Origin of the sequence: Trinickia terrae, from assembly GCF_005144415.1 — a bacterium.
In the GTDB taxonomy this organism is placed as follows: Bacteria; Pseudomonadota; Gammaproteobacteria; order Burkholderiales; family Burkholderiaceae; genus Trinickia_A; species Trinickia_A terrae.
Genome location: NZ_SWJE01000019.1, coordinates 1 through 112,660, shown reverse-complemented (window position 1 = coordinate 112,660; position 112,660 = coordinate 1). Strand labels below are relative to the sequence as shown.

104 protein-coding genes and 7 pseudogenes are annotated in these 112,660 nt (G+C 64.9%); 44 read left to right on the top strand and 67 right to left on the bottom strand.

Annotation, left to right across the window (positions count from 1 at the left end):
• Positions 1-172: 172 nt before the first annotated feature.
• Complete coding sequence (locus FAZ69_RS28735) at positions 173-358, bottom strand: hypothetical protein (RefSeq protein WP_136898478.1); 186 nt, start codon at positions 356-358, stop codon at positions 173-175.
• A gap of 203 nt (positions 359-561) precedes the next feature.
• Entirely contained in the window at positions 562-2,304 is a 1,743-nt protein-coding gene (locus FAZ69_RS28730; RefSeq protein WP_136898477.1) for a methyl-accepting chemotaxis protein, read from the bottom strand.
• Positions 2,305-2,601: 297 nt separating this feature from the next.
• Between FAZ69_RS28730 and FAZ69_RS28725 the strand changes: the two genes are divergently transcribed.
• Complete coding sequence (locus FAZ69_RS28725) at positions 2,602-3,234, top strand: response regulator (protein WP_136898476.1); 633 nt, start codon at positions 2,602-2,604, stop codon at positions 3,232-3,234.
• A gap of 15 nt (positions 3,235-3,249) precedes the next feature.
• Here the strand turns inward: FAZ69_RS28725 and FAZ69_RS28720 are convergent, their stop codons facing one another.
• Entirely contained in the window at positions 3,250-3,537 is a 288-nt protein-coding gene (locus tag FAZ69_RS28720; RefSeq protein ID WP_136898475.1) for a hypothetical protein, read from the bottom strand.
• A gap of 446 nt (positions 3,538-3,983) precedes the next feature.
• Here FAZ69_RS28720 and FAZ69_RS28715 point away from each other — a divergent pair, with 446 nt between their 5' ends.
• Positions 3,984-4,199 (top strand): hypothetical protein, encoded by a 216-nt coding sequence (locus FAZ69_RS28715; protein WP_136898474.1) that lies wholly within the window; start codon positions 3,984-3,986, stop codon positions 4,197-4,199.
• Positions 4,200-4,424: 225 nt separating this feature from the next.
• Here FAZ69_RS28715 and FAZ69_RS33455 read toward each other — a convergent pair whose 3' ends face one another.
• Positions 4,425-4,574, bottom strand: a complete 150-nt coding sequence (locus FAZ69_RS33455; protein WP_169708792.1) for a hypothetical protein — start codon at positions 4,572-4,574, stop codon at positions 4,425-4,427.
• Positions 4,575-4,818: 244 nt separating this feature from the next.
• Between FAZ69_RS33455 and FAZ69_RS28710 the strand changes: the two genes are divergently transcribed.
• The gene (locus FAZ69_RS28710; protein WP_136898473.1) at positions 4,819-5,106 is read left to right on the top strand and encodes a hypothetical protein; all 288 of its coding nucleotides are present in this window, start codon (positions 4,819-4,821) and stop codon (positions 5,104-5,106) included.
• A gap of 261 nt (positions 5,107-5,367) precedes the next feature.
• A complete protein-coding gene (locus FAZ69_RS28705) occupies positions 5,368-5,745 on the top strand; it encodes a hypothetical protein (protein ID WP_136898472.1) in 378 nt (125 codons plus the stop codon).
• Between the two features lie 12 nt (positions 5,746-5,757).
• Here the strand turns inward: FAZ69_RS28705 and FAZ69_RS28700 are convergent, their stop codons facing one another.
• Both FAZ69_RS28700 and FAZ69_RS28695 read right to left on the bottom strand, forming a co-directional pair.
• A complete protein-coding gene (locus tag FAZ69_RS28700; RefSeq protein WP_240702506.1) occupies positions 5,758-7,323 on the bottom strand; it encodes a PqiB family protein in 1,566 nt (521 codons plus the stop codon).
• Between the two features lie 22 nt (positions 7,324-7,345).
• Positions 7,346-8,008 carry a DUF3313 domain-containing protein gene (locus tag FAZ69_RS28695; RefSeq protein WP_136898471.1) on the bottom strand — a complete coding sequence of 221 codons (663 nt, stop codon included), beginning with the start codon at positions 8,006-8,008 and terminating at the stop codon, positions 7,346-7,348.
• A 197-nt stretch (positions 8,009-8,205) separates the two neighbouring features.
• Between FAZ69_RS28695 and FAZ69_RS28690 the strand changes: the two genes are divergently transcribed.
• On the top strand, positions 8,206-8,772 hold the full coding sequence (locus FAZ69_RS28690; RefSeq protein ID WP_136898500.1) for a TetR/AcrR family transcriptional regulator: 567 nt from the start codon (positions 8,206-8,208) through the stop codon (positions 8,770-8,772).
• 167 nt (positions 8,773-8,939) lie between these two features.
• Complete coding sequence (locus FAZ69_RS28685) at positions 8,940-10,268, top strand: NCS2 family permease (RefSeq protein WP_136898470.1); 1,329 nt, start codon at positions 8,940-8,942, stop codon at positions 10,266-10,268.
• 111 nt (positions 10,269-10,379) lie between these two features.
• Here FAZ69_RS28685 and FAZ69_RS28680 read toward each other — a convergent pair whose 3' ends face one another.
• Positions 10,380-10,670: a DUF1488 family protein gene (locus tag FAZ69_RS28680; protein ID WP_136898469.1), complete on the bottom strand. Its 291-nt coding sequence runs from the start codon at positions 10,668-10,670 to the stop codon at positions 10,380-10,382.
• A 234-nt stretch (positions 10,671-10,904) separates the two neighbouring features.
• Positions 10,905-11,123 carry a DUF2964 family protein gene (locus tag FAZ69_RS28675; protein ID WP_136898468.1) on the bottom strand — a complete coding sequence of 73 codons (219 nt, stop codon included), beginning with the start codon at positions 11,121-11,123 and terminating at the stop codon, positions 10,905-10,907.
• A gap of 377 nt (positions 11,124-11,500) precedes the next feature.
• Here FAZ69_RS28675 and FAZ69_RS28670 point away from each other — a divergent pair, with 377 nt between their 5' ends.
• From FAZ69_RS28670 to FAZ69_RS28645, 6 genes are all read left to right on the top strand, one after another.
• On the top strand, positions 11,501-13,480 hold the full coding sequence (locus FAZ69_RS28670; RefSeq protein ID WP_439654810.1) for a sigma-54-dependent Fis family transcriptional regulator: 1,980 nt from the start codon (positions 11,501-11,503) through the stop codon (positions 13,478-13,480).
• A 59-nt stretch (positions 13,481-13,539) separates the two neighbouring features.
• Entirely contained in the window at positions 13,540-14,664 is a 1,125-nt protein-coding gene (locus FAZ69_RS28665) for a VIT1/CCC1 transporter family protein (protein ID WP_136898467.1), read from the top strand.
• Positions 14,665-14,684: 20 nt separating this feature from the next.
• Positions 14,685-14,984, top strand: coding sequence for a 2Fe-2S iron-sulfur cluster-binding protein (locus FAZ69_RS28660; RefSeq protein WP_136898466.1), 300 nt, complete (start codon positions 14,685-14,687; stop codon positions 14,982-14,984).
• A gap of 84 nt (positions 14,985-15,068) precedes the next feature.
• Positions 15,069-15,455 (top strand): hypothetical protein, encoded by a 387-nt coding sequence (locus FAZ69_RS28655; protein ID WP_136898465.1) that lies wholly within the window; start codon positions 15,069-15,071, stop codon positions 15,453-15,455.
• Between the two features lie 88 nt (positions 15,456-15,543).
• Positions 15,544-15,852, top strand: coding sequence for a hypothetical protein (locus FAZ69_RS28650; RefSeq protein ID WP_136898498.1), 309 nt, complete (start codon positions 15,544-15,546; stop codon positions 15,850-15,852).
• A gap of 139 nt (positions 15,853-15,991) precedes the next feature.
• Positions 15,992-16,210, top strand: coding sequence for a hypothetical protein (locus FAZ69_RS28645; RefSeq protein WP_136898464.1), 219 nt, complete (start codon positions 15,992-15,994; stop codon positions 16,208-16,210).
• 2 nt (positions 16,211-16,212) lie between these two features.
• On the opposite strand, the gene FAZ69_RS28640 is transcribed toward FAZ69_RS28645, so the two are convergent.
• The 3 genes from FAZ69_RS28640 to FAZ69_RS28630 all read right to left on the bottom strand — a co-directional run bounded on the left by FAZ69_RS28640 (position 16,213) and on the right by FAZ69_RS28630 (position 19,173).
• Positions 16,213-16,995: an IclR family transcriptional regulator gene (locus FAZ69_RS28640; protein WP_136898463.1), complete on the bottom strand. Its 783-nt coding sequence runs from the start codon at positions 16,993-16,995 to the stop codon at positions 16,213-16,215.
• A 139-nt stretch (positions 16,996-17,134) separates the two neighbouring features.
• Positions 17,135-17,986 (bottom strand): citryl-CoA lyase, encoded by an 852-nt coding sequence (locus tag FAZ69_RS28635; protein ID WP_136898462.1) that lies wholly within the window; start codon positions 17,984-17,986, stop codon positions 17,135-17,137.
• Complete coding sequence (locus FAZ69_RS28630) at positions 17,986-19,173, bottom strand: CaiB/BaiF CoA transferase family protein (RefSeq protein ID WP_136898461.1); 1,188 nt, start codon at positions 19,171-19,173, stop codon at positions 17,986-17,988. Before FAZ69_RS28630 ends, FAZ69_RS28635 begins: the two co-directional genes overlap by 1 nt.
• 452 nt (positions 19,174-19,625) lie before the next feature.
• Between FAZ69_RS28630 and FAZ69_RS28625 the strand changes: the two genes are divergently transcribed.
• The gene (locus FAZ69_RS28625) at positions 19,626-19,910 is read left to right on the top strand and encodes a DUF3331 domain-containing protein (protein WP_136898460.1); all 285 of its coding nucleotides are present in this window, start codon (positions 19,626-19,628) and stop codon (positions 19,908-19,910) included.
• 51 nt (positions 19,911-19,961) lie between these two features.
• On the opposite strand, the gene FAZ69_RS28620 is transcribed toward FAZ69_RS28625, so the two are convergent.
• Together FAZ69_RS28620 and FAZ69_RS28615 are read right to left on the bottom strand one after the other, a co-directional pair.
• Complete coding sequence (locus FAZ69_RS28620) at positions 19,962-20,453, bottom strand: thioesterase family protein (RefSeq protein ID WP_136898459.1); 492 nt, start codon at positions 20,451-20,453, stop codon at positions 19,962-19,964.
• 13 nt (positions 20,454-20,466) lie between these two features.
• A pseudogene (locus FAZ69_RS28615) lies at positions 20,467-20,878 on the bottom strand (3-hydroxyacyl-CoA dehydrogenase family protein); the annotation flags it as partial.
• A 228-nt stretch (positions 20,879-21,106) separates the two neighbouring features.
• On the opposite strand from FAZ69_RS28615, the gene purU reads away from it, so the two are divergent.
• Entirely contained in the window at positions 21,107-21,985 is an 879-nt protein-coding gene (gene purU / locus FAZ69_RS28610) for a formyltetrahydrofolate deformylase (RefSeq protein WP_136898458.1), read from the top strand.
• 52 nt (positions 21,986-22,037) lie between these two features.
• Here the strand turns inward: purU and FAZ69_RS28605 are convergent, their stop codons facing one another.
• The 11 genes from FAZ69_RS28605 to FAZ69_RS28555 all read right to left on the bottom strand — a co-directional run bounded on the left by FAZ69_RS28605 (position 22,038) and on the right by FAZ69_RS28555 (position 36,502).
• Positions 22,038-23,693 carry a trimethylamine N-oxide permease gene (locus FAZ69_RS28605; protein WP_136898457.1) on the bottom strand — a complete coding sequence of 552 codons (1,656 nt, stop codon included), beginning with the start codon at positions 23,691-23,693 and terminating at the stop codon, positions 22,038-22,040.
• 117 nt (positions 23,694-23,810) lie between these two features.
• Positions 23,811-24,674 (bottom strand): glycine betaine ABC transporter substrate-binding protein, encoded by an 864-nt coding sequence (locus tag FAZ69_RS28600; protein ID WP_136898456.1) that lies wholly within the window; start codon positions 24,672-24,674, stop codon positions 23,811-23,813.
• Positions 24,675-24,803: 129 nt separating this feature from the next.
• Complete coding sequence (locus FAZ69_RS28595; protein WP_136898455.1) at positions 24,804-25,964, bottom strand: FAD-binding oxidoreductase; 1,161 nt, start codon at positions 25,962-25,964, stop codon at positions 24,804-24,806.
• Between the two features lie 148 nt (positions 25,965-26,112).
• The gene (locus tag FAZ69_RS28590) at positions 26,113-27,354 is read right to left on the bottom strand and encodes an aromatic ring-hydroxylating oxygenase subunit alpha (protein WP_136898454.1); all 1,242 of its coding nucleotides are present in this window, start codon (positions 27,352-27,354) and stop codon (positions 26,113-26,115) included.
• A 68-nt stretch (positions 27,355-27,422) separates the two neighbouring features.
• Complete coding sequence (locus FAZ69_RS28585; RefSeq protein WP_136898453.1) at positions 27,423-28,208, bottom strand: electron transfer flavoprotein subunit beta/FixA family protein; 786 nt, start codon at positions 28,206-28,208, stop codon at positions 27,423-27,425.
• On the bottom strand, positions 28,205-29,383 hold the full coding sequence (locus FAZ69_RS28580; RefSeq protein WP_136898452.1) for an electron transfer flavoprotein subunit alpha/FixB family protein: 1,179 nt from the start codon (positions 29,381-29,383) through the stop codon (positions 28,205-28,207). Before FAZ69_RS28580 ends, FAZ69_RS28585 begins: the two co-directional genes overlap by 4 nt.
• Before the next feature lie 4 nt (positions 29,384-29,387).
• Positions 29,388-31,310: a (Fe-S)-binding protein gene (locus tag FAZ69_RS28575; protein WP_136898451.1), complete on the bottom strand. Its 1,923-nt coding sequence runs from the start codon at positions 31,308-31,310 to the stop codon at positions 29,388-29,390.
• Positions 31,311-31,312: 2 nt separating this feature from the next.
• Positions 31,313-33,376: an NADH:flavin oxidoreductase gene (locus FAZ69_RS28570; protein ID WP_136898450.1), complete on the bottom strand. Its 2,064-nt coding sequence runs from the start codon at positions 33,374-33,376 to the stop codon at positions 31,313-31,315.
• Positions 33,377-33,494: 118 nt separating this feature from the next.
• Entirely contained in the window at positions 33,495-34,028 is a 534-nt protein-coding gene (locus FAZ69_RS28565; RefSeq protein WP_136898449.1) for a DUF5943 domain-containing protein, read from the bottom strand.
• Between the two features lie 155 nt (positions 34,029-34,183).
• Entirely contained in the window at positions 34,184-35,155 is a 972-nt protein-coding gene (locus FAZ69_RS28560; RefSeq protein WP_136898448.1) for a dipeptidase, read from the bottom strand.
• A gap of 72 nt (positions 35,156-35,227) precedes the next feature.
• Positions 35,228-36,502 (bottom strand): serine hydroxymethyltransferase, encoded by a 1,275-nt coding sequence (locus FAZ69_RS28555; RefSeq protein WP_136898447.1) that lies wholly within the window; start codon positions 36,500-36,502, stop codon positions 35,228-35,230.
• 402 nt (positions 36,503-36,904) lie between these two features.
• On the opposite strand from FAZ69_RS28555, the gene FAZ69_RS28545 reads away from it, so the two are divergent.
• Positions 36,905-37,942 carry a GlxA family transcriptional regulator gene (locus FAZ69_RS28545; protein WP_136898445.1) on the top strand — a complete coding sequence of 346 codons (1,038 nt, stop codon included), beginning with the start codon at positions 36,905-36,907 and terminating at the stop codon, positions 37,940-37,942.
• A gap of 157 nt (positions 37,943-38,099) precedes the next feature.
• Here FAZ69_RS28545 and FAZ69_RS28540 read toward each other — a convergent pair whose 3' ends face one another.
• Positions 38,100-39,005 carry a 4'-phosphopantetheinyl transferase family protein gene (locus FAZ69_RS28540; RefSeq protein ID WP_136898444.1) on the bottom strand — a complete coding sequence of 302 codons (906 nt, stop codon included), beginning with the start codon at positions 39,003-39,005 and terminating at the stop codon, positions 38,100-38,102.
• Positions 39,006-39,048: 43 nt separating this feature from the next.
• Between FAZ69_RS28540 and FAZ69_RS34110 the strand changes: the two are divergent.
• Positions 39,049-39,234: pseudogene (locus tag FAZ69_RS34110) on the top strand (anaerobic ribonucleoside-triphosphate reductase activating protein); the annotation flags it as partial.
• 80 nt (positions 39,235-39,314) lie between these two features.
• On the opposite strand, the gene fdhA reads toward FAZ69_RS34110, so the two are convergent.
• Positions 39,315-40,511 carry a formaldehyde dehydrogenase, glutathione-independent gene (fdhA, locus tag FAZ69_RS28535; protein WP_136898443.1) on the bottom strand — a complete coding sequence of 399 codons (1,197 nt, stop codon included), beginning with the start codon at positions 40,509-40,511 and terminating at the stop codon, positions 39,315-39,317.
• Positions 40,508-40,747, bottom strand: a complete 240-nt coding sequence (locus FAZ69_RS28530) for a hypothetical protein (protein WP_136898442.1) — start codon at positions 40,745-40,747, stop codon at positions 40,508-40,510. Before FAZ69_RS28530 ends, fdhA begins: the two co-directional genes overlap by 4 nt.
• On the opposite strand from FAZ69_RS28530, the gene betI reads away from it, so the two are divergent.
• From betI to betA, 3 genes are all read left to right on the top strand, one after another.
• A complete protein-coding gene (gene betI / locus FAZ69_RS28525; protein WP_136898441.1) occupies positions 40,746-41,333 on the top strand; it encodes a transcriptional regulator BetI in 588 nt (195 codons plus the stop codon). The two genes, FAZ69_RS28530 and betI, sit on opposite strands and share 2 nt — an antisense overlap.
• Before the next feature lie 70 nt (positions 41,334-41,403).
• Complete coding sequence (gene betB / locus FAZ69_RS28520; RefSeq protein WP_136898440.1) at positions 41,404-42,891, top strand: betaine-aldehyde dehydrogenase; 1,488 nt, start codon at positions 41,404-41,406, stop codon at positions 42,889-42,891.
• Positions 42,892-42,902: 11 nt separating this feature from the next.
• The gene (gene betA, locus FAZ69_RS28515; RefSeq protein WP_136898439.1) at positions 42,903-44,630 is read left to right on the top strand and encodes a choline dehydrogenase; all 1,728 of its coding nucleotides are present in this window, start codon (positions 42,903-42,905) and stop codon (positions 44,628-44,630) included.
• Positions 44,631-44,740: 110 nt separating this feature from the next.
• Here the strand turns inward: betA and FAZ69_RS28510 are convergent, their stop codons facing one another.
• On the bottom strand, positions 44,741-45,094 hold the full coding sequence (locus tag FAZ69_RS28510) for a DUF1493 family protein (RefSeq protein WP_136898438.1): 354 nt from the start codon (positions 45,092-45,094) through the stop codon (positions 44,741-44,743).
• Positions 45,091-45,351 (bottom strand): annotated as a pseudogene (locus FAZ69_RS28505) (STM2901 family protein); the annotation flags it as partial. The gene FAZ69_RS28510 and the pseudogene FAZ69_RS28505, both read right to left, overlap by 4 nt.
• Before the next feature lie 178 nt (positions 45,352-45,529).
• Between FAZ69_RS28505 and FAZ69_RS28500 the strand changes: the two are divergent.
• A pseudogene (locus tag FAZ69_RS28500) lies at positions 45,530-45,742 on the top strand (hypothetical protein); the annotation flags it as partial.
• Between the two features lie 23 nt (positions 45,743-45,765).
• Here the strand turns inward: FAZ69_RS28500 and FAZ69_RS28495 are convergent.
• The 9 genes from FAZ69_RS28495 to FAZ69_RS28455 all read right to left on the bottom strand — a co-directional run bounded on the left by FAZ69_RS28495 (position 45,766) and on the right by FAZ69_RS28455 (position 55,274).
• Entirely contained in the window at positions 45,766-46,707 is a 942-nt protein-coding gene (locus FAZ69_RS28495; protein WP_136898437.1) for a 2-hydroxyacid dehydrogenase, read from the bottom strand.
• Positions 46,708-46,755: 48 nt separating this feature from the next.
• A complete protein-coding gene (locus FAZ69_RS28490; RefSeq protein WP_136898436.1) occupies positions 46,756-47,745 on the bottom strand; it encodes an aldo/keto reductase in 990 nt (329 codons plus the stop codon).
• 106 nt (positions 47,746-47,851) lie between these two features.
• The gene (locus FAZ69_RS28485) at positions 47,852-48,175 is read right to left on the bottom strand and encodes a hypothetical protein (protein WP_240702503.1); all 324 of its coding nucleotides are present in this window, start codon (positions 48,173-48,175) and stop codon (positions 47,852-47,854) included.
• 21 nt (positions 48,176-48,196) lie between these two features.
• On the bottom strand, positions 48,197-48,658 hold the full coding sequence (locus FAZ69_RS28480) for a dihydroneopterin aldolase (RefSeq protein WP_439654809.1): 462 nt from the start codon (positions 48,656-48,658) through the stop codon (positions 48,197-48,199).
• Positions 48,655-49,284 carry a sarcosine oxidase subunit gamma gene (locus FAZ69_RS28475; protein ID WP_136898434.1) on the bottom strand — a complete coding sequence of 210 codons (630 nt, stop codon included), beginning with the start codon at positions 49,282-49,284 and terminating at the stop codon, positions 48,655-48,657. The genes FAZ69_RS28480 and FAZ69_RS28475 overlap by 4 nt, the downstream gene beginning before the upstream one ends.
• Positions 49,274-52,285, bottom strand: a complete 3,012-nt coding sequence (locus FAZ69_RS28470) for a sarcosine oxidase subunit alpha family protein (protein ID WP_136898433.1) — start codon at positions 52,283-52,285, stop codon at positions 49,274-49,276. The genes FAZ69_RS28475 and FAZ69_RS28470 overlap by 11 nt, the downstream gene beginning before the upstream one ends.
• Positions 52,282-52,587, bottom strand: coding sequence for a sarcosine oxidase subunit delta (locus tag FAZ69_RS28465; RefSeq protein WP_136898432.1), 306 nt, complete (start codon positions 52,585-52,587; stop codon positions 52,282-52,284). Before FAZ69_RS28465 ends, FAZ69_RS28470 begins: the two co-directional genes overlap by 4 nt.
• Before the next feature lie 24 nt (positions 52,588-52,611).
• Positions 52,612-53,856 carry a sarcosine oxidase subunit beta family protein gene (locus FAZ69_RS28460; RefSeq protein ID WP_136898431.1) on the bottom strand — a complete coding sequence of 415 codons (1,245 nt, stop codon included), beginning with the start codon at positions 53,854-53,856 and terminating at the stop codon, positions 52,612-52,614.
• Between the two features lie 32 nt (positions 53,857-53,888).
• Positions 53,889-55,274 carry an L-serine ammonia-lyase gene (locus tag FAZ69_RS28455; protein ID WP_136898430.1) on the bottom strand — a complete coding sequence of 462 codons (1,386 nt, stop codon included), beginning with the start codon at positions 55,272-55,274 and terminating at the stop codon, positions 53,889-53,891.
• 241 nt (positions 55,275-55,515) lie between these two features.
• Here FAZ69_RS28455 and FAZ69_RS28450 point away from each other — a divergent pair, with 241 nt between their 5' ends.
• A complete protein-coding gene (locus tag FAZ69_RS28450; protein ID WP_136898429.1) occupies positions 55,516-56,601 on the top strand; it encodes a GlxA family transcriptional regulator in 1,086 nt (361 codons plus the stop codon).
• A 69-nt stretch (positions 56,602-56,670) separates the two neighbouring features.
• Here the strand turns inward: FAZ69_RS28450 and FAZ69_RS28445 are convergent, their stop codons facing one another.
• Positions 56,671-58,005 carry a beta-propeller fold lactonase family protein gene (locus FAZ69_RS28445; protein ID WP_169708790.1) on the bottom strand — a complete coding sequence of 445 codons (1,335 nt, stop codon included), beginning with the start codon at positions 58,003-58,005 and terminating at the stop codon, positions 56,671-56,673.
• A 615-nt stretch (positions 58,006-58,620) separates the two neighbouring features.
• On the opposite strand from FAZ69_RS28445, the gene FAZ69_RS28440 reads away from it, so the two are divergent.
• From FAZ69_RS28440 to denD, 7 genes are all read left to right on the top strand, one after another.
• Positions 58,621-59,325, top strand: coding sequence for a FadR/GntR family transcriptional regulator (locus tag FAZ69_RS28440; RefSeq protein WP_136898427.1), 705 nt, complete (start codon positions 58,621-58,623; stop codon positions 59,323-59,325).
• Positions 59,326-59,384: 59 nt separating this feature from the next.
• Complete coding sequence (gene ltnD, locus FAZ69_RS28435) at positions 59,385-60,275, top strand: L-threonate dehydrogenase (protein WP_136898426.1); 891 nt, start codon at positions 59,385-59,387, stop codon at positions 60,273-60,275.
• 19 nt (positions 60,276-60,294) lie between these two features.
• Positions 60,295-61,614 carry a 3-oxo-tetronate kinase gene (gene otnK / locus FAZ69_RS28430; RefSeq protein ID WP_136898425.1) on the top strand — a complete coding sequence of 440 codons (1,320 nt, stop codon included), beginning with the start codon at positions 60,295-60,297 and terminating at the stop codon, positions 61,612-61,614.
• Entirely contained in the window at positions 61,614-62,264 is a 651-nt protein-coding gene (gene otnC, locus FAZ69_RS28425) for a 3-oxo-tetronate 4-phosphate decarboxylase (protein ID WP_136898424.1), read from the top strand. The genes otnK and otnC overlap by 1 nt, the downstream gene beginning before the upstream one ends.
• Before the next feature lie 134 nt (positions 62,265-62,398).
• Positions 62,399-63,733, top strand: a complete 1,335-nt coding sequence (locus tag FAZ69_RS28420) for an MFS transporter (protein ID WP_136898423.1) — start codon at positions 62,399-62,401, stop codon at positions 63,731-63,733.
• Between the two features lie 34 nt (positions 63,734-63,767).
• Entirely contained in the window at positions 63,768-64,544 is a 777-nt protein-coding gene (gene otnI, locus FAZ69_RS28415; protein WP_136898422.1) for a 2-oxo-tetronate isomerase, read from the top strand.
• Positions 64,545-64,574: 30 nt separating this feature from the next.
• Positions 64,575-65,546 carry a D-erythronate dehydrogenase gene (gene denD, locus FAZ69_RS28410; protein ID WP_136898421.1) on the top strand — a complete coding sequence of 324 codons (972 nt, stop codon included), beginning with the start codon at positions 64,575-64,577 and terminating at the stop codon, positions 65,544-65,546.
• Between the two features lie 69 nt (positions 65,547-65,615).
• Here the strand turns inward: denD and FAZ69_RS28405 are convergent, their stop codons facing one another.
• The 8 genes from FAZ69_RS28405 to FAZ69_RS28370 all read right to left on the bottom strand — a co-directional run bounded on the left by FAZ69_RS28405 (position 65,616) and on the right by FAZ69_RS28370 (position 76,878).
• Entirely contained in the window at positions 65,616-66,569 is a 954-nt protein-coding gene (locus tag FAZ69_RS28405) for a choline ABC transporter substrate-binding protein (RefSeq protein ID WP_136898420.1), read from the bottom strand.
• Between the two features lie 52 nt (positions 66,570-66,621).
• Positions 66,622-67,617: a GlxA family transcriptional regulator gene (locus FAZ69_RS28400; protein ID WP_136898419.1), complete on the bottom strand. Its 996-nt coding sequence runs from the start codon at positions 67,615-67,617 to the stop codon at positions 66,622-66,624.
• Between the two features lie 77 nt (positions 67,618-67,694).
• Positions 67,695-68,600 (bottom strand): choline ABC transporter permease subunit, encoded by a 906-nt coding sequence (gene choW, locus FAZ69_RS28395; protein WP_136898418.1) that lies wholly within the window; start codon positions 68,598-68,600, stop codon positions 67,695-67,697.
• Positions 68,593-69,762, bottom strand: a complete 1,170-nt coding sequence (locus FAZ69_RS28390) for a quaternary amine ABC transporter ATP-binding protein (RefSeq protein ID WP_136898417.1) — start codon at positions 69,760-69,762, stop codon at positions 68,593-68,595. The genes choW and FAZ69_RS28390 overlap by 8 nt, the downstream gene beginning before the upstream one ends.
• A 234-nt stretch (positions 69,763-69,996) precedes the next feature.
• The gene (locus tag FAZ69_RS28385) at positions 69,997-70,989 is read right to left on the bottom strand and encodes a WD40/YVTN/BNR-like repeat-containing protein (RefSeq protein WP_136898416.1); all 993 of its coding nucleotides are present in this window, start codon (positions 70,987-70,989) and stop codon (positions 69,997-69,999) included.
• A 14-nt stretch (positions 70,990-71,003) separates the two neighbouring features.
• The gene (locus tag FAZ69_RS28380; protein ID WP_136898415.1) at positions 71,004-73,364 is read right to left on the bottom strand and encodes an efflux RND transporter permease subunit; all 2,361 of its coding nucleotides are present in this window, start codon (positions 73,362-73,364) and stop codon (positions 71,004-71,006) included.
• Positions 73,365-73,543: 179 nt separating this feature from the next.
• Positions 73,544-75,358 (bottom strand): DUF1302 domain-containing protein, encoded by a 1,815-nt coding sequence (locus FAZ69_RS28375; protein ID WP_240702500.1) that lies wholly within the window; start codon positions 75,356-75,358, stop codon positions 73,544-73,546.
• A 137-nt stretch (positions 75,359-75,495) separates the two neighbouring features.
• Positions 75,496-76,878: a DUF1329 domain-containing protein gene (locus tag FAZ69_RS28370; RefSeq protein ID WP_136898413.1), complete on the bottom strand. Its 1,383-nt coding sequence runs from the start codon at positions 76,876-76,878 to the stop codon at positions 75,496-75,498.
• Positions 76,879-77,265: 387 nt separating this feature from the next.
• On the opposite strand from FAZ69_RS28370, the gene FAZ69_RS28365 reads away from it, so the two are divergent.
• Entirely contained in the window at positions 77,266-77,910 is a 645-nt protein-coding gene (locus tag FAZ69_RS28365) for an NADPH-dependent FMN reductase (protein ID WP_169708789.1), read from the top strand.
• Between the two features lie 61 nt (positions 77,911-77,971).
• On the opposite strand, the gene FAZ69_RS28360 is transcribed toward FAZ69_RS28365, so the two are convergent.
• Positions 77,972-79,306 carry an ABC transporter ATP-binding protein gene (locus FAZ69_RS28360; protein ID WP_136898411.1) on the bottom strand — a complete coding sequence of 445 codons (1,335 nt, stop codon included), beginning with the start codon at positions 79,304-79,306 and terminating at the stop codon, positions 77,972-77,974.
• A 559-nt stretch (positions 79,307-79,865) separates the two neighbouring features.
• On the opposite strand from FAZ69_RS28360, the gene FAZ69_RS28355 reads away from it, so the two are divergent.
• Both FAZ69_RS28355 and FAZ69_RS28350 read left to right on the top strand, forming a co-directional pair.
• The gene (locus FAZ69_RS28355) at positions 79,866-80,252 is read left to right on the top strand and encodes a hypothetical protein (protein WP_136898410.1); all 387 of its coding nucleotides are present in this window, start codon (positions 79,866-79,868) and stop codon (positions 80,250-80,252) included.
• 93 nt (positions 80,253-80,345) lie between these two features.
• Positions 80,346-81,872 carry a carbohydrate porin gene (locus tag FAZ69_RS28350; RefSeq protein ID WP_136898409.1) on the top strand — a complete coding sequence of 509 codons (1,527 nt, stop codon included), beginning with the start codon at positions 80,346-80,348 and terminating at the stop codon, positions 81,870-81,872.
• Here FAZ69_RS28350 and FAZ69_RS28345 read toward each other — a convergent pair.
• Together FAZ69_RS28345 and FAZ69_RS28340 are read right to left on the bottom strand one after the other, a co-directional pair.
• Positions 81,869-82,786, bottom strand: coding sequence for a CPBP family intramembrane glutamic endopeptidase (locus tag FAZ69_RS28345; protein WP_240702499.1), 918 nt, complete (start codon positions 82,784-82,786; stop codon positions 81,869-81,871). The genes FAZ69_RS28350 and FAZ69_RS28345 overlap by 4 nt on opposite strands.
• Positions 82,787-82,894: 108 nt before the next feature.
• Positions 82,895-84,721 (bottom strand): ABC transporter ATP-binding protein, encoded by a 1,827-nt coding sequence (locus FAZ69_RS28340; RefSeq protein ID WP_136898408.1) that lies wholly within the window; start codon positions 84,719-84,721, stop codon positions 82,895-82,897.
• A 357-nt stretch (positions 84,722-85,078) separates the two neighbouring features.
• Between FAZ69_RS28340 and FAZ69_RS28335 the strand changes: the two genes are divergently transcribed.
• From FAZ69_RS28335 to FAZ69_RS28325, 3 genes are all read left to right on the top strand, one after another.
• Positions 85,079-85,567 carry a hypothetical protein gene (locus tag FAZ69_RS28335; RefSeq protein WP_136898407.1) on the top strand — a complete coding sequence of 163 codons (489 nt, stop codon included), beginning with the start codon at positions 85,079-85,081 and terminating at the stop codon, positions 85,565-85,567.
• Positions 85,568-85,704: 137 nt separating this feature from the next.
• The gene (locus FAZ69_RS28330; protein ID WP_136898406.1) at positions 85,705-86,763 is read left to right on the top strand and encodes a LysR family transcriptional regulator; all 1,059 of its coding nucleotides are present in this window, start codon (positions 85,705-85,707) and stop codon (positions 86,761-86,763) included.
• Positions 86,764-86,913: 150 nt separating this feature from the next.
• The gene (locus FAZ69_RS28325) at positions 86,914-88,056 is read left to right on the top strand and encodes a porin (protein ID WP_136898405.1); all 1,143 of its coding nucleotides are present in this window, start codon (positions 86,914-86,916) and stop codon (positions 88,054-88,056) included.
• A gap of 114 nt (positions 88,057-88,170) precedes the next feature.
• On the opposite strand, the gene FAZ69_RS28320 is transcribed toward FAZ69_RS28325, so the two are convergent.
• Together FAZ69_RS28320 and FAZ69_RS28315 are read right to left on the bottom strand one after the other, a co-directional pair.
• Positions 88,171-88,842 (bottom strand): alpha/beta hydrolase, encoded by a 672-nt coding sequence (locus FAZ69_RS28320; RefSeq protein WP_136898404.1) that lies wholly within the window; start codon positions 88,840-88,842, stop codon positions 88,171-88,173.
• 35 nt (positions 88,843-88,877) lie between these two features.
• Positions 88,878-89,267 (bottom strand): MAPEG family protein, encoded by a 390-nt coding sequence (locus FAZ69_RS28315; protein WP_136898403.1) that lies wholly within the window; start codon positions 89,265-89,267, stop codon positions 88,878-88,880.
• A gap of 192 nt (positions 89,268-89,459) precedes the next feature.
• Here FAZ69_RS28315 and FAZ69_RS28310 point away from each other — a divergent pair, with 192 nt between their 5' ends.
• Positions 89,460-89,864 (top strand): FKBP-type peptidyl-prolyl cis-trans isomerase, encoded by a 405-nt coding sequence (locus FAZ69_RS28310; protein ID WP_136898402.1) that lies wholly within the window; start codon positions 89,460-89,462, stop codon positions 89,862-89,864.
• 155 nt (positions 89,865-90,019) lie between these two features.
• Here FAZ69_RS28310 and FAZ69_RS28305 read toward each other — a convergent pair whose 3' ends face one another.
• Positions 90,020-90,775 carry a DeoR/GlpR family DNA-binding transcription regulator gene (locus FAZ69_RS28305; protein ID WP_136898401.1) on the bottom strand — a complete coding sequence of 252 codons (756 nt, stop codon included), beginning with the start codon at positions 90,773-90,775 and terminating at the stop codon, positions 90,020-90,022.
• Between the two features lie 108 nt (positions 90,776-90,883).
• Here FAZ69_RS28305 and FAZ69_RS28300 point away from each other — a divergent pair, with 108 nt between their 5' ends.
• Entirely contained in the window at positions 90,884-91,489 is a 606-nt protein-coding gene (locus tag FAZ69_RS28300; protein ID WP_136898400.1) for an NUDIX domain-containing protein, read from the top strand.
• Between the two features lie 9 nt (positions 91,490-91,498).
• Positions 91,499-92,398: a hypothetical protein gene (locus FAZ69_RS28295; RefSeq protein WP_240702498.1), complete on the top strand. Its 900-nt coding sequence runs from the start codon at positions 91,499-91,501 to the stop codon at positions 92,396-92,398.
• 11 nt (positions 92,399-92,409) lie between these two features.
• Here FAZ69_RS28295 and FAZ69_RS28290 read toward each other — a convergent pair whose 3' ends face one another.
• Positions 92,410-94,095 (bottom strand): fibronectin type III domain-containing protein, encoded by a 1,686-nt coding sequence (locus FAZ69_RS28290; protein ID WP_136898399.1) that lies wholly within the window; start codon positions 94,093-94,095, stop codon positions 92,410-92,412.
• 196 nt (positions 94,096-94,291) lie between these two features.
• Here FAZ69_RS28290 and FAZ69_RS28285 point away from each other — a divergent pair, with 196 nt between their 5' ends.
• The 3 genes from FAZ69_RS28285 (at position 94,292) to FAZ69_RS28275 (ending at position 96,383) form a co-directional block, all read left to right on the top strand.
• Entirely contained in the window at positions 94,292-94,525 is a 234-nt protein-coding gene (locus FAZ69_RS28285; RefSeq protein ID WP_136898398.1) for a DUF6566 family protein, read from the top strand.
• A gap of 183 nt (positions 94,526-94,708) precedes the next feature.
• Positions 94,709-95,608, top strand: a complete 900-nt coding sequence (locus tag FAZ69_RS28280; RefSeq protein ID WP_136898397.1) for a ferritin-like domain-containing protein — start codon at positions 94,709-94,711, stop codon at positions 95,606-95,608.
• Positions 95,609-95,627: 19 nt separating this feature from the next.
• Positions 95,628-96,383 (top strand): CDP-diacylglycerol diphosphatase, encoded by a 756-nt coding sequence (locus FAZ69_RS28275; RefSeq protein ID WP_136898396.1) that lies wholly within the window; start codon positions 95,628-95,630, stop codon positions 96,381-96,383.
• Between the two features lie 27 nt (positions 96,384-96,410).
• Here the strand turns inward: FAZ69_RS28275 and FAZ69_RS28270 are convergent, their stop codons facing one another.
• Positions 96,411-96,899, bottom strand: a complete 489-nt coding sequence (locus FAZ69_RS28270; protein ID WP_240702497.1) for a MarR family winged helix-turn-helix transcriptional regulator — start codon at positions 96,897-96,899, stop codon at positions 96,411-96,413.
• 95 nt (positions 96,900-96,994) lie between these two features.
• On the opposite strand from FAZ69_RS28270, the gene FAZ69_RS28265 reads away from it, so the two are divergent.
• Positions 96,995-97,276 (top strand): carboxymuconolactone decarboxylase family protein, encoded by a 282-nt coding sequence (locus tag FAZ69_RS28265; protein WP_136898394.1) that lies wholly within the window; start codon positions 96,995-96,997, stop codon positions 97,274-97,276.
• Positions 97,277-97,286: 10 nt separating this feature from the next.
• On the opposite strand, the gene FAZ69_RS28260 is transcribed toward FAZ69_RS28265, so the two are convergent.
• From FAZ69_RS28260 to FAZ69_RS28245, 4 genes are read right to left on the bottom strand one after another with little or no spacing between them, the layout of a single operon-like run.
• Entirely contained in the window at positions 97,287-99,293 is a 2,007-nt protein-coding gene (locus tag FAZ69_RS28260; RefSeq protein WP_136898393.1) for an acetyl/propionyl/methylcrotonyl-CoA carboxylase subunit alpha, read from the bottom strand.
• Positions 99,294-99,343: 50 nt separating this feature from the next.
• Positions 99,344-100,129, bottom strand: coding sequence for an enoyl-CoA hydratase/isomerase family protein (locus tag FAZ69_RS28255; protein WP_136898392.1), 786 nt, complete (start codon positions 100,127-100,129; stop codon positions 99,344-99,346).
• An 11-nt stretch (positions 100,130-100,140) separates the two neighbouring features.
• Positions 100,141-101,748, bottom strand: coding sequence for a carboxyl transferase domain-containing protein (locus tag FAZ69_RS28250; protein ID WP_136898391.1), 1,608 nt, complete (start codon positions 101,746-101,748; stop codon positions 100,141-100,143).
• 39 nt (positions 101,749-101,787) lie between these two features.
• Entirely contained in the window at positions 101,788-102,969 is a 1,182-nt protein-coding gene (locus FAZ69_RS28245; protein WP_136898390.1) for an isovaleryl-CoA dehydrogenase, read from the bottom strand.
• A gap of 243 nt (positions 102,970-103,212) precedes the next feature.
• Here FAZ69_RS28245 and FAZ69_RS28240 point away from each other — a divergent pair, with 243 nt between their 5' ends.
• Positions 103,213-103,980: a TetR/AcrR family transcriptional regulator gene (locus FAZ69_RS28240; RefSeq protein WP_136898389.1), complete on the top strand. Its 768-nt coding sequence runs from the start codon at positions 103,213-103,215 to the stop codon at positions 103,978-103,980.
• Positions 103,981-104,039: 59 nt separating this feature from the next.
• Complete coding sequence (locus tag FAZ69_RS28235) at positions 104,040-105,050, top strand: DUF2891 domain-containing protein (RefSeq protein WP_136898388.1); 1,011 nt, start codon at positions 104,040-104,042, stop codon at positions 105,048-105,050.
• Between the two features lie 54 nt (positions 105,051-105,104).
• Here the strand turns inward: FAZ69_RS28235 and FAZ69_RS28230 are convergent, their stop codons facing one another.
• From FAZ69_RS28230 to FAZ69_RS28205, 6 genes and pseudogenes are all read right to left on the bottom strand, one after another.
• On the bottom strand, positions 105,105-105,962 hold the full coding sequence (locus tag FAZ69_RS28230; RefSeq protein WP_136898387.1) for an isocitrate lyase/PEP mutase family protein: 858 nt from the start codon (positions 105,960-105,962) through the stop codon (positions 105,105-105,107).
• A gap of 143 nt (positions 105,963-106,105) precedes the next feature.
• On the bottom strand, positions 106,106-106,675 hold the full coding sequence (locus tag FAZ69_RS28225; protein WP_136898386.1) for a carboxymuconolactone decarboxylase family protein: 570 nt from the start codon (positions 106,673-106,675) through the stop codon (positions 106,106-106,108).
• A gap of 29 nt (positions 106,676-106,704) precedes the next feature.
• Entirely contained in the window at positions 106,705-108,042 is a 1,338-nt protein-coding gene (locus FAZ69_RS28220) for an aspartate aminotransferase family protein (RefSeq protein ID WP_136898385.1), read from the bottom strand.
• Positions 108,043-108,158: 116 nt separating this feature from the next.
• The gene (locus FAZ69_RS28215; protein WP_136898384.1) at positions 108,159-109,019 is read right to left on the bottom strand and encodes a MurR/RpiR family transcriptional regulator; all 861 of its coding nucleotides are present in this window, start codon (positions 109,017-109,019) and stop codon (positions 108,159-108,161) included.
• 73 nt (positions 109,020-109,092) lie between these two features.
• Positions 109,093-109,200 (bottom strand): annotated as a pseudogene (locus FAZ69_RS28210) (sulfite exporter TauE/SafE family protein); the annotation flags it as partial.
• An 85-nt stretch (positions 109,201-109,285) separates the two neighbouring features.
• Positions 109,286-110,431 (bottom strand): annotated as a pseudogene (locus FAZ69_RS28205) (cysteine desulfurase family protein); the annotation flags it as partial.
• 225 nt (positions 110,432-110,656) lie between these two features.
• On the opposite strand from FAZ69_RS28205, the gene FAZ69_RS28200 reads away from it, so the two are divergent.
• Complete coding sequence (locus FAZ69_RS28200; RefSeq protein ID WP_136898382.1) at positions 110,657-111,640, top strand: GlxA family transcriptional regulator; 984 nt, start codon at positions 110,657-110,659, stop codon at positions 111,638-111,640.
• 33 nt (positions 111,641-111,673) lie between these two features.
• On the opposite strand, the gene fghA is transcribed toward FAZ69_RS28200, so the two are convergent.
• Both fghA and FAZ69_RS28190 read right to left on the bottom strand, forming a co-directional pair.
• The gene (fghA, locus tag FAZ69_RS28195; RefSeq protein ID WP_136898381.1) at positions 111,674-112,528 is read right to left on the bottom strand and encodes an S-formylglutathione hydrolase; all 855 of its coding nucleotides are present in this window, start codon (positions 112,526-112,528) and stop codon (positions 111,674-111,676) included.
• A gap of 14 nt (positions 112,529-112,542) precedes the next feature.
• Positions 112,543-112,660, bottom strand: a pseudogene (locus tag FAZ69_RS28190) (zinc-binding dehydrogenase); the annotation flags it as partial.

Sequence of the window (112,660 nt, the reverse complement as noted above, 5' to 3'; positions counted from 1 at the left end):
ATTTCCTCACTTCAATGACGGCCAATCCTGAATCCAATTCAATTCGCCGGCTATGCAAATTCAGCTTGCCAATGCTAATACCGATTCAGCAGCGGTAACCGCATGGCGAGATTTTCGTTCGGTGATTTTTTCACTCGCCTCCCGCAGGTGGAAGATGATGACTCGCAGCCGTTCAATGCAAGCGGCGATCGCTCGCGGCCAGCCTCACCGGCAACTCGTCGAGGCAGATGCCCGCGTCGAGGCAGCGCCGGGCGACGCGTCTCAGCCTTGCTCGCGCCTGAATCAAGCGCGCCGCGCCGCCCTCATCGCTCTCGAACACGAAGGCCAGCATGGCTTCGACCGCCGCATCTTCGAGCAAGCGGCGCTGCTCCTCTTCCAATAAACAATCGATCGAAATAGGTTCGCTATTCCGCATTCATCCCCCGAGCCGCTTGGAATCGTTTGCTTTAATTCGCGGATTCAGAAAATGACATAAAGCGGCATGCGCGTCCAGTCGTCACGATGGCAAGGTTAACCATTTCAGCGAAAAAATCGGATATTCGATAGCGAACGCGTCGTTATTCAAAACGTCTGCCAGTCCTCGCGGCCGGCTCCCGCGCCGGCGAGCGCGGGTGTCGCTGCGCGAACCGCGGCCTGCTGCACGGGCTTCGCAAGCGCCTTGGCCCGGCGGGTTGCCGGACGAGCCGCCGGCGCGGCATCCGCGGCGCGCGGCGCCGCCTGGACCGCCCGCATACCGTCCACGCGGAAGAACGCCACCGCCTCGTTCAACTGCTGCCCCTGCGTTTCCAGCGACGCCGACGCCGCAGCCGCTTCTTCGACGAGCGCGGCGTTCTGTTGCGTGACTTCATCCATCTGCGTGATCGCGAGATTGACCTGCTCGATGCCGCGGCTCTGCTCGCCCGACGCCGCCGCGATCTCGCCCATGATGTCGGTCACGCGCGCGACGGCCTGCGTCACCCCGGCCATCGTCGTGCCGGCTTCGGCCGCGAGCGTCGAGCCGTCGTGGATCTTGCGCACCGACGACGAGATCAGCTCTTTGATTTCCTTCGCCGCACTCGACGAGCGCTGCGCGAGACTGCGCACCTCGCTTGCGACGACGGCGAAGCCTCGCCCCTGCTCGCCGGCGCGCGCGGCCTCGACTGCCGCGTTGAGCGCGAGGATGTTGGTCTGGAACGCGATCCCTTCGATGATGCCGGTGATGTCCGCGATCTTCGTCGAGCTCTGGCTGATGTCGGCCATCGTGTCGACCACTTGTCCGACCACGGTGCTGCCCTTCTGCGCGACTTCCGATGCGTTGGCCGCGAGCGCGCTCGCTTGCTGGGCGTTCTCCGCGTTCTGCTTCACCGTCGACGTGAGCTCTTCCATGCTCGAAGCCGTCTCCTGCAGCGACGAAGCCTGCTGCTCGGTGCGCGAGGACAGGTCCTGGTTGCCCGCCGCGATCTGGCGCGAGCCCGTGGCGATGCTGTCGGCCGACGTGCGCACCTGCCCGATCAGCCGCATGAGGCTCGCCTGCATCTCGCCCATCGAGCGCAGCACGCTGCCCGCCGGCGCGGACTGCGCGCCGGCCACCGGGCTCAGGTCGCCGCCGGCGACGCGCCGCGTAATGTCGCCCAGCTCGCCGGGCTCGGCGCCGAGCGCACGCATCACGCTGCGGGTGATCAAGAGCGCCGCGGCGACGGCTATGGCAAGCGATGCAGCAACGATGCCGAGCAACAGCGCGCGCTGAACCGAATAGTGCTCCACCGCGTCGCGCACCATTTCCTCGCCGCGCTCATGCGTGTAATCGTTGAAGGCGTTTGTCGCCTTGACGAGCTGGGCAAGCAACGGACGGCACTGCTCGTTCATCATCGTAATGGCTTCGTCATGCCGATTGTTCAGCGCCGCATCGACGATCGCGAGCGCCACGGGACCATATTGGCTCTCGATGCGGTCGATGTCGGCGACCATGCCTCGGCCCTGCTCCGTAGCATCCGACGCATCGGCAATCAACCTTTTGAGCTCGGCGAGCCGCGTCTGCACATCGGCATGAGCCTGCTGCACCGCGGCTTTTTCCAACTCGATATCGGCGGGCTTCGTCACCAGCACGAGATTGCGCGCAGCGATCGCACGGCGATCCACGGCGGTACGGACTTGCTGCGCGAGTATGCCGCGCTGGCTGATGCCGCTCACGAAGGCCACGAATCGCTCGTTGCCGTCGGCGAGCGCCTTCATGGCGAACACGGCAACGGTCAGAACGAGCGCCGTGAGCAGGCCAAAGGTGACGAACAGCTTCGCGCGTACCGTCATATGTCGGAGGAATTCCATAGCTGCTGCTCCTGTTCGAAGATCCGATGTCGACGCGACGCCCGGATTTGCGGGCGTCTCGTTATGTGAGATATCGGTCGCGCCGGGCGAAGGTTGAGACGGCCAAACGCGCGCATACGTTTGCACTAGGGTTTCGGAGAATTAGTGATTCCGCTATGCACCGGCGCGCTGCAGAGCGCCGCCTATCGCCTAGAATCAAAGCGGCAAGCCGTTCTTCTCATACGACGAATACCTCCGGAGCGGCTCGCTAGCCTGAAGCACAAAAAGGGGGCCCATCGGTTCCAGGGAGACGTGCCCATGGTGAACATCCTGATCGCCGACGATCACGCGATCGTGCGCAGCGGACTGAGGCAAATCCTGGCTACGTCCTCCGATTTCACCGTGGTCGGCGAGGCGGGCTGCGGTGCCGAAGTGCTCTCCAAGCTGCGCGCGTGCCCGGCGGCGCTGCTCGTGCTGGACATGTCGATGCCCGGGGTCAGCGGCATCGATTTGATCCGGCGCGTGCATTCCGAGCATCCCGCCTTGCCGATCCTGGTTCTCAGCATGCACAACGAGACGCAGGTCGTTTCGCGCGCGCTGCGCGCGGGCGCGGCCGGCTACCTGACCAAGGACAGCGATCCGGAAGTGCTGTTGTCGGCCATCCGCAAGCTTGCGGCCGGCGGACGCTTCATCGATCCGAAACTGGTCGACGCCGTGGTCTTCGCCACTCACGCGGACGAAGCGCCGCCGCACGAGGTTCTTTCCGACCGGGAGTTTCAAGTGCTGCAGATGCTGGCGGCCGGCAAGAGCATCAGCGAGATCGCGGATGCGTTCTCGCTGAGCGCCAAGACGGTCAGCACCCACAAGATGCGCCTCATGCAAAAGCTCGACCTGGAGAACAACGCAGCGTTGATCCGCTACGCGATCAAGCACGGCCTGACGACGAGCTGATCGAGCCGTGCGCGCTCAGGCGCGCCGCGCGGCCAGGGAGTCCAGCAGCTCATTGGTCTTCTCGAGCAGTGTCGAATGGTATTCGGCGGGCAGCGCCACGTCGTCCATCAACGCCATCACGTCTTCGATTTTTTCCCGGAACGCGCGCGAGATCTCCACGGATTGCGCAGCAGTCAAGTACGGCAGCGCCGCTTCGATGAACTTCTGACACGCCACGGATTTGGCGGCCAGGTTCGACAGATTGACCGTATTTTTCTTGGCAAGCGCAGCCAGCTCCTCAAGCGCGAGATGATGCTTGTCCAATAGCCCTCCTATGGCGGTACCGGATTATCGGCACTCGCGAGAATGAACTGAATCGCTCAACCAGATGAATTCACTTCCGCATCGGCTGAAATTTTTGTGAGGAATTCCCGATGCGCGAGCGCATTCGATTGCCGGGCACGGCGATTTCGTTCGCGCCCCAGGAAATTCGCTTCCCTGCCGGAAACCGATCCGCCCCGCCCGTAAAGTTCACTCCAACGCAGACGCACATCGGCAACGATGACGAAGCGGAGCTAGAAGGAAACGCGCTGCCCGCCGCCGTGCAGTGGTCTCCCCCGGGAACGGGACAGGGATCGCGACGAGCAGAACGTCGTAGTTCATTCCGTACTCCAGAGTACGTACGGATTGCTGTGCCCCGTGTCTACCTAGCCACGGCAACCCTGTGCCCCGGTTGGGGTCAGTCTTGGTTCTATTTAAGGAGTTCTATCATGGCAAGTCTCGCTTCGGGTATCTCGGCAGGTTCGACGGCAGCTGGCACGCTCGACACCGCTTCGACCATCGCTCAAATGAACGCCAGCACGGCGGCGTCGATCGCCATGCAGGACGCGGCGACGAAAAACGAAAACGCGCTCAACAACGACGCCGCCAAGGACCAGCTCGAAGAAGCCGGTCCGAAGAACGCGAAGAGCCTGACGCAAGGTTAAGCGTGATTCGGGTGTGTCCTCGCGCCGCGCGGGGCACACCCAATCGCGCCGCTTTCCCCGCTCCCTCCTCTTCGTTGGCGTTCCGCCGCCCGCTTTTCCTCTCTCTTCGAATCGTCCTCTCCTCTACAGATCAGCCCGCAGCCAGCAGCGCCGCGAATCCCGGCACGCACCGGATGGCCTGCTCGACCTGCTCGCTCGCGATGAATAGTCCTGACTAGTCCTGGATCAATAGAGATACCGCTGTTGCAGATACATGGACGAGCGCCAGCCGATTTGCGTCGAGGCGTCGGCCGACATCACGACGGATTTGTTCACCTGCGCGTTCACGCCCGCGCCCAGCGCGACGAGGTCGTGCGCGAGCGACGCCTCCCGCATCGACACTCTGCGTGGTGCCCGCAAGCACGGCGCCATTGCACGTCGACGGGCCGACGACGGCTTGCGCATCGGCGTAACGCGCCGTCTAGTCCTACGATACGTCTCGCTGGATCAACCTGCCTGACTCAGGTTTTCCTTACATGCGATTCAGTGCATACGCCTCGCATTTTCCATGCGTTCTGACTTCTTCGCACCCGCCATGCATCTACGATGGAATCACTCCACGAACCTGTTGGCGGCAGTCATGGTCCCCTATCTTTCCGAGCGAGAAAACGCAATCGAGGATGTCCACTCGATCTGCCAACGCTTGTTCGACAGATGGTGCGAAGGCCGGAACGCAGCGGCCCTCTCCTATTTGATGCGCTGCTGGCCGCTGATGGACAGCGAACCCAGAACGCTCAGAAAGCTCGACGAGACCTTGCGCGAGTACACACGGCAGCACCGCAGCACGGTCGATCGCGAAACGCTGCAGATGCTCGGCGAGCTCGCCGACAGCTGCGCCGAGTTGTTGCATTGTCCGTCGGCCGCGTGAGGAGGCGCGTTGAACCCTTTTAGGTAGGCAGCAAGCAGTAAGCAGGTGCAGTAGGTAGTACGCAGTTTGGGCAGTACGTGTTTTGCATCAAAATCTCTAGTGTTCCGGCCCGGCTTCTCGCGAAGCCGGGCCATTTTTTTTGCCGATGCCGCCCGCGCCGGGCTCGGCCTCTCGACGCGCCCGCACCGGAACGCGCCGGATGCCGGCACGCTCGGATAACCTCGGATACCATCTGCGAACCGACTTTTCCGACGCCGCCTCATGAATCCGAATAGCCCGCCAATCGCAGGAACGCAGGACGACGCCCTTTTCCTCGCCGGACGGATGCCGGCAAACCGGCGCGCGGTGATCGCGTTCATCAGCGACAGCGATACGCGCTGGTGGGGCGGCTCGATCGACGATTGGCAGCCTGACGAATCGCGGCTGTCGTCGAGCGAGGCGCTGGAGACCTACCGGAAGCTGCTGCGCGAATTCAAGGCCGGCCGGATACCGACTGCGCACGCCATCATGGTCTACACGGACGGCAGCTACGCATCGGTCATGCTCGGCGTGCGAACGCGCGTCGAGGCCGGCGAATTTCTCGCGCAGACCATGGAGCTCGTTCGCAAGCGAGTGCAATTTGCGTGGCTCAAGGCGTGACGCGGGCACGCCTCACGGCTGCGCGTCCCGGGCCTTGCCGCTCAGGAGCGATTCGGGATGCTGTTCGAGGTAGTCCCCGAGCTGGTTCAGCGACTGGAGCGTTCGCGTGAGTTGCGAGAGCGCGCCATGCAGGTCCGATTGCAGCGGCGAATCCTGCTCCAGCACCGCCTGCGCGGCGTCGAAGGTCCGCTGGGCCGAGACGAGCGTATCGCGCGCCTGCGGCGCGACCTCCGTATCGAGTTGCGCGAACAGGCTGCCGGCATGCCTGAGGGTGCTGTTCAGGTTCGCGCCGATGGCGTCGAACGGCACCTTGCCCAGCTTCGAAACGATGTCCGCGAGTTGCACCTGCAGCTCCTCGAGCGTGTTCGGCACGGTCGGCAGCTCGAGCGGCACGCGGCGCATGTCGAGCTTGGCGGGAGGCGCGTTCGGAAACATATCGAGCGCGATGTAGCGCTGGTTCGTCAGCAGATTGCCCGTGCGCAACTGGCCGCGCAGGCCGCGCGCGACGAGCTCGAGCAAGAGCGCCCTGCCCGCGGCCGAGTCGCCGTTGCCGAGCGACTCGCGGTAGTGCGAGCCGAGCCGCGCTGGGAACAGCTTCATCGTCACCGGCATCGTGAACTCGCGCCGCCGCGGATCGTATTCGACGTCGATGGCCGTCACGTAGCCGAGCTCGATGCCGCGAAAGTCGACCACCGCCCCGACCGACAGCCCGCGCAGCGATTGCGTGAAGCGCATGACGACCGGCCCCGATGGCGCGTCGGGCTCGCGCATCGCCTCGGCCTCGTCGCCGGCGAGCGGGAATGCGGCGCCGTCGGGCGCTTCGGGGCCGGTGGACTGCCCGGGCGGCGGCTGGAATGCGAGCCCGCCCACCACCACCGTCGCGAGCGACTGTGTGTTGAGCGTCATGCCGTTCGAATCGAGCCGCAAATCGACGCCGCTCGCATGCCACCAGCGCGACCCGGCGCCGACGTAGCGGTCGTAAGGCGCATCGACGAAGACATCGATGGTCACGCCGGCGCCGTCCTCGTCGAGCGAATAGCCGGTCACCTGCCCGACCTGCATGCGCCGGTAGTAGACCGGCAAGCCGATATCGATCGAGCCGAGCGACGCGCCGTGCAGCACGAAGTGGCGCCCCTGCTCGTCGTTCGTGACAGCGGGCGGCATCTCGAGGCCGGCAAAGTCGCGGCGCGCGTCGTTCGAACGGCCCAGGTCCGCGCCGATGTAGGCCCCCGAAATCACCGTGCCCAAGCCCGAGATGCCGCTCGTGCCGATGCGCGGACGCACGACCCAGAAGCGCGTATCGTCGACCGCGAACTGCCGGGCCGTCTTCGCGAGCTGTGCGTCGACCAGCACGCGCGCGCGATCGGACGAGAGACGCACCGCCTTCACCACGCCGATGTCGACGTTCTTGTAGCGGATCTTCGTCTTGCCCGCTTCGAGCCCCTCCGCGGTCGAGAGGCTGATCGTGATGTCCGGTCCGCGCGCGACGATCGCTTGCACAGCGAGCGCAACCGAGATCAGCGCCGCGGCAATCGGCACGAGCCAGATCAGCGACGGCAGCGAACGGCTTCTCGACACTTGGAGGACTCGCCTGGCGCGCCTACTTGAGCTGGGCAATGAGCGCGTCGGCGCCTTTGTCGACGCCGGTCTTCGCCGCGCCCAGCGAGCCGAAGCTCGCGCCGATGTTCATCGCGTTCGGATATTGCTTGGTCACGTAGGCGGTGAGCAGACGGTTCGTCGCGGTGTCGTAGATCTCGACGGCGTAGGTGACCGAGCCCGTGAAGGAGCCCTTGCCGCCGCGCACCGCCTGGACCGTGTTGTAGACGCCGCCCGCGATGTCGAAATGCGACAGCGTGCCGATCACGGGCGTGGTGGTCTCCGCGCCCGCCAGCGTCAGCTTCAGGCGCAGCGTGGCCGGACCGGGCGTGCCGGTGATCTCGAAGCGGCGGCCCAGCTTCTCCGAGAACCTGCTTTGCATGTAGCCGGCGAGCTCGGCCTTGTCGGCCTCGCGCATGTCGCCGAATTGATTGTCCGTGCCGCGATAGATGACGACCGGATCGACGATCAGCTTGCGGTAGGTCTGCCAGGCGGCTGGCGCCTCATAGCGGTACGGCACGCGCCGCGCGTCGTCCTGCGAGTTGGGCTTCAACAGCGATGCCGACTCGATTCCCGAATATGGCACCGGCTGCACGCTCGAGCACCCCACTAGCGCCACGCATGCGGCAGCGATCAGGAACTGCCGCGCGTTGTCTGTTTTAAGCATTTGATTCTCCGTTGAAGATCCCAGGCTGACTGACTGTCCGTCGGACCAATCCGACTCGTTTCATGCGAGGTCGAAGCGTAGCAAAGACAATGGAAGATGTAAACCGTACGTACGGTTTGTTTTTATCGAAGGTCTTTGCTACGCTGCAATTTCATCAACGGATGCGGCGCAGGATCGCCCGCTCTTACCACGCCACCATGGACAACCCCTCTCGTTCGGAGCGCTCCCGCCACTGCGCCATCCAGGCTGCCCTCGTCATCCTCGCCCGGGACGGTCCAGGCGGTCTCACCTTCGACGCGCTCGCACGCGAAAGCGGCATCAGCAAAGGCGGGCTGCTGCACCAGTTCGGCAACAAGGCCGGCATCCTGAAGGCGCTGCTGGAATTTCAGGTCGAGTACTTCGAGAAGTTCTCGCAGCACTATCTGGCCAGGGCCGGCGCCTCGAAGCCCGAGCCGACGCTCTACTCGCACATCGCCATTGCGCGCGAGGCGCTCAAGCAGCCCAACTCGGTCGCCCGGGCCGTGCTCGCGGCTTTGGCGGAGGCCCCCGATCTTCTGGCGGTCAACCGCGCGACCGACGCGCTCAAGATCGAACGCATCAAGGCCGAGGCCGGCGATCCCGAGCTCGCGCTGCTGCGCCTGTCCGCGGCGCGCGGCCTCGTCTTCAGCGCGCTGCTCGGGCTATGCCCGCTGTCGGGCGAGGACCGCGAGCGGCTCTTCGAGCGCCTGCTCGACGACACCCGCTGGCCGCCAGCCGCCGCCTGACCGAAGCAGGGCTTGCGCAGGCCCGCCCCGCGGAACAATATGAGCAGCGTTCATGCGAACGCCGTCGCTTGACGGCAAGCCTCCTCACGGAAGCACCTCCTTTCTCTAGTACCATCACGGCTTTTCGTTTTCGTATCGGCCTTGGGGGCCAACAGGAGAAACAGCTCATGGCAGAAGCGAGAGGGTATTCCTTCGCGGAATCCGCGCGGCGGTACTTCGGCTTCGCCGAAGCCGGCACGAACCTGCGCACGGAAGTGCTGGCCGGCGTGACCACCTTTCTGACGATGGCCTACATCATCTTCGTCAACCCGTCGATCCTGGGCGACGCCGGAATGCCGAAGGACTCCGTGTTCGTCGCGACCTGCCTCGTGTCCGCGCTGGCCTCCCTCATCATGGGCCTCTACGCGAACTACCCGATCGCCTGCGCGCCGGGCATGGGGCTCAACGCCTACTTCGCGTACACGGTCGTCAAGGGCATGGGGTTCACATGGCAGGCGGCGCTCGGCGCCGTGTTCATCTCCGGCTGCCTGTTCCTCGTCGTCACGCTGTTCCGCGTGCGCGAAATGATCGTCAACGGCATACCGCATTCGATACGCGTCGCGATCACGGGCGGCATCGGCCTCTTTCTCGCGATCATTTCGCTCAAGTCGGCCGGCATCGTCGTCGCCAATCCCGCCACCTTCGTAACGCTCGGCGACCTGCACCATCCGCAGGTCGTGCTCGCGGCCATTGGCTTCTTCCTCATCATCACGCTCGACGTCCTGCGTGTGCGCGGCGCGATCCTGATCGGGATTCTCGCGGTGACGGTCCTGTCCTTCTTCTTCGGCGGCAACGCGTTTAGTGGTGTCGTCTCCGCGCCGCCGTCGATCGACGCCACGCTCTTCCATCTCGACATCCGCGCGGCGCTGTCGACCGGCGTCATCAACGTCATCCTCGTGTTCTTCCTCGTCGAGCTGTTCGACGCCACCGGCACGTTGATGGGCGTCGCGAATCGCGCGGGGCTGCTCGTCGAGGGCAAGATGCACCGGCTGAACAAGGCGCTGCTCGCCGACAGCACGGCGATCGTCGCGGGCTCGATGCTCGGCACGTCGTCGACGACGGCCTATATCGAGAGCGCATCGGGCGTGCAGGCGGGCGGGCGCACGGGCGTGACGGCGATCACGGTCGCCGTGCTGTTCCTGGCGTGCCTGTTCATCGCGCCGCTCGCGCGCGTGGTGCCGGGCTACTCGACGGCGCCCGCGCTGCTCTATGTGTCGTGCCTGATGCTGCGCGAGTTCGCCCAGTTGCCATGGGACGATGCGACCGAAGTCGTGCCGGCCGCATTGACCGCGCTCTTGATGCCGTTCACCTATTCGATCGCGAACGGCGTTGCGTTCGGGTTCATCACCTATGCGGGCCTCAAGCTGTTCACGGGGCGCGCCAAGGAGGTGAAGCCGATCGTCTGGATCATCGCCGCGATCTTCCTGTTCCGCTATTTCTATCTCGGGTCCGAGTGACCGGGACGGTCTGGGCAGCCCGAACGGCTCGAGTTGCCGCCAAGCCGTGCGTGACCCGCGCCACCCGCCCTACGGGTGGCGTTTTCTTTTGCAGACTCTCGCGGGACAGCGCTAAGCGCGCCAGTTCGCCTCGTAGAACCTCACGTAGCCGCTGCGCAGAATGAGGCATTGCGCCCGCGTTTCGGACAACAGACGACGCGCCGCGGCTTCGATGCGCTCGCGGTGCATGTCGAACGCGCCGACCATGTCTTCGAGCCGCGGCGACGCCGCCCCGAAGTGGTCTTCCAGCGCTTCGGCCGTGATGCTGCACTGCACACGTTCCCCATCGACCAATGCCGGGAACGCCAAAGTCAGTTCGCGCCCCGAGTATTCAGGGGCTTCGTTCGGGAAATTGATCTGCATGGGAATCGCCTTTGCCGTGACGGAAGAAACGCTCTGGATCGCGCACCGTTTTCCAGTTGGCCTCCATTGTTATCGGTGCACAAAGGAATCGGCGGGGCCGAGCGCGCCCCCCACCAATTTCATTCACTTTAGACGGTTTCCCGCGATGAGCAAGTTTTCCCGCAATGGCTGGCGATTTTCGCCAATCCACCGAGGAAAGCACGGCATTCCATGCTCGCGGCGCGTGCTGGCGCGTCAAGGCGCGTGCTGGTCCTCAGGATTGTCGTTGGCGTCCTTCGGCCAGACGTTGAGCAATACCGCGCATGCCACGCCGCCGACGACGACTGCGATGCCGCCGGAAAGCAGCGAATTGTCCTGATCGAACAGCATGCCGTGGATCGCCATGGCAATGCCCGCGATTGCGATGAAGATCGCGATGACGGCCAGTACGATTCTCAACTCCGTCCGCACCATGATGTTCTCCCGAACAAACGCATGTCGCGTCGCGTGCGCGCTTCCGTCTTCATCATTGCACCTTTGATGCGAAACGCAAGCCGGACTGTCCCGGGCGGGGGCAACCGCCGCCGATTCGGCTTTTGCGCCGCATCTTGTATGATGGGCGTGTCGATGGGAGTTAGCGCTTCAGCGCTTACTCCCATCCCATGCTGAGGTTGCTTGGAGTTGGCGCTTCAGCGCTTACTCCCATCCCATCACGGCGCGCTGCCTGCGCGACGAACCACCGCCTGAGCGGGGAACGCACCCCGCCGGCGCATCGGCCGCGCAGGCAGTCTGCGCGGCAGCCCTCGCGGCAATCACCGCAGCCAGCGCTGCGGCAAGAATCGGAGACAGCTGTGACCCAACCTCGCGCCATGCCGCCGGCAGGCAGCCATGTCGACGTAATCGGGCAAGCCCATGCGCGCTCGCTCCAGGTCGGCCTGCGCGCCTCCGAAACCCCGGATTTCCAGCCGTTGCCCAGCGCCGCGCTGCGTGAGCTGGTCGAGCGCAACCGCTCCCTGTATACGCACGCGCTCCCGGTAATGGAGACGCTGCACGCGCAGATCGTCGATACGCAAAGCATGGTGCTGCTCACCAACCAGCACGGCGTCATCCTGCACAGCCTCGGCGACAGCGATTTCATCGAGAAAGCGAACCGCGTCGCGCTCTGCCCCGGCGTGTCGTGGTCGGAGACCGATCGCGGCACGAACGCGATCGGCACGGCGCTCGTCGACAGCGAGCCGACCATCGTCCATGCCGACGAGCACTTCCTGCGCGCCAACCACTTCATCACCTGCTCGTGCGCGCCGATCGCCGATCCGTTCGGGCGCACGATCGGCGCGCTCGACGTGAGCGGCGACGCGCGCGGCTTTCACAAGCACACGCTCGCGCTCGTGCGGATGTCCGCGCAGATGATCGAGAACCATCTGTTCGCGAACCAATTCGCCGACGCGGTAAGGATCCGTTTTCATGCCCGCGCCGAGTTCGTCGGAACGCTGTTCGAAGGGCTCGCCGCGTTCGCGCCGGACGGCATGCTGCTGTCGGCGAACCGCAGCGCGTTGTTCCAGCTCGGCGGGCAGCTTGCGGCGCTCGCGCGGCAGCCGTTCGCGGCGTTGTTCGGCATGCCGTTTGCCGCACTGCTGCAGCATGTGGCGCGCACGCCGAGCGAATGCATCACGCTCACGCTGCCGAGCGGCGTGAAGGTGATCGCGCGGGGCGAATTCGCGGGTGCGCGGCCGGGGCCGGTTTCGGTTGCGTCCGCAACCAGCGTTGCGGCGCCGCCGCCCTCGACGGCCGCTGCGCGGCGCGCCGACGCCATTACCCTCGCCTCGCTCGACACCGGCGACGCGCGGATGGCGGCGGTGTTGCGGCGCGTCGATAAAGTGCGCGGGCGCGACATCCCGATGCTCGTGCTGGGCAAGACCGGCACCGGCAAGGAGTGGCTCGCGCGCGCGATCCACGAAGATTCGCCGCGGCGCTCGGCGCCGTTCGTCGCCGTCAACTGCGCATCGCTGCCCGATACGCTGATCGAAGCCGAGCTCTTCGGCTACGAAGACGGCGCATTCACCGGCGCGAAAAAGCGCGGCGGCACCGGCAAGATCGTGCAGGCCGACGGCGGCACACTGTTTCTCGACGAAATCGGCGACATGCCGCTCGCCCAGCAGGTGCGCCTGATGCGCGTGCTGCAAGAGCGCGTCGTGGTGCCGCTTGGCGGTACCCGCGCGATTCCGGTGGACCTGCGCGTGATCTGCGCGACGCACCGCAACCTGCGCGAGATGATCGCGGCCGGCACGTTCCGCGAGGACCTGTACTACCGGATCAACGGCCTCGTCGTCACCCTGCCCGCGCTTGCCGAGCGCACTGACCTGGCCGTGCTCGTCGCGCGCATCCTGGAGCGGCAGCGCCTCGCGGATGCGACGGAAGCGACGCCGTTGCGCGTATCGCCCGGCGTGTTCGCGCTTTTCGAACGTTGCCGCTGGCCCGGCAACCTGCGTCAGCTGACGAACGTGCTGCGCACCGCGGGCGTCATGGCCGAGGGCGAGGCACAGATCGAGCTCGAGCATTTGCCGGACGATTTCCTGCACGATTGCGAGGCGGCGCCGGACGGCGTCCACGCAGCGGCCGGTATAGCCGAAGCAGTCGCTGAAGCAGGCGCTTCGAACGTGCCGCCTGACGCGACGCAGGACGAAACTCCGCCGCGCATGCAAGACTGGCAGGCGTCGCTGATCGATTCGACGCTCGCGCGCCACGGCGGCAACGTCTCGGCGGCGGCGCGCGAGCTCGGCCTGGCGCGCAACACCGTCTACCGCCACCTGCGCCGTCGCGAGGGCGGCTGACCGGGCTCCCGTGCGCCGCTTCGGGTATGCTCAAGCCAAAACTCCAGGGCAACCCGCACATGGCCTCGAAACACGAACTCAAGCGCTACAGGACGAACCTCGCCGGCGAGCTCGATAGCGCCGCGCTCTACGAAACGCTGGCGCGCGTCGAAGCCGACAGCAAGCGCGCCGCCGTGTTCAGCGAACTCGCCGCTTCCGAGCGCCGGCACGCACAGCTCTGGATCGACAAGCTGCAAACGAACGGCGTGCACGTGCGCGCGCATCGCAAGAGCCTGAAGACGCATCTGCTGCGCGGGCTGATCCACACGTTCGGCCCGTCGTTCGTGCTGCCGACGATCGCCGCCGCCGAATACGCCGACCGCGACAAGTACGCGAATCAACCAGACGCCGCCCACCTTTCGGCCGAAGAGCAGCATCACGCGGCAATCGTGCAGGAGGTGGCCGGCGAAGCCTCCGGCGCGTCGAAGGGCGCGCAAATCGCCAATGCCGAGTCGTGGCATAAAGGCGTCACCTCGGGCAACGACCTGCGCGCCGCGGTGCTCGGCGCCAACGACGGCCTCGTCTCGAACTTCTGCCTGATCATGGGCGTGGCGGGCGCCGGCGCCGCGAACAAGACGATCCTGTTGACCGGGCTGGCGGGCTTGATCGCCGGCGCCTGCTCAATGGCGCTCGGCGAATGGCTGTCGGTGACCAACGCACGCGAGCTGGCGCGCACGCAGATCGCCAAGGAAGCCGACGAGATCGAACACACGCCCGATGCCGAGCGTCACGAGCTCGCGCTCATCTACCAGGCGAAGGGCATCGACGCGGACGAGGCGCGCCGCGTCGCGAGCCAGATCATGCGCGACAAGAACAAGGCGCTCGATACGCTCACGCGCGAGGAGCTCGGCCTCGATCCCGCCGAGCTGGGCGGCAACCCGTGGTCGGCGGGCGCGATTTCGTTCGGCCTTTTTTCGCTGGGCGCGATTTTTCCGGCCGCGCCGTTTCTCTGGGCCCACGGGCTAGCCGCGATCATTCAGTGCGTGGTGCTCGCCGCCGTCGGGTTGGGCGCTGTCGGCATCTTCACGTCGCTCTTCAACGGGCGCGGCGCCACATTCTCCGCGGTGCGCCAGGTCCTGATCGGACTGCTGGCCGCCGGCTTCACGTTCGGCGCGGGCAAGCTGCTCGGCGTTTCCGTCTCCTAGTTTTTCTTCGTCGTGTCTCCATGTCCGCTGCAGATCGTCCTTGCGTTGTCCGCGTCGAACCCCTCGGGCGCTCGTTCGAAGCACCCGATTCGCTGTCGCTCGTCGAAGCCGCCGGCTTCGCGAACGTGCACCTGCCGAGATCGTGCCGCAACGGCACTTGCCGCACCTGCCTTTGCCGGCTGATCAGCGGCGCCGTCTCATACCGGATCGAATGGCCTGGCCTCAGCCGCGAGGAAAAGGCCGAAGGCCTGATCCTGCCCTGTGTGGCGATCGCCCAGTCGGACCTCGTGATCGAAGTGCCCGACGCGTCGGAGATCTGACGCCGGCAGACCATGCAGCCGCGATCCGCAAGGCCCCGATATCGCATGCTAGGATGCGGCGCTATTCAACGGAGCCAGAAAAATATGTCTGCGAGAGCCGCATTTGCTTTCATTTTTTTTACATTGACTGCGAATGCCTTCGCAGGCGTTTATTCGAAACCCGTCGTCATGACGAGCGTGAATCAAATGGGCGATACCGCCGAGTTGCGCTTCGACGCAGCGCCTGCGCATACGGGAACGCTCGTCATCCTCGGTGACCGGACCAAAACGCCGCAGAAGTCCTATCCCTTCGTGTATTCCGTGCCCGACAAGCAGCCTGCCGGCGCTGCTCCGACGGTCGATGTCACGTTCGGCGACAAGCAGACGCTGAACATTACATGCGATCCATTGGCGGATAACTGCCAATCCGCCGGATACGTGACCGAGGGCGGTTCAACGTTCTCGATACTATGGAAAATCTCGCGCCATTGAAAACGCGATTTCTGCAGATAATATGCGGTACTTCCCAGCCGACGTCGAACGGACTAGCATGTTCAAATCAGCAAGCTGGGGGACGGCTATGGCTACGTTTGCTATCGACGGCGTACGCATCAGCTCTTCTACGGACCGCGTAACGCATGTGCGCTGGGCGCCAATCGACCCCAGAACGCACGACTGGCTTTCCCCTCCGCAAATCGCGGAAGTCGCCGATGTCGCCAACGGCATCCGTTCGGGAAACATCGTTTATTCCCTTTTTACGCTGGGCGGCATGCGATTCCTCGGGCCGAAAATCAAGGCCGTTCCGCATCCCAATGGAGTCGACGGAATCGACACCGAGGTGCCCGACGGCAGCGTCGAGAAATCGATGGACGATCTGCCGCGCATATAACCGGACGCATTTGACGGCTAATTGCTCGCTTGCCTCGTCATTCCAGCTTCGTTAATCCGGAGAGGATTTTTGTTCAGTTGGCGCGCCATTAATGGCGTGCGATAACGCTTGCCATCGTCCATTTCAGGGAGCCAAGCCGATGGCAACGCTGGAAGCATTTCGCTCGGTACTCGATGACGACCGCACGCCGGAAATTATCCGCAATCACATCATCGACTCACTGCAATATTCACTGCGCAATTACGGCCATATTTTCACGGCAAAGGAAGTGGCTTGGCTCGCCGAATGGGAGGATGCCCGCATTCCGCTCGCCGCCACGCGCGAACTGCAAAAGCGTGAAGCCGAGGTGGCGGGATAACCTTAGCGCGCGCCTTCCGCCGCGAGCAGCGCCAATGCAGCCTTGAGCGGTGCGGCGTCGCCGCCCAGCATCTCGCTCGCCTCGAGCGCCGCCTCGAGCAGCGGGCGGCGCATCCGCTTCATCAGCGCCTCATCGACGCGCGAGCGCGGGCCGGCCAGCGTCAACGCGCCCGCGAGCGGCTGCTCGGCCGAGAACACTGGCGCCGAAATACCAGCCGTCTCCGCGTCCCGCTCCCCCGACGATGTGCAGCAACACTCACGGCGAACGCGCTCGTGAAGCGCGCCGCGCGCGCCGCCAAACGCGCTCAGCACACGCCCGCCCGAGCCTCTGTCGAGCGGCAGCACATCGCCTTCACGAACGTGGTCGCGAATCGCATGCGTGGAGTCCACGCGATGCAAGCACACGCGCACATCCTTCTGCCGCACGTAGAACGACACGCTCTCGCCGCTTGCGTCGCGCAAACACCGCATCAGCGGCAAGATCACATCGGCGAGCTGCATCCCGCGCTGATAGATCGCGCTCAGCTGCAGCGTCGCCGGGCCGATCTGATAGCGGCCGTCGTCGAAGCGCACGAGGAGCCGATGGTGAATCAGCGAAGCAACGAGCCGCAGGATCGTGCTCTTGTAGAGCCCCGTGCGCGCGGCCAGCTCGGCGAGCGACAGGCCGCGGTCTTCAGGCCGGAACGCGAAGAGGATCGAGAATGCGCGGTCGAGCGCAGCGACGCCATCGGGGGACGAAACCGGCGCTGCGGGCACATCGGAGGCAGCACGTTTTGCGGCGACCATGAGCGGGTAATGTGGCGATGAGAGTGGAAAGAAACGCCACCCCTTTCGATGCGAGCGGCGAGGTGATGCCTAACGGAACGCCATTTTATGCGAACTCCAGCGCCGCGCCGTGGAGTGCTTACGAGGCCGGCCGACTCGCTCATTGCGAGTCGTCGAGATGCCGCGTCGCCGGCCCCGTGTAGCGATAAGGCATCTGCCGCGGCATCGGCCCCTTGTTGCGCTCGCCGCGGCCGCTTTGCTCCCACGCATGCGACAAGATCCCGACCGCGCGCGACAAGCAGAAAATGCCGCGCGCAAGCTGCGGCGCGAAACCAAGCTCCGCATAGATCACGGCGGTCGCGCCGTCGATATTCATCGGCACCGGCTTGCTGCGTCCCGATGCGAGCAGCGCCTCGATCGCGCGTGCAATGCGCGCGTATTCGCCCGTCACCGCCCCCTCTGCCGCGGCCTCGTCGGCCAGGCCAAGCAGCTTGCCCGCGCGCGGATCGAGAGGATGAAAACGATGGCCGAAGCCCGGCAGATATTTCCCGTGCTCGACAACGAACGCATCGACGCATACCTTCGCCGCTTCGTCGAGCGGCATGCCCTGCGCGATGTGCTCGCGAATCCGCTGGAACAGCTCGACCGCTTGCTGCCCCGCGCCGCCGTGCACGTCGTCGAGCGTATTGAGCGCCGACGCCATCGCGCCGTTCAGCGGCAGCCCGCAGCTCACGGCCATCCGCGAGATCGCAATCGACGGTGCATGCGGCCCGTGATCGACTGACGCCACGAGCGCCGCTTCAAGCAGGCGCGATTGCGCCGGGCTCGGCACGTCGCCGCGCAGCATCAGCCAGATCATGTCGGGAAAGCTCAGCTTGCCGATCAGCTCCTGGATCGGGTAGCCGCGCACGTGAATCTTGCCGGGCTCGATATCGATGATGTCGGTGCGCCAATAGTCGGCGCCGAGCTGGCGGTAGTCGATGCCGCCGCTGGTGTTGTCGTTGGCGCTCATCAGATCACTCCTGCGTCGCGCAGGGCTTCGATCGCGGCTTCGTCGTAGCCGAGCTTGGCGAGCCATGTCTGCGTGTGCTGCGAAAGCTGCGGCGCTGGTGCGCGCGGCGCAGGGTCGGCATCGGACATCCGGAAGCCCGCGCGCGTCACGTGCTGGCCCGCTTCGTCGAACGACGTCACGAAGCCGCGCTCGGCGATTTGCGGATGCGCGAGAATGCCCGGCACGTCGAGCACGAGGCCGGCCGGCACGCCCGCGGCGATGAACTCGCTGTCCCACTTGGCGGCCGGCGCGCTCGCCAGCGCGGCTTCGAGCGCCTGCGTCAGCGCGGCGCGATTCGCCTTGCGCGCATTGCGCTCGTTGAAGCGCGGATCGTCGAGCCACTCGGGACGGCCGACGATCCTGCACAGCGCCGCGAACTGCTTGTCTTCATTGGCCGCGATGTTGATGAGCCCGTCACCGGTGCGGAACGTGCCCGAGGGCGCCGCCGTGAAATTCTGGTTGCCCATCGGCGTGGGCTTCACGCCCGCGTTCAAATAGTTCGACACGACCCAGCCCATCGTCGCGAGCGTGGCCTCCAGCATCGACACGTCGATCATGCGGCCAACGCCGGTCCGCACGGCATCGACGAGCGCCGCCGCCACCGCGAACGCCGACGTGATGCCGCCGATCGTGTCGCTGATCGGAAAGCCGGTGCGCAGTGGCGCGGACTCGGAATCGCCTGTCACGCTCATCACGCCCGACATCCCTTGGATAATCTGATCGTACGCAGGCCGGTGCGCGAACGGGCCGTCCTTGCCGAAGCCGGAAATCGCGCAATAGACGAGGCGTGGGTTGGCCTCGCGCAGCACGTCGAAGCCTAGGCCGAGACGATCCATCACGCCCGGCCGGAAGTTCTCGATCAGCACGCCGGATTCGCGGACCATCCGCAGCAGGATCTCGCGGCCGCGCGGGTCTTTCAGGTTGAGCGTGACGGACTGCTTGCCCGCGTTCACCGCAACGAACGACGCGCCCATCTGCTGCGCCGACGCCTTGGGGTCCGCGCCGAGACGCCGGGCGAGATCGCCCTGCCCCGGCACTTCGATCTTGATGACTTCCGCCCCCATCAGCGCCAGCTGATAGCCGCAGAACGGCCCGGCCAATACGTTGGAGAGGTCCAGCACGCGTATGCCGTGCAAGGGCAATTCCATATCCGACTCCTTGATGTTTGCATCTTGCGCCCGGTGTGCCGCCGATCACATTCGTTCTATCTAACAGAACATCGTTCCGATATTAACCGATAGTACGCGCTTCCGCATCGGGAGAACCACTACGCCTGGCCGACGGCCTCGCCCCACCAGAAGCCCCCTGTTCGATGCCGAAGCGGCTTGCTTTACGCGTCAATTATTTATCGCTGCTCCCTAAAAATAATCGCGCTCAATATCCGCTAAAGAATGCTCGGTCCGACCGGAATTTAGTCAACTCTCTGTTGCAAAAACCCTCTATTATTTCCGCCGGCACCACTGCAGCCGCGTCAGCCGGGGTTTCTCAATAATAGGAGTCGATTGTTTCTGTTTTCAGAATAGTGTTTCAACCGGCATAAGATTGGTTATTCGACGCGTGCGCGAATACATTTACAGGGCTCGATTTAAGGAAGCAGCAAATGAAGACAAAAAAGTCTCCGGCCCCAGACGTGAGCCGCGTCCGTATCGAAATCCTCGAACGCTCCGATACCACACTCATCGTGCGATGGGTGGAGCCCGGACGATGCCATTACGGCGAGCAGCGGTGGCGCCGCCGGTCCGCCAATTCGTCGGGAACCTGTGTGTTGTCGCGTCGCGCGATTCACCGCGGCGACGCCGTGTTCCGGCCGGCCGAAAGGCCGGCGCCGTCGAACGCGCAAGCCATGATCTCGGTGGAAGTCTTCGGCCAGTCGCCTGAAGAGTGACGAACAGGCATTGCGCCCGGCCGTTATCGGCGCAATGCCTGTGCCGCCGCGTTACCGGTTCGCACGCCCGGGCAATCCGATCGTGCGCCCGCTGTATCGCGCAGGCGCGAGCGCCGCATGCGCGGCGGCCATCGCCTCGATCCGCGCCATAACGTCAGGATCGAACGCAATCGATTTCGGCCCTCCGGTATCGACATGCAGCAGCATCTGCTCGCTCGCCGCCACCGGCTCGGTCTCCTCGCCAGCGAACATCTCCAGGTACAGATGGAGACGCTTCACATCGTGCGCGAGAAGACGGACGTCGACGCGCACCGGCGTACCCTCCTTGATCTCGTGAAGGTAGTTCAGATGCGCCTCGAGCGTATAGACCGAGCGCTGGCGGGCTTTGCGCGCCGCATCGTCCAGGCCGATATGATCGAGCAGCGCATCGGATGCCAAGCTGAAGATCAGCATGTAGAACGCGTCGCGCATGTGTCCGTTGTAATCGACCCATTCGGCGCGGACGCAATCGCGATAGATCGCCAAGGGTGCTGCGTCTGCCATCTCCATCCTCTCCTCAATCGTCGAAGCGCATGCCATGGCGCGCTTTCGTCTCCCCAATCGCCGCGAGCACACTGGCGATGCACTCCTCGCGAAAGCGTTCGAGTTCCTTGATGCTGCGCGGCCCCATTTTGCTGCATGAAATGGCGCATCCCCGCGTCTCCGCCCGCGAGCGTGTAGGTAAGAAACATCCCCATGAACGACCAGCAGATGCCCGCGCCGAAACCGATAGCATCACCGATCTCGCCGGTCGTCGCCACGCCTTCGTTGACGAAATGCAGTGCTTCGAGCAGACGGTCCGCGATAAAACCGGGCACCTCCTTGTGCACATGCAGCGGACGCATGCCGAGCGACCGGTACACGCGCATCGCCGCATCGACAGTCTCGCTCGCGGTGCGCTTGCCGCCCAGCACTTCGACGAGCGGCAGCGCTGCCGCTGTTCAGGCGCTGGCTGATCGAAGAATGCCACGCCACCGCTCAAGCGCTCTGACCTCTCTCGCGAACGCGGCCAGCCGCCCTGACGCGCCGATACCAGCTAGACGGCGCATCGGTTCTATCCGCGCGCAATCTGGCTTGATTTACTTGAGTCCATTCCACACGGCGCGTTGCGCATGGCTTTCGCGGCGCGGAACCTCGTCGCAACCAGAGAGGCGTACATGCCCGCATCCGATCGCTCCCATCAATTCGTGCTGACCCTCGCCTGCCCGAGCGCCGCCGGACAAGTCGCCGCCGTAGTCAGCCTGCTCGATAGCCATCATGGCTATATCGACGAACTGACCGTCTTCGACGACGAGCTCAGCTCGCGCTTTTTCGTGCGCTGCGTCTTTCACGGAGTCGACGAAAGCGAAACGCCGCTTTCCATCGACAAGCTGCGCGCAGAGTTCGCGCCGATCGCCGAGCGCTTTGGCATGACGTGGGCGATCCACGACGCGAACGCACGTCCCAAGGTGTTCATCATGGTGTCGAAGCTCGAGCATTGCCTCGCGGACCTGCTGTTCCGCTGGCGCATGGGTGAGCTGAAGATGGATATCGTCGGGATCGGGTCGAATCATCCGGATCTCGCGCCGATGGCCGCGCAGCACGGATTGCCGTTCCACCATTTGCCTATCACGGCAGAAACGAAGGAGCAGCAGGAGGCCAAGGTATTCGACTTGTTCGAATCGAGCGGTGCCGAACTGCTGATTCTCGCGCGCTACATGCAGATCTTGTCGGAAAGGATGAGCCGCAGGCTCGCGGGCCGCGCCATCAACATCCACCACTCGTTCCTGCCCGGCTTCAAGGGCGCGAAGCCCTATCATCAGGCTCACGCCCGCGGCGTCAAGCTGATCGGCGCGACCGCGCACTTCGTCACCGACGATCTCGACGAAGGGCCGATCATCGAGCAAGTGGTCGAGCGTGTCGATCACGCATATCGTCCGGAGAGGCTGCTTGCGGTGGGACGCGACGTCGAGTGCATCACGCTCGCGCGGGCGGTCAAGGCGTTTATCGAGCGCCGCGTGTTCATCAACGGCGATCGAACTGTCGTGCTTCAGTAGGCGGCTCGACGGCAGCGGCGGCGCGCTCGAGCTCACGCCGCCGCGCCCCTCTCTATCCGTGGGCAAGGCGGTGGGCGCCCCACATGACAAGCGCCGCAAGAACCAGCGCGCCATACGGCAGTACCCTGCGCTTCGCCCCCTGACCAAGATCCTCCTCGCCCAGCTCCATGTCTTGCTCCATGCGCGCCGGAAAGCGCCCGCGATCCTGCCAGTAATGGCGGTACAAAAACACCGGCACGATCAGCAGCATCGCGATCAGACCGTTTCTCATCGTGCCCGCGCCTTGCAGGTCCGCGCCCGCGCCGACAAACGCAAGATTGACGTAGCCGCACAGCGCCCCGAGTGCGAGCAACCACGTCGGGCACCGGAACGGCCGATCCCACTTGCCGCGATCGAGCCTGTGTATCCATCCCGATTGCAGATTCAGGAACACGAAGATCATGTAGCAGACGTTCGAAATCGACAGCACCGTCATGTAGTCCGACATCATCAGCAGCACGATATTGAAGCCGAGATCGGTCCACATCGCGCGCGTCGGCGAGCCGTGCTCGTTCACGTGCGAGAGGTAGCGCGGCAGCCAGCCGTCGACCGAGGCCTGATAGAGCGTGCGCGACGAGCCCATCATCGACGTCATCACGATCAGGAGAATCGAGAGCATCAGCATCACGACAATCGCATTCGCGACCCACGCGCCGCCGCCCACCATGTGCGCCATCGCGGCGCCCACGCCGGTGCCGTCGACGATCTTCGGATCGAGCATGCCCTTCGTGCCGAGCACGCCCTGGAATGCGAGCGGCACGAGCGTCATCACGACGAGACACAGCGCGCCGGACCAGAAGATCGCCTTCGCCGTATCGTGGCGCGGATCGCGAAACTCGCGCGTATAGCAGACGGACGTCTCGAATCCGTACGACGCCCACCCCGCCATGAACATCGCGCCCATCGCCATCGTGATGCCAGCGCCGTTCCATGAGCCGAACGTGGTCGCGGTGAGATTGCCTTGTGAATCGTGCCCAAGCGGCAAGAGCGGGATGAGGTTCGACATCGGCACGTCGCCCGTGACGAACGGCACGATGCCGACGATCAGGAGCGGCGTCAGCGACGCAATACCGAGGATGCGCTGCGTCTTCGCGGCCTTCGATGCACCGCTGTGCTGCAGCTTGAACGTGATGAGGAGAAAGACGGCTGCGATCAGGAACGTCGCGTTGATGCGCAGCGTGAGACCGGGCTTGATGAAGCCGAGATCCGCAAGCGTCCACTGCCAGGTGTTGATCGCGGCATCCGCGGGGAAGAGACTGGTCAGCGCGTAATTCGCGGCGAGCCCCGTGCCGAGCGCGAGCATCGGCGACCAAGCAAGCCAGTTGCACCACACCGAGACCGGCGCGATCAGCTTGCTGTACCGCACCCATCCTATTGCGCCGTACACCGACGCGCCGCCCGACTTGTGAGGAAACAGCCCGGAGATTTCCGCGTAGGTTGCGCTCTGTATCAGGCCCATCGTGATCGCACCGATCCAGATCGCCCAGGCAGGTTGCCCAATCGTCGCGCACACCCCGCCTATCGTGAACAGCACGCCGGCCGGCACGCCGCTCGTCACCCAGAAAGCGTCCTTCCATGTCAGGCCGCGCTGCAGCGTGTGGCCCCCTTCATACGCTGCGCCATCATTGACGTTATCGTTGCTGCGCGCGCGCAGTCCGCTTTGATCCATCCAGCACCTCCACTATGAGGCCCGGGCCGCCGCGTCCGCTTGGGTAATGCGCCGCATCAAACACCAAGCGCACGGCCGACTGCTCCGTGCGCTCAGCGTCCCGCCACGCATCAAGCGTCACTGCGTTCCCGCCAACCAGCTGTTGACCCGGTCGGGGTGCGCCGCGATCCAAGCATCCGCGGCGGCATCGGGCTTCTCGCCGCTCTGAGCCGCCAGCATCACGCTGTCGATCTCTCCCGGCTTCCATTGAAACTGCTTCAAGAACGTCACTACCGGCTTTGCCTTCGTCTCCAGCGCCGGATTGACGACATTGTCCACGTGCTCGGATTCGCCGTAGACCTTCTTCGGATCGTCGAGGAACTTGAGCTTCCACTTCCCGAACATCCAGTGCGGCGCCCAGCCCGTGACGACTATTGGTTTATTGGCATGCATCGAGCGCGCGAGTTCCGCGGTCATCGCAGTACCCGAGCTCGGCATCAGCTGATAGCCGAGGTTGTAGGCCTTGATCGCATCCGCTGTCTTCGCCATCACGCCCGCGCCGGCGTCGATCCCCACGATGCGTCCACCAAATTCGGACTTCTGAGATTCGAGATCGGCAATGCTCTTCGCCTTCACGTCGGCCGGCACGATGAGGCCGATTTTAGCATCGGTGAAATTTTGACCAACGTCGACGACCTTCGCCTTGTACTTATCCCAGTACGCGCCGTGCGTGGCAGGCAGCCACGCGGACAGCGTCGCATCGAGGTCGCCGCGCGACACGCCCTCCCACATCATGCCCGCGGCAACCGGGACGATCTGCACGGGATACCCGAGGCGCTTCTCGATGATCTTGGCGGCGATGTTCGTCGTCGCGACGCTGTCGTCCCAGCCTTCGACATAGCCGATCTTGATGGTCGGCTTGGTATCGGCGGACACGGGGACCACCGTGGTCAACGCAGCGCCGAGCGCGCCGCAAAACAGCAGTTTCTTCAGCAATTTCATGATCGATCTCCTTGACGTCGACGGACCGGTCTCATGCCGGTGACTTAAGAATGCTCAGCCAGAATTCGCGCATCAGTGCCGATTGCGACACACTCTTGCCTGAGCGCGACCGGGTCTATGGCGCCCCCATCATTTATCGATGACGAGATCGCTGAGCGGCTTGCTGCAGCAAAGCAGCACCATGCCTTGATCGATTTCGCGCTGACGTATCCCGCCGTTGTGCTTCATCTCGACCTGGCCCGACACGAGCTTCACCTTGCAAGTGCCGCACATGCCCTGCGTGCACGATGCGGGCAGACGCACGCCGGCTTGCCGTGCGGCGTCGAGCACGTGCTGGTCGCTGCCGCATTCGATGTCGCGGCGGCTCTTGGCGAACGACACGGCGAAGCGCGTCGCGGTTTGCGCACCGTCGCCCGTTGCCGTTGGAGCGGCGTCATGCGCGGCATCCTGCAAGACCTGCGCCGCCGATTCGGCCAGCGTCTCGAACGAAAAACTCTCTTCGTGATAGTGCCCGCGGTCGAATCCGGCTTCGTCGAGCAGATCGCGCACCGCCTTCATATACGGCGCAGGACCGCACGTGAAGATCTCGCGCTCCATGAAGTCGGGGACGATCAGCTTCAGCAGCGGCAGCGTGAGAAAACCCGTGATGCCCGCCCAGTTCGTGCGCGCGCCAACTCGCTCGCAAACGAACGACGTGCGGAAATTGCCCTGATTCGTTGCGATCAGATCGAGCTCGCGCGCGAAAATGATGTCGTCGGGCGTGCGGGCGCTATGCACGAAGACGATGTCGCGATCCTCGTTGAGCTCGTGATGCGTGCGGCTCATCGACATCAACGGCGTAATGCCCGAACCTGCCGACAGAAACAGGTACTTGCGCGCCGGATGCCGAGCACAGGTGAACTCGCCTGCCGGCCCGAGCACACGCACGGTGACGCCCGCTTGCAAATTGTCGTGCAGCCAGTTCGACACCTTCCCGCCCGGCACGCGCTTCACCGTGATCGAAATCGTATGAGGGCGCGTAGGCGCGGACGAGATCGTATAGCAGCGGTTGACCGTTTCACCGTCGATCTCGAGCTCGAGCGTGATGAACTGCCCCGGCTCGAACACGAACGCCCTGCCTTGCGGCGACGTGAAGAAAAAGCTCTTCACGTCGTGCGTTTCCTGCCGCACCTGGCAGCACACGAGCGTCTCTTCGGCGTCGCTCGTCCAGCGCTCCGGCAGCGCGCTCCAGAATCCGGGCCGCGTGAGGCGGCTTCCGGCGAGCTCGAAAGTGTCGCCGTCTCGCTTCATGTTGCCTCCCGCCGGGCCGCCCCAAGGGAGGCAACTGCCCCCGCGGGGGAAGCTTTGCATGGGACCGGAGTAACCGCTAAAGCGGTAACTCCGGTCGACAGCGAACGGATGTGAGCGTGGGGGTAGTTCATATCATCACCGGCATTCGCTAGGCGTCGATCTGCGCGGCCACGCGCCTGATGTACCAATCGCTGAACTTCTCGACGAGGCCCTCGGTGTAAGGCGAATACGGCCCCGGCTCGTAGGCGCTGCTCGCTGCGCCGCGCTGCGAAAACTCGACGAGCGCGCGATCCTGGTCGTTGGTCGCGTTCCATACCGCGGTGAGGTTCTTGACGTCGTAGTCGACGCCTTCCTGCGCATCCTTGTGCACGAGCCATTTCGTGCGCACGAGCGTCTCGCCGGCGGACAGCGGAATCACCGAGAACGTCACGATGTGGTCGCTCATGAAGTGGTGCCATGAATTCGGCTGCGTCCAGAACGACAAGCCGCCGAGGTCGGCGCGCTTGAACTCGCCGAGCAGCTTCTTCGAGGCGACCTTGGCATCGAGCGTCTGCGATTCGCCGCAGCGGTCGAGCGGCAGACGCTGCGTGCGAAACCCGGTGACGTCGCTCAAGCGCTCGATCTCCACCGACGGCAGGCTCATCGCTTCCCACTCGGCCGCGCGCTCGATACAGGTGCGCTCGAACGCGGCCATGCCTTCGGCGTTGGCCGGCGACGGCTGATAGCCGAAGCCGTATTCGTAGAGCGAGATGGTCAGTTCGGGATGGTTCGCGACGCAGTGGTAGCACTCGCGATTGTTCTCCATCGTCAGCTTCCAATTGCCTTTCTCGATGATGTCGATCTGCGCGGCGATCTTGCAGCTGGGAAGATCGTGCGGCAGCAGGTACGGCTCCATCGCCGCGCGCATCACGTCGAAGTCGGCGGGCGGCTCGTCGGCGAGACAGACGAAGATCAGGCCGGCGAGATTCTGCACGTGAACGGACTTGAGGCTGTGCTTGCAGCGGTCGAACTGCTCGCCCATGTGCTCGGCGAACATCAGCTGGCCGGTCAGGTTGTAGGTCCAGCTGTGGTACGGGCAGACGATATTGCCGACCGAGCCTTTATCCTCGTTGCACAGGCGCGCGCCGCGATGACGGCAGACGTTGTGGAACGCGCGGATCTGCAGGTCGTCGTCGCGCACGATCAGGACCGAATCGTGGCCGAGCTCGACGGTGACGTAGTCGCCGGGCTCGGGAACGTCCGGCTCGACGGCGGCCTGAATCCAATGCTTGCGGAATATCGCTTCCATGTCGAGCGAGAAAATCTCCTCGCTCGTATAAAACGGCGCTTCGAGGCTATAGCCCTTTTTGCGCCGATCCACCAGCGCGCGAATGTCTGCCGATACCTTCATCGTTGGCTCCGGATGCGTTACGTCTCTAGTGCTTGCTAGTGCTTGGACGACTGACCGCAACGTGCGCGTCAGTAGTCGATGAGTTGATGCTCGCGCAAATACGCAAGGATCACTTGTGCTTTTTCGACCGAACTCCCGTCAATTACGACGCTGCCGCCGCGGCTTTCGGTCGTCGTCGCCGAGAGCATCCGCGCATGGCCCGAGCGCTTTTCGGCTGCGGCGAGCTTGACGGGCTTGCGTTCGGCTTTTGCCATGGTCCATTGAGCAGCTTCGAGGTCGGGCTGCAGCGCGGTCCGGCTCTTTACGATCGAGCCGGCGCGCAGGCGCGCATAGGCGTAGCGCGGCGCGGCATTCGCAAGCGGGTGGACGGCGACGACAGCGGGCAGCGCTGCATCGACGCGACGGCGCAACCCCTTCGGCAAAAATTGCCGGACGCCCACGCGGCCGTCGTCGACAGATACGTCAACGGCCGAGCCGATCAGCGGGTAGCCAAGCACAGCGGCGATTCGATACGGCAACATGCCGGTGTCGTAGGCGCCCTCCGCGCGCGTGCCGGTCAGCACGAGATCGCAGCCTTGCAGACGCTGCGCCAGCGCCGATGCGGCGTCGTCGCCGTCGCCGCACGCGAGCACATCGACCGACTCGGCGCCGAGCGCAAGATAGTCGGCAAGCGCCAGATTCGACGCATCGCCCGCGTGCAGGACTTCGAGCGTTGCCTGATGGTGCTTGGCGAGCGTTCGCGCGATGTCGAGCGCTGCGGCGTCGTTGCGGCTGTAACACGCCGCACCGCTCACCGGGTGACTGCCGGCTGAGACCAGCACCGCGATTCGTTTGAGTTTCCTGGTGTCGTTCATGCCGCAACTCCCTCGCGTGCGCTGGATGCCGAGGCGGCGTCAGAAGCGCCCGCTTTCGCCGCATGCGCCTTGCGAGCGCGCCTGACTTCCTCGATCAGCGCTGCAATGGTCGTCTGCGCATCGCCGATCACCGAGAGGTTTGCGCGCTTGACGATCGGCGCGCTGCCATCGAGATTCACTGCGATCACGTGGCGGCAATCCTTGATGCCCTGCAGGTGCTGCACGGCCCCGGATATCCCGAAAGCGATGTACACGCTCGCATCGACGGTCTTGCCGGTCGCGCCGACCTGCTTGTCGCGCGTGAAGTCGCCGTTGTCGACCGCGACGCGGCTCGCGCCGATCGCCGCGCCGAACACGCCGGCCAGCGTCTCGAACGCGGCGACGTCGCTCACGCCGTTGCCTGCCGAAACGATGAAGTCGGCCTCTTCGAGCGCCACTTGCGCGGCGTCGATTTCCTCGATGCCGAGGTCGCGGTAAGCGGCGCCCTCCGCGCCGATCGTTTCGAGACTATCCAGGCGGACACGCTCCCCCGCGCCGACAAACGGCAGTTTCGGGTCGACGGCATTCGGCGCCAGCAGGATCACATCGGGCAGCGGCCGCGTCGCGAACGATTTCTTGGCGTTCGCGTAGACGCCGACGTGCGTCGCATCGATTTCGACGACCTGCGTCGCGAAGCTCGCGCCAGTCAGCGCCGCGTACCGGCGGCCCAGGTCGCCATCGCCGGCAACGCCGTCGGGCATCACGATATGCGCGGGCGCCATGCTCGAGGCACAGGCCGCGAGCGCCCGCAGCGCACGCTCCGGTGCAAACGCACGGCGCTCGATCGACGGCAACTCGATGACCTTGTCCGCCCCGAGCGCAGCCGCGTCTTCCTTCAATTCGCCGAAGACGAGGAGCGCCACTTGTGTATGCGCGTCCGCGATCAGCGCAGCGGCTGCCACGGCCTGGCGCGCATGCTCGTCGAGCGAGCCGCGATCGCCATACACCACGGCCAGCACCACACGCTCGACGCCGTCAAGCGCCCGGCGCGGCTTGACGCCTGCACCATGCGCCGCCTTTGGCACGAAATCGGCCGTTGCGCCCGCAACCGTTTCCACACCGAGCGTGATGCGTTTGAGCCCGATCGCGGTGATCGTGAACGGCCGGCGCGGATCGATACGTTTGATCGTGTTCATCGTCTCACTCCAACGCGCTCGCCACGAGCTCGGCCACATCCAGCACCTCGGGACGCGGTCCCACCACGCCCTCGAGCATCGCCGTGCAGTTCGGGCAGCCGACTGCAACCACTTCCGCGCCGATCGCGCGCGCATCGGCGATCCGGATATCGGGAATGCGCTGCTTGCCCGGAATGTCGGTGAGCGGCGCGCCGCCACCGCCGCCGCAGCAGCGAGCGCGCATGCCGTTGCGCTCCATCTCGACGACCTTGATGCCGATCGACTTCAAGAGCTTGCGCGGCGCGTCCGTCTCACTGTTGTAGCGGCCCAGATAGCACGGGTCGTGATAGGTCACGCGCTTGCCGCTTAGCGCAGCCGCCGCTTTCGGCGACAACTTGCCTTGCGCGACCAGCTCCGCGATGAAGCTCGTGTGATGCTGGACCGGATAGCGTCCGCCGAGTGCGCGGTATTCGTTGCGCAGGCTGTGCATCACGTGCGGGTCGGCCGTCACGATCTGCTTGAAGCTCATCCGATCGAGCGTGCCGATCAGGCGCTTCGCCATCAACTGGAAAGTCGCCTCGTCGCCGAGACGCCGCGCGACGTCGCCCGTATCCGTCTCGGCGCCGCCGAGCACCGCGTAGTCCACGCCGGCGCGGTTCAGCACCTTCACGAGCGCGCGCAGCGTGCGCTGGTAGCGCATGTCGAATGCGCCTTCGCCCGCGACCAGCAACACGTCGACGGGCTTGCCCGGTTGCGCCGTCGGCGCGTTCAGGTCGACCGCCCAGTCGTAGCGCGCCGCGACGTCGTAGCCGCCCGCGGAGCCCGTCTCGCGCAAATTCGCGAGCACTTCCGCGCCCTTGCCCGGCACGTCGCCGTGCACGAGCGTCTGGTTGCGGCGCATGTCGACGATCGCATCGACATGCTCGATCAGCATCGGACACTCTTGCACGCAGGCGCGGCAAGTCGTGCACGACCAAAGCGTATCGGCTTCGATCAGGCTCGATACGATCGGCCGCTGAGGATCGCCGCCATGCTTGCCGACCGCGATGCCGGGCGTGGGGCTGCCTGCATAGCCCGCGTCGGAACCGCCGACCATGCCCGTCACGAGATCCTGGATCAGCTTCTTCGGGTTGAGCGGCTGGCCTGCGGCGAAGGCCGGACACGCGGCCTCGCATTTGCCGCACTGAACGCAGGCGTCGAAGCTCAGCAGTTGGTTCCAGCGGAATTCGACCGGCTTGCCGACGCCGTATTCGTTCGCATCGAGGGCAGGCAGCTTGAGCGCGGTCGGCGGCGTCGCATCGGCGGAAGCCCGCGCCTCGCCCGGTGCGCGAAACCGCTCTTGCCGCGGATGAAACGCGAGATGCAGCAGCCCGGCGAGCGCATGCTTCATCGGGCCGCCGCGCGCCGCGCCGATCGTCATCGCGAACGCGCCGGCCGCGATCAGCAGCGCGAAGACCACCGCGAGCCCCGCTGACATCGCCGAAGCAGGCACCGTGACGAACAGCAGCAGCCCCAGCGCGAACGAACCAAGTAGCCACGGCAGCGCATTCCACGGGCCGCGCGACAGCCGCGCCGGCACGTTCTTCGCGTGACGGCGGCGCCACACGAACACCGTACCGGTCAGCATCGCGAGCGCCGCGAGAAAGATCAGCTTATCGAACCACGGCGAGTAGATCGCAAGCCCGTAGTTGATGAACACGAGTGCGAACGCGGCAATCGCCCCGCCCGCCGTCGCGACGTGCGTACGGGCGATATACGGATCACGCGCGACCACGTGGTGCAGGTCGACAAAATAGCGCTTAGGGATGGCGAACAGGTTGATCCATCCGTACGCCCCGGACGCACTCGCGCGCCCGAGCCGCCAATACGCCGCGCGACGGGACAATGCAAACGCCAGGCCGGCGACCGACACCCACAGCAACGCGGTAATGACCATCGCGGGGCTCATCGTCAAAAGTCCTTGCAAAGACGCAGCGCGTCGTAGATCGCGCCGTGGATGTTGTGCATCGAGATGCAGTCGCCGACGCGGAACAACAGGAAGCGGCCGTTGCCGAGCTCTTCGGACAGGCACGGCTGCGGCTCGGCCGCGAAGAGCTTGTGCACGTCCACCTGCCCGCGGTTGACCGATTCGGGCTTGAGCTTCCAGTAGAGCGCATCGTTGGGCGTAACGCCGTTCTCGATCACGACCTGATCGACCGCGCGCTCTTCCTGCTCCTCGGTGTACTCGTTGCGCAGCACGGCGATCTTCTTGCCGTCCTCCTCATAGACGCGGTCGAGCCAATAGTTCGGCGTGTGGATCACGCCCTGCGCGTAGAGGCGCCGATAGAAAATCGGGAACGTCGTGCCGCCGACGTCGTCGGCCACCTTGACGTCCGGCGTCACGATCTCGACCTTCGAGCCGCGGCTCGAGATGAAGTCGGCGACGCCCGCGCCTGCATGCGTGCTCACGCCGTCGTAGACGAGCACGTTCTGCTTCGGCTCGACGCGTCCCGTCAGGATGTCCCACGAGCTGACCGCGAGCCCTTCCTCGACGCCCCACGCCGGCACCTGATTCGTAAAGCTCGAACCGCCCGTGGCAAGCACCACGATATCGGGCTTCTCCGCGAGAATCGTCTTCTCGTTCGCTGCGACGCCGAGCCTGCGGCCGACGCCGATGCGCTTCGTCTCCATGTCGAACCAGCGGACGATGCCCGCCATCTGCTCGCGCTGCGGCGCCTTCGCCGCAAGCGCGATCTGTCCGCCGACCTCGTTCTGCTTCTCGAACAGCACGACGTCGTGTCCGCGCAAACGCGCGACGCGCGCAGCCTCGAGACCAGCCGGCCCCGCGCCGACCACCACCACCTTGCGGCACGGCCCGCGCGACTTCTCGATCACGTGCGGCATCGTCGCCTCGCGCGAGGTCGCGGCGTTCTGCACGCAGAGCACATCGAGGCCGTTGTACTGGCGGTCGATGCAGTAGTTCGCGCCGACGCATTGCTTGATCTCGTCCTCGCGTCCGTCGCGAATCTTGATGACCATGTGCGGGTCGGCAATCTGCGCGCGCGTCATGCCGACCAGGTCGACCATGCCGCTCGCGAGCAGCCGCTCGGCCTGCCCCGCGTCGCGAATGCTCTGCGCATGCATCACGGGCAGCTTGACGACCGACTTGATGCCCGCCGCGAGATGCACGAACGGCTCGGGCGGCAACGCCATCGGCGGCATGCAGTTCGCGAGCGTGTTGTGCGTATCGGCGCCCGAGCCGATCACGCCGAGATAGTCGATCAATCCGGTCTCGGACATCGCTTGCGCGATCTCTTTCAACTGCTCGTGATCGAGACCGTCTTCATGGAACTCGTCGCCGCACATCCGCAGGCCGACGCAGAAATCGGGGCCGACGGCCTCGCGCACCGCGCTCAGCACTTCGATGCCGAAGCGCAGCCGGTTCTTGAGGCTGCCGCCCCATTCGTCGGTACGGAAGTTCGTGCGCGGGCTCCAGAACTGATCGATCAGATGCTGGTGCGCGGCGGAAATCTCGATGCCGTCCATCCCCGCCTGCTGCACGCGCTTCGCGGCCGCCGCGAAATCGCCGATGATGCGGCGGATCTCCTCGACCTCGATGATCTTCGCGTTGCCTCGGTGCACGGGCTCGCGCACGCCGGACGGCGTCATCAGATGCGGCCAGTGCTCGCCGTGAAACGCCGAGCGCCGGCCCATGTGGGTCGCCTGGATCATGATCTTCGCGCCGTGGCGGTGCATCGCTTCGGCGAGGCGGGAGAGCGGATCGATGATCTTGTCGGTCGCGAGGTTCACCGATTTCCACCATCCCTGCGGGCTGTCGATCGACACCGGGCTCGAACCGCCGCACACGGCGAGCCCCACGCCGCCCTTCGCCTTTTCCTCGTAGTAGCGGATATAGCGGTCACCGGGCAGGCCGCCCGGCTCGGCGTAGACCTCGGCGTGCGCCGTGCTGACGATACGGTTGCGCACCGTGAGCTTGTTCAGCGTCAGGGGTTTGAACAGATGGGGATAGCGCATCTCAGCCTCCCGCCGGGCCGCCCCAAGGGAGGCTGAAGCCCCCTCGGGGGGCAGCGAACAATCGTGAGCGTGGGGGACGTTTCATTTGCGACCTCGAACGTAGTGCTCTCGCGAAGCGTTATTGAGCGAGCGGCGAGACTTCGAACACGCAATGCGCGTGGCCCTCGGCCGCGCATTGCACTTCTTTCGACTGCGAGCGCGGAGCATGCTTGCCGCTCTCGCTCGTGTCGTTGACCCAGTCCATTGCGCCGGCGAACCAGCCCGCGAACATGTAGCAAAGCTTGCCCTCCTTGCCCGGCTGCGCGAGCACGAACGACGAATGGCGCAGCTCGATGCGCGCACGCGCGCTCGCCGGATCAGCCTGGACGATCGTGAAGAGGCCCCAGCCGCGCTGCGAAAGACGCTTCAGGTAGTGCTCGAACACCGCCATGCCGCTGATGCCGTGCTGCTTCGCTTCCTTGTCGCACCAGTGATAGGCCGACTTGTAGCCGGCCTTGTAGAGAATCTCCGCGTAGACATCACGGCCGAGCGCTTCCTCCACGGCCGTGTGGTTGTTCGTGAAGAAATGACGCGGCACGTACAGCATCGGCAGCGCGTCGGTGGTCCAGACGCCGGTATCGGCATCGACGTCGATCGGCAGTTGCGGTTGCATCGAATGGCTCCGTGGGGTGGCGGCTTGGTTGATCGTTTCCGCCTGGCGTGTTCAACGAACAAGCGGACGGAATCACGGCGCGCGTGCCCGCCAGGCACACACCGCTCGTTTTTTCCGGTTTGTTGAGAATGAGAGTGAGGCGAACCGCTACGAGCTCAAGCGCCCCAGACGTCCTTAAAGACCCTCAGCCAGTTCTCGCCCATGATCTTGCGGATGCGCGTCTCGCTCCAGCCGGCGCGCTCCATTGCGGCTGTCAGGTTCGGAAACTCGCCGATCGTGCGGATGCCCTCGGGGTTCACGACCTTGCCGAAGTTCGTCAGGCGGCGATAGCGGCCTTTGTCATGCGTGAGCATGTCGAAGAACTCGGTGCTATAGCCCTGCGTGAAATCGGTGCCGATGCCGACCGCGTCTTCACCGATCAGGTTGACGACGTAGTCGATCGCTTCGATGTAGTCGTCGATGGTGGCCTCGATGCCGCGCTTGAGGAACGGCGCGAACATCGTCACGCCGACGAAGCCGCCCGCATCGGCGATCTCCTTCAACTGCTCGTCGCTCTTGTTGCGCGGATGCTCCTTGAGCCCCGACGGCAGGCAATGCGAATAGCAGACCGGCTTCTTCGAGAACGCGATCGTCTCCGACGACGTTTTCCCGCCCACGTGCGAGAGATCGACCATGATGCCGACGCGGTTCATCTCCGTGATGACTTCGCGGCCAAAGTCGGACAAGCCGCCGTCGCGCTCATAGCACCCGGTGCCGACGAGATTCTGCGTGTTGTAGCAAAGCTGGACCACGCGCACGCCCATGTCGCGGAACGCCTCGATATAGCCGAGGTTGTCCTCGAACGCGTGCGCATTCTGGAACCCGAAGATGACGCCGGTCTTGTTCTCCTTCTTCGCGCGCGCGATGTCGCCGGTGGTGCGCACGAGCGTCAGGATCTCGCTGTGCTCGCGAATCTGCTTTTTCATCAGCGCGATGTTGTCGACGGTCTTCGTGAAGTTCTCCCACACCGACACCGTGCAGTTCGCGGCCGTAATGCCGCCCTTTCTCATGTCTTCGAATACCGAGCGGTCGAACTTCGAGATGTTCAGGCCGTCGATGATGATGCTGTTCTCGTGCAGGGTGCTCATCGCATTCTCCAGGCGTTCTTGCCGATAGTCTTCAAGCGTGTGGTCGATCGAGCAGGCAGTTCGCCGCGCGGGTCAGTAGATCGGGAAGCGCTCGCACAGCGCGAAGATTTCGCGGCGCACGCGCTGCTCGGTTTCGGCGTCTCCATCCGGATGTTTTCGCAGCGCTTCGAACACCTGGAGAATCAGGCGCCCGATCTGGCGGAACTCGTCCACGCCGAAGCCGCGCGTCGTGCCGGCCGGCGTGCCGAGGCGAATGCCCGACGTGACGGTAGGCTTCTCGGTATCGAACGGGATGCCGTTCTTGTTGCACGTGATGCCTGCGCGTTCGAGCGCCTGCTCGACCTGCGTGCCCTTGAGTCCCTTCGGACGCAGGTCGACGAGCAGCAGGTGGTTGTCGGTGCCGCCCGTCACGAGATCGACGCCGCCGTCCTTGAGCACAACGCCCAGCGCCTGCGCATTGGCGAGCACACTGTCGATATAGGTCTTGAAGCCCGGCTGCAACGCCTCGCCGAACGCAACCGCCTTGCCCGCGATCACGTGCATCAACGGACCGCCTTGCAGCCCCGGGAACACGGCCGAGTTGATCTTCTTCGCGATGTCCTCGCCGTTGGTGAGGACAAAGCCGCCGCGCGGTCCGCGCAGCGTCTTGTGCGTGGTCGACGTGACGACGTGCGCGTGGCCGATCGGACTCGGATGCCGTCCCGCCGCGATCACGCCTGCGATGTGCGCCATGTCGACCATCAGCTTCGCGCCGACGCTGTCGGCAATCTCGCGGAAGCGCGCGAAGTCGAGCACGCGCGGATAGGCGGAGAAACCCGCGATGATGAGGCTCGGCTTGTGCTGCCGGGCGAGCGCCTCGACTTGCGCATAGTCGATGCGCAGCGTCTCGCGATCCACGCCGTACTGCACCGCGTTGAACCACTTGCCCGACAAGGCCGGCTTCGCGCCGTGCGTGAGGTGCCCGCCCGCATCGAGCGACATGCCGAGCACCGTATCGCCGGGCTTCGTCAGCGCGAGCATCACCGCGCCGTTCGCCTGCGCGCCCGAATGCGGCTGCACATTGGCATAGCCCGCGCCGAAGATCTGCTTGACGCGCTCGATCGCCAGCGTCTCGACCTCGTCGACGAATTCGCAACCGCCGTAGTAACGCTTGCCCGGGTAGCCTTCGGCATACTTGTTGGTCAGCACGGAGCCTTGCGCCTCGAGCACGGCGCGCGACACGATGTTTTCCGACGCGATCAGCTCGACCTGCGACTGCTGCCGCTCGAGCTCTCTCAGCACCGAGCCGCGCACCGCCGCGTCGCGCTCGGCGAGGGGCTGCGAAAAGAATGGAAGCGTGTTCGACATGATGAGTCCGTGAGTAGGTGTTGGAGCACGCCCGCACGCTGCAAGGCTCGCGGGCTCTCGTACTTGACGGCTCTATTCTTGTCGTTCGCTTTTTGGGCCTATTTGTGATTTCAGACGCTTTCTTGGTCTTTTCCGCCATCGGAGTCCAATTTGGACAAGTGACCGGTCGTGCTTATGGTTTGCTGCATCGCAACCGATTCGCACCGCGCCTGTGCGAATCGCGCACTGCGCACGTGCCGTTGCCGCACGCACGCAGTGCAGCGCGATGCCCAACTGGCGCGGCGCGCGGCGGCGGGCCTAGGGTTAAGCCGTATGGCACGCTTGTTGCCACCGAATCCACAATAAAACAGCCTATATCCCCGCATCGGCAGCTACACATCAGATTCGAAGGAACGCCTCTCCATGTCGCCTGAGCGAACTGCGTCGCTGTCTCACTTCGCATTCATGCCCCTGCCCAGCTTCACGATGATCGCGTTCACGAATGCGATCGAAGTGCTGCGCATGGCGAACTATTTGAGCGGCCAGCCGCTTTACCGCTGGTCGATCGTGAGCCCGGAAGGCGGCCCGGTCACGGCGAGCAATGGGCTCTCCGTCGAAACGGGTCCGGTGGAGTGCGTGGGCAAGCCCGATATCGTGTTCGTCTGCGGCGGCGTCGACGTGCAGCGCGAAACCGCTCCCGCCCATTTGTCCGCTCTGCGCCGCTTCGCACGCGAAGGCGTGGCGCTCGGCAGTCTTTGCACCGGCACGTATGCGCTCGCGAAAGCGGGACTGCTCGACGGCTACGCCTGTGCGATCCACTGGGAGAACATGTCGGCGCTGAAGGAGGAGTTTCCGGGCACGCGTTTTCTGAAAGAGCTGTTCGTGGTCGACCGCGACCGCGTGACCTGCACGGGCGGCGTCGCGCCGCTCGACATGATGCTCAACCTGATCGCCTCGCGAGTGGGGACCCCGCGCGTCACCCAAATCGCCGAACAGTTCATTGTCGAGCATGTGCGCGATACGAGCGCGCAGCAGCGCATGCCGCTCGTCGCGCGCCTCGGCTCGGCGAACAAGTCGCTGTTCGAGGTCATCGCGCTGATGGAAAACAATATCGAGGAGCCGCTCTCGCGCGAAGAACTCGCGCGGCTCGCGAACATGTCGCAGCGGCAATTGCAGCGGCTCTTCCGCGAGCATCTCGGGATGACGCCGACGCATTACTACCTGACATTGCGTCTGCGCCGCGCGCGTGAATTGCTGCTGCAGACCGATATGTCGATCATGCACATCACGATGGCGTGCGGCTTTCAGTCGGCTTGCCATTTCAGCAAGAGCTATCGCGATGCGTTCGGTACGGCGCCGACGAGAGAGCGCCGCAAGCAAGCCGCGCCGCTCGCGCCTGCGGCCGTGGCGCCTATGGTGCCCGCCGCAGTGACTGACGGCGGCGCGTTGGTTCACGCTTAGGCAGCCGGTGCAGTTCGCGACAGATACAACATCAAGACGACTGCGGGATAGGCGAGCAGAGACAGCGCAACCACTAGCCGCATTCCACGCATTCTCCAGGCCGGGCTCAAGACCAGCCTCAAGAGGCGGCCAGGGTCCACGCCCCTGAAAACAGGCCTTAGCCGCCGGATTCCCTCGACATCCGCCAATCGCAGCGGTGTTCATCGACCAAGGGAACGACCGTCCTCGCAACGAAGGACGCAGGCCCCGCTCCCACGCGCTGTGCGCACACCGACGCGACGTGATCGGCATCGGGCCAGAATTGCCAGAAACGCCAATGGGCAGGTCGATCGTCCTCTTCCGGATGAATCCACATTTGAATCCCACGCTCGCCTGTCAACTGGAAACCGAACCGGTCGAGCGGTATGGACAGCCCCATGCCGCGCGCCTTCACGTACGACTCTTTCAGCGTCCAATATTCGAAAAACAGCTGCGATTGCAGCGCCGCCGGCTCTGCACGAAGACGCAGGGCCTCGTCAGCGGTGAAATAGTGATCGGCAATATCGAGCATTGCCGGCCGATCGCGAATGCCCTCCGTATCGATCCCTAGCGCAATGCCGCGGGTGACGCCCATGACGACCAGTTCACTGGAGTGCGTCACGTTGAACGCCAAGCCGGCAGCCTGCGAAACCGGGTTTGCGATTTCCGGCTTGCCGTACGGGTTGAATCTGAACTCCCATTGCTCGGGGGCAACGGCGGGCGCGTACTTCGACAAGACGATCCGCACCAGCACGCGCGTGATGAGGTAGCGGTGCTGATCGCGCGCGAAGCGAAATCGTTGTCCGCGTTCGCGCTCCCCCTCGGTCAGCAAGCGCCGATATTCGCGCAACAAAGCGTCATCGTCGATTCTCCCCGGATAAGCGCACCAAAGATCGATCTGCGGCTGACTGCCGCCATCGCCCTCGTCCATAGCCTGCGTTGTCATATCGATCGAGTCTCCAACGGTCTCTTCATCGCCATCGCTCCAAACGCCAATTTCCTTGACGCGAACCGGGCGGTCACGGCGTTCGTGAAGTGACGCCAAGAATGGCGGGGGCTCAGTTTACCCGTTGCGTTCGATCACATGACTCGATTGGGTCGGCCTGGACATGAAGGCGCCATTCGACGACTACGAGTCCACCACGCAGATACGTCGAAGCGGCGACCATGCCTTACGCAGCCTCGATGCCTTGCTGGCGAGCGGCGTCGAATACGAATGCCGGACCACGTTGCATCCGGACCTGCTGCCGGAGGCCGGCATACTCCGCCTTGCTCGCACATCGCGAGGATCAAAGCACTGTTTCCGCGATTCACGGTGCGGCGCGGTTAAGCGCCTCACCATGCCTGCCACCGCTCAAGCCGCCTTCAACAACCCATGCGGATCGATCACAAACTTCGTTGGCGCCCCGCCATCGAACTTGCGATAACCCTCGGGCGCCTGATCGAGCGAAATCACCGTCACGTTGACGATCTTCGCAATCGGCAGGCGATCCCACAAAATCGCCTGCATCAGATTGCGGTTGTACTTCATGACTGGCGTCTGCCCCGTATGGAACGAATGCGACTTCGCCCAGCCCAGGCCGAAGCGAATGCTCAAGCTGCCGCGGCGCGCGGCGGCATCCGCTGCACCCGGATCGTCGGTCACATATAGCCCGGGAATGCCGATCGCCCCTGCGGCGCGCGTGATCTCCATCAGTGAATTGAGCACGGTCGCTGGCGCCTCTTCCGTGTGGCCGCTGCCGTGCCCGTGCGCCTCGAAGCCCACGCAGTCCACGGCGCAATCCACTTCGGGCTTGCCGAGAATCTGCTCGATCTGCTCGCCGAGCGTCGCATCGCGCGACAAGTCGACGACTTCAAAGCCCATCGCCTTCGCATGCGCGAGACGCTCGGCATTCATGTCGCCGACGATCGTGCACGCCGCACCCAGCAGGCGCGCCGATGCAGCCGCCGCCATGCCCACCGGCCCCGCCCCGGCGACGTAGACGGTCGAACCCGGCTTGACGCCTGCAGTCACCGCGCCGTGATAACCGGTGGGCAGGATGTCGGAAAGGCACGTGAGGTCGCGAATCTTCGCCATCGCCTGATCGCGGTCGGGGAACTTCAGCAGATTGAAATCCGCGTAGGGAACGAGCACATATTCGGCCTGTCCGCCGATCCATCCGCCCATGTCCACGTAACCATAAGCGCCGCCCGCTCGCGACGGGTTGACGTTCAGGCACACGCCGGTGTGCTGCTCCTTGCACATCGGGCAACGCCCGCACGCGACGTTGAACGGCACCGAAACCAGGTCGCCGACCTTCAAGGTCTCGACATCGCGCCCCACCTCGACCACCTCTCCCGTGATCTCATGACCGAGCACGAGGCCGATCTCCGCCGTCGTGCGGCCGCGCACCATGTGCTGATCGGACCCGCAAATATTGGTGCTGACCACCTTCAGGATCACGCCGTGCCCGATCGCACGCCCACTCGGATCGACCATCTTCGGGTAATCGATCGATTGCACTTCGACCTTGCCCTGCCCCAGATACACGACACCTCGATTGCTGCTCATCGTCCTGTCTCCTTTTCGTTTCGACGCGCATTGCGGCGTCCGGCGCGCGGCGCGCTGCCGCCGCGACTCGTTCGAGCGTAGTCCGCAAGGCCCGCCACCAAGCGTTCAAAAACCGACATGCGCTTGCCGCCAGCCGACATGTCCATCCTCAACGCGGTTTTTATTGATTGAACGTTCAAAATAAAACGACTATCCTTGAGGCCTTTCGACGCACCAAGGAACCGGAAAGCGACCATGCCCAAAGTCGGAATGCGCGAAGTGCGCCGCGCCCAGTTGATCGACGCCACACTGCACACCATCGACGAAGCCGGCTTGTCCGGCACGACGCTCGCGCTCGTCGCGCAGCGCGCCAACATCTCGACAGGCATCGTCAGCCACTATTTCGGCGACAAGAACGGGCTCATCGAGGCCACGATGCGCCACATCCTGCGCGACCTGTGGGCCGCCACGGCGCGGCGGCGCACCGCGGCCAAGGCCGATCCGCGCTCGCGTCTGCGCGCCGTCGTCGCCGCGAACTTCGACGTGAGCCAGATCAGCGCGCCCGTGATGAAGACGTGGCTCGCGTTCTGGTCGCAAAGCATGCATGAGCCGTCGCTCAAGCGGCTGCAGCACGTCAACACGCGGCGGCTCTATTCGAACCTGAGCGCGGAATTCGGCAAGGCGATGCCGCGCACGGCCGCGCGTCGCGCAGCCGGCGGTCTCGCCGCGATGATCGACGGGCTCTGGCTGCGCGGCGCGCTCTCCGGCGAACCGTTCGATACGAAAGCCGCGATCCGCCTCGCCAACGGTTACGTCGACATGCTGCTCGCGCAGCACGAATAACGCGTACGTTCTGTCACCTTTGCTCTGCGTCGCGCTCAGATCGCGACTCGCGCATCCAAGGAGAAATTCGATGCCCTCTTCCACAGCCTCCACCGCTTACGGCTTGCAACGTCTCTACATCGGCGGCGCTTATGTCGATGCCACCAGCGGCATCACCTTCGATACGTTCGACCCCGCCACCGGTGAAACGCTTGCCTCAGTGCAGCAGGCGAGCGAAGCGGATATCGAGCGCGCCGTGCAATCCGCGCGCGAAGGCCAGCGTGAATGGGCTGCGATGACCGCAATGCAGCGCTCGCGCATCCTGCGGCGCGCGGTCGAGCTGCTGCGCGAGCGCAACGACGAGCTGGCCGAGCTCGAAATGCGCGACACGGGCAAGCCCATCGCGGAAACGCGCGCCGTCGACATCGTCACCGGCGCCGACGTGATCGAGTATTACGCCGGGCTTGCCACCGCCATAGAAGGCCTGCAGATCCCGCTGCGCCCCGAATCCTTCGTCTACACACGGCGCGAGCCGCTCGGCGTCTGCGCGGGCATCGGCGCATGGAACTATCCGATCCAGATCGCCTGCTGGAAGTCGGCGCCCGCGCTCGCGGCGGGCAACGCCATGATCTTCAAGCCGAGTGAAGTCACGCCGCTCTCCGCTTCCAGGCTCGCCGAGATCTACGTCGAAGCCGGCGTGCCCGCCGGCGTATTCAACGTCGTGCAAGGCGACGGGCGCATCGGCGCGATGCTCGCCGCGCATCCGGAGATCGCCAAGGTGTCGTTTACCGGGGGTGTCGAGACAGGCAAGAAAGTGATGTCCTTGGCAGGCGCATCGTCGCTGAAGGAGGTCACGATGGAACTCGGCGGCAAGTCGCCGCTGATCGTCTTCGGCGACGCCGACCTCGAGCGCGCCGCCGACATCGCCGTCACCGCGAACTTCTTCAGCGCCGGGCAGGTGTGCACGAACGGCACGCGCGTGTTCGTGCATCGCTCGGTCAGGGAGGGGTTCAAGGCGCGCGTGCTGGAACGCGTGAAGCGCATCCGCGTCGGCAAGCCGTCCGATCCGGCGACGAACTTCGGTCCGCTCGCGAGCGCCGCGCAGCTCGACAAGGTGCTCGGCTACATCGAGAGCGGCAAGCACGAAGGCGCGCGAGTGCTCGCCGGCGGGGCGCGTCTTGTCGACGGCGAATTCGGGCGCGGCCAGTATGTCGCGCCGACCGTGTTCGGCGATTGCCGCGACGACATGCGGATCGTGCGCGAAGAGATCTTCGGCCCGGTGATGTGCCTGCTCGATTTCGACGACGAGGACGAAGTCGTTGCGCGCGCAAACAATACCTCGTACGGCCTTGCCGCAGGTGTCGTGACCGAAAGCCTCGCGCGTGCGCACCGCGTGATCCATCGCCTGGAAGCCGGGATCTGCTGGATCAACACCTGGGGCGAATCGCCCGCGGAAATGCCGGTGGGCGGCTACAAGCAATCGGGCGTCGGACGCGAGAACGGCATCACGACACTCGAGCACTACACGCGCATCAAATCCGTGCAGGTGGAGCTCGGCCGCTATCAGCCGGTGTTTTGAGGGGACCGTCCATGCCTATTCGCGAATTCGACTACATCATCATCGGCGCCGGCTCGGCCGGCAACGTGCTCGCCACGCGCCTCACCGAAGACCCCGGCGTGACCGTGCTGCTGCTCGAAGCAGGCGGCCCCGACTATCGCTTCGACTTCCGCACGCAGATGCCCGCCGCGCTCGCCTATCCGCTGCAAGGACGGCGCTATAACTGGGCCTACGAGACCGATCCCGAGCCGCACATGAACCAGCGCCGCATGGAGTGCGGACGCGGCAAGGGGCTCGGCGGCTCGTCGCTGATCAACGGCATGTGCTACATCCGCGGCAATGCGCTCGACTACGACGGCTGGGCAAAAAACACAGGCCTGGAGAACTGGAGCTACCTCGACTGCCTGCCGTACTTCAAGAAAGCCGAAACGCGCGACATCGGCCCGAACGACTATCACGGCGGCAACGGCCCCGTGCACGTCACGACCAGCAAGCCCGGCAACAACCCGCTCTTTGCGGCGATGGTCGAGGCCGGCGTGCAGGCGGGCTACCCGCGCACCGACGACTTGAACGGCTACCAGCAAGAAGGCTTCGGCCCGATGGACCGCACGGTCACGGCAAAGGGCCGGCGCGCCAGCACGGCGCGCGGCTATCTCGATCAAGCACGGCCGCGCTCGAACCTGACGATCGTCACACACGCGACGACCGATCGCATCCTGTTCTCGGGCAAGCGCGCGATCGGCGCGGAGTACCTGCATCGCAACGAACGCATCACCGCACACGCGCGCCGCGAGGTGCTGCTGTGCAGCGGCGCGATCGCGTCGCCACAGATCCTGCAGCGCTCGGGAGTCGGCCCGGGCGCGTGGCTGCGCGAGCTCGACATCCCCATCGTGCTCGACCTGCCCGGCGTCGGACAAAACCTGCAGGACCATCTCGAGATGTACATGCAGTACGAGTGCAAGGAGCCGGTCTCGCTCTACCCTGCGCTGCTCAAACGCAACCAGCCGGCAATTGGCGTCGAATGGATGTTCAAGGGCACGGGAATCGGCGCGAGCAATCACTTCGAGGCGGGCGGCTTCATCCGCACGCGCGACGACGATCTCTGGCCGAACATCCAGTATCACTTTCTGCCCGTCGCGATCAACTACAACGGCTCGAACGCGATCGAGATGCACGGCTTCCAGGCCCACGTCGGCTCGATGCGCTCGCCGAGCCGCGGACACGTGAAGCTGCGCTCACGCGATCCGCACGCGCATCCGAGCATTCTCTTCAACTACATGGCCGAGCCGCTCGACTGGCGCGAGTTCCGCGACGCGATCCGGATCACGCGCGAGATCATCCGGCAGCCGGCGCTCGATCGCTATCGCGGCCGCGAACTGAATCCCGGCGCCGACCTGAAGACCGACGCCGAGCTCGATGCGTTCGTACGCGCGCGCGCCGAGACCGCGTATCACCCGTCGTGCTCGTGCGCGATGGGCTATGACGAGATGGCGGTCGTCGACGGCGAGGGGCGCGTGCATGGGATCGACGGCTTGCGCGTCGTCGATGCGTCGATCATGCCGCGCATCACCACGGGCAACCTCAATGCGCCGACGATCATGCTCGCGGAGAAGATCGCCGATCGGATTCTCGGGCGGGAAGCGCTCGCGCGCGCGGATGTGCTGTATTTTGTCGCGGACGGCAAGCCTGCGCGGCGCACCGCCGATGCGCAATCGAGCCGCTTGCGCACCGGCATCGAACCCAATAGCTTGACCGCGTGACCCTCGCGTGGAACGGGTGAGCCCATCATGGCTTACCCGTTCCATGTCGACGCGTGTTTGCATTCGCTAGTCATACAGCCGGGTTCGACAGGATGGCCTGTAACTGGCCATCAGATACTCCACCGTCCCTTTTGCATCGCATCTTCCAACATGCCGAGCGTGAGCGATCGGCCGCCAAGCGTTTCGCGCGCCGCTGCGCTAAACGGCGACTTGGCTACTGCTGCAAGAAAGGAGCCAATGCCAAGCTTCGCTGACGGGTAGTAGTAGTTGATATCGAACGCCGCCATATCGACATTGAACTTCGTGGCCCACTCCGTCATCAATCGCTCGATGTGGCTTGGATTCAGATCCAGATCATGGTACAGATCGGTGTCTCGTGTCAGCACCAGCTGGCCGATAACGGGCTTTCCCGCATCAGCCGCGATAAATTCTGCGAGCTTCTTCCAAGCGGTATCTGCCGTCACAAACGATCCTCGGGCTTGGCGAGACTGTTGTATGCAGTGACCGAGCGGTAAATGATAGTTGAAACATCGGCCGCCAGAATTACCCAACCAACACCTGGTATCGCGCGGCCAACGAACACGCCAAGGCTGCGCGTGAATTTGATTCGGAGCAGAAACAGGCTCTCGAAGGACGTCACGGTAGGTAGAATTTTATGTTCCAGCTCATATGGAAGCAGTCGCCGAGAAACGACGGAGGCGACCGAGGTACCTTTGACAGCGGCGACAGAATATCTTCGGACAATCGCATAAGCAATCAAGTAGACGCGGTCCGCGCGTTCATGCCGCACCACAACCGGCAACCTCGATGCGCCGACGACTTACCATGACGCGTCCGTTCCACGCCGATGCCGGAATCCTTCTATGGCGGCGATTAATGGCGGCATCTACTGAGTGAAGGTCGGCGTCGTGCTGCCCGTGTTCGGTCGAGGCGGCGTATTCACGCTGGGTGCGCTGTCGTTTGCGATCGCGGCGCTCACGGTGTGGATATTGGGCATCGAGACCAAAGGACTTGCACTGGAAGCGCTCGCGTCGGCCGATGAGTCGGGGACGAGCAAGCGGGCCGCCATCACATCGACGACATATCCCGCAGCAGAGGAAGAGTCGCGCTAGACGCTCGATCGCCGCGTGTGCCGTCAGCGAGTCCGCACCGGCGTCAACACCGCCTCGCCCGCAAAATGACGCGCGGCATTGTCGAGAAACAGCTGCACCGAGGCGGCGATAGCCTCCGGCGAACGTCCTGCCACATGCGGCGTCAGCACGACGTTCTTCAAATGCAGCAGCGCCTGCGGCGGTTCGGGCTCGCCTTCGTAGACGTCGAGCCCCGCGCCGGCCAGCGCGTTCGTCGATAGCGCATGCGCGAGCGCCTGCGTATCGACGACGCTGCCGCGCGAAACGTTCACGAGATAGCCGTGCGGCCCCAAGGCATCGAGCACGGCGCGATCGATCAAATGCAGAGTCGCCGCGCCGCCCGGCACGGTCACGACGAGGTAGTCGCACCACTGCGCCAGCTCGGTCAAACTGCCGAAGCAGCGATAAGGCACGCCTTCGCGCGGCTTGCGATTGTGATAGCCGACCTCGATATCGAACCCCAGCGCGCGCCGGGCCAACTTCTGGCCGATGTTGCCCAAGCCCGCGATGCCGAGCCGCTTGCCCGAGAAGTTCGGCTGCATCGGCAGCGCATCGCGCCAGACGCCGGCGCGGCAAGCCGCGTCGAGTTCGACGATGTCGCGGACCGTGGCGATCAGCAGCGCAAACGCATGGTCGGCGACGCAATCGTCATTGGTCGCCGCGCCGTTCACGACGACGATATCGCGCGCAAGGGCGTGAACCACGTCGATATTCTCGTAGCCCGCGCCAAGCGCGCTGACGAACTCGAGCTTGCGAAGCCGATCGATCTCGGCCGCGGTAAGGCCCGTCGTGCCGTTCGTCAGCACGGCACGCACCGCGTCGCGATGCTCCGCGATCGCCAGAGCGCGCGCTTCGGCGGTCGGGGCATAGACGATGTCGAACGTCCGCGCGAGTTGCGCGCGGATCTCGTCGATCAGCGGGATCAGGACCAGCAGTGTTGGCTTCATGTTCATGTCTCTGGTGTGAACGGCGCGGCGCGCGCATTGAAATCGCGATCAGCGAGGCGCATCGCCCCAGCGGTACTCGTGAGACAGCTCGTCGAGCTTCGCCTTCAAATCGGCGTCGAGCGTCAAGTCGGCCGCCGCGAGCGTGTCGGTCAACTGCTCGGGCCGGCTCGCGCCGATGATCGCCGAGCTCACCACGGGATTGGCCAGCACCCACGCGACCGCAGTCGCGGAAAGCGACAGGCCCGCTGCCTCGACGGTCTTCTTCAGCGCCTCGATCGTATTGAACTCGCGCTCGTGCCAATAGCGCTCCTGATACATCGCGCCCGCGTTGCCGACGGTGAAGCGCCCTTCGGGCGGCGGCGCTTCGCGCCGGTGCTTGCCGGTCAGCAGCCCGCCCGCAAGCGGGTTGTACGGCATCACGGCCAGGCCTTCTTCACCCGCAAGCGGCAAAAGCTCCCGCTCGATCTGCCTGAACAGCAGGTTGTAGCGCGGCTGCACCGAAACGAAACGCGCGAGGCCGCGCACGTCCGCGCGTCCGAGCGCCTTCGCGAGCCGGTACGCCAGAAAGTTCGACACGCCGATATACCGCACGCGCCCCGAGCGCACGATCGTATCGAGCGCATCGAGCGTTTCGTCGAGTGGCGTCTCCTGGTCGTCCGAATGCAATTGGTAGAGGTCGACGTAGTCAGTGCCGAGCCGCGCGAGCGACGCGTCGATCGCATCGAGCAGATGCTTGCGCGAAGCGCCCTTGTCCCACGGCGACGGCCCTACCTTGCCGACCGCTTTCGTCGCCACGATGAAATGCTGACGCTTGCCTTTCAGCCAGCGGCCGACGATCTCCTCGGTGCGGCCGGCCAGCTGCTCGCCGCCGCCGAGCGGGTATACGTCGGCGGTGTCGATGAAGTTCACGCCGGCGTCGGCGGCCTTGTCCATGATCCGCTTCGACGTGTCTTCGTCGATCTGCAAGCCGAACGTCATCGTGCCGAGACACAGATTCGACACCGTCAGGCCGGTGCGGCCGAATTTCCGGTATTGCATGGTGGCTCCTGTCTTGCTTCCGCGAGTAAAAAGACAAGGCCACAGGATAGCGCCCGCACGCTTCTCGTGCAGAGCATGGCGCCGCTTGCCGACAGCGGCGTAGGCGTTATCGGGATGAAAGCCCGCCGCTTCGTTCTCCGCGGAGATCCAGCGCGTCCCCGCGTTTATCGAGCCCGAGCCGCGCGCGAGCCCTCGCCTCGGCCGCCACGCGGCCCAACGTCTCCGGGCTCATGCGCGCGGCCACGTCGCGCACGTAGGCATGATGGCGCGCGTCGAGCGGCGCGTCGACGAACTGCGCTTGCAGGTAACGGATCAAGGCGATGCGCTTGTGGCCCAGCTCGATGCTGCGTTCGAGCAGCGCGAGCGCGGCTGCGGGGTCGCGCGCTTCATAGGCGAGCTTGACGAGATGGGAGACGCCGGCGCGGGCCATGCCGTCACACGCCCGCCCGGTTCAACTCGCCGCGCAGGTGGCCGCCTGTGCGGCGCACCACGCGTCGAAGTCGCCGCGCGTCCAATCGAGCTCGACGCCGATGCGCTTCGTGCCGGGACGAATCTTCGGCTTGTGCAACGCGAGCGTCAGCGCATCGAGCGCACGCCACTCGAGAAACGACAGCGCCGCGATTTCGACGGCCAGCGTCTCCAGCAAGCGCGTATGCGGCTTCGTCGCGAGAAACGCGGCGATGCGCTCGCAATAGCGCTCATAGTCGATCCAGCCGCCCTCTTCCGACGGCACGCAACGATACGTCAGGCTCGCATCGATCACGACAGTCTGCGGCGCCGCATGCTCGTGCGCATGGATGCCGACGCGCGTCGGCACGAGCAGCTCGTCGATGAACACGCGCCAGCCGCGGCCGTGCCGCGGTCCCGTCGAAAGCGGCTGTGCCAGCGGCACAAAAGGTTCGCGCAGCTTCACGACATCAACGGCGCGGCGGCGTCGAGCAGGATGCGGCAGAAATAGTCGGCGAAGCTGCGGCGCACGACGATTTCATACGTGTTCTCAGCCGTTGGAATCAGCACGATCGACGCCTTGAAAAAATGGCTCTGCGCGCACTGTCCGCGCGTGAACAGGCGCGGGTGCAAATCAAGCGGACAGCCTCGCGAAAGCACGTCTCGCACGCGCTCGCCCCCGACTTCGAGCACCGTATAGCCGCTGCCGACATCGACAGCCGCCGCATACGCACCGTCGAAGGCAACGCGCAGCTTCGTCTCCAGCGACGCCGCGCGCGCCTCGTTCGAACGCACGAGCCATTCGTCGGGACCGAGCCACAGCACATCGCAGCCGTCGCCCAGCGCCACCGTGTCCGGCTTCGCAGGCGGCTTGCAGCCAAGCACGCTTGCCACTGCAGCGACGAACGCAGCATCGTTGAGATCGCCGCGCAAGTTCACGAGCTCGAGAAACGGCCGCTCGCTCAATCGGAAGTATTTCGACGCCTCGGCCTGATGCGACTGCATCAAATCCTGCACGCCGACGAGCGGCGACTCGTAGCGCACGCCGCGCTCCACGACGGCCGAAGCGTTGCCCCTACCTTCATTCCACATGTTGACGCACTCCTTCGGTGTCGTAGAAAACCGGGCTCGAGATCTTCGCCGCGACCTGCTTGCCGTTCGCGAGCGGAATCGTGACCGTCTCGCCCATCTTGCCCAAGCCGCCCTTCACGACGGCGAGTGCGATCGAGCGCTTCAGGATCGGGCTGTAGTAGCTCGACGTGACATGGCCGATCATCGGCGCGAGATCGCCGAACTGATGATTGACGAGCGGCTTCGCGACGATCTGGCTGCCTTCCTCCAGCACGAGCTTCGGGTCCTCGGTGAGCAAGCCGACGAACTGCTTGCGCCCTTCCTTGGCCGTATCGGAGCGCGTGAGCGAGCGCCTGCCGAGAAAGTCCTTCGACTTCGCCACGAGCCCGCCCATGCCGAGATCGAACGGCGTGATCGAGCCGTCGGTGTCCTGGCCGACGATGATGTAGCCCTTCTCCGCGCGCAGCACGTGCATCGTCTCGGTACCGTAAGGCGTGATGCCGAACTCGTCGCCGGCGGCCATCAGCGCTTCCCACACCGCGCGGCCCGCGTTGGCCGGCGCGTTGACTTCGTAGGCGAGCTCGCCTGAGAAGCTGATGCGCATCACGCGCGCCGCGACGCCCGCCACCGTGCCTTCGCGATACGTCATGAACGGGAACGCCGCGTTCGCGAAGTCGATGTCGCCGCAGACCTTCTGCAGCACCTTGCGGCTCTTCGGGCCGACCACGGCGAAAGTCGCCCAATGGTCGGTCACCGAGGCGAGGCGCACTCGCAAGTGAGGCCACTCCGTTTGCAGCCAGCGTTCGAGCCACGTCAGCACGCGGGCCGCGCCGCCGGTGGTCGTCGTCATCATGTAGTGATGGTCGGCGAGGCGCACGGTCACGCCGTCGTCGAACACCATGCCGTTTTCGTCGAGCATCAGGCCATAGCGGCACTTGCCCACTTCGAGCTTGCTCCACGGGTTCGTGTAGACCCAGTTCAGCAGTTGCGCGGCGTCCGGGCCCTGGATGTCGATCTTGCCGAGCGTCGACGCATCGAGAATGCCGACGCCGTTGCGCACCGCGAGACATTCGCGCGCCACGGCCGAGTGCAGGTCCTCGCCGGCCTTCGGGTAATACCAGGGCCGCTTCCAGTTGCCGACGTCCTCGAACATCGCGCCATGCTCGGCGTGCCATTCGTGGATGCAGGTCTTGCGGATCGGATCGAGGAAGTCGCCGAGCTCGCGGCCCGCGAACGCGCCGAACGTGACCGGCGTGTAGTTCGGGCGGAACGTCGTCGTGCCGGTCTCGGGGATCGTCTTGCCGAGCGCTTGGGCAAGAATCGCCATGCCGTTGATGTTGCCGAGCTTGCCCTGGTCAGTGCCGAAACCCATCGCCGTATAGCGCTTGACGTGCTCGACCGATTCGAAGCCCTCGCGCGCGGCGAGCAGGATATCGGCCGCCGATACGTCGTTCTGGAAGTCGACGAACTGCTTCGGCCCGCGCTGCGCGGCCTCGCGGCTGCCGACGAGCCACAGCGGCAACAGCGGCGTCTCGCCGATCTCGGCGACGCGCGGCGCGGCCGGCCGCTCCGCCTTGAAACCGAGCGCCTTTGCCGCCTCGACGCCCGCGTCGACCGCGAAGCGCAAGCCGCGCGCGAGGCCGAACTCACCGGCCGCCGCGCCGACGCTCGCCTCCGCCTGCATCGCCTTGCCGGGCACGAAGCAGGCTTTCTCGTCGTTCCAGTGCGCCTTGCCGCCCGACTGCGCGAAGAGGTGCAGCACGGGGCTCCAGCCGCCCGACATCGCGAGCAGGTCGCACGACAGGCTTTCCTGCTTCGCCCCCGTCTTGCCGTTCGCAAACGGCGCCACTTCGACCGACGCCACGCGCCACTTGCCGCGCGCCTCGGTCACGACCGCGCCGTTGAGCACCTTCACGCCTTGCCGGCGTGCGGCGTTGGGCAGCGTGCCGTTGCCTTGCGAGCGCGGATCGACGACGGTCACTTTCGCTCCGCATGCCTTGAGATCGAGCGCGCACTGATAGCCGTCATCGTTGTTCGTGAACACGACGGCCTCGCGGCCCGGCAGCACGCCATAGCGATGCACGTAGGTCGAGACCGCCGAAGCGAGCATCACGCCCGGCAAGTCGTTGTTGCCGAACACGAGCGGACGCTCATGCGCGCCGGTCGCGAGAATCACGCGCTTCGCCCGCACCTTCCACAGCAGCTCGCGCGTGCCCTTGCGCATCGAGACGGGCAGATGATCCGTCAGGCGCTGCACGACGGTCACGAGGTTGTGGTCCTGATAGCCGAACGCTGTGCTGCGCGAGAGGATCTTCACGTCCGGCATCTGCGAGAGTGCCGCCTCGATCTTCTCGACCCATTGCATCGCCGGCTTGCCGTCGATCTCCGCCTTGCACGAGAGCAGGCTGCCGCCCAGCTCGCGCTGATCGTCGACGAGAATCACACGCGCACCCGCAATGCCCGCCGCATGGGCAGCCGCCAGCCCGGCCGGCCCGCCGCCGACCACGAGCACGTCGCAATGCGCGTAGCACTTGTCGTAGCGGTCGGCGTCGCGCGTGTCGGGCGCCTTGCCGAGCCCCGCCGCCTCGCGAATCTTCTCTTCGTACTTGGGCCACCATTTGCGCGGCCACATGAAGGTCTTGTAGTAGAAGCCCGCCGGAATGAAGCGCGCGATCTTCTGGTTGACGGCCATGCGGTCGTGCTCGATCGACGGCTCGGCGTTGACGCTCGTGGCGACGAGCCCCTGGTACAGCTCGACCTCGGTCGCGCGCGCGTTCGGCACCGTGTAGACGCCGCGCTCGAGCTGCACGACGGCGTTCGGCTCTTCGACGCCAGCCGTCACGATGCCGCGCGGACGGTGGTACTTCCAGCTGCGCGCGACGAAATGCACGCCGTTGGCAAGCAGCGCCGAGGCGAGCGTGTCTCCCTGATAGCCCTGGTAGGTCCTGCCGTTGAACGTGAACGTGAGCGGGATCGCGCGGTTGATCCGGCCACCGGCGCCGAGGCGGTCTTTCTGGCTCATTTTTGCTTGCCCTCCTGTGCGGCGTTCGCGGCCGCTTCGGCCTGCGTCGGGAAGGTTTGATATCCCTGGATTTCGTAGCTCACCGTATCGCGCGTCGCCATGAACCAGCGGCGGCATCCTTGCGTGTGCAACCATTGCTCGCGATGCACGCCGCGCGGGTTCTTGCGCATGAACAGGTAGTCGCCCCATTCGCGGTCGGTGAGCTTGTCGGTGTCGAGCGGGCGCGCGATGTCGGCCTCGCCCCCGCATGAAAATTCGGATTCGGCGCGCGGCCCGCACCACGGGCATTCGATCAGCAGCATGTATGTCTCCGTACGTGCGTCAAGTTAGTGAGCCACGGCTGCCGCGCCGTGTTCGTCGATCAGGTGGCCGGTGTAGAAGCGGTCCAGCGAGAACGGCGCATTGAGCGGATGCGGCGCATCGTTGGCGATCGTGTGCGCAAACACCCAGCCCGAGCCCGGCGTCGCCTTGAAGCCGCCCGTGCCCCAGCCGCAATTGAAATAAAGCCCCTTCACGTCGGTCTTGCTGATGATCGGGCAAGCATCGGGCGACACGTCGACGATGCCGCCCCACTGCCGGTTCATCCGCACGCGCGAGAACACCGGGAACATCTCGACGATCGCCTGCAGCGTGCCCTCGATGATGTTGAAGCTGCCGCGCTGGCCGAAGCCCGTGTATTGGTCGATGCCGGCGCCGATCACGAGGTCGCCCTTGTCGGACTGGCTGATGTACGCGTGCACCGCGTTCGACATCACGACCGTGTTGACGACGGGCTTGATCGGCTCGGACACGAGCGCCTGCAACGGATGGCTTTCGAGCGGCAGGCGGACGCCGGCCATGTCGGCGAGCGTCGTCGTGTTGCCGGCGGCGACCACGGCCACCTTCTTCGCCTTGATGAAGCCCTTGACCGTCTCGACGCCCGCCACCGCGCCGCCCTCGCGGCGAATGCCGGTGACCTGGCAGTTCTGGATGATGTCGACGCCGCACGCATCGGCGCCGCGCGCGAAGCCCCAGGCCACCGCGTCGTGGCGCGCCACACCGCCGCGCCGCTGGATCGACGCGCCGAGCACCGGATAGCGGCTGTTGAGGTTGATCGTCGGCTCGATCTCCTTGATCTGCTCGGGCGTGAGGAACTCGGCGTCGACGCCGTTGAGCCGGTTCGCGTTCACGCGCCGCTCGGTATCGCGCACATCCTGCAGCGTATGCGCGAGATTCATCACGCCGCGCTGGCTGAACATCACGTTGTAGTTGAGATCCTGCGCGAGCCCTTCCCAGAGCTTCATGGCCTTCTCGTAGAGCGCGGCCGATTCGTCCCACAGGTAGTTCGAGCGCACGATCGTCGTATTGCGCGCGGTATTGCCGCCGCCGATCCAGCCTTTCTCGACCACGGCGACGTTGCGTACGCCGTGCTCTTTTGCGAGGTAGTACGCGGTGGCAAGCCCATGCCCGCCGCCGCCGACGATCACCACGTCGTACTCGCGCTTGGGCTCGGGGCTTCTCCATTGGCGCTCCCAGTTCTCGTGATACGACAACCCGTTGCGCAGCAAACTGAATATCGAATAGCGGCTCATGGCTGATGTCCTGCTTGGCTCGTAAAGCGTGGTTAGCATTCGATGACGTTCACGGCGAGCCCGCCGCGCGACGTCTCCTTGTATTTCGTCTTCATGTCGGCACCGGTCTCGCGCATCGTCTTGATGACCGAATCGAGCGACACGTAGTGATGACCGTCGCCCTTGAGCGCCATCCGCGACGCGTTGAGCGCCTTGATCGCGCCCATCGCGTTGCGCTCGATGCAGGGAATCTGCACGAGGCCGCCGACGGGGTCGCAGGTCATGCCGAGGTTATGCTCCATGCCGATCTCGGCGGCGTTCTCGACCTGGTCCGGCGTGCCGCCCATCACGGCGGCGAGTGCAGCGGCGGCCATCGAGCAGGCGACGCCCACCTCGCCCTGGCAGCCCACTTCCGCGCCGGAGATCGACGCCGTTTCCTTGTAGATGATGCCGATCGCGGCGGCGGTCAGCAGGAAGTCAACGATGCCGCTCTCGTTCGAGCCCGGCACGAACTTCACGTAGTAGTGCAGCACGGCGGGAATCACGCCGGCCGCGCCGTTGGTCGGCGCGGTGACGACGCGGCCGCCCGCGGCGTTCTCTTCGTTGACGGCCATCGCGTAGAGGTTGACCCAGTCGAGCATCGAGAGCGGATCGCGCAGCGATTCTTCGGAGTGCATGCGCAGGTGCTTCGACAATTCGGCCGCGCGCCGCTTCACACCCATCGGCCCAGGCAGGCGGCCCTCGGCGCGGCAGCCGCGCTCGACGCAAGCGGCCATCGTGCGCCAGATCGCGAGCAGCCCTTCGCGCACCTCTTCGGGCGAGCGCGACGCGCATTCGTTCGCAAACGCGACCTGCGCAATCGACTTGCCGCTGGCGCGGCACTGGCGCAGCAAATCGTCGCCCGTGCGGAACGGATACGCCACCTCCCCGCCGGGCCGCGCGCCGTTCACGCGGTCGCCCTCGCGATTGACGACGAAACCGCCGCCCACCGAGTAATACTCTTTCTCGACGAGCAGCTGGCCGTGCTCGTCGAAGGCCTGGAAGCGCATCCCGTTCGGATGCACGACGGCCGTGCCGGTCATGAGCTTGCGATAGAAGGCGACGTCCTCTTTCTCGTCGAAGCGGATCGCGTGCTGATTCAAAAGACGCAGCGACTTGCCGCGCCGGATCTCGGCGAGCCGCGGCCCGATCAGGTCGGGATCGATCACGTCGGGCAAGTTCCCTTCGAGCCCGAGCAGCACGGCCTTGTCGGTGCCGTGGCCTTTGCCGGTCGCGCCGAGCGAGCCGTAGAGCTCGACCTTCACGCGCCGCACGAAGCCGAGCAGGTTCGTATCCTCGACGTGCGAGGCGAACCGGCACGCGGCGATCATCGGCCCGACCGTATGCGAGCTCGACGGGCCGATGCCGATCTTGAAGAGATCGAAGACGCTGACGTTCATGCTGGGCTGCCTCATCGTTCGTGACTTGGCGCCAGTAGACCAAAGCGTAAAATCGGCCGATAGAACAAAAACGGCATCGACGTGGGATGCCGCCGCCACGGCCGCTCTCACCGGTCCTGAAAGTGCGTTTCGCCGATGGTTCGCGGCGGAAAAGCACAAGCGGCGCAACCGGCGATCGGCGACGCTCGAAGTGTGGCGGTCGCGGCCAGCGTCCTCATTTCCAACCGCCCTACGCACCCGCATGAAACTCGCCGACTCTCCACTGCCGACCTCCGCCGACGCCACGCAAAAGGCGCGCATCCGCTTCGGCATCGTGCTGCTGCCGAACTTCACGCTGACGGCGTTCTCTGGCTTTGTCGACATGCTGCGCCTCTCGGCCGACGAAGGCGACTACAGCAAGCCCGTGCGCTGCTCGTGGAGCGTGATCGGCGACACGCTCGCGCCCGTGCGCGCGAGCTGCGGGATCCAGGTGACGCCGTGGGAAACCTTCGAAACGTTTGATAAGGCCGAGCCGTTCGACTACGTCGTCGTGGTCGGCGGCCTGCTGCACTCGGGGCCGCAGGCGAGCGACGAGACGCTGCGCTTCATCCAGCGCGTGGCGCGCGGCGGCACGACGCTGGTCGGCATCTGCACGGGCGTATTCGCGCTGATGCGCGCGGGCGTGCTCGACGCGCACCGCATCTGCGTGAGCTGGTTCCACTACTGGGATTTCGTCGAACGATTTCCCTCAGTGGATACCGGCCTGCTGATCGCCGACCGGCTCTTCGTGATCGACCGGCGGCGCATCACCTGCTCGGGCGGGCGCGCGTCGATCGACGTCGCGGCGGCGATCCTGCTGCGGCACTTCGAGCACGCGACGGTGCAGAAGGCGCTGCGCATCCTGCTCGTCGGCGAGATGCAGAAGGGCAACGCGCCGCAGCCGCATCCGCCGGGGCTGGAGCCCGCCACGCATCCGAAGGTGAAGCGCGCGATTCTGCTGATGGAACAGCACGTGGGGCGGTCGCTGCCGCTCGAGGAACTGGCCTGCAAGCTCGATTTGTCGGCGCGGCAGTTGGAGCGGCTGTTCAAGGCCGGGACGGGGAAGAGTCCGCAGGCCTTCGCGAAGCAGGTGCGGCTGCGCACGGCGGCTTGGCTGTTGACGAGCTCGGATCGAACCGTGGCCGATATCGCGTCGAGTTGCGGGTTCTCCGACGCGTCGCATCTGGGGCGCGAGTTCCGCAAGCAACACGGCGTGCCGCCCGCGACGTTCCGCGAGCAGCGGGGCAAGATCGAAGGCGGCACGCTTTCCCAAGACGAAAGCTGCGCATTGACTGGCGGGCTTTATTGAAAGCAAGCGCCCCCGCGATCCTTCTGCTCGCGGGGGCGCATGGCTTCGGGTGAGGAAAGCGAAGCGGCGTCAAGGCGTGCCGCTGAACTGCGTCACTCGCAGATACGTGCTCGATCCCAGCTGCAAATTGAAGCCCAGCGCCAGCAGGTTGGAAATCGTCAGCTTGAGGCGTTGACCGTTGAACGTCGGCAAGGTGCTGACCGGGAACGTCACGCCATGACTGCCGCCGACGCAAGCCGCAATCGGTTCCGACACCGTGGCGAGCGTGGTCGGCGAGCCGCCCGACGCGTCCGTCTCCTGCAGCGTGTAGTTCAAGCCAAGCGCGAGCCCCACGGTGCAGGGTATGGTCAGCGTGAACGCGGCGCCCGTTTGCGACGTGCCCGTCATGACCGGATCGGTCGACCAGCTCAAGCTGCTCAGCAGCCCCAGGTAGAGCACCGGGCCGGAAGCGGGCGCGGTCTGCGTGGCCGCATAGTTGCCGGCCACCAGCGGAACATCGTTGCCGTGGAGATAGAACGTCAGCGTATGCGGCGGCGCCACCGTGTGGGCGGTCCTCAGGAAGGCGGGGAACTGGCCGACGGGAATCGTCTGCGTCACCGTGTTGCTGGAAGTGCTGAATGCATACACCTGGTTGACGACCGTGTCGCCGACATAACCGCGCGCGCCGTCCGAACTCAAGTCGACACCGAATAGCCCATCGGGGTTGCCAACATAGATCTTGCCGGTCACCGAGCTGCTCGCGGTATCGATCACGTTGACCACCCCGTTCGACTTCGCGACGTACACCTTGGTGCCGTCAGGCGACACCGCGAGACCGTGCGTATACGCCCCGAGCGAAATATCGGCCAACTGCGCGTTGGTGGCCGTATCGATGACTTGCACGTCCTGGTATGAGCTGACGTAGGCGCGCGTGCCGTCCGGGCTGACACGCACGTCGGATACCGACGCCACCGGGGAAATGGTGGAGGTCAACGTGAGCGTGGCCGTATCGATCACGCCGATCTGATTTCCGCCACCGCTGTAAATCGTCTTGCCGTTCGGGGTAATGGCAAGCGCAATTGAAATATCCGTTGCCAGGCTGTTGCTCGCGACAACCTTGTTCGTGGAGGTATCGATTGCTGATATGTAATACGTCCCGTTGACTCCCCCGACATAGACACGCGAACTGTCCGGACTCACCACGATATCGCCGGCGCCATTCGGCACATTGATCGTCGCGACGACAGCTTGCGTCGCGGTATTAATGGAGGAAACGGAATTATCCGAAGTGTTCACGACGTAGGCACGCAGGCCGTCCGGAGCAATGGCAACCGCAATAGGTCCATTGCCGACCGACACGGTCGCAACGACCTTGGCGCTGGATTGATCGATAACCGAAACCGTATTGGAGGAAAAATTCGGCACATAAACCAAGTCCGCGGCATTCGCGCCACTGGCCATACCCAGAGCCAATGTCAATCCGGCCAGGCATTCCAGAAGGCCGCGCCTTACCATACGACAATACCACTGCAATAGCGTCGACATAGACACCTCTTCGGCAATCCAAGATTGATTACCACGGGAATGGAATAACTCGAATACGCTTCAGCACTCCATGAAATTGACAAAGTAAATTTAGGATCCGATTTCATGCAGATCAAGCATTTCACCAATGAATCTTATTTATCGAACCGACGACAAAATAGCGGCAAAAAAGACCAGTCGGTATTAAAATGAAGGCAACGCCGAAAATCAGATATCCCAATTGATAATTCATTGACTATCTCATTCAAGGACGGCGGTCAAAAAAAACCGATCCACCGCTTTAACCAATTTGCATATCCGACACTGCAAATATCAGTGGGACGATTTCGACTTCTCTCGGTGCAAAGGGATTTTTTACGGAGGCAGAAGGCGCGCGGGCATCGCCGGCACACTTGAGACGAGGCAGCGGACCCGCCCTCCTCTGAAGGGTTTTCCCCGATTCAGCATAGAGCCGCAACTTGTATGATAACCACACAACCCGACAACCCCTGACCCATGTTCGAGAAAATCCCCGCCCGCGCGATGAGCGACGCCGTCGCCCAGCAACTGCTTGCACAAATCGAAAAAGGCAGCTTCGCCGACACCGGCAAACTGCCGTCCGAAGCGGTGCTGTCGCAGGAATTCGGCGTCAGCCGCACCGTGATCCGCGAGGCCATCTCGCGCCTGAAGAACGAAGGCGTGGTCGAAGCGCGCCAGGGCAGCGGCGTGTTCATTGCCGGCAAGAGCGGCGTGCGCCCGCTGCGCATCGATTACTCGGAAGCGGCCGGCGGCGAATCGGTGCTGCAGATTCTGGCGCTGCGCCGCGCGATCGAGGCCGAAGTCGCCTCCGAGGCCGCGATGCATCGCACCGACGCAGACATGGCCGCCATCGACGCCGCCCTCGCCCAGATCGACATCGCCGCGGCCGAGGGCCGCGACGGCGTGGCCGAAGACATCGCATTTCATCGCACCATCGCCGAGGCCACCGGCAACCCCTATTTCCTGAAGACGCTCGCCTTCCTCAATCAGTACCTGGAAGCCGGCGTCCTCGTCACGCGCACGAACGAAGCGCGCCGCGAAGACTTCTCGCGCCAGGTGCGCGACGAGCACGCGGCCATCGTCGCCGCGATCCGCGCGGGCGACCCGATGGCCGCCCGCAACGCCGCCCGCACCCACATGTACAACGCCGCCCGCCGTCTCGCGGAAGCCGGCATTTGCTGACAACCCCTGGCGCTCGCGGCAAAGCAAACCGAAGCGCCCTTCTCCCGAGGTCAAACACTATGTCGAGAAACATCGGAGTCATCGGCCTGGGCGCCATGGGGCTCGGAGTCGCGCGCTCGCTGCTGCGCGCGGGCTTTCGCGTCCATGCCTGCGATCTGCGCGCGCACGTGCTGGAGTCGTTCGCGGCCGAAGGCGGCATCGCCTGCGCGAGCCCCGCCGAGCTCGGCGCGCAATGCGAGGCCGTCGTCACGCTCGTCGTCAATGCGGCGCAGACCGAGGCCGTGCTGTTCGGCGAAGAAGGCGCCGTCACGCGGATGAAGCCGGGCGGCGTGGTGATCGCGAGCGCGACCGTCTCGCCCGAGTTCGCGGTCGCGCTCGGCAAGCGCGTCGAGGCCGCCGGCCTGCAGATGCTCGATGCGCCCGTCTCGGGAGGCGCCGCGCGCGCCGCCTCGGGCGAGATGACGATGATGACCTCCGGCCCCGCCGCGGCCTACGCCGCCTGCGAGGACGTGCTCGCCGCCATCGCGGGCAAGGTCTACCGGCTCGGCGATGCGCACGGCGCGGGCTCGAAGGTCAAGATCATCAACCAGCTGCTGGCCGGCGTGCACATCGCGGCCGCCGCCGAGGCGATGGCGCTCGGCCTGCGCGAAGGCGTCGATCCCGATGCGCTCTACGACGTCATCACGCACAGCGCGGGCAATTCGTGGATGTTCGAGAACCGCGTGCCGCACATCCTGCGCGGCGACTATACGCCGCTGTCCGCCGTCGACATTTTCGTGAAGGATCTCGGCCTGGTGCTCGATACGGCGCGCGCGTCGAAATTCCCGCTGCCGCTCTCCGCCGCCGCGCACCAGATGTTCATGATGGCGTCGAGCGCCGGCCACGGCGGCGAGGACGACTCGGCCGTCGTGAAGATTTTCCCCGGCATCGACCTGCCGGCCGGTCATTGATCTCGCGAGCCTTCTTTTTATGAACCCTCCCTACAGCACTCCGCGCCCGCTCATCGGCTGCATCGCCGACGACTTCACCGGCGCCACCGATCTCGCCAACATGCTCGTGCGCAACGGCATGCGCACGGTGCAGACGATCGGCGTGCCGGCGTCGTCCGAGCGCATCGAGGCCGATGCGCTCGTCGTCGCGCTGAAGTCGCGCACGATTGCCGCGGCCTGCGCGGTCGAGCAAGCGAAACAGGCGCTGACGTGGCTGCGCGCGCAAGGCTGCCGCCAGTTCCTCTTCAAGTACTGCTCGACCTTCGATTCGACCGGCGCGGGCAACATCGGCCCCGTCACGGACGCGCTGCTCGACACGCTCGCGATCGGCGACGACCGCGGCTTCACGATCGCCTGCCCCGTGTTTCCCGAGAACGGCCGCACGCTCTATCGCGGGCACCTGTTCGTCGGCGACACGCTGCTCAACGAGTCGGGCATGGAGAAGCATCCGCTCACGCCGATGACCGATCCCAATCTCGTGCGCGTGCTGCAACGGCAGACGAGCTCGAAGGTCGGGCTGATCCGCTTCGACACCGTCGCGCAGGGCGTGGCCGCCGTGCGCGAGCGGATCGCCGCGCTGCGCACGGACGGCGTGCGCATTGCGATCGCCGACGCCTTGTCCGACGACGACCTGCGCACGCTCGGCGAGGCCTGCGGCGACCTGCCGTTGATCACGGGCGGCTCGGGCATCGCGATCGGCCTGCCCGGCAATTTCCGGAGCGCGGGCCTGCTGGCGAAGCATGGCGACGCGGCGCAGGTGCCAGCCGTCGACGGGCTTTCGGCCGTGCTGGCGGGCAGCGCATCGACGGCAACCAACGAGCAGGTCACCACATGGCGCGGCTCCGGCAAGCCGCACTTTCGCGTCGATCCGCTCGCGCTCGCGCGCGGCGAACCGGTCGTCGAGGCTGCGCTATCGTTCGCCCGCGAGTACCTGGGCGGCGCCGACCCGCAGCCGGTATTGATCTACGCGACCGCGACGCCCGACGAAGTCCAGCGCGTCCAGCAGGCGCTCGGCGTGGCGCACGCGGGCGAGCTCGTCGAGGCCGCGCTCGCCTCGATCGCGCGCGGGCTGCACGCGCTCGGCGTGCGCAAGTTCGTCGTCGCGGGCGGCGAGACCTCGGGCGCCGTCGTGCAGGCGCTGCGCGTCCAGGCGCTCGCGATCGGCGCGCAAATCGATCCGGGCGTCCCCGCCACCGTCACCATCGGCGGCGAGCCGCTCGGGCTCGCGCTGAAATCGGGCAACTTCGGCGCCGTCGATTTCTTCGACAAAGCGCTGCGGCGCCTCGCCGGAGCCGCATGATGCAAACCGTCGACCGAAGCGAAGCGAAGCTGCGCGAAGAGATCTGCACCATCGGCGCGAGCCTCTACACGCGCGGCTACACAGTCGGCAGCGCGGGCAACATCAGCGCGCGGCTCGACGACGGCTGGCTCATCACGCCGACCGACGCCTGCCTCGGCCGCCTCGACCCCGCCGGGATCGCCAAGGCCGATCTGGCGGGCAACGCGGTATCGGGCGGCAAGCCGTCGAAGACGCTCGCCCTGCATCGCGGCATCTACGCGAACAACGCCGAGGCGCGCGGCATCGTCCATACGCATTCGACGCACCTCGTCGCGCTGACGCTCGCCGGCGTCTGGCGCGAGACCGACGTGCTGCCGCCGATCACGCCGTACTACGTCATGAAAGTGGGCCACGTGCCGCTGATCCGCTACCGGCGGCCGGGCGACCCGCAAGTCGCCGAGGAAGTCGCGGCGCTCGCCGCGAACGTGCGCGGCGTGCTGCTGGAGCGGCTCGGCCCCGTGGTCTGGGGGGCGTCGGTCTCGCAGGCGTCGTTCACGCTCGAAGAGCTCGAGGAGACGGCGCGCCTGTGGCTCATGACGAACCCGAAGCCCGAGCCGCTCGGCGAAGCCGCGCTCGACGATCTGCGGCGCGCCTTCAACGCGCGCTGGTAGCGCAAGCACTACAAGCACCCAAAGCACAAATAAGCGGCGCCCACGCCGCGCCATCCATCACCGAACGCCGTCCCGTCCGCTCGCACCGTCGCGAGCGGACGGCGGCCAACCACGTCAGTCAGGAGACAACGACCATGAGTTCGTACCAGGCCTCGACGGCCCGCCCAGCCAGCCAAGCCGCCGCCCCCGCGGGCGGCGCCAAGCTCGAACGCACCTACAAGAAGGTCTTCTGGCGCATCGTGCCGTTCCTGATGCTCTGCTACGTGGTCGCCTATCTCGACCGCGTCAACGTGGGCTTCGCCAAGCTGCAGATGTCGCAGGATCTCGCGTTCAGCGAGACCGTGTTCGGCCTCGGCGCCGGCATCTTCTTCATCGGCTATTTCCTGTTCGAGCTGCCGAGCAACATCCTGATGCACAAGCTCGGCGCGCGCATCTGGATCGCGCGGATCATGATCACCTGGGGCATCCTCTCGGGCCTGTTCGCCTTCGTGCAAACACCCACGCAGTTCTACGTGCTGCGCTTTTTGCTCGGCCTCGCCGAAGCCGGCTTCTACCCCGGCGTGATCCTCTATCTGACGTACTGGTTCCCGTCGCACCGGCGCGCGAAGATCATCGCCGTGTTCATGTCGGCGATTCCGGTATCGGGCATCTTCGGCAATCCGCTCTCGGGCTGGATCATGCAGTCGTTCCACCAGAACGGCGGCTTCGACGGCTGGCAATGGATGTTCATGATCGAGGCGGTGCCGGCCGTGCTGATCGGCATCGCCACGATTCTCTATCTCGACAACGGCATCAAGAGCGCGAAGTGGCTCGACGCGGAAGAAAAGCGCCTGCTCGCCGATGAAATCGCCGCGCAGCCGCAGGAACGGGAACAGCAGCCGCATTCGCTTTCCGCCGTGTTCAAGGACCCCCGCACGTGGTGGATGTCGCTGATCTACTTCTCGTTCGTGACCGGCCAATACGGCCTGACGTTCTGGATGCCGACCCTCGTCAAGTCGACGGGCGTGAGCGGCGCGCTGAACATCGGCCTGCTCAGCGCGATTCCGTTTGCCTGCGCGATCGTCGCGATGAACCTGTTCGGCTACAGCGCCGACAAGCGGCGCGAGCGCCGCTGGCACCTGATCGTGCCAGCGCTGCTGGGTGCCGTGGGTTTCGCGGTCGCCGCCTCGGCCTCCCACAACACCGTGGTCTCGCTCGTGTTCCTGTCGCTCGCGGCGGCCGGCGTGCTGACCTGCGCCCCGCTCTTCTGGTCGCTGCCCACCGCGTTCCTCTCGGGCGCCGCGGCGGCCGCGGGCATCGCGATCATCAACTCGATCGGCAACCTCGCCGGTTTCGCGAGTCCCTATATGATCGGCTACTTGAAGGACCTCACGCAGAGCACGCAGGCAGGGATGTACGTGCTGTCCGCCATGCTCGTGATCGGCGCGATCGCGGTCTGGCTCACGCCCGCGCGCCTCGTGAACCGCTAACCCGACTCTCTCGACTCGACCAGGAATCGCCGCCATGCCTCGCTTCGCCTCCAACCTGACGATGATGTACAACGAACATGCGTTCCTCGACCGCTTCGCCGCCGCGGCGGCGGACGGCTTCAAGGCCGTCGAGTACCTGTTCCCCTACGACTTCGCCGCGGCCGAGCTGAAGGCCCGTCTCGACGCGCACGGCCTGACGCAGGCGCTCTTCAACGCGCCGCCAGGCGACTGGGCGGCGGGCGAGCGCGGCATCGCCTCGCTGCCGGGCCGCGAAGACGAGTTCCGCCGCAGCGTGGATACCGCGCTCGAATACGCGAGCGTGCTCGGCAACGACAAGCTCCACGTGATGGCCGGCCTGATCCGCCCCGAGCAATCGCGCGAGCTGCACCGCGACGTCTATCTGCGCAATCTCGACCACGCCGCGCAGGCGGCGCGCGCGCAGGGCGTCACCGTCGTCATCGAGCCGATCAACACGCGCGACATCCCCGGCTTCTTCCTGAACCGGCAGGACGACGCGCAGACCATCTGCCAGGAAGTCGGCGCGCCGAACCTCAAGGTGCAGTTCGACTGCTATCACTGCCAGATCGTCGAAGGCGACCTCGCCGTGAAGCTCAAGCGCGACATGGCCAGCATCGGCCACATCCAGATCGCAGGCGTGCCCGAGCGGCACGAGCCGGACATCGGCGAGCTGAACTATCCGTACCTGTTCGAGCTCATCGACGCGCTCGGCTACGACGGCTGGATCGGCTGCGAATACCGCCCGCGCGCGGGCACCTCGGCCGGCCTCGGCTGGCTCAAGCCTTATCTCTAAGGCATCGCATTCTCGATAGAAGGACCCGACATGAAAGTTCTGATTACCGGCGGCGCCGGGTTTCTCGGCCAGCGTCTCGCGCGCGAGCTGCTCGAGCGCGGCGAAATCGCCGGCGCTGACGGCAAGCGCGAGCGCATCGGCGAGCTCGTGCTGCTCGACGTCGTCGAAGGCGCCGATCTCGGCGATGCGCGCGTCAAGACGCTCGTCGGCGATATCGGCGAGCGCAGCGTGCTCGAAAACGCGATCGATACGGACACGGCCGCGATCTTCCATCTGGCCGCGATCGTCAGCGGCCAGGCCGAGGCCGATTTCGACCTCGGCATGCGGATCAATCTCGACGCGTCGCGCCTGCTGCTCGAAGTGTGCCGCGCGCGCGGGCATCGTCCGCGCGTCGTGTTCACGAGCTCGGTCGCGGTCTACGGCGGCGAGCTGCCGGCCGTCGTGCAGGACGACACCGCGTTGAACCCGCAGTCGTCGTACGGCGCTCAGAAGGCGATCGCCGAGCTGCTGCTGTCCGACTACACGCGGCGCGGCTTCGTCGACGGGCGCGTGCTGCGCCTGCCGACCATCAGCGTGCGTCCGGGCAAGCCGAATGCCGCAGCTTCGTCGTTCGCGAGCGGCATCGTGCGCGAGCCGTTGAGCGGCGAGGAAGCCGTGTGCCCGGTGCCGGGCGAAACGAGGCTGTGGCTGCTCTCGCCGCGCGGCGCGATCGAGGCGCTGATCGCAGGCTGCGAGCTCGATGGCGCGGCGCTCGGCAACCGGCGCATCGTGAACCTGCCGGGCATTTCGGTGAGCGTGAACGAGATGGTCGAGGCGCTGCGCGAAGTGGCGGGCGACGAAGCCGTCGCGCGCATCCGCTGGGAAACCGACGGGCGCATCGTGAAGATCGTCGGCAGCTGGCCGGGAAGCTGGAATACGGAGCGCGCCGAAAAGCTGGGGCTCAAGGGCGATGCGAGCTTTGCCGACGTGATCCGCAGCTACATCGAAGACGAGAAGCGGTAACGGACTGCAGCACGGCGCGCGCCGGATCAAGCCATCATGGCCCGATCCAGCGCAGGCGGGCATCGAGCCTCAATGCGACGCCAGATAGCTCTTCACCGCCGCCAACCCATCCTTCCCGTCGAACGTCGTCACGCCCGCGAGCCACTGGCTCAGCACCTGCGGGTTCGCCTTCAGCCAATCGAGCGCGGCCTTGTCCGGGTTCTGCTTGTTCATGATCGGCACCATCACATGGTTCTCGATGCCGGTCGTGAACTGCAGGTTCGACACGAGCTTCGCCGCATTCGGGCAGCGCGCGGCATAGTCGGGCGGCGTCGCCGTAAAGACCTTCGCCTCGCCGTAGTTCGGCCCGAACACGTCGTCGCCGCCGCTCAGGTAGTCGATCTTCATCTGCACGTTCATCGGATGCGGCTCCCAGCCGAGGAACACGATCCACTGCTTCTCGCGGATCGCCTTGTTCACTTCGACGAGCATCCCCGCCTCGCTCGATTCGACGAGCTTGAACTTGCCGATGCCGAACTGGTTGCCGTCGATCATCTTCTTGATCAGCGCGTTGCCGTCGTTGCCGGGCTCGATGCCGTAGATCTTACCGTCGAGCTTGTCCGCGTACTTCTGGATGTCGGCGAACGATTTCAGGCCGCCGTTATAGACGTAGTCGGGTACGGCCAGCGTGTATTTCGCGCCGGTCAGGTTCGGCGTCGCCAGCACCTTGACCGAGCCGGCCTTGACGAACGGGTCGATGATCGGGTCCATGGTCGGCGCCCAATAGCCGAGGAACACGTCGATCTGCTTGCTCTTGATGCCCGCGAACGTGATCGGCACCGAGGCGATCGTCTTCGTGGGCGTATAGCCAAGGCCCGTGAAGATCGTCGATGCGAGGCCGGTCGTCGCCGCGATGTCGGTCCAGCCGACGTCGGCAAAGCGCACGTTGCGGCATACGCCAGGGTCGGCCGCCTGCACGGGTGTGACCGTCATTGCAGCCGACACGCCGAGCGCACAGGCTGCCGCTGTCAGGATTCGCTTCATTGCATTTCTCCTCGGGTTTTGTTGGATAGTCTTGCGAACCGCCCGCGCGCGATCAGTTCGGGCCGCGCCTCTCGAGGCTTGGCGCGTGTCCGAACAACGCGCGGTACGCCTTGCTGAAATGGCACGGCGAATGAAACCCGCAATCGGTGGTCACGCGCGCGATCGATGCGTCCGTGGTACGCAGCAGCTCTCGCGCGCGCCGCAGGCGCAGCGTCAGGTAGTAGTGCGTCGGCGAAATGTTCAGATACACCTTGAACATCCGCTGCAAATGGCGCTGCGATAGCTGCACGAGATGGGCAAGCTCGTCCAGCGACAACGGCTCTTCGATGTTCGCCTCCATCAGCCGCACCGCTTCGATCAGTTCAGCGCGCGTAAAACCGACACGCGCATCGACCGGAATCGGCTGCTGGTCCGATTCGCCGCGTATGCGCGCCAGAATGAACTGCTCGGAAACCTGTGCGGCCAGGTTCTGCCCCAAACGATTGCCGACCAGGTTCAGCATCATGTCGAGCGGCGCGGTGCCGCCCGTGCAAGTGAGGCGGTCGCGATCGATGATGAACAGCTCTTCGGTGAAACGCACGCGCGGAAACTCCGCATGCAACGCCGGAAGATTCTCCCAATGAACGGCGCAGCGGTAACCGTCGAGCAGCCCCGCGCTCATCAGCGCATAAGCGCCCGTGCAAACGCCTCCGAGCGGCACGCCGCGCTGCGCCAGGTCCGTGAGCAAATCTTGCACCGGTGTGCCGACGGCATCGCGAATCCGTACTCCGCCGCAGACGATCAATACGTCAGGCACGCCAGCCTCTTCTATCGACTGGGTCGGCTTCAAGGTGATGCCGTTGCTCGCGTGGACCGGCACGCCGTCGGCCGAGATCACCGACCAGCGGTAATGCTCCGCCCGAGCGACATAGTTCGTCATGCGCAGCACTTCGATCGCGCTCGTGAACGCGATCATGGAAAAATTCGGCAGCGTCAACAAACCGAAATGCGCGGGCGGCGGCAACGGCGACTCTGTCGTGGCTGGCGTCACGTCGCTCTCCATGAGCATGAAGACGGGTTTGATGGTCGCGGCGGCAAGGCCATGCCGCGACGGCTATATGCGCTGCGGTTGCAGCACGAGCTTGCTCAACTCTGCGCCACCGCCTCTTGCGTGCGGCGCACGCGCATCGCGTTGCGCAGGCCCGCGAACGGCTTGGCCGATGCCGTACCGGGCGTGCGGCCGAAGCTCTCGGTGATGCGATCGAGAATGATCGCGAGCAGCACGACCGACAGGCCGCTTTCGAACCCGAGTCCGATATCGAGGCGCTGGATGCTCGCCAGCACGTCGTTGCCGAGCCCTCCCGCACCGACCATCGACGCGATGATCACCATCGACAGCGCCATCATGATGGTCTGATTGACGCCTTGCATGATCGAAGGAAGCGCATTCGGAAACTGCACCTTGTACAGCAATTGCCACGGCGTGCAGCCGAACGCCTGCCCCGCTTCGACGATCTCGCGGTTCACGTGCCGAATGCCCAGGCTCGTCAGGCGCACGGCGGGCGGCATTGCGAAGATGACGGTGGACAAAATCCCGGGCACGCGCCCGAGGCCGAACAGCATCGCGGCCGGAATCAAGTAGACGAAGGCCGGCATCGTCTGCATCAAGTCGAGAATCGGCCGCACGACGAGCGCAACGTGCTTGTTCTTCGCGGTCCAGATACCGAGCGGAACGCCGAAGACCAGGCTGATGATCGTCGAGGACAACGTCAGCCCGAGCGTCACGACCGTCTGGTCCCAAAACCCGGTCGCATAGACGAGGAGCAGAGAAAGCGCAGTGAAGAGCGAGAAGCGCAAGCCCACGCGCCACAAGCCCACGACGATGAAGAACGCCATCAGCGCCCACATCGGAATCGCCTGCAGACCGTGCTCGACGAAAGCCGCGAGGTCTTCGATCGTCTTGCCGATCGCATCGAACGTGTGGCTGTCGTGATCGAGCAGGTAGTGAACCGACTGATCGACCCATTGACCCAGCGGGATGATCTCAGACATGGGAACCTCGTACGCGCGTCAGCGCCTTCAGAACGACGGACCGGTCGACGGATCCGCAATAACAGCCGTCGTCGTCGACGACAGGCAAAGCGGTCGCGTTCGCGACGACCCTCGACACCACGTGCTCGAGCGGCGCCGCGTGGGAGATGCATTCGACCTTGTTGACTTGCGGCGATGCATCGCCGAGCGCGGCGCGCGTGACAAAACCGCGGATCTTGTGCTCGCCGTCGAGCACGAATGCGTACTCGGCGCTGCCGTTGAGCGGCGCCGCCACGTTCGACGCGTCGAGCTGTCTCACGAGCGGGACGTCATCGGTCTGCATCAGGTCGGCGGCGGTGAGATAGCGGCTGGTATCGACGCCTTCGAAGAACGCCCTGACGTATTCGTCTGCTGGATTGCTGATGATTTCCTGTGGCGTACCCACTTGCACGAGGCGCCCGCCCTCCATGATCGCAATCCGGTTGCCGATGCGAAGCGCCTCTTCCAGATCGTGCGACACGAACATGATGGTGCGCCGCTGGTTCTTCTGCAGTTGCAGGAGAACGTTCTGCATTTCCTTGCGCTTGAGCGGATCGAGTGCCGAGAACGCCTCGTCCATGATCATCAGCGACGGGTTCACCGTCAGCGCCCGCGCAAGGCCCACGCGCTGCTGCATGCCGCCGGACAGCTCGGAGGGCAGCTTCTGCGCGAACGCCGCAAGCCCCACCTGTTCGAGCACGGCAAGCGCGCGCTTTTCCCGCTCCTTCTTGCCGATGCCCGCGACTTCGAGGCCGAAGGCCGCATTCGACAACACGGTGCGCTGCGGCATCAGCGCGAACGATTGGAACACCATGCTCATGTCCTTGCGGCGCAGCGCGACCAGCTCCGAGCGCCGCACCGCCGCGATGTCGCGGCCGTCGACCAGCACCTTGCCGGCGCTCGGTTCGACGAGCCGGTTGACAAGGCGGATCAGCGTCGATTTGCCGGAGCCCGACAGCCCCATCAACACGAAGATCTCGCCCTCCCGGACGTCGAACGACACGTTGTGGACACCAACCACCTGCCCCGTGCGCGCGAAGACCTCGTCCTTCGTCGCGCCGGCCGCCAGCATGTCGAGCGCCTGCTTCGGGTTGCTTCCGAAAACCTTGCAGAGACCCTCGACTATGACTTTGGGGGAATTCATCGAATCCATCTCCTTCTCCGGCAAGCGATTGCCTGCACCGTATGCATACATGTTTGCTAGAAAAAACCCCGAACTGCCGATGAATTCCGACAACTGCTTGCGCAAATACGACACATGCCAAAAAACACAAGTCCTGGCGCATCGCAACACAAAAAAAAGTCGCCGTGCCTCGCTCCGGACAGGAGCGCGGCACGGCGACCGGGACAAAACCGGTGTAGCGGGAGCCGCGTGCGGCTAAGGCTTCGCGACGCCGCTCGTCGACAGATAAACCGGCTGTCCGCCTGGCGCGGCGACGACCGCCGTCAACGCCACGCGATCCTCGCGTTGCTTGCCGGTAAAGCTCGCGCCGTCATCGTCGCTAGTCAGCGATACGCCATCGAGAGACGACGCGACGATGCGCTTGTCCCCGACCTGCAGCAGACCCGTGACCGAACTCTTGTAGCGTGTCTTCGAAGCCTGCCAGGTCGCTCCGCCGTCCGCGCTGCGGTAGATCGTGCCCCGCAGGCCCCCGACGAGCACCGTGCCGTCCCGCAGGGCGACACCGGTCCAGAACGAGCCGGGGTACCCCGTCTCCGCGTAGGCCCACGTGGCTCCCGAATCCGTCGAACGCATCACCCGCCCCTGCTCGCAAGCGACATAGAGCGTGCCCTTGGCATCGGCAAAAAGCGCGTACAGGTTCCGGTCCGCCTTCTTCGCGCCCGGCGGCGGCGGCAGCTTCACCGTCGTCCAGGTCGCGCCGCCATCGGTCGTGTGCAGCATCAGCGACCACAGGCCCACCGCCCATCCTTCGTTGGCGTCTTTGAAGTAAGCGGAGAAGAGCGGCTGGTCGACGGCGATGTCGCTGCGCTGCAGCGTCCACGTCTCGCCGCCATCCCGAGTGCGCAAAATCACGCCCCAATGCCCCACGGCCCAACCGTTGTGAGCATCGGCAAACGACACCGAGGTCAGCGTCACGTCCGCCGCCACCGATTTCGCTTGCCGGTAGGTCTTGCCGTCGTCGTCGGACAACAGCACGACGCCATGGTCGCCGACCACCACCAGCCTGTTGCCGGCGCGCGCCGCCCCGAGCAGCTGCACCTGCGCCGCCGCACTCGCTTGCTCGGCTGGATGAAGCTGCAGTTGCGGCTTCACGTCCGGCGCGGCTTCAGCCGCACAGGCGAACGGCGAGGTGGCGCCGCACAGCGCGAGTAGCGCGGCATTCAGATTCCGTCTGAATATTGACTTCATGATCGTGCCCTCCGTCAGTGGCTGAAGACGCCCGGCGCACGCGCCGGCTTGCGCCGCGGGAACACGCGCTCGAGTACGACGGCGAGCGCCGGCAATGCCGTCATCGCCATCACCAGATTGACGATGAACATGAACGCGAGCAGCTTGCCCATGTCTGCCTGGAACTTCAGCGTGGAGAAACTCCAGGTCGCGACGCCGATCGCGAGCGTGATCGCCGTGAAGATCGTCGCCATTCCGACCTCGAGGATCGAATGCTCGAGCGCCTTGACGATTGGCTCGCCCGCCGCGAGATGACCCTGCAGCCGGTTGTAGATATAGAACGCGTAGTCCACGCCGATACCGACCGCCAGCACCATCACGGGCAAGGTGGCGACAGTCAGCCCGATCTCGAACGCCTTCATGAACCAGTAGCCAATGAATGTGCCGACGGTCAGCGGCAGACAGCACGCGAGCACCGCGCGCAAATCGCGGTACACGATGAACACGAGCAGCACGATTGCCGCGTAGACGTACAGCATCATCGGCAACTCGCTCTTCGCCACCTCGTCGTTGATTGCGGCGAGCACGCCCGCATTGCCGGCCGCCAGACGAACCTGGATGCCCGGCGTCGGGTGCGTATCGCGGAACCGCTTCACGGCGTCGATCACGCGGTTGATCGTGGCCGCCTTGTGATCGGACAGATACAGGTGAACGGCAGTCATGCTGCAGTCCTTGTTCAGATAGCCCCGCACGCGCCCGATTTCCGTGCTCAGGCCCGCATAGTTGCCCGAATCGATCGGCACGGCGCTCATCTTCGGATTGCCTTCGTTGTAGCCCTCGTTATAGGTGCGCAGCATGTCCGGATAGGAGCTGATCGACACGACTCCCGGCACGTCCCGCAACGCGTAGGTCAGCTTGTCGTCGAAGGTGCCGACCGCGGGGCTCTCGCAAGAGCCGGGCGGCGCCTCGATCACGACCGAGAGCCAGTCGAGCCCGACGTCGAAGCTGCTGGCGATCGCCACCGCGTCGCGATTGAAGCGCGCGTCCGGACGCAATTCGGGTGCCCCCGGCTGCAGCGTGCCGACCACGCGATCGCGGCTCTGCCAGACCGCCGTCGCGAACACGCCCGCCACGACGACCAGCACGATCACCGCGTTGCGAGGCTCCGCCACGCGCGCGAGTCTGCGCAGCCAGCCGGCGCGCTGCTCGCGCTTCTTCATCGCCTTCTCGGCATAGGCCTTCGTGAAGTTGAAGCACGACGCGGCGAGCGGAAGCATGACGAGGTTCGTCAGGATCTTGTAGCCGACCCCGAGCGAGGCGGTAATCGCGAGTTCGCGAATCATCGGGATCGGGATCATCAGCAGCGTGACGAACGACACGAGTGCCGTCACGAGCGCCAGCGTGCCCGGAATCAGAAGACCCGTGAAGCTATGGCGCGCAGCCTGCAACGACGATTTGCCGTGGGCGAGCTCGCGCGTGATGAAGTTGATCTGCTGAACCCCGTGCGACACGCCGATGGCGAACACCAGGAACGGCACCAGCACGCCCAATGGATCGAGCCCGAAGCCGAGAAGCCGCAGCGTGCCGAACTGCCAGACGAGCGAGGTGAGCGAGCACGCGATCGGCAGCACGGTGAAGCGGATCGAATGGCAATACCAGTACACGGCCAGCGCGGTAAGCAGCAAGGCAATCGCGCAGAACAGGAGCACCGACTTCGCACCGTCGGCGATGTCGCCGATCTGCTTGGCGAAACCGATGATCTGGACGTCGTAGTTCGCATCCTCAAAGGGTTGCCGCAGCTTCTGTTCGAGCAGATGGTTGTACTGGACGTAGTCGATCTTCTTGCCGTCCGTCCCCACCTCGCCGATTTCCGCCGTGATCATCGCAGCCGCTTCGTCGCGCGACACCAGCGAGCCGATGAAGCCCCCCTCGACCGTCGAGCGCTGGATCTGCGCAATGATGTCCTGAGTCAGGCCGCCCGGCGTCACCGTGCCCGGGATGATCGGCTGAGAACGGAACCCGTCTTCGGTGATTTCGTTGACGAAGCTGTTGGGCGTCCAGAGCGACTGCACGCCGAGCCGGTCCACATTGGGCAGGTACGCGACGGCCTGGGTAACCGCGGCGAGCCGCGCGAGCCCTTCCTTGGTCCAGATCGTTCCGTGCTTTGCCTTCACGACAACCGTCAGGCGATTCGCCCCGAACAAGTCGGCACGGTACTTGTTGAACGTCTGCACATACTCGTGGCCAATCGGAATCTGCTTTTCGAAGCCTGCGTCCATGCGCAATTGCGCGGCGAAGAACGCCATCACTGCCGTGAATACGGCGAAAACGCCCAACACGAAAAGGCGCCGGGAGAACAGCCAGTTCTCTAGATGACGGATGCTGTTGAATAACACGTGCAGTCTCCTGAATACTGTCGATCGGAGTTGGCGCTTTAGCGCCTACTCCGATCCCATGCCGCGCTGTTCCAAGTTAGCGCTTTAGCGCTTACTTGGAGCTGTGCGGCGGCCGGGACGCTGCGCACACGTCCTATATGTTTCAGGCGCTTCGGGTCGAAGCGCCTGAAACCGTCTGGTTAAAAATTGCGCGTCACGAACAGGCCGACGAAGTTGCGGTCGCCGAAGGGCTGCGATACGGCATTGCCGCCGAAGTAGATCGTGTAGTTGATGCCCGCTTGCCACACCTGCGGGTTCTGGTTGAACAGCAGGTAGAAATTGATCGACTTCGCGCCTTGCTCGTAGTTGGCCGAGAACGTCGGTGTGTAGCCCGAGACGGCATCGTAGAAGGTCATGCCCGGCGTCAATTGCCAGCCGGGAATCACGGTCCCGTCATAGGTCCAGTTGAAGTCCATCGTCAATCCGACCGAGCGTGCCGTGCCCTGCGCCGCCGCGATCGGATAGCCCAGGCCCGAGTTGTTGTTCAGCCACGTGCCGTAGCCGGCGTCCACCACCTGGTAGACGCTCTGGCCGTTGATGTTGCGGTAGTACTGCGCACTCGGGCTCAGCCCGGGATAGTCGATCAACGTGACTTCCGCGGTGAACACCGCCATGTCGGCACCGATCAGCTTCAGCATCGGATAGGACGACTTCGTCAGGTTCAACTGCGCGTTGATGTCGAACTGAAACTTCTTCATGTCCTTGTAGGCGGGGCAATCGATGCCGGCTACCCCGTTCGTCTGCGCATCGGTCGGGCCGCCCGGCGCAAAGCAGGACGACATCGCCACCGCGTCGTGCGGCCGGTACGAGAGCTCGGATCCGATCGCCCAGTCGCCGAGCGAAAAATTCGAGCTGACGCCGAAGAGCTGCCGGTTCTTCAGGTACGACCACTGCGCCGAACCATTCGCGAGGTACGACAGCACCGGCGCCTTGTCGATGTAGTTCTCGTAATAGAACGCGAAGCTGATATCCGCGTTCGGCGGCTTGTAGCCGATCTTCACGCCGAACTGCGGACTGTTGCTCGGCAACACGGTGCTATACGGCACGCCGATCGGGTTCGTCTGCAGGCCGGTGTACGCGCCGTTCACGAGATTCGAACTGACCGTGTTGACGAGCCCGTTGTTGTTGCTGCTGTTGTTGCCGGGTATCGTGCCCGCGATCGTGCCCGCGTCAATGGCGCCGACGTTGAAATTGGTAGAGTTGAACGACCCCGGCAGCGAGCCTCGGCCAAACACGTTCGACGTCGACCAGTAGGTGCCCACCGGCGGATACTTGTTGCCGTTCCACTGAACCTGCAAATAGCCCTCGGTGGAAAAGCCGTAGGGCAATCCGCTCGCGAAGCTGATCATCGGCGCGGGCAGCAGCGCCTGCTTGAGCTGGGTGCCTGGAATATAGAGCTTCTGGATGTCGAGCGAGTTCGTCGCATTGATGCCGCCCGACGCGAAGTAGCTCTCGCCCCAGTTGATCACCTGATTACCGACGCGGACGTGCGCGCGTTCGTCACCGATGTTGAAATCCTTTTCCGCCCACAGGTCCAGCAGTTGCGCCTGCTTCACGACCTGGTCGTAAGCGGCGGGCGAGAGCTCGGTGCGGTGCGTGTTCGATGCCGCGAAGTCGTACATCGCGGTTGCGCGCACGAGGAATTTATAGCCTTCGCTCGGCATCGTCAGCAGCAGCTCGCTGGTTGCGCTCAGGTACGTGCTGTACGGCTGCCCCTTGCGGTAGTTGAGGTCGCCGTTGTCGCCGTTCGCCCACTGCGCCACGTTCGCGCCGCTGCCGCAGCCGTAGGAATTCGGGTCGCCGGTCAGCGAACAGCTCGGGTTCTGCGTGCGTATCGCCATGCCGCCCGTGATGTTCGACACCCAAGACCCCTTCAGGTCACCGATCCCCGTATCGAATGTGTACGCCGCCGCGGGCGACGAGATGATCGCGCCGCACACGGTCGGCCATAACATACGACCTACTTTTGCTCTCATTTCACCATCCCTTCGTCGTTAAAAGTTATTTAGTTATTCTTAGTATTATTAATTGAGATTCGGCATCGCACTTCCTCTCCAGCGCGATGCCTGCTTTGACTACGGCTGATCGAAGGTCAGCGGTCGCTGATCGCGCTCAGGTTTTCGCCAGTGAAGTACTGATTGTTCAGGCGCGGGTCGCTCGATCCGGGCGGATAGAACTTCAAGTCCTTTCCGGTTCCGACAATGGTCTCGTCGAATACGTAGCGGCCGCTGATCAGGTCGTTATAGACAGACGCGGACGTCGAGCACGCACCGATCTCCCATTCCGGCGTAATGTAGTTTTCCTTGGCCTTCCAGATCTTGCCTTGCGCGTCGTAGTCGTCGCCCACCGCCACGAGCCAGCTATCCTCGTCGACGTAAAGCGTCTTCTTCGGCGTCGAGTGACGCACGCCCGACTTGACCGTCCCTTCGATTTCCCACACCCGGTGCAGCTCGTAGCGGCGCATGTCAGCATTGATGAAGTTCGGGCCCATTGCAGCGTCGAGCTTGGTATTGAAGCGCTGCATCGCGAAGCCGTCATACGGCACATAGACCTCTTTCTTCCCGACCAGCTTCCAGTCGAAGCGGTCCGGGTTTCCGTAGAAGACGAATGAGATGTCCGCCGGATATTGGTTTTCGTACCCGATCAAAGGCGCGTCGTACGCGTAGGCCGGGAGACGGCGCACACGGCGCTGGCCGGTGAAATAGTAGTAAGTGTCGGTATCCTTGCTGAAGTAGTAGCGCTGCATTGTGCCTTGGCCCGCCAGCGCAGCCGGCTCCGTGTACAGATAGTAGAAGCCGTTCTGCAGCCCCTGATCGTCCTCCGGCGTGTGCTGCCCCTTCTTCGCCCACGGGTAGTAGACGAGTTGGTTCCAGCGCGTGACGATCGACTGGCTCGTGCCCGGACGCGGCGAAACGACGGTATATCCGTCCGGCCATTCGGCGGCCACGCCCTGGTAGCGCATCAGCCAGTTCCACATAACCTGGATGCCCGTTTGCGGGATCGGGAACGGCACGCTAGGCAGCGTCGCGCTCTCCAGCGACCAGCCATCCTTCGCGATCGCCGACTTCAACGCACCCTCCTTCGTGTTTTCCTCCACGACATTCGGCAGGGTGCATTCGCGATGCGCCGGATACACGGGCATCGTGTATCCCTTGACCTGCTTGAGCATCTGAACCTGGCCGGGGGTCAGCTTGTCGGCGTACTTGTCGACGTTCGAGGCGTCGATCACGAACAGCGGCTTTTCGCTCTTGTATTTCCAGTAGTCCTCACGCAGCTTGCCGTATGACCACCCCGACAGCGGCTTCGACTCGCCGCCGAACGCGGGAATCGAACCATCCTTGCTACCCGCTTTCTCAGCGCCCGCTGGAGTCAGGTCCTGCCCCAGTTTGGCGACATCGTCCTGCGTAAGCGGCCACGCCGCGTTAGAAATCAACCCCAACACCGCCAGGGCGACGACCGCTTTGCGAATCTTCATGAAAAGGCTCCTTCAAGACATCTGCAGGCATTTTTTGGCACGACACGGGGCAGCCCGGCTGCATGGGCAGCCGGGAACTCCGAACAAAGTAAGGAAAGCAAGAAAAGGCAGGAAATCAGGACTTGACGCCCATGGCCAAATATTTGTCTCAAAAAAATGGCGATTGCTGCCCGTTTGCGACGATGCCTTGACTAAATGCGACACATAGTCGCTCAGGCCCAAGAGCAGCAAGCCCGCGCGGCGACATATCGTTAGCAGAAAAAGTCGTTTCCGCCGCAGTTAAGCAATCGCTACCATGCCGGCTTGAACACGCTAAGAACCGGGCGTCGCGGCATCGAGCCAATGCAGGCGACATCGCGCGGCGCCGCTGACCGACGGAGTGTTGTCTTGACTGCTTTCGACCATCTTCCCCTGCCGCTCGTCGTTGGCATCGGCGGCACCACGCGCGAGTCGTCGTCGACCGAGCGCGCGCTCAACATCGCCCTGCGGGGGGCCGAAGCCGCGGGGGCCCGCACGCGGCTCTTCGGCGGCGCGTTCCTGCACAGCCTGCCCCACTACGCGCCGGAACAGACGCAGCGGACCGACGCGCAGCTAGAGCTGATCGAGGCCGTGCGCGCCGCCGACGCCGTCATCATCGCGACGCCGGGGTACCACGGCGGCGTCTCGGGGCTCGTGAAAAACGCGCTCGACACGCTCGAAGAGCTGCGCGCCGACGAGCGGCCCTACCTCGACGGACGCGCCGTCGGCGCGATCGTGACGGCGTACGGCTGGCAGGCGGCGGGCACCGTGCTGACCTCGCTGCGCTCGATCGCGCACGCGCTGCGCGGCTGGCCGACGCCGTTCGGCGCGGCGGTCAATACGCTGGAAACGCGCTTCGAAACAGCGGAAACGTGCTCGGATGGGAAGGTCGCCGAGCAGTTGGCGACGGTTGGCCGGCAGGCGGCCGAGTTTGCGCTGGTGTTCGGGGCGCACCGCGCCGCGCGCCTCGCGGCGGAACGCAGCGTCGCGAAGGCGCTGACGCCGGCCGGCTGAGCCGGCGCGGCGATCGCGCGGTCCGGCGGTCCGGCGGTCCGGCGGTCCGGCGGTCCGGCGATCAAGCCTCGACGTCCGCCAGGCTGAAAATCTCGCTCTGGTCGTTATACGAGAAGACTTCGCCGTAGCGGCCCCAGTTGATGACCGCGTCGAGCGTCTCTTCGGCCGCGTTGTCCGACAGAAAATCTTCCAGCTCCTGCTCGAAACGCACGCGCGGCGCGCGATGCCCCGGACGCTCGTCAAGCACCTTCTTGATCCGCGCGGCAAGCGGCACGTTGCGCAGCAGATGCTCGGCGAACATCATCTTGCGCTCCTGCGTGCCGAATTCCGCGAAGGTGCGCGCCTGCGGCGTGAGGAAAATGTCGCCTTCGCGCATTTCCGCGAAGCCCAGGTGCTGCAGCACTTCGGCGATCGGGAACAGGTCGTCCACTTCGAGGTGCAGCGAGCGCGCGATTTCCGGCATGTCCGCGCGGCCGTTGTACGGCGGCACGGCGAGCGTTTCGATCAGGCCCGCCATCAGGTTGGTCGACACCTCCGGCAGGCGGCTGCTGAGCTCGAGCCCTTCCTTCCTTGCGATTTCGCCAGTGCGGCGCGCGGTCATCTTCGCGTAGATGTCGTCGACGAGGCCCCGGAACGCCGGGTCGAGCCGGTTGCGCGGGTGCTTGAACGGCACCTGGATCTCGGCGATCACCTTGCCCGGGTTCGACGACAGCACCAGGATCCGGTCGCACATGAACACCGCTTCCTCGATGTTGTGCGTGACGATCAGCACCGACTTGATCGGCAGGCGCCCCTGCGTCCACAGGTCGAGCAGATCGGTACGCAGCGTTTCGGCGGTCAGCACGTCGAGCGCGGAGAACGGCTCGTCCATCAAGAGCAGCGTCGGATCGACGACCAGCGCGCGCGCAAAGCCCACGCGCTGCCGCATGCCGCCCGACAGCTCGCGCGGATAGGCGTTTTCGAAGCCGTCGAGACCGATCAGGTCGATCGCCGCCAGCGCGCGCTGGCGGCGTTCGTTGGCGCCGACACCTTGCGCTTCCAGCCCCGCTTCCACGTTTTGCAGCACGGTAAGCCACGGGAACAGCGCGAAGGTCTGGAACACCATCGCCACGCCCTCGGCCGGACCGGACAGCGGCTTGCCGAGGTAATCGACATGGCCGTCGGTCGGCTGGATCAGCCCGGCGATGATGCGCAGAAGGGTCGACTTGCCCGAGCCCGAGCGGCCGAGCAGGCCGACGATCTCGCCTTCGCGCAGCGTCAGGTTCACGTCGTCGAGCACCAGCAGATCCTCCTGGGCCTTGCTGAAGCCCCGGCGGACGCCCTTGATGCACAAGATCTCATTGCTGGAATGCGGTGTTTGAAGCAGTTCGGTAGTTGCAGCTTTGGGATTTAGCATCGCGTTTCACTCTCCGTCGAGCCATAGCCTGGATTCAAGCCGGAACACACGCCTTAGAAGGATAGAAGAATCCGCTAGACGTACCTTCTCATCGTTAGAGATTGCCACCGCTATGTGACAAGAGATCGACCTAAAATTACAAAATGCAAACATGCACCGCCAAGTCGATACTAGGCAGTGCGACGCTTTGCCCGGTTTCGTCGTATAAAAACACGCTCGTTGCTTTTATGTTTTTTTTACTTGCCGCGTCGCGCAAGCCGCACGTACAATCCGCCCGTCTCATGAAAAAGGAGTCCCCTGGTGGACGCATCTTGTAGTTCTGGAAGTCCGTTGCCGGGTCATGCCGGCAGCATCGCGAGATAGCCGCCGCAGGTTTGCTCCTTCGCCGCTAACTCGCTCGCAACGGGTTAGCGCGCTTCAACATCGACCGGGTCCTCGCCGGTTCGTCAGCAGCACGCTCCCTCTAATAATTCGATAGCCGCTCGCAACCACGCTTGCGACGCGCCGTCACGTATTCGTTCGTCGTCCGACGCTTGTCGGGCTGGACGGGGGGAAGATCATGTTCGTCAAATCGTTTGTCATGTCCTTCGGGGGCGCTCGACGCACCCAGCGTACGCAAGCCGTCGCGAGGCGGCTCGCCCAGTGGCCTGCCCGCGTGCATTTTCTGGTGGCGCCGTCGCCCGAGCGCGCTCCGGCCGCGTGCGCAGCGGATCGGCGCCAGGCCGAGCGCATCCGCGTGTCGGCACTCGGCCGGCTGCGTCGCGCCGCGAAAACCACCGCACGTGCTGCACTTCGAGCCGCTTACGCCGGCAGCCCGCTGACCCCGACCGGCTACCTGGTTCTGGGGCTGATCGTGAGCGCCATCGCGATGGTGGCGATGCTGTCCGCGTCGTCGGCCGGCAACGAACTGGAAGGTGCGTTACCGCTGCACGCGTGGTTCGCCTGATACGCGCATCGCCTTCACAGCTTCGCCACAGTGTGTGTGTCAAATTCGCTAACCCCTGGCTCGCCCGCCAGAAAAAAATAGTCTCCACTAGCCATGAAGAAAAAACTGAAAACCACACTCTTGATGTCCAGCGCACCGGCCGGTCTCACGCTCGCGCTCTCCCTCGGCGTCGTGCCGCCCGCACTGGCTCAGGCAGCAAGCGGCGAGGCAGCGCCTGCCGCTGCTCCGTCCACGGCCGCTGCTTCGACGGAAACGCCGCCGTCCGCACAGCCCGCGGCCGGCGCAGATAACGCCGGTGCCACCACCGCGCAGACGCCGCCCGCGCCGACCGGTTTCTGGGACCGCTCGAACCTGCTCGGCGACATGGGCGGCCTGCGCCCGTGGCTCGGCAACTACGGCGTGACGTTCGGCCTGCAGGAGACGAGCGAATACATGGCCAATCTGTCGGGCGGCACCGCGCACGGCGGCGCGTATCAGGGCGTGACGCAGATGGGCCTCGGCATCGACACGCAAAAGGCGTTCGGCCTGCCGGGCGGCACCTTCAACGTGTCGGCCTTCCAGATTCACGGCACCAGCCTGACGCTGCGCAATACGCAAACGCTCCAGGCCACGACCGGCATCGAAGCCGAGGCTTCGACGCGCCTTTGGGAACTCTGGTATCAGCAGGCGCTGCTGGGCGGCAAGGTCGACGTCAAAGTCGGTCAGCAGAGCCTCGACCAGGAGTTCATCGTGAGCCAGTACGCGGGCACGTTCATGAACGCGACGTTCGGCTGGCCGGTCGTGCCCTCCAATGACCTGCCGGCGGGCGGCCCGGCGTTTCCGCTGTCGTCGCTCGGCGTGCGCGTGCGCGCCACGCCGACCGACGCGATCACGGTGCTGGGCGGCATCTTCGACGGCAACCCGGCGCCGGGCACCGGCGATTCGCAGAAGCTCAACGCGAGCGGCACGAACTTCAACCTGCACAACGGCGCGCTCGTCATCGGCGAGGTGCAATACGCGATCAACCAGCCGCCGTCGAATCCGTCGGATCCGAAGCCGAGCGGCCTGCCGGGCACCTACAAGCTGGGCTTCTGGTACAACAGCAACCGGTTCGCGGACCAGAACCTGGACAACACCGGCCTGTCGCTCGCGAACCCGGCCAGCACTGGCATCGCGGCGACCCACGGCGGCAACTACAGCATCTACGCCGTTGCCGACCAGATGGTGTGGCGTCCGAGCGCGGACAGCCCGCAGGCGGTGGGCGTGTTCGCCCGCATCATGGGGGCGCCCGGTGATCGCAACCTCGTCGACCTGGGCATCAACGCAGGCGTGACGCTGAAAGCGCCGTTCAAGGGCCGCGACAACGACGTGGTCGGGCTGGCCGTCGGCTACGCGCACATCGGCTCGCACGCGCAGGATCTCGCGAACGCCCAGGCGCAGACCACGCCCGGCTATCCGTCGCGCAGCGCGGAGACGATCCTCGAGGCGACATATCAGTACCAGGTCACGCCGTGGTGGCAATTGCAGGCGGACTTCCAGTACGCGTTCCGCCCGGCCGGCGGCATTCCGAATCCGGACAACCCGTCGCAGCGGGTCGGTGACGAAGCGATCGTCGGCCTGCGGACGACGATTGCGTTCTAGGCGCGGCGCCGTCCCCACCACGCCCGCATCGCGGCGGCGACCACGACGAGGATCACGAGGGCCAGCAGGCTCCCCTCGGGACCGGTGGCGCCGCCGCTCAGCAGCACATTGCCGGCCGGATGCGCGATGAAGAGCGCGCCTTGCGCCAGTTCGCCGCTATCCGACGCCCCGTAAAAATACGATTCGCCCCAATCCCAGGCCGCGTGAAAGCCGATCGCCCACCAGAGCGAACCGGTGTACCAAAGCGACAAACAGAACACCAAGCCGGCCAGCATCGCCGTCACCAGCCCGACCGGCGTTTCGCCCGGATTCAAGCCGTGGATCGCGCCGAACAGGGCCGACAGCAGGATCGCCGCCCACCAGAATCCCAAGCGGCGTGCGAGGACGGCCTGCAGATAGCCGCGCAGCAGCGATTCTTCGAAGATGCCCGTCAGGAAGAAAACGCCCGCCCAAAGCGCGGCGTACTTCCAAACCGCGCCGGTGTGCATCTCGGAGAGATTCAACTGAAGCAAACCGGCCTTCCACAGCGTCAGCACCAGCGCCGAAATCGCAACAAAGCCGCAGACCACGCCTGCGACGAAGCGAATGGCGCGCGCCCGCCCTTGCAGGCCGAAGGCGAACATGGACTTGCGCTCCAGCGCAGCAAGCGCTGCCGTCGCCGCAGCCACGGCAGCGACTTGAATGCATTCCGCCAGCAACGCAATCCCTGGCGGGACAGCATGAAGTTCGGACGGACGCGCCACGAAATGCTTGGCCACGAACGAAAGCCCGAAGGCGACGCCGGCCACGATCGCGAGAAACAGCAGTACGCGCCAGCCAGCGCGAATACCGGCGCGGCCGACGAACATCTTGCGTACTCCGCCGGATGCGGATGCCGCGAACGGCGATGCAGGTGAGTGCTCGAATTCGTCCAACTTGTTGTCTCCGTTTTTTTAGTTTGTGTTCTCGATCGAAGTCCTGGAATTCACCGCGCACGCTGCGCGGACCATCGCACCGTGCGCGCTACCTCAGCGCTTGCTTCGTCAACCGTGCACCGTCATCTCGGCGTCGCCCAGCCCTTGCGTCAACTCGAGCGCCTGACGCTCGAAGAGCCGCCGGTACAAGCCATGCGCGAGCCGGATCAGCTCTGCATGGCTGCCCTCCTCGACGATCCGGCCGTGATCCAGCACCAGCAGACGGTCCATCTTGCGCACCGTCGAAAGCCGATGCGCGACGACCAGCGTCGTGCGTCCGACCATCAGCCGCTCCATCGCCTGCTGGATCAGCACTTCGCTTTCGCTGTCGAGGCTCGAGGTCGCTTCGTCGAGAATCAGGATCGGCGCATCGGCGAGGAACGCGCGCGCGATCGCCACGCGCTGCCGCTCGCCGCCCGAGAGCTTGACGCCGCGCTCGCCCACCAGCGTGTCGTAGCCCTTGGGCAGCGCCGTGATGAAATCGTGCGCGCTCGCCAGCTGCGCGGCGCGCTCGACCTCCGCCTGCGTCGCCCCCGGCCGCCCATAGGCGATGTTCTCCGCAAGCGAGCGGTGGAACAAGAGCGGCTCCTGCTGGACGATCGCGATCTGCGCGCGCAGCGTTGCCTGCTGCACGCCGGCGATGTCCTGCCCGTCGATCGTGATCCGGCCGCCCGAGATGTCGTAGAGGCGCTGGATCAGCTTGATGAACGTCGTCTTGCCCGAGCCCGAGTGGCCGACGAGCCCCACGCGCTCGCCCGGCGCGATGCGCACCGACAAGTCCTGGTAGAGCGGCGCGGCCCGCACGCCGTAGTGGAACGTCACGTTCTCGAAGCGGATCTCGCCCTTGCCGATCGCGATCGGACGCGCGCCCGGCTTGTCTTCGATGCCGAGCGGCTGGCTCTCGAGCACCACGAGCTCTTCCATGTCGTTGACCGAGCGCTGCAGGTTGCGCACGTGCATGCCGACGTCGCGCAGATAGCCCTTCAACATGAAGAACATCGTCAGGGCGAACGTGATGTCGCCGATGCTTGCGCGATCATGCGCCCACAGCAGCAGCGCAGCGCCGACGATCGCCGCCTGCATCGCCACCAGCATCGCGCCCTGCGCGCCGCCGTTGAGCGTGCCGCGCACCCAGGTGCGGCGCGTGCGGTGACGCCACTTGCCGATGACGCGGTCCAGGCGCTGCTCTTCGCGCGTCTCGGCGCCGAACGCCTTGACCACGGAGTTGCAGCTGACCGCGTCGGCGAGCGCGCCGCCCATGCGCGTGTCCCACAGGTTGCCGAGCCGCGCCGCGGGCGCCACGATGCCGAGCGACACGCTCACCGTCACCGCCGCATAGAGCACCGATCCGATGCCGACGACGAGCCCCATGACCGGCCAATGCACGCCCAGCAGCACCGTCGCGCCGACCAGCATCGCGAGCGACGGCAAGAGCGCGATCAGCAAGGTGTCGTTGAGCAGATCGAGCGCCCACATGCCGCGCGTGATCTTGCGCACGGTCGAGCCCGCGAAGCTGTTCGTGTGCCAGTCGGTGGAAAAGCGCTGGACGCGATAGAAAGCGTTCGCGGCGATTTCGCTCATCATCCTGAGCGTCAATACGATCATGTTCAGGAATACGGCCTGCCGCAGCAGCGTGCCCGCGAGGCCAAGACCGACGAGCAGCCAGAACGCCGAGGCGGCTGCCTGCCACGCGATTTCGCGGCTCGCGGCGCCGGCCGCGAGCGCATCGACGAGACGCCCCGCGTAGAGCGGAGTCAGCACGTCGGCGGCGGCGGCGAGCAGCGCCGCCGCCGCGATGACGAGCACACGCCAGGGCTGCCTGCCCCAGTGCCGGAAAGTGAAGCCAAGGACGTCGTGGAACGCCCTGCGACCGAAGTCGAGTTTTTTGCGAGTCATTTTTCGACGGCCCTGCGGTGCGATGCGCGCAGGACACTCCAATTAAGGGAAACGAAAGAAATAGCCGATGCGCCAGCATGGCTGGCTGACGAACACACGGCGGACTTTCTGAAAAAGCAGCGCAGGCACCGGAGAGGCCCGCGCTTTCGACGACCTAACGGTGTCGCGGAGAAACGTTAGGGATGGCCGAACGCATGGTGAACATCATGTTGCGCCTCCCTGGAACGTTGAGTGAAGTGGCAAGAACAAAAGCTGGGGGATCGATTCTATCGACAGTTTCACCAGGCTGCAAGTTGACGGCCTGGCGAACGAGCACGAGCCATCACTCTAGGCGACGCGTTTGCGACTTGGGAGCGTTTGAAAATTGCGCTTGAATGTGAATTGAACCTCACAGGACGAGTTATCGAATCGATATCGCGAATCAGCGCGGCGCATGACACTCGATTCGACAGCACCAACGCTATTCTTTCTGTTTCCGGCGGCGACGCGCGAACACACTTAGGAATCCGGTCGATCAGCGGTTCTTTTGCACTCTTCAAAGGGGATCCAAATGGCTCGCGGCATCGTCGGTCAAGGGGGCGCTGGGGCATATGCAAGGCGCAGCGGGAGCCGTGGCGACCGGCGGTGACCATCCGCGCGATGAGGGCCGGCGTCTTCCCGCACACACTCAATACGAAGTCGATCGACGAATCCGCCGAGAGGCTCGACGTCATTGTCGGCAGGCCGCGGAAAATGTCCGAGGAATACGCGATGGTCAACAGCTTCGGGTTTGGCGGCGTCGGCGCGAGTTACGCGTACATGCGATTTTCCCGGGTGAATCGAGAGCGCATGGGCAATCCCTTCTGAAATCTCCCCACTTCCGATCTCCCTAATTCACCCATAAGGATTTCCTTAGCCAACCAAAATCTTGCTTGTTCAATGCATCAAATAAAGCATAACGAACAATTATTGGCTCTGGTAACCTGCGCGCCGGGAAGCCTCACATGGCGCTTTATTCCAAAGTGTTGCCCCGCTTCGCGACGAAGCGATCAAAGCAAGTTCAAGAAGAAATGGACCTGATGCAAAGCATCCGCGCCTTCACTGCAGTAGCCAGCGTAGGCAGCTTTACTGTAGCCGCACGGCACATGCAAGTAGGCACGCCGCAGGTATCGCGCGCCATTGCAGATCTTGAGACACATCTTGGCTTGCGCTTGTTGAATCGGACGACACGCAGCGTGGCACTGACTGCCGCGGGCGAGCGGTATCTATTCCACTGCAAGTGCATTCTCGATCGCGTGGAGCTTGCAGAAACGGAAGCCGCCGGTCTATGCGCAAAACCGATCGGCACGCTCAGCCTCGGCGTCGCCCCGTCATTCGACAGGCATCACCTTGCTTGGCTCATCTCCGGTTATCAGGAGCATTACTCGGAGGTATCGGTTCAAGTGGCACTTGTGCCGCGCAGCGGCGAAATGCCGACAGGCCAGCACGACGCCGTCCTTCTCTGCGACGCTGTCCCGCAGGGTGAGCAACTGGTGGCCGCATGCCTGGGCGCAAGCCAAAGCGTGCTGTGCGCGTCACCGGTCTATCTGGCAAGGCGCGGCGTTCCCGAAACCGTCAATGACCTCGGCGGGCACCGGTGCCTGCAGCTCGATACCGGTGAGGAGGCCGCTGGACAATGGGTGTTCGACGGCCCCGAGGGCCCGGAAACGTTCCGGTTCGAGCAAACGCCATTGCGAACCGATCTATCCGACGTGCTGGAGCATGCAATACGCCAAGGCTCAGGCATCGGTTCGCTACCGGTAGCCAGGGCGCTGCCGGCGTTGCGCAGCGGCACCCTGGTACGGGTACTGCCTCGATATCGGCTTGCGGCACGAAACATGTACGTGATCCATCCGCCAGGCCGCTCCGGGGACGCGAAGACCCGGACATGGGTCGAGTTTGTCAAAGCCTCGCTTCCGGCCCGGCTTGCGGCGGATCAGGCGTCTTTTGTTTCATACATCGCGGAGTCCGCCGTCCTGTCGAAGTCAAATACGGAAGAAAAGATCGGGGAATTCAATCTATGACCTCGCGTCACTACATGCTCCATAAAAATGATGCAATGATGCCTGTCACTTTTTAGTAACACTAATTTTTTCAAGTTCGCCGATTAATATCGGATGCTCTACCCTTCGACGCGCAACAATCATCATTTATCAATTAGCGCGGAGAACTGAATGAAAAAACTTGCAATGTCGACCCTCTCGCTGGCGCTCCTCGGCGCCGCAGGCGCATCGCATGCTCAAAGCAGCGTCTCGCTGTATGGCGTGATCGACGATTCCGTGCAATACGTGAATCGCACGACCAATGCTAGCGGCACAGGCAATAGCAGCTTTCTCGGCTTGGCCGGCGGCAACCTGCAAGGCCCGCGCTGGGGCTTGAAGGGCCAGGAAGAGCTTGGCAACGGCCTCAAGACGATCTTCCAGTTGGAAAACGGTTTCGATCCGAACGTCGGCACGCTGAGCCAGGGCTCCCGCGAGTTCGGCCGCCAGGCATACGTTGGCCTGACGCACGACTCCTACGGCACCTTCACGATGGGCCGCCAGTATGACCCGGTCGTGGATCTGGTTCAGGGGCTGACTGCCGACAACTATTGGGGTTCGACATTCACGACCCCGGGCGACGTCGACAACAACGACAACAGCTCGCGTACGAACAACTCCCTGAAATACGCGTCGCCGACGTACGCGGGTTTCCAATATGAACTGTTCTACGCGCTCGGCGGCGTTGCGGGTGCGATGGGCTCCGGTCAAACGTGGTCGCTCGCTGCGACCTACGCGACGGGCCCCTTCAGCGTCGCTGCCGGCTATATCGTGTTCGACAACACGAATACCGGCCGCAAGGGCACCTTCAGCTCCAGCGCCACCTCGAGCCCCGCGTTCTATACGCAAATCAATAGCGAGTTCGCGTCGGCGAAGTCGGTCAACGTCGCTTCGCTTGCGGGCCAATACGTCGCGGGTCCGTTCACGTTCGGGCTGCGTTACAGCAACGCGCTGTACAAGCACGATGCCGCCTCGTCGTTCGCTGTGACGCAGCGCTACGACGTCGGCGCCGGTTTCGCAAACTACCAGATCTCGCCGGTCGCATTGGTCGGCCTTGGCTATACCTTCACCCACGGCAAGGGCAATGGGTCGCAGACGTATAACCAGGTCTCGCTGGGCGGCGACTACAACTTGTCCAAGCGTACGGATGTGTATCTGGTCGGCGCCTATCAGCGTGCAGGCGGCGAAGGCGTGTACGCATCGGTGGCCGACTACGGCTACGCCTCGACGTCGAAGTCGCAGGCAATCGCCAGCCTGGGCATCCGCCACAAGTTCTAAGCAAAGCTCGATGCATCCTGCGGTGTCAGGCCGCAGAAAAGCCAGCCGGAAGCGAACGGCTGGCTTTTTTGTTTTTCCGCGAAGAGCCCGCCGAAAGCAGGCTTCTGGCGGGTACTACTCGAGGCGCTCGTCCAACCACGTGCGCAGCGCCTCGACTTCCTCGAGGCACACCGAATGCGGCATCGGGTACGCGTGCCACGCCACCTTGCAGCCCTTGGCGAGCGCGAAATCGCGCGCGGCTTCGCCCAGCTGGATCGGCAGCACGTCGTCTTGCGTGCCGTGCGCGGCAAAGATCGGCGTGTCGCGATTGGCCGCCTCGAAGCGGCTGTCGATGAAGCCCGGCGCCGGCACGTATCCCGACAGGACGATCAGGCCGGCGAGCGCTTCCGGATGCGTGAGCCCCGCCGCGTAGGTCATCGCCCCGCCCTGCGAAAAGCCGGCGAGAAAGATCTTCGAAGTGGGAATGCCGCGCCGGTTCTGCTCGGCGATCAGCGCGCGCACGGTCGCGCAGGACGCCTCGATGCCCGCTTCGTCGACACGCCGGTTGACGCCGTCGAACGACGCGATGTCGTACCACGCGCGCATCACGTAGCCGCCGTTCGCGGTGACGGCGATCTCGGGCGCGTTCGGGAACACGAAGCGCACGCCGGGCGCGCCGGCAACGCGCAGCTCGGGCACGAGCGGGACGAAATCGTTGGCGTCGGCGCCGAGGCCGTGCATCAGGATCACGGCGTAGGCGGGATTCGGCGCGGTTTCGATCTCGATGGTCGAGGGCTGGTCGGTCATGGCGTGCGGCTCCGGGATTTCGATGGAGCGTCAGTTTAGACGAGTGCGCTCAGCACGAGCACGATGCCGACGAGCGACACGGCCCAGACGCCTGAGCGGAGGTATGGAATTCCCGCTGCGTAGAGCGGGATGTAGATGATCCGCGCGATCAGGTAGAGCCATGCGCCCGCTTGCGTGAGCGCGCTCTCGCGGCCGGCGATGTGTGCAATCAGGATGGCGGCGGCGAACACGGGCAGCGTCTCGAACAGGTTGCACTGCGCGCGTTGCAGCCGTCCGGTGATCTTGCCGACCGGGGCGCCGGGGCCGTCGCGCGGGCCGGTGTTGTAGCGGATGCCGGTTTCGTGGTTGCGAAGCAGCGCGGGAAGCAGCACTTGAACGAGGGCGAGCACCAGCGTCCAGGCGAGGATCGTCAGTTCGGGGGTCACGGGGGCTCCAGTTGGCGCAGGTGGAATCGGGGGCGGTTCGCGCGAGATTAAACCGGTGGATGCGCCGTGCCAACACGCATGGGTGCCCCCTAGGCGAGCCTCGCCAACGAAGGAAACGCGGTCAAGGCGGAACGCTTGTGCCCGAGCTTGCAGCGCTAGAATGACGGTCGCTTTTCAACCAAGGAGATTCGCATGAAATCTGTTGTTGCCCTGCTCGCCGCAGCCGCGCTCGCGTCGGTGGCTGTCACCGCCAGTGCCGCATCGACCGAAAAGCTGCCTTCGGGCGTCGTCGTCGAACACCTGACGCAGGGAAGCGGCCCTCAACCCACGACCGCTGACGTCGTGCGCGTCAACTACCGCGGCACGCTCGCGAACGGCACCGAGTTCGACAGCTCGGCCAAGCATGGCGGCCCGGCGGAGTTTCCGCTCGGCCGCGTGATTCCATGCTGGACGCAAGGCGTCGCGACGATGAAGGTCGGCGAAAAGGCGAAGCTGACCTGTCCGGCCGCGACGGCGTATGGTTCGCGAGGCGTCGGCGCCATTCCGCCAAACAGCGATCTGACGTTCGAAGTCGAATTGCTCGCCATCGTCAAGTAACGGGCGAAGCAAGCAGGCAACTTCGCTACAAGCTACAAGTGAGTTCCTAGCGCAGCGCCCTTCGCGGCGCTGTGTTTTTTCTGCGTCCCATCGCAGATGGTGACAAGGCAACATCCCGCACCGGCAAACCCGTTCACCAGTTCATTTCTTTAACCTCACGCCCTGACCACCGTCACCCCCACCGCCTCCAGCGGCTCGGTCAGCGCGGCATCCGTCGACTTCTCGACGACGATCGCACTCGCCAGCGAGATCTCCCCGATCCGGTACTGCGACGCCGCGTTGAGCTTGTCCGCCGAAGCCAGCACGACCGTCTCCGCCGCGTGCGCCGCCAGCGCGCGCTTCATGTACGCTTCCTCGAGATCGCCGGTGCTCAGGCCCGCCGTCGGATGCACGCCGGTCACGCCCATGAAGTACACATCGGCGCGAATGTGCGAAAGCGCCTCGATCGCGGCCGCGCCGACCGTCACGATCGAATGCTTGAAGAGCCGCCCGCCGATCACGATCACCTCGATGCCGGGATGGTCGACGAGCTCCACCGCGACGTTCGGGCTATGCGTGACCACCGTCGCCGTCAGCTCGCGCGGCAGCTGCCGCACGAGCTCCACCGCCGTGGTGCCGCCGTCGACGATCACGACCTGCCCGCGGCCGATCATGCCGGCGGCCGCCTTCGCGACGGCGCGCTTGGTCGCCGACTCGATCGGCCGCCGATGCGCGAAATCCGCCGTGGCGGGCGACGCGGGCAGCGCCCCGCCATGCACGCGCTGCAGCAGGCCTTCGCTCGCGAGCTCGCGCAGGTCGCGACGGACCGTGTCCTCGGAGACGTCGAACGATTCGCTCAGCGCTTTGGCGAGCACCTGCCCGTCGCGCTTGAGGATGGCAAGGATCTCGCTTTTTCTTTGAGTGGTCAGCATGGGAATCCGGATGGATGTGCCGCACGAAAATGCCTGCACGAAAAATCTTGTTTTTGCACGAATTTGCACGACATCATCGAGCCCATGCCATCGCAACGGGAGAGACGCATGAAGCCGACCGCAGATCGCGTCCGCATCGTGGACATCGAGGTGCTTTCCGACGATTGGTACGTCCTGAAGAAAACGACCTTCGACTTCCAGCGCCGCGACAACGTCTGGCAGCGGCTATCGCGCGAGACCTACGATCGCGGTAACGGCGCCACCGTCCTCTTGCACGACCGCCGGCGCGACACCGTCGTGCTGACGCGGCAATTCCGCTTCCCCGCTTTCGTCAACGGCCACGACGGCATGCTGATCGAAGCGCCCGGCGGCCTGCTCGACAACGCGTCTCCGGAAGCGCGCATCCGCGCCGAGGTCGAGGAGGAGACGGGCTATCGCGTGCAGCACGTGGAGAAAGTCTTCGAGGCGTTCATGAGCCCGGGCTCGGTCACGGAGAAGCTGTATTTCTTCATCGCCGAGTACGACTCGGCTTCGAAGATCGGCTCAGGCGGCGGGGTCGAAGCGGAAGGCGAGGATATCGAGGTCATCGAGCTGGCGCTCGACGACGCGCTCGCGAGAGTCCGCGCGGGCGAGATCTGCGACGGCAAGACGATCATGCTGCTGCAGCATGCGGCGTTGCGGCGGTTGTCCGGTCGGCCCGCGGCGGCCCGGTAGAGGCGCGCGATGAAATCCGCCCGGGCTGTCCTGGCCATCGCGATCGCGTGGTGCCTGGGCTGCTGCGTCTTCGCCGCGCACGCAGCCGACGACGACGCCCAAGCCCTGCGCGACAAGTACCAGAGCCTCACGCAGCAACTCGCCCACAACCCGTTCCAGCGTCCCCTATACCTCGTCTCCGAGGAGTCGCCGTCGAGGCTCAAGGGCGATATCTACGCGGTGATGGACCATCCATTCGCGACCGTCGAAGGCGCGCTCGACGATCCGGCGCACGGCCCCGACAACTGGTGCGACGTCCTGATCCTGCACCTGAACATCAAGTATTGCCATGCGGCGGCCGGCGGCAACGGCAGCGTGCTGACGGTGAACCTGGGCCGGAAGGTCGAAGAAGCGCTGTCGTCCACCTATCGCCTGCAATTCGACTACCGTCCGGCCGTCAGCACGCCGGACTACTTCAAGGTGGAGCTGAGCGCGGACAGCGGCCCGATGGGCACGAAAGACTACCGCATCGTGCTCGAGGCGGCGCCGATCGCCGGCAATCGCACGTTCCTGCACCTGACCTATGCGTACGGCTACGGCATGACCGGCAGGCTCGCGATGAAGACCTATCTGGCGACCCTGGGCGCCGACAAGGTCGGCTTCACCTCGAACCGCGATCCGTCCACGGGGCAGGCGCAGTACATCGGCGGCGTACGCGGCCTCGTGGAGCGCAACACGATGCGCTACTACCTTGCGATCGACGCCTATCTCGGCTCGCTGGCGAGCCCGCCCGAGCAGCGCCTCGCGCAGCGTCTGACGGCCTGGTTCGACGCCACCGAGCAATATCCACAGCAGCTGCACGAGGTGGACCGGCAGGACTATCTGCAGATGAAGAACCACGAGTACCAGCGCCAGCAGACGGCGCAGTGAAGCGGCGCGGCTCAGCCGCGCCGCTCCTTGGCAAGCACGATGGTCTCGAAGAGCTCGTAGTCCGTGGTCGGCGTATGGTCCGCGCCCGGCGCATGGTAGTAGCGCATCGTGATCGTGGTCTTGCCGCCGGGCGCGCCCGGGTCGTGGTCGAACACCGCGAGCCCGTAGCCCGTGCCGGTGTCGCGCCGCGCCGAATAGATCGCGTCTTCCAGCGCATCCGCGGGATTGCGCACGAACGTGCCCGGCGTCGCGCCAGGCACGGGGCGGTTCGGCTTGGTGAAGACCTTCGCTTGCGGCAGGTTCGTCGCCGTATCCTCGCCGTAGACGTCGAGCGGCGCGCTGGTGCCGCCGCCGCCCAGGATCAGATGGATCGTGCCGTGGCGCGTGTCGAACGTCGCATCGGCGGGGTCCGAGGTGACGATCGGGCGCGGCTGGAGCGTGTCGACGGGCTCCCCCGTCTTGGCATCGACCCCCGCATGGTGGTTGCAGCCGCGCACCGGATAGCTGCGCTCATAGTCGTGGTCGTGGCCGCACAGCACGAGATCGACGCCGTAGCGGTCGAAAAGCGGCAGCCAGGCTTCGCGAATGCCCTTGTCCGAGCCGTTGCCGGTCTTCGAGGACGTCAGCGCGTCCTGGTGCATCTGCACGACGATCCAGTCGATTTCATGGTCCTGCGAGGCATGGCGCAGCGTCTCTTCGAGCCAGCGCGTCTGCTCGCCATTGCTGTAGCCGCGGATATAGAACGAGGTGCCCGGCTCGACCGGCGGGTTGCCGGTGCTCGGCGCGGGCACCAACGGCTGCGGGCCGGCCACGAAGGCGGCGGCGTCCTGATACACGACGTCGTCGGCGTCGAGCGAGACGAACAGCACCGAGCTCACGCGGAAGCTGTACCAGCGGCCCGGAAACGGCGTGCCGTTGTCGGGCAGCGTATAGCGCGTGAGATAGGACGTCAGCCCCTGCTCGCCGTTGTTGAACTCGACCTCGTGATTGCCCGGGCAAGGCATCCACGGACGATTGGCCGCCGAGGTCTGCACGTTGTTGCCGAAATCGCGCCAGACGCTGGGCTGGTGCCCCGGATTCAGGTTCGCGTAGCAGAGGTCGCCGTTCAGCAAGTGGAAGAGCGGCTCGAAGCGCTCCACCGTCTGCACCGCGAAGCGGCTTTGCGGATAGGACAGCACCCACTGCGTGTTGGGCGTGGCAAGGTCGCCGTAGCTGGTCCAGCGAAACGGCGCGCGACCGCGCGGCGCTGTATTGAAAACGGCGTTGAACGGCGTGGCCGCGTTGCTGTCGTTGTCGGCGGTGATCCGGTACTCGTAGGCGGTGCCCGGCTTCAGGCCGGAGAGCCGCGCGTGATGGGTGAACACCGTCTCGCCGTTCAGACCGTCGGTATAGATGCGCTGCACGCCGTGGACCGTGCTGACGGACCCGCCCGCGCTGCCGAAGCTCACGCGCGGGTTGACCGCCGCCGCGAGCGAGGCCCACGAGATCACGACCTCGCTCGCGGGATCACGGCCCCAAGTCAGGTGGATCTGCTCGGGCGTGCCATCCGGGGCGGCTGCCGCTGCCTTGCCCATCGTGGCAAGCCCGCTTGCGGTGGCGGCCAGGCCGGACACCCCGGCGAACTTGAGAAAACCGCGGCGCGATACGGCGGCGGCCGGATCGGCCGGCTTGGCCTCCGGCGAGTTCTTCTTTGACATGGTGGCGCTCTCGTCTCAGGTCGAGTGGGAAAACAGGCCAGGGGATTCTTGCCGAGCTAGTTTTCCGTGGCGTGACAGTGCGCGCGCGCCGCGCTGCATTTCAGTGCACCCGTGATTAGCTTGCGACGAAAGATTGGTTCACGCCGCACGCGGCGGCGCCTACGCTGAAGCCTGTCCAAGCTCACTCGCCAACGCCATGACCCGACCTGTCCACTACAAAGGCTACGAAGTCGCCCCGGTCGCGCAGCGCCTCCCGAACGGCCTGTTCGCCGCCGGCATCACGATCGAGAATGCGAGCGCCGCGCAGCACCGCGCCTACTCGTTCGACGCGCTCGACTATTTCTTCGACGAGGAGCACGCCCTCGCCTATGCATTCCGCTGGGGGCGGATGTGGATCGACAACTTTGTATGGGACCGGAGTAAGCGCTAAAGCGCTAACTCCGGATCGACACCGTAACTGACGCCTTTCCTGCTTCACGCGAAGGGCGATGCTCGCCCTCCCGAATGTGGCGCGCGCCTATGCGCCGCGCATGAACTGCCGGGTTCGCTGCAGTGCAGCGCCAAGTGTGCCAAAATTGCCGCACCTTGCTCCTGCCCTACATAAGCGAACGCTATGTCCGAAACGCTGCAACAACATGCAGCGGCAGATCACGCAATGCGCCATTGGAACTACCCCGGCCGCACGCCCGTGCGAATCGGTTCCGACGAGCATAAGCAAATGTTCTGCCGCATGCTGCTCGAAACGCACAACCCGTACAAGCCCGCCGTCATCGATTGGCCGCCGCTTGCACCCGGCGAACTCCATCGCATCACCTCCCTGCCGATCTGGGACATCGCCGTGCAGACGGAAGGCCGCGCGTCGATCCGTGTCGCGGCCTTCGCCTCGACGGTTCGAGACGCGCTGCTGCGCCAGGCGCTCGACATGGACGGCGCGGAGGAAGCGCGCCACAAGGCCGTGCTGTCGAAGCTCGTCGAAGCGTACGGCATCAAGCTCGCTCCGGAACCCGAGTATCCTGTGCCCAAGAACGCCGTGCGGGCGTGGATGGTCACCGGCTACAGCGAGTGCATCGACAGCTTCTTCGCCTTCGGCCTCTTCCGCTCCGCGCAGAAGTCCGGCTATTTCCCGCAAGAGCTGGTCGAGACCTTCGAGCCCGTCATCCAGGAAGAAGCGCGGCACATCCTGTTCTTCGTGAACTGGGTCGCGTGGTACCGGCGCAACCTGCCGTGGTGGCGGCGCCCCGCGTTCCTCGTGCGCTCGTTGACGGTGTGGGCGTTCCTGATCTGGGAGCGGATCGGCATAGCCAGAGGCATCGATGCCGACGGCGTCATGCACGACGCCAAATTCGCCGCGACGGGCGCGAGCAACATCGGCGAGGAACTGAGCCCGCGCGCGATGATCGAGCTTTGCCTTACGGAGAACGACCGGCGCATGAGCGGCTACGACGAACGGCTGCTGCGGCCGACCACCGTTCCGCGCCTCGCGAAATTCGCGCTGCGCTTCCTGAAGAAGTAATCGGCACATCCCACCTCCCATGCGCGCCAACACCCCCCTCTCGACCGTGCTCGCCGCCTTGCTCGTCGCGCTGGCGAGCACCGGCTGCGAGACCATCGCCTCGGCCGACCCGAACGCGCTGTGGGACATCGTCCACTTCGATTGCGTGCCCGCCGCGCGCGACACCAGCAAGACGGGGCTGTGCGCGAGCGTCGATCTCAAGCAGCGCTTTGCGCTCCTCAAGGACCGCAACGGCGCCGCGCAGCACCTGCTGATTCCGACCGACCGCGTCACGGGCATCGAAAGCCCGCTCCTGCTCGGCCCAGACGCACCCAATTACTGGACCGATGCCTGGACCGCACGCAGTTTCGTCGAGGCGTCGATCAAGAAGCCGCTGCCCGACAATCTGATCGGGCTCGAAGTCAATTCGAAGTACCGGCGCTCCCAGGAGCAGCTGCACATCCATATCGACTGCATGCACGCGGAAGCGAGCGCGGCGCTCGAGCACCATCGCGGCGACCCGCCGGGCCAATGGACCTGGGACACGATCGGCGGCAGCCGTTATCGGATCATGCGGGTCGCGAGTCCCGCGTTCGATTTCGATCCGTTCGACATTGTCGCGCGCGACCGTTCGGGAGCCGCGGAAATGGCCATGCAGACGATCCTCGTGACGGGCGCCGGCCCGCAGGCCGCAAACGACGGCTGGCTGATCCTCAACAGCGGCACCGATATCGACGGCGGCAGCGGTTCGGCCGAGCCGCTGCTCGACCACGCTTGCGCAATCGCGCATAACTGAGCGCGCAACGCGCCGGCTGGCGCGCCGTCACTCCGCCACCGCATCCGCCCCTCCGCCCTCGAGCGCGACGCGCACGAGCCAGCGGCGGATCACGGTCTCCTCATCGGGCGCGAGGCCGCTCAAGAGCTGCTGCTCGATTTCCCGCACCCGCTCGCGGCAGGACTTGAGCAGCGCCTTGCCGCTCGGCGTCACGTCGATGTGCTGGATGCGGCCGTGCACCGCGTGCGGTCTGCGCTCGATCGCCCCCGAACGCTCGAGATTCGCGACGATCACGCTGACCGTCTGCGGCGTGAGCATCGCAAGCCGCGCCACGTCCGCATTCGAAACACCCGGGTAGGCGACGAGCATCGTCAACACGATGAATTGCGGCGACGTCACGCCGTAGTCCGACAAGGCGCGCTCCATGCGCAGCCGCAGCGCGGCGTTGGCCTGGCGCAGCAGATAGCCGACGTGGCCGGCCTCGCCGCGCTTGCCTTCGCCGAGACCGGGGATCGCGGGCGCAGCGGGAGTAGCCATATTCGGTCGAGGGGATTTGCCCATAATGTCAGAGTTCGAATATATTGTTCGTGCTCTTATATGTTAACCGATTCACTCGCTCACCAGGGGAGATCATGTCGACGCAAACGCGCCTCACCTCTGAACAGGTCTACAAAGCCGCACCGGGCGTCATCGCCGGGCTGATGGCGCGCGAGAAGGCCCCGCTCGCTTATACCGAAGCGGTAACCGGGGCACTGCGTGAAGGGGTATCGGACGAGCTCTACCGGGAAGTGGCTGAGCAGTTTCCCAGCGAGCAGATTGCGTTCTTGACGGCGGCGATCGCGAACATCAATGCGTGGAACCGGATCGCCATTCCGTTTCAGTATGCGCCGCCGATTCCGGGGCGGAAGGGGTGATGGGGAAGCCTCACTCCACTTCCATCACCAGCAGCTGCGCGCCGTCGGCGACCTGATCGCCGACCCCATACAGCACCTCCGCCACCTTCCCCGCGGCCGGCGCGCCGATCGTGTGCTCCATCTTCATCGCTTCCATCACGATCAGCGGCGCACCCTTCTCGACGACCGCGCCCGGCTCGACCAGCACCGCGATCACCTTGCCCGGCATCGGCGCAGTCAGGCGTCCTTCGCCGTGCTCTGCGTCGGCCGCGTGCGCCAGCAGGTTCTTCCATTCGAACGCCAGCGCGGCGCCTTGGCAGAACACGTGGAAGACATCGCCGTCGATGAAGACGCGCCCTTTCACGCGCGCATTGCCGATCGTCGCGCGGAACTCGTGCGCGCCTTCGCCGGCCTGCCATTCGAACGGCTCGCTGTTGCCCTCATAGTCGAGCGTGCGCGCCGCGCCGTCGCGCACATAGGTCGCCGTGAATGCGGTATCCGTTTCGACATCGCGCCATTCGATCCTCTGCCGATAGCTGCCGTTCAGCCGCCAATGCGACAGCGCATCCCACGGCGAAGCGCCATGCGCCACCCCGCCTTCGCGCGTCATCAACGCCGCGCAGGCGAGCGCGAGCGCTTCCTTGAACGGCTTGGCCATTGGCGCGAACAGCGCGTCGTGATGACGCTCGATGAGGCCAGTGTCGAGATCCGCCGTCACGAACGGCTCGCTCGTCACGATGCGCTGCAGGAACTCCACATTCGTATGCGGCCCGGCGACTTCGCACGCGCGCAGCGCGCGATTCATGCGCGCGAGCGCCTCCTTGCGATCGGCGCCGTGCACGATCAGCTTGGCGATCATCGGGTCGTAGAACGGCGTGATCGTGTCGCCTTCACGCACGCCGCTATCGATGCGAACCGGCGCGCGCGCCGGTTCGCCGATCGTGAACTCGACGCCCTCCGGCATCCGCAGATGCCTGAGCGCACCCGTCGACGGCAGGAAGCCGCGCGCGGGGTTCTCCGCGTAGATGCGCGCCTCGATCGCGTGGCCGTCGAGCTTCAGCTGATCCTGCGTCAGCGGCAACGGCTCACCCGCCGCGACGCGAATCTGCCATTCGACGAGGTCCTGCCCCGTCACCATCTCGGTCACCGGATGCTCGACCTGCAGGCGAGTGTTCATCTCCATGAAGTAGAACGCGTCACCCGTCATGATGAATTCGACGGTGCCTGCCCCGACGTACTCGACCGCGCGCGCCGCGGCCACCGCCGCCTCGCCCATCTCGCGGCGCAGCCCGGCCGGGAGACCCGGCGCCGGCGCTTCCTCGAGCACCTTCTGGTGACGGCGCTGCACCGAGCAATCGCGGTCGAACAGGAAGACCGCGCCGCCGTGCTTGTCGGCGAACACCTGCACTTCGACGTGACGCGGACGCGTCAGGTATTTCTCGATCAGCACGCGATCGTTGCCGAAGCTCGACGCCGCCTCGCGCTTGCACGACGCAAGCGCCGCGGCGAAGTCGGCGCTCTTCTCGACGACGCGCATGCCCTTGCCGCCGCCGCCCGCGCTCGCCTTCAGCAGCACAGGGTAGCCGATCGAATCGGCTTCCTTGTGCAGCAGCTCCGGGTTCTGGGCGTCGCCGTGGTAGCCGGGCACGAGCGGCACCGCGGCCGCATGCATCAGCGCCTTGGCCGCCGCCTTCGATCCCATCGCGGCGATCGCACCGACCGGCGGCCCGATGAATTCGATCCCCGCCGCTTCGCACGCATGCGCGAAGTCCTCGTTCTCCGAGAGAAAGCCGTAGCCCGGATGCACCGCTTGCGCACCCGTCTGCTTCGCGGCCTCGATGATGCGTTCGATGCGCAGATAGCTTTCCGCCGCCGTCGAGCCGCCGATATGCACGGCCTCGTCGCACGCGGCGACGTGCTTCGCGTTCGCGTCCGCATCCGAGTAGACGGCGACGCTCACGATGCCGAGCCGCTTGCAGGTTGCAGCGACACGGCAGGCGATCTCGCCGCGGTTCGCAATCAGAATCTTGTTGAACATGGAAGGTCTCGCAAAGGGGCTGTTTTTGTCGGCTCAGCGCGGATCGCGCATCAATCGCGCCACACCGGCGCGCGCTTTTCGAGGAACGACGCGACGCCCTCGCGCCCTTCGACGCCGGCGCGCACGCGTGCGATGCGCTCCGCGGTGTCGTCGATCAGCGCTTCGTCGAGCATGCGGCCCGCGACGTCCTGCACGAGCCGCTTCGATTCGCGCACCGCGTTCGGGCCGTTCGAGCCAAGCGTCTCGGCGAGCTTTTGCACCGTGGCGTCGAGTTCATTCGCACTCACGGCCTCGTGGACAAGACCCAATCGCAACGCCGTCGCGCAATCGAACTGCTCGGCCGTCGTGAAGTAGCGGCGCGACGCGCGCTCGCCGAGCGCGCGAATCACGTAGGGCGCGATCGTCGCCGGAATCAACCCGAGCCGCGCTTCCGAAAGGCAAAAACGCGCCGTATCGACCGAGACCACGATATCGCTCGCCGCGATCAAACCCATGCCGCCCGCGTAGACGTCGCCGGACACGCGGGCGATCACGGGCTTCGCGCAGCGGTAGATCGCCGCCAGCATGTTCGCGAGACGCTTCGCGTCGGCGCGGTTCTCCGCATCGGAGAAGCGCGCCATTTTTTTCATCCAGTTCAGGTCCGCGCCGGCGCAGAACGCGACGCCGTTCGCCGCGAGCACTACTGCGCGAATGTCGTCGCGCGTGCTCAGTGCAGTGAACACATCGGTCAGCTCCGCGATCATCGCCTCGTTGAACGCGTTGCGCACCTCGGGGCGGTTCAGCGTCACCGTCGCGATGCGCCCGGTGGACTCGACCTTCAGCATTTCGTATTGCATGCTTGCCCCCATCACATCCGGAACACGCCAAACCGCGTCTCTTCGATCGGCGCGTTCATCGCCGCGGAAAGCCCCAGCCCGAGCACATCGCGCGTCTGGGCCGGATCGATCACGCCGTCGTCCCAGAGCCGAGCGCTCGCGTAGTACGGATGCCCTTGATGCTCGTACTGATCGCGAATCGGCTTCTTGAACGCCTCTTCCTCTTCGGCCGACCACGCGCCGCCCTTGGCTTCGATGCCGTCGCGCTTGACCGTCGCGAGCACCGACGCGGCCTGCTCGCCGCCCATCACCGAGATGCGCGCGTTCGGCCACATCCACATAAGGCGCGGCGAGTACGCGCGGCCGCACATGCCGTAGTTGCCCGCGCCGAACGAGCCGCCGATGATCACCGTGAACTTCGGCACCTTCGCGGTGGCCACGGCCGTCACCATCTTCGCGCCGTTGCGCGCGATGCCTTCGTTTTCGTACTTGCGGCCCACCATGAAGCCCGTGATGTTCTGCAGGAACACGAGCGGAATCTTGCGCTGGCAGCACAGCTCGATGAAATGCGCGCCCTTGAGCGCCGATTCGGAAAACAGGATGCCGTTGTTCGCGACGATGCCGACCGGATGCCCCCAGATATGCGCGAAGCCCGTGACGAGCGTGGTGCCGTAGCGGGCCTTGAACTCGTCGAAAGCGGAGTCGTCGACGATGCGCGCGATCACCTCGCGCACGTCGAACGGCTTGCGCGTATCGACAGGAATCACGCCGTAGAGGCTCCGAGCGTCGTAGCGCGGCGGCTTGGGCTCCTGCAGAGCCGCGGGCGGCGCTTTCACGCGATTGAGCTTGCCGACGATGTTGCGCGCGATCGCAAGCGCATGTGCGTCGTTCTGCGCAAGGTGGTCGGCGACGCCCGAAAGGCGCGTATGCACGTCGCCGCCGCCGAGATCCTCGGCGCTCACCTCTTCGCCCGTCGCGGCTTTCACGAGCGGCGGACCGCCCAGGAAGATCGTCCCTTGATTCTTGACGATGATCGATTCGTCGCTCATCGCGGGCACGTACGCGCCGCCCGCCGTGCACGAGCCCATCACTACCGCGATCTGCGCGATGCCTTGCGCGGACAGGTTTGCCTGGTTGTAGAAGATACGCCCGAAGTGGTCGCGATCGGGAAACACCTCGTCCTGGTTGGGCAAGTTCGCGCCGCCCGAATCGACGAGGTACACGCACGGCAGCTGGTTCTCCTGCGCGATCTCCTGCGCACGCACGTGCTTCTTCACCGTGACCGGATAGTAGGTGCCGCCCTTGACCGTCGCATCGTTGCAGACGATCACGCACTCCTGCCCCGCGATGCGGCCGATGCCGGTGATCACGCCCGCGCCCGGCGCCGCATCGTGATACATCCCGAAGGCCGCGAGCTGCGAGAACTCGAGGAACGGCGTGCCCGGGTCGAGCAGTTGTGCGATGCGATCGCGCGGCAGCAGCTTGCCGCGCGAGACGTGCTTGTCGCGCGCGGCCTGCCCGCCGCCGAGCGCGATGTGCTCGATCTTCGCGCGCAGGTCGGCAACGAGCGCTTCGAGCGCGGTGGCGTTGGCCCGGAAGTCGTCCGAGCGCGGGTTCAGTTTGGTTTCGATGATCGGCATGTCAGGCGGCTCCGTGCGTCGGCGTTTGGCGTGGCAACGTCACAGCGTTTCGGCAAACAGCTCGCGGCCGATCAGCATACGGCGCACTTCGCTCGTGCCCGCGCCGATCTCGTAGAGCTTCGCATCGCGCCACAAACGGCCCACCGGATATTCGTTGATGTAGCCGTTGCCGCCGAGGATCTGAATCGCCTCGCCGGCCATCCAGGTCGCCTTCTCGGCCGTGTAGAGAATCACGCCCGCGCAATCCTTGCGAACCTGGCGCACGTGGTCGCGGCCGACGGTATCGAGCTGGCGGCCCACTGCGTACAGATACGCACGGCACGCTTGCAGCGTCGTGTACATGTCGGCGACCTTGCCTTGAATCAGCTGGAACTCGCCGATCGACTGGCCGAACTGCTTGCGGTCGTGGATGTACGGCACGACCGCATCCATGCAGGCGAGCATGATGCCCGTCGGGCCGCCAGCGAGCACCGCGCGCTCGTAGTCGAGGCCGCTCATCAGCACCTTCACGCCGCCGTTGAGCTGGCCGAGGATGTTCTCTTCCGGCACCTCGACGTTCTCGAACACGAGCTCGCCCGTGTGCGAGCCGCGCATGCCGAGCTTGTCGAGCTTCTGCGCAACGGAGAAGCCCTTCATGCCCTTCTCGACGATGAAGGCCGTGATGCCCTTCGGGCCGGCGTCGACGTCGGTCTTCGCGTAGACGACGAGCGTGTCGCAATCCGGGCCGTTGGTGATCCACATCTTGGTGCCGTTCAGGACGTAATGGTCGCCGCGCTTCTCGGCGCGCAGCTTCATGCTGACGACGTCGGAGCCCGCGTTCGGCTCGCTCATCGCGAGCGCGCCGACGTGCTCGCCCGACACGAGCTTCGGCAGGTACTTGCGCTTCTGCTCGTCGGTGCCGTTGCGGTGGATCTGGTTCACGCAGAGGTTCGAATGCGCGCCGTACGAGAGCCCTACCGAAGCCGACGCGCGCGAGATCTCCTCCATCGCCACCATGTGCGCCGTGTAGCCCATGTTCGCGCCGCCGTACTCCTCCGAGACCGTCATGCCGAGCACGCCGAGCTCGCCGAACTTGCGCCACAGGTCCATCGGGAACTGGTCGTCGCGGTCGATCTCGCCCGCGCGCGGCGCAATTTCCTTCGCGGCGAAGTTCGCGAGCGTATCGCGCAGCATTTCGATGTCTTCGCCAAGCGGGAATTGCAGTCCAGGCAGATTGCTCATTGATGTCTCCTCCTCGAAGCCAAAGTTGGGAAGCGCGATGCGGCACTGCGGCATCGCGGACTCGTGGTCCGCCGCCTATGTTGCGCTCGATCAGCGCGAATTTCACGCTACATTGACGTAAACGTCAATAGGTTTTTGTGAGTAAGGCTCAAATTCCTTTAGAACGGCATAAACGCCCGCCAGTGCGTGCTAAGATCATCTATAAACAGTCCGCATCGAAATCCAATTCTGAACTCTACTCATATGACGCCGGAAACCAAGGCCGAGCCGCCGGGCGTGCGCCGCCAGCCGGCGGGACGCAAGTCACAGCAGCGCGTGAAGGAGATTCTTCAGGCGGGCCGGGAAGTGTTCTCGGAAAAAGGCTACGACGGCGCAACGACGGCCGAAATCGCGCAGCGCCTCGGCATTTCCGAAGCCACCGTGTTCAGCTATTTCCGCGGCAAGCGCGAGCTGTGCGGGCGCGTCATCGCGGATTGGTACGACGAAATCACCACAGCGATCGAGACCGGCCTGCCGCGCGAGAGCGGCACGCGCCAGCAATTCGCGTTCATCATCCGCACCCACTTGCGGCTGATGCTGCTGAACGGCACGGGGCTCTGCGCGCTGGTGCTGTCGGAGGGGCGCACGAAGCATCACGCGCTCTCCGACGAGCTGACCGAATTGCAGCGCCGCTACACCGCGCCGCTGATGCGCGTGCTCGCGCACGGCCAGGCGACCGGCCAGATCCGCGCCGACATGCCGCTGCGCCTGTTGCGCTCGATGGTGTTCGGACCGATGGAGCACGTGCTGTGGGACGCGACGCTCGCCAACCGCCGCACCGATATCGACGCCACCGCCGAGCGCCTGATCGAGATGCTGTGGGCCGCGCTGCAGCCGCAGCACGCCGAGCTGGCGGTGCTCGTGCAGTTGAAGAACGACATCGGCGAAGCAACACGGCGCTATGATGAGGCGATGCGCGCGAACAAGCCGCCTGCCGCCGCAAAGCGCGCCGCCAAGATCGGCGGAAACTGAACGGCGGCCGGGCGCAGCGCGGAAACCCGCCCGCTCCACTCACTGCCCGCGACACGCCCATGACCGCTCGACTCACTCCCGCCATCGCGTCGAAGTTCGCCTCGCTGGCGCTGGCCCACCTAACCCGTGAATATCCGAACAAGCTCACGCATTCGCTGGCCGGCCCCGAGGACGTACAAAGCCCGCGCGCGCTGCATCCGATCTTCTACGGCAGCTACGACTGGCACTCCTGCGTGCACGGGTATTGGCTCGTGCTGCATCTCGCCGACCTCTACCGCGACCTGCCGGAGGCGCCGCAAATCGCCGCCGTTGTCGAAACGCATTTCACGAGGGAGAACGTCGAAGGGGAACTGGCCTACCTGAACCTCGAGCACAACCGCGGCTTCGAGCGGCCGTATGGGTGGGCATGGCTTCTCGCGCTAGCCGGCCAGCTCCATTCGATGACGTCGCCGGATGCCGCGCGCTGGTCGCGGACGCTGGCGCCGCTCACCGAATTGTTCGTCGCACGCTTTACCGAGTTCTTGCCGAAGGCGACGTATCCGCTGCGCGTCGGCACGCATTTCAATACCGCGTTCGCCCTGGCGCTGGCGCTCGACTTCGCGCGCCTCACATCGCGCGCCGACTTCGAAACGCTGATCATCACCACGGCGTTGCGTTGGCACTTGGACGATGCCCTATGCCAGGCCTGGGAGCCAAGCGGCGACGAATTCCTTTCGCCTGCCTTGATGGAGGCGGAACTGATGCGGCGGGTCCTGCCCGGCGCCGAATTCGTGAGCTGGTTCGATCGATTCCTTCCTGATCTGGGCGCCCGCAAGCCCGAGACGCTGCTCGTCCCGGCCACCGTCACCGACCGCACCGACGGCAAGATCGCGCACCTCGACGGCCTCAACCTCAGCCGCGCGTGGTGCCAGCGCTCGCTGGCCCGCGCGCTGCCTCCCGGCGATGCTCGCACGGCGCTCCTGAAAAACGCCGCCGAACTGCATCTGAGCACCGCGCTGGAACACGTAGCCGGCGACTACATGGGCGAGCACTGGCTCGCCACCTTCGCGCTGCTTGCGTTGGAGGCGTGATGACCGGAACGGGCTGCACGACGGCAAGGGTGCGCGGCTCGAAAGCGATCGCTTTCACTTTCGCCAAAGGCCCTGCGACGCTGCGCCGGCCGCACGCGCAAACATCGCATTGATCTCCTTGCTGGGAATCGCTTCGTCGGCGTAGCTGAACGTGCCGTGCTCGCTCATCTCTTGCGCCGCGCACAAGAACGCGCCGAACGCCGCGCGCGCGAGCGATCCGCCCACGCTCACCCGCTTCACGCCCAATTCCGCCAGCTCGTCGAGACTCAGTCGCACGCCTTGCAGGCCCATCACCACGTTGACCGGCCGGTCGACCGAGCCGACGAGCGCGGCGATCTCCTCGCGCGTCTTGAGGCCCGGCGCGTACAGCACGTCGGCGCCGGCCTCCTGGTAGGCCTGCAGGCGGCGGATCGTATCGTTCAGGCCGGGGCGCCCCCAGAGGTAGTTTTCGCAACGCGCGGTCAGCGTGAACGGAAACGGCAGTGCGCGCGCCGCCTCGGCCGCGGCGCGCACGCGCTCGACCGCCGCTTCGTGTGCGTAGATCGGATCGTCCTCGCGCGTCGTGGCGTCTTCGATCGAGCCGCCGACCACACCCGCCTGCGCAGCACGCCGGATCGTTTCGGCGCAGTCCTCGGGCGCATCGCCGAAGCCGTTCTCGAGATCGGCGCTGACCGGCAGGTCCGTTGCACCGGCGATCTCGGCGAGATGCACGAGCATCTGCTCGCGTCCGACCGCGCCGTCGGGCAAGCCGAGCGAGAACGCGTAGCCTGCGCTGCTCGTCGCGAGCGCCTTGAAACCCGCCTGCGCGAGCAGGCGCGCCGTGCCGATGTCCCACGGGTTCGGGATGATGAAAGCGCCCGGTGCTTCGTGATACGCGCGAAATGCGCGCGCCTTGTCGCCCTGAGTGTTCATGGCCTGCTCCGCTTTGATGAATCGCTGGGATTCGAAGAATAGCAGCCGCGTGCCACGTGCGGCGCCCCTGCTGCAAAGATAGAGCAGGCCTAAGCCACGATGTTTAACCCTGCATTGAAATGTCGAAGCAAGGCGAACGGACCTCACTCGGGAAACGGCAGCTCCGTTTGCCCGTCGGCGCGCATGTCGAACACGTTCAGCGTCATCGCCACCAGCGTGTAGTAGCCGAGCAGCCCTACAAGGTTGATCGTCACCGGATGTCCGAAACGCCCGGCCGTCTTCTGGAACGTGGCATCGGACACCCGCTTCGACTCATAGAGTTCGGTGGCGAAATCGAAGATCAGCGCATCGTCGGCGTCCTCGAAATCGGGGCGTTGGCCCGTGCGGATCGCTTCGGCGATCGATTCGGGCAGGCCCGCTTTCAGCGCGATCGGATAGTGGATGTACCACTCGGCCTGTGCCTGCCAGCGTGAGGCCGTCACGAGAATCGCCAGCTCCGACAAGCGCAGCGGCAAGCCCGTCTGATAGCGGCAGAACGCGCCGAGCCGCTGCGCGTGCTGTGCGAGCTCAGGGCTGTGGATCCAGCCGAGGAACGGACCGTTCAGGTTGCCGCGCGGACCTGACAGGATCTCGGCGAGCACGGCCTCCTGCTCGGGCGTGGCATGCGCCCGGTCGAATGCGGGAAGGCGCGCAATGGATGAGCGTTGGGTCATGGCGGTGTCCTGTTCCGAGTGGCCTACGTTTATCGCACGCCGGCGGCGCGCAGCGCGCCTTCGATCGCATCGGTCAGGCGGCTGACGATATTCTCGATGTCGTCCGCATTGCAGATGAACGGCGGCGCGAGCAGCACGTGGTCGCCCGTCGCGCCGTCGACCGTTCCGCCCATCGGATACACCATCAGCCCGCGCTGCATCGCTTCGCGCTTGATCGCGGCGTTCAAGGCGAGCGAGCTCGCGAACGGCGTCTTGCTCGCACGGTCCTCGACGAGCTCGACGCCAACGAAGAGCCCGCGTCCGCGCACGTCGCCGATGTGCTCATGCCGTGCGTAATGCTCCCGCAGCAACGAACGAAGTTGCTCGCCGCGCGCCTTGACGTTGCCCAGCAGGTTCTCTTCGGCGATCACATGCTGCACTTCGAGCGCCGCCGCACAGGCCGTGGCGTGGCCGATATACGTATGGCCGTGCTGGAAGAACCCCGAGCCGTTGACGATCGCGCCGTATATCTTGTCGCTCACCAGCGTCGCGCCGATCGGCTGATAGCCTGCGCCGAGGCCCTTGGCGATCGTCAGCAGGTCGGGCGCCACGCCGTCTTCCTCGCAGGCGTACAGATAGCCCGTGCGGCCCATGCCCGACATGATTTCATCGAGGATCAGCAGCACGCCGTATTTGTCGCAGACGGCGCGGATCTTGCGGAAGTAGTCGCGCACCGGCGGCACCGCGCCCGCCGTCGCGCCGACCACCGTCTCCGCGACGAACGCCGCCACCGTCTGCGGCCCGAGCTCGAGGATCTTGCTTTCGAGCTCGTCGGCGAGACGCTGCGTGTACGCGTCGTCGGATTCGCCCTCGAGCTGCTCGCGATACGCGTAGCAAGGGCTCACGTGATGCGCTTCGATCAGGATCGGCAGGAACGGCTCGCGCCGCCATGCATTGCCGCCGATCGCGAGCGCGCCGAGCGTATTGCCGTGATAGCTCTGCCGGCGCGCGATGAAGTGGCGCCGCTCGGGCTCCCCTTTCTCGACGAAGTACTGGCGCGCGAGCTTGAGCGCGGCCTCGACAGCCTCCGACCCGCCCGAGACGAAGTACACGTGATCGAGCCCCCGCGGCGCGCGATCGATGAGCCAGTCGGCCAGATCCTCGGCCGGCTGCGTCGTGAAGAACGACGTATGTGCGTACGCAAGCTGCTGCGCTTGCCGCTTGATCGCGTCGATCACGCGCTGGTTGCTGTGCCCGAGGCACGACACCGCGGCGCCGCCCGAAGCGTCGATGTAGCGTTTGCCGGTGGAGTCGATGATTTCGATGCCGTCGCCTGCAACGGCAACCGGCAGCGTCCGCTTGGGAGCGCGGTGGAAGACGGTGGTCATGCTGATTCCTTTGCTGTAGTGAAGCAGTATGCGAAGTATATAACAACAAATGTTGTCGCAATAACCGCAAACCACAACAAATCACGAATCCCCGGGGCCGCACCGCCGTCCTGGCCTCATGCCACGTACGCGCCTTTGCCGTGCAGCTCGGCTTCCGCCTTCTCGAGCGCGGCGACGGCTTCGTCGCCTTCGAGCGCCAGCAAATGCGCGACGAGCGCTTCGGCAAGCGCCGAAGCGGCCACGAGCGACGGAAAGAACGACGGGCTCTCATGCGAAAAGATCAGCACCTTGTCGGCATTCAGCGCGACGGGGGCCACGGCGCTATCGGTAATCGCCACGAGACGGCTGCCGCGCTCCTGGGCGGCTGCCGCAACGCGCGCCGCTTCGACCGAATACGGCGCGAAGCTCACAACAACCGTTGCGCTGTTCTTCTCGATGCCGCGCAACTGCATTTCGAGCGTGCCCGCCTCGCCCGTCAGCAGCGACACCGACGAACGAAACAGCCGGTAGCCGTAGACCAGCCCGAACGCCACCGGATAGCAGGAACGAAACCCCGCGACATGCACGTGCGCCGCCTTGCGCAACAGCTTCGCGGCATCGACGATCAAGCGCGCATTGTGCGCGCCGGTCGCTTCGAGATTGTGTTGCTGGGCGACGAGCAAATCGCGCGTCAGCGCCTCCTTGGCCGGCGATTTGACGAGTGAACGCGCGCGCTCGGTCAGAGGTTCGGGCCGCGCGCGCACGCGCGCGACGAACAGCTCGCGCAGCTCGTTCCAGCCAGGAAAGCCGAGTTGCTGCGACAAGCGCACGAGCGCCGCCGGCTGCACCTGCGCACGCTCGGCGATCTTGCGCATCGAGGAAACGGCGATTTCGTCGGGATGATCCAGCAGGAAAGCGGCGCCCGCCTGAAACTGCGGGCTCATGTCGGAGAACTGCGCGCGAATGAGGGCGGCGAGCTGATCGAAGCTGTCGGGCATGTCATGCGTCGGCTGAGAGTGTTGACAACAAATGTTATCACCGCCCTTTGCGCCGCCACGCGCTTGCCGCGTATCAGGCGCCGAGCGCCGCTTTCGCCATCAGCCCGAGCGCAACACAAACCAGGATCGCGGCAAAACCCATCTGTACGTGCCGCCCGGACAAACGGCGCGAAGCCCGGCGCCGGTCAGGCCGGGCATGCCGCCGACCAAAACGCCAAGAAAAAGCGAAATGAACATCGGCGGCCGGGTCAGGCCGTGACGCGAGGCCGGCACTGCTCCACTACGCGTCGAAAGCAGGCAATCGCGAAATCGACGTCTTCTTGCGTCGTATAACGCCCCAGGCTAAAGCGCACCGTTCGGCTGGCGGCGTCCTCGTCGAGTCCGATCGCGCTCAGCACATGCGAGGACGTCCCGGCCGCGGAATTGCAGGCCGAAGTCGACGAGACCGCCAGATCACCGGTCAGCATGAACGTGAAAAAGCCCGGCAAATCGATGGTCAGGCTCGATGTATGGGGAATCCGGCAAGCAGCACGGGCATTCTGCGTCACGCCTTCAAGGCAAAGCACGCCTTCGAGCAGCCGCTCGCTCAGTCGCGCGATTCGCTCGTTGTCCGAGTTCATCTGCGCCGCGGCCAATGCGCAAGCCGTCCCCATCGCGACGATCTGATGCGTGGGGAGCGTACCCGAACGAAGGCCCCGCTCGTGCCCGCCCCCATGCATCTGCGGTGCAATGCGCTGCGCCGCTTCGCGGCTGACGTACAGCGCCCCGATCCCCTTCGGCCCATACACCTTGTGCGCCGACATCGACATCATGTCGATGCCGAGCGCTTTGACGTCGATCGGCGTCTTGCCGAGCGCTTGCGCCGCATCGACATGCAACAGCGCGCCGGCAGCATGGACGACTTTCGAAATCGCAGCCATGTCGGTGAGCGTTCCGAGTTCGTTGTTGACGAGCATCAGCGAGACCAGGCCGGTATCCGCCCGCAATGCGGCGGCGGCCGCGTCGGCGGTGATCTCGCCATTCGAGGACGGGTCCAGATAGCTGACCGGCATCCCGCGCGTCTCGAGGCTCGCCATCGTGTCGAGGACGGCTTTGTGCTCCAGCCGGCTCGTGATCAGGTGCCGCCGGGCCGATGCGGTATCGGCATAGCCTTTCAGCGCGAGGTTGTTCGACTCGGTGGCTCCGGAAGTCCAGATGATCTCGTCAGCGCCGGCGCAGACGAGCGCCGCGACCTGCTTGCGCGCCTGCTCGACCAATTGGCGCGCCTGCTGACCGGCGGCATGGGAACTGGACGCCGGATTGCCAAAGACGCCTTCCTTACCCAGGCACCCAACCATCGACTCGATGACTTTCGGGTCCGCCGGCGTCGTCGCGGCGTAGTCAAAGTAACGCAAATTGTCCATTTCGCTCATCGTCTTCGTTCCGTCCTCCAGGAAGGAAGCGATCGTACGCAATGTCCCCTAAAAAATGCTTCCAAAATAAAAGGGAGTTGGCTGGACAATTGGTATATATTTTTCGGCTTACCGCAAAGCACGGAATATTTTTCTACGCGCTGCTCTTTGCCAGCAAGACAAGGCCGCGCCACGGCTTCCCGCCGCTCCGTGTCGATTTGCCAGGCAAGCACGAAGGATCGAAGCATGGTCGTGACAGTCGACATCATCATCTACAAGGGCTTCAAGGCGCTCGAGGCAGTCGGTTCCCTGAGCGTCTTCACCTACGCGAACATCCATCTGAAGCGCCGCGGCCTCGCGGGCCGCTATGACGTCAAGCTCGCCGCGCCCCGTCGCGGGGAAATCCTCTCCGACACGGGCGTTTCGCTAAAGGCGGAAAAAAGCCTCAATACGCTCTCGTTGCCTCATACCGCAATCATTGTCGGCGCCTGGCAGATCGAGCAGGCGATCGGCGACGCACCCGAAATCGTGCAATGGGTCGAGTCCACGGCGGGCCGGATGGCGCGCACCGCCGCGCTCTGCTCCGGCGCGTTCTTTCTTGCTGCCGCAGGGCTTCTCGACGGAAAGCGCGCAACGACGCATTGGGCCGTGGCGGACGCACTCAAAGAGAAATATCCCGGCGTGCGCGTCGACGCCGATTGCATCTTCATTCGCGAAGGCAGCATTTGGACGTCAGCCGGCGTCACCGCCGGAATCGATCTTGCGCTCGCTCTCGTCGAAGAGGATTTCGGCCAGGACGTTGCGCTCGACGTGGCGAGAGACCTTGTCGTCTATCTGAAGCGTCCTGGCGGACAGTCCCAATTCAGCTCCCATCTCGTCAGCCAGGCAACCCACGATCCCGGCATCAGGGATGTGCAGGACTGGATCCTCGCGAACATTCAAAACGACCTTTGCGCGTCGGACATGGCGGAACGTCTCTCGATGAGCGTGCGCAGCTTCAACCGTTCTTTCAAGCGGGAAACCGGCACGACGCCGTCCAATTTTCTGACTCGCGCGCGTGTTGAAGCCGCGCGCCGGATGCTGGAGGAAGGCGATCTGCCCGCGAAAACCGTCGCTGCCGAAAGCGGCTTCAAGACCTATGAAGCGATGAGAAAGGCTTTCCGGCAAGCGCTCGGCATTACGCCGTTAACCTACCGCGAGCGCTTTGGGGCAGGTCACGGCCGCGATTGAGCGCACGAATTCCACAGCCGATGCTTGCTGGGGTCAGTCGGTGCAGCCGAGTATCCGGGCGTGATGCCGGATGTGGTCTTCGATAAAGCTCTGGATGAAGTAGTACCCGTGGTCGTACCCCGCGTGACGGCGCAGCGTGAGCGGCTGGCCCGCCGCGCGGCATGCGGCTTCGAAGACATCCGGGTTCAGTTGGGTCGGCAGGAACTGGTCGCTCAAGCCTTGGTCGATGAGAATGCCTTCGGCGAACTTCGCGCCGCCCGCGCGCGCCACCAACTCGCTCGCGTCGTACTGCTTCCACGTTTCGCGATCCGCTCCCAGGTAGCCAGAGAACGCCTTCTCGCCCCACGGACACCGCATCGGCGCCGCAATCGGCGCAAACGCCGACACGCTGCGGTAGATCCCCGGATTGCGCAGCGCCAGCGTCAACGCGCCGTGCCCACCCATCGAATGCCCGAAGACGCCGAGCTTGCCGCCCTCGACCGGCAGCTCGGCCAACACCGTCTCGCGCAGCTCGTCGACGACGTACGAGCCCATCCGGTAGTGCTTCGACCACGGCGCCTCGGTCGCATCGACATAGAACCCGGCTCCGGCGCCGAAGTCCCATGACGCGCTCTCGCCCTCCACGCCCGCGCCGCGCGGGCTCGTATCGGGTGAGATCAGCGCGATCCCGTGCTGCGCCGCGAAGCGCTGCGCGCCCGCCTTGATCGCGAACGTCTCCTCGGTGCAAGTGAGTCCTGCGAGATAGAACAGCGCGGGTACGCGAGTGTGTGCGGCCTGCGGCGGCAGATACGCGGAGAACCGCATCGGCAAGCCGATCGCGCGCGAGTCGTGCCGGTAGATGCGCTGCACGCCGCCGTGGCACGCGTGCTCTTCGACGATGTCGAGCATGGCCCGCCTCCCGCTCAATACAGCACGACCGAGCGAATCGATTCGCCCTTCTTCATCAGCTCGAAGCCGTCGTTGATCTTCTCGAGCGGCAGCGTGTGCGTGATGAGGTCGTCGATGTTGAGCTTGCCTTCC

Bases quoted from the DNA above. Each gene is read 5' to 3' on its own strand.
- FAZ69_RS28725 (WP_136898476.1), top strand. From the start codon at position 2,602: ATGGTGAACATCCTGATCGCCGACGATCACGCGATCGTGCGCAGCGGA.
- FAZ69_RS28305 (WP_136898401.1), bottom strand. From the start codon at position 90,775: ATGCTGACCACTCAAAGAAAAAGCGAGATCCTTGCCATCCTCAAGCGC.
- otnC (WP_136898424.1), top strand. From the start codon at position 61,614: ATGCAAACCGTCGACCGAAGCGAAGCGAAGCTGCGCGAAGAGATCTGC.
- FAZ69_RS28635 (WP_136898462.1), bottom strand. From the start codon at position 17,986: ATGAGCGCCAACGACAACACCAGCGGCGGCATCGACTACCGCCAGCTC.
- FAZ69_RS28595 (WP_136898455.1), bottom strand. From the start codon at position 25,964: ATGAAGCGAGACGGCGACACTTTCGAGCTCGCCGGAAGCCGCCTCACG.
- FAZ69_RS28655 (WP_136898465.1), top strand. From the start codon at position 15,069: ATGTCTGCGAGAGCCGCATTTGCTTTCATTTTTTTTACATTGACTGCG.
- FAZ69_RS28585 (WP_136898453.1), bottom strand. From the start codon at position 28,208: ATGAACGACACCAGGAAACTCAAACGAATCGCGGTGCTGGTCTCAGCC.
- FAZ69_RS28240 (WP_136898389.1), top strand. From the start codon at position 103,213: ATGACGCCGGAAACCAAGGCCGAGCCGCCGGGCGTGCGCCGCCAGCCG.
- FAZ69_RS28310 (WP_136898402.1), top strand. From the start codon at position 89,460: ATGAAATCTGTTGTTGCCCTGCTCGCCGCAGCCGCGCTCGCGTCGGTG.
- FAZ69_RS28460 (WP_136898431.1), bottom strand. From the start codon at position 53,856: ATGAGCCGCTATTCGATATTCAGTTTGCTGCGCAACGGGTTGTCGTAT.
- FAZ69_RS28230 (WP_136898387.1), bottom strand. From the start codon at position 105,962: ATGAACACTCAGGGCGACAAGGCGCGCGCATTTCGCGCGTATCACGAA.
- FAZ69_RS28465 (WP_136898432.1), bottom strand. From the start codon at position 52,587: ATGCTGCTGATCGAATGCCCGTGGTGCGGGCCGCGCGCCGAATCCGAA.
- FAZ69_RS28570 (WP_136898450.1), bottom strand. From the start codon at position 33,376: ATGCGCTATCCCCATCTGTTCAAACCCCTGACGCTGAACAAGCTCACG.
- FAZ69_RS28625 (WP_136898460.1), top strand. From the start codon at position 19,626: ATGAAGACAAAAAAGTCTCCGGCCCCAGACGTGAGCCGCGTCCGTATC.
- FAZ69_RS28560 (WP_136898448.1), bottom strand. From the start codon at position 35,155: ATGAGCACCCTGCACGAGAACAGCATCATCATCGACGGCCTGAACATC.
- ltnD (WP_136898426.1), top strand. From the start codon at position 59,385: ATGTCGAGAAACATCGGAGTCATCGGCCTGGGCGCCATGGGGCTCGGA.
- FAZ69_RS28455 (WP_136898430.1), bottom strand. From the start codon at position 55,274: ATGAACGTCAGCGTCTTCGATCTCTTCAAGATCGGCATCGGCCCGTCG.
- denD (WP_136898421.1), top strand. From the start codon at position 64,575: ATGAAAGTTCTGATTACCGGCGGCGCCGGGTTTCTCGGCCAGCGTCTC.
- FAZ69_RS28645 (WP_136898464.1), top strand. From the start codon at position 15,992: ATGGCAACGCTGGAAGCATTTCGCTCGGTACTCGATGACGACCGCACG.
- FAZ69_RS28600 (WP_136898456.1), bottom strand. From the start codon at position 24,674: ATGAAATTGCTGAAGAAACTGCTGTTTTGCGGCGCGCTCGGCGCTGCG.
- FAZ69_RS28275 (WP_136898396.1), top strand. From the start codon at position 95,628: ATGCGCGCCAACACCCCCCTCTCGACCGTGCTCGCCGCCTTGCTCGTC.
- FAZ69_RS28490 (WP_136898436.1), bottom strand. From the start codon at position 47,745: ATGCAATACCGGAAATTCGGCCGCACCGGCCTGACGGTGTCGAATCTG.
- FAZ69_RS28695 (WP_136898471.1), bottom strand. From the start codon at position 8,008: ATGCTTAAAACAGACAACGCGCGGCAGTTCCTGATCGCTGCCGCATGC.
- fdhA (WP_136898443.1), bottom strand. From the start codon at position 40,511: ATGAGCAGCAATCGAGGTGTCGTGTATCTGGGGCAGGGCAAGGTCGAA.
- FAZ69_RS28640 (WP_136898463.1), bottom strand. From the start codon at position 16,995: ATGGTCGCCGCAAAACGTGCTGCCTCCGATGTGCCCGCAGCGCCGGTT.
- FAZ69_RS28440 (WP_136898427.1), top strand. From the start codon at position 58,621: ATGTTCGAGAAAATCCCCGCCCGCGCGATGAGCGACGCCGTCGCCCAG.
- FAZ69_RS28265 (WP_136898394.1), top strand. From the start codon at position 96,995: ATGTCGACGCAAACGCGCCTCACCTCTGAACAGGTCTACAAAGCCGCA.
- choW (WP_136898418.1), bottom strand. From the start codon at position 68,600: ATGTCTGAGATCATCCCGCTGGGTCAATGGGTCGATCAGTCGGTTCAC.
- FAZ69_RS28270 (WP_240702497.1), bottom strand. From the start codon at position 96,899: ATGGCTACTCCCGCTGCGCCCGCGATCCCCGGTCTCGGCGAAGGCAAG.
- FAZ69_RS28545 (WP_136898445.1), top strand. From the start codon at position 36,905: ATGTCGCCTGAGCGAACTGCGTCGCTGTCTCACTTCGCATTCATGCCC.
- otnK (WP_136898425.1), top strand. From the start codon at position 60,295: ATGAACCCTCCCTACAGCACTCCGCGCCCGCTCATCGGCTGCATCGCC.
- FAZ69_RS28220 (WP_136898385.1), bottom strand. From the start codon at position 108,042: ATGACCACCGTCTTCCACCGCGCTCCCAAGCGGACGCTGCCGGTTGCC.
- FAZ69_RS33455 (WP_169708792.1), bottom strand. From the start codon at position 4,574: ATGCGGGAGGCGTCGCTCGCGCACGACCTCGTCGCGCTGGGCGCGGGC.
- FAZ69_RS28575 (WP_136898451.1), bottom strand. From the start codon at position 31,310: ATGAGCCCCGCGATGGTCATTACCGCGTTGCTGTGGGTGTCGGTCGCC.
- FAZ69_RS28325 (WP_136898405.1), top strand. From the start codon at position 86,914: ATGAAAAAACTTGCAATGTCGACCCTCTCGCTGGCGCTCCTCGGCGCC.
- betB (WP_136898440.1), top strand. From the start codon at position 41,404: ATGCCCTCTTCCACAGCCTCCACCGCTTACGGCTTGCAACGTCTCTAC.
- FAZ69_RS28630 (WP_136898461.1), bottom strand. From the start codon at position 19,173: ATGGAATTGCCCTTGCACGGCATACGCGTGCTGGACCTCTCCAACGTA.
- FAZ69_RS28470 (WP_136898433.1), bottom strand. From the start codon at position 52,285: ATGAGCCAGAAAGACCGCCTCGGCGCCGGTGGCCGGATCAACCGCGCG.
- FAZ69_RS28690 (WP_136898500.1), top strand. From the start codon at position 8,206: ATGGACAACCCCTCTCGTTCGGAGCGCTCCCGCCACTGCGCCATCCAG.
- FAZ69_RS28250 (WP_136898391.1), bottom strand. From the start codon at position 101,748: ATGCCGATCATCGAAACCAAACTGAACCCGCGCTCGGACGACTTCCGG.
- FAZ69_RS28280 (WP_136898397.1), top strand. From the start codon at position 94,709: ATGTCCGAAACGCTGCAACAACATGCAGCGGCAGATCACGCAATGCGC.
- FAZ69_RS28360 (WP_136898411.1), bottom strand. From the start codon at position 79,306: ATGCTAAATCCCAAAGCTGCAACTACCGAACTGCTTCAAACACCGCAT.
- FAZ69_RS28215 (WP_136898384.1), bottom strand. From the start codon at position 109,019: ATGCCCGACAGCTTCGATCAGCTCGCCGCCCTCATTCGCGCGCAGTTC.
- FAZ69_RS28680 (WP_136898469.1), bottom strand. From the start codon at position 10,670: ATGCAGATCAATTTCCCGAACGAAGCCCCTGAATACTCGGGGCGCGAA.
- FAZ69_RS28405 (WP_136898420.1), bottom strand. From the start codon at position 66,569: ATGAAGCGAATCCTGACAGCGGCAGCCTGTGCGCTCGGCGTGTCGGCT.
- FAZ69_RS28590 (WP_136898454.1), bottom strand. From the start codon at position 27,354: ATGAAGGTATCGGCAGACATTCGCGCGCTGGTGGATCGGCGCAAAAAG.
- FAZ69_RS28475 (WP_136898434.1), bottom strand. From the start codon at position 49,284: ATGTGGAATGAAGGTAGGGGCAACGCTTCGGCCGTCGTGGAGCGCGGC.
- FAZ69_RS28290 (WP_136898399.1), bottom strand. From the start codon at position 94,095: ATGTCAAAGAAGAACTCGCCGGAGGCCAAGCCGGCCGATCCGGCCGCC.
- FAZ69_RS28530 (WP_136898442.1), bottom strand. From the start codon at position 40,747: ATGGTCGCTTTCCGGTTCCTTGGTGCGTCGAAAGGCCTCAAGGATAGT.
- FAZ69_RS28245 (WP_136898390.1), bottom strand. From the start codon at position 102,969: ATGAGCAATCTGCCTGGACTGCAATTCCCGCTTGGCGAAGACATCGAA.
- FAZ69_RS28715 (WP_136898474.1), top strand. From the start codon at position 3,984: ATGGCAAGTCTCGCTTCGGGTATCTCGGCAGGTTCGACGGCAGCTGGC.
- FAZ69_RS28620 (WP_136898459.1), bottom strand. From the start codon at position 20,453: ATGGCAGACGCAGCACCCTTGGCGATCTATCGCGATTGCGTCCGCGCC.
- FAZ69_RS28665 (WP_136898467.1), top strand. From the start codon at position 13,540: ATGGCCTCGAAACACGAACTCAAGCGCTACAGGACGAACCTCGCCGGC.
- FAZ69_RS28225 (WP_136898386.1), bottom strand. From the start codon at position 106,675: ATGACCCAACGCTCATCCATTGCGCGCCTTCCCGCATTCGACCGGGCG.
- FAZ69_RS28650 (WP_136898498.1), top strand. From the start codon at position 15,544: ATGGCTACGTTTGCTATCGACGGCGTACGCATCAGCTCTTCTACGGAC.
- FAZ69_RS28200 (WP_136898382.1), top strand. From the start codon at position 110,657: ATGGTCGTGACAGTCGACATCATCATCTACAAGGGCTTCAAGGCGCTC.
- fghA (WP_136898381.1), bottom strand. From the start codon at position 112,528: ATGCTCGACATCGTCGAAGAGCACGCGTGCCACGGCGGCGTGCAGCGC.
- FAZ69_RS28495 (WP_136898437.1), bottom strand. From the start codon at position 46,707: ATGAAGCCAACACTGCTGGTCCTGATCCCGCTGATCGACGAGATCCGC.
- FAZ69_RS28400 (WP_136898419.1), bottom strand. From the start codon at position 67,617: ATGCTCATGGAGAGCGACGTGACGCCAGCCACGACAGAGTCGCCGTTG.
- FAZ69_RS28685 (WP_136898470.1), top strand. From the start codon at position 8,940: ATGGCAGAAGCGAGAGGGTATTCCTTCGCGGAATCCGCGCGGCGGTAC.
- FAZ69_RS28660 (WP_136898466.1), top strand. From the start codon at position 14,685: ATGTCCGCTGCAGATCGTCCTTGCGTTGTCCGCGTCGAACCCCTCGGG.
- FAZ69_RS28330 (WP_136898406.1), top strand. From the start codon at position 85,705: ATGGCGCTTTATTCCAAAGTGTTGCCCCGCTTCGCGACGAAGCGATCA.
- FAZ69_RS28375 (WP_240702500.1), bottom strand. From the start codon at position 75,358: ATGTTATGGCCGACCGTGTGCGGCGCGATCATCTCGTCGCCCGCGGCG.
- FAZ69_RS28675 (WP_136898468.1), bottom strand. From the start codon at position 11,123: ATGGTGCGGACGGAGTTGAGAATCGTACTGGCCGTCATCGCGATCTTC.
- FAZ69_RS28295 (WP_240702498.1), top strand. From the start codon at position 91,499: ATGAAATCCGCCCGGGCTGTCCTGGCCATCGCGATCGCGTGGTGCCTG.
- FAZ69_RS28420 (WP_136898423.1), top strand. From the start codon at position 62,399: ATGAGTTCGTACCAGGCCTCGACGGCCCGCCCAGCCAGCCAAGCCGCC.
- betI (WP_136898441.1), top strand. From the start codon at position 40,746: ATGCCCAAAGTCGGAATGCGCGAAGTGCGCCGCGCCCAGTTGATCGAC.
- FAZ69_RS28355 (WP_136898410.1), top strand. From the start codon at position 79,866: ATGTTCGTCAAATCGTTTGTCATGTCCTTCGGGGGCGCTCGACGCACC.
- FAZ69_RS28555 (WP_136898447.1), bottom strand. From the start codon at position 36,502: ATGTCGAACACGCTTCCATTCTTTTCGCAGCCCCTCGCCGAGCGCGAC.
- FAZ69_RS28485 (WP_240702503.1), bottom strand. From the start codon at position 48,175: ATGGCCCGCGCCGGCGTCTCCCATCTCGTCAAGCTCGCCTATGAAGCG.
- FAZ69_RS28710 (WP_136898473.1), top strand. From the start codon at position 4,819: ATGGTCCCCTATCTTTCCGAGCGAGAAAACGCAATCGAGGATGTCCAC.
- FAZ69_RS28285 (WP_136898398.1), top strand. From the start codon at position 94,292: ATGACCCGACCTGTCCACTACAAAGGCTACGAAGTCGCCCCGGTCGCG.
- otnI (WP_136898422.1), top strand. From the start codon at position 63,768: ATGCCTCGCTTCGCCTCCAACCTGACGATGATGTACAACGAACATGCG.
- FAZ69_RS28580 (WP_136898452.1), bottom strand. From the start codon at position 29,383: ATGAACACGATCAAACGTATCGATCCGCGCCGGCCGTTCACGATCACC.
- FAZ69_RS28320 (WP_136898404.1), bottom strand. From the start codon at position 88,842: ATGACCGACCAGCCCTCGACCATCGAGATCGAAACCGCGCCGAATCCC.
- FAZ69_RS28730 (WP_136898477.1), bottom strand. From the start codon at position 2,304: ATGGAATTCCTCCGACATATGACGGTACGCGCGAAGCTGTTCGTCACC.
- FAZ69_RS28350 (WP_136898409.1), top strand. From the start codon at position 80,346: ATGAAGAAAAAACTGAAAACCACACTCTTGATGTCCAGCGCACCGGCC.
- FAZ69_RS28340 (WP_136898408.1), bottom strand. From the start codon at position 84,721: ATGACTCGCAAAAAACTCGACTTCGGTCGCAGGGCGTTCCACGACGTC.
- FAZ69_RS28390 (WP_136898417.1), bottom strand. From the start codon at position 69,762: ATGAATTCCCCCAAAGTCATAGTCGAGGGTCTCTGCAAGGTTTTCGGA.
- FAZ69_RS28300 (WP_136898400.1), top strand. From the start codon at position 90,884: ATGAAGCCGACCGCAGATCGCGTCCGCATCGTGGACATCGAGGTGCTT.
- FAZ69_RS28565 (WP_136898449.1), bottom strand. From the start codon at position 34,028: ATGCAACCGCAACTGCCGATCGACGTCGATGCCGATACCGGCGTCTGG.
- FAZ69_RS28385 (WP_136898416.1), bottom strand. From the start codon at position 70,989: ATGAAGTCAATATTCAGACGGAATCTGAATGCCGCGCTACTCGCGCTG.
- FAZ69_RS28235 (WP_136898388.1), top strand. From the start codon at position 104,040: ATGACCGCTCGACTCACTCCCGCCATCGCGTCGAAGTTCGCCTCGCTG.
- FAZ69_RS28255 (WP_136898392.1), bottom strand. From the start codon at position 100,129: ATGCAATACGAAATGCTGAAGGTCGAGTCCACCGGGCGCATCGCGACG.
- betA (WP_136898439.1), top strand. From the start codon at position 42,903: ATGCCTATTCGCGAATTCGACTACATCATCATCGGCGCCGGCTCGGCC.
- FAZ69_RS28260 (WP_136898393.1), bottom strand. From the start codon at position 99,293: ATGTTCAACAAGATTCTGATTGCGAACCGCGGCGAGATCGCCTGCCGT.
- purU (WP_136898458.1), top strand. From the start codon at position 21,107: ATGCCCGCATCCGATCGCTCCCATCAATTCGTGCTGACCCTCGCCTGC.
- FAZ69_RS28605 (WP_136898457.1), bottom strand. From the start codon at position 23,693: ATGGATCAAAGCGGACTGCGCGCGCGCAGCAACGATAACGTCAATGAT.
- FAZ69_RS28705 (WP_136898472.1), top strand. From the start codon at position 5,368: ATGAATCCGAATAGCCCGCCAATCGCAGGAACGCAGGACGACGCCCTT.
- FAZ69_RS28450 (WP_136898429.1), top strand. From the start codon at position 55,516: ATGAAACTCGCCGACTCTCCACTGCCGACCTCCGCCGACGCCACGCAA.
- FAZ69_RS28370 (WP_136898413.1), bottom strand. From the start codon at position 76,878: ATGAAGATTCGCAAAGCGGTCGTCGCCCTGGCGGTGTTGGGGTTGATT.